This window comes from Streptomyces sp. NRRL WC-3626 (assembly GCF_000718785.1).
Classification (GTDB): domain Bacteria; phylum Actinomycetota; class Actinomycetes; order Streptomycetales; family Streptomycetaceae; genus Streptomyces; species Streptomyces edwardsiae.
The window spans coordinates 113722-229064 of sequence record NZ_JOCA01000006.1; the positions used below are offsets into that span (position 1 = coordinate 113722).

Annotated in this window: 100 protein-coding genes, 1 tRNA gene and 1 pseudogene (1 of these 102 running past the window's edge); 48 read left to right on the forward strand and 54 right to left on the reverse strand. The window is 72.6% G+C overall.

The annotated features are described in order from the left end of the window. Positions 1 to 202 carry the 5' end (the start) of a helix-turn-helix domain-containing protein gene (locus IF28_RS0111175; protein WP_030217274.1) on the reverse strand. It extends 590 nt beyond the left edge of the window, so the window shows 202 of its 792 coding nt (coding positions 1-202); the start codon lies at positions 200 to 202; its stop codon lies beyond the left edge, outside the window. Positions 203 to 397: 195 nt separating this feature from the next. Here IF28_RS0111175 and IF28_RS0111180 point away from each other — a divergent pair, with 195 nt between their 5' ends. From IF28_RS0111180 to IF28_RS37720, 3 genes are read left to right on the forward strand one after another with little or no spacing between them, the layout of a single operon-like run. Then, positions 398 to 739 (forward strand): hypothetical protein, encoded by a 342-nt coding sequence (locus IF28_RS0111180; RefSeq protein ID WP_078621106.1) that lies wholly within the window; start codon positions 398 to 400, stop codon positions 737 to 739. Then, the gene (locus IF28_RS0111185) at positions 736 to 1104 is read left to right on the forward strand and encodes a hypothetical protein (protein ID WP_030217276.1); all 369 of its coding nucleotides are present in this window, start codon (positions 736 to 738) and stop codon (positions 1102 to 1104) included. Before IF28_RS0111180 ends, IF28_RS0111185 begins: the two co-directional genes overlap by 4 nt. Positions 1105 to 1147: 43 nt before the next feature. Next, on the forward strand, positions 1148 to 1534 hold the full coding sequence (locus IF28_RS37720; protein ID WP_030217279.1) for a M48 family metallopeptidase: 387 nt from the start codon (positions 1148 to 1150) through the stop codon (positions 1532 to 1534). 48 nt (positions 1535 to 1582) lie between these two features. Here the strand turns inward: IF28_RS37720 and IF28_RS0111195 are convergent, their stop codons facing one another. Then, the gene (locus tag IF28_RS0111195; protein ID WP_030217284.1) at positions 1583 to 2407 is read right to left on the reverse strand and encodes an endonuclease I family protein; all 825 of its coding nucleotides are present in this window, start codon (positions 2405 to 2407) and stop codon (positions 1583 to 1585) included. A 215-nt stretch (positions 2408 to 2622) separates the two neighbouring features. Between IF28_RS0111195 and IF28_RS0111200 the strand changes: the two genes are divergently transcribed. From IF28_RS0111200 to IF28_RS0111210, 3 genes are all read left to right on the forward strand, one after another. After that, the gene (locus tag IF28_RS0111200) at positions 2623 to 6330 is read left to right on the forward strand and encodes an ABC transporter ATP-binding protein (RefSeq protein ID WP_030217287.1); all 3708 of its coding nucleotides are present in this window, start codon (positions 2623 to 2625) and stop codon (positions 6328 to 6330) included. 68 nt (positions 6331 to 6398) lie between these two features. Further along, positions 6399 to 6785: a hypothetical protein gene (locus IF28_RS0111205; RefSeq protein WP_030217296.1), complete on the forward strand. Its 387-nt coding sequence runs from the start codon at positions 6399 to 6401 to the stop codon at positions 6783 to 6785. A gap of 97 nt (positions 6786 to 6882) precedes the next feature. Then, positions 6883 to 8316, forward strand: a complete 1434-nt coding sequence (locus IF28_RS0111210; protein WP_030217299.1) for a S28 family serine protease — start codon at positions 6883 to 6885, stop codon at positions 8314 to 8316. A 77-nt stretch (positions 8317 to 8393) separates the two neighbouring features. On the opposite strand, the gene IF28_RS0111215 is transcribed toward IF28_RS0111210, so the two are convergent. Together IF28_RS0111215 and IF28_RS0111220 are read right to left on the reverse strand one after the other, a co-directional pair. Further along, positions 8394 to 10229 carry a glycoside hydrolase family 3 protein gene (locus tag IF28_RS0111215; RefSeq protein ID WP_030217302.1) on the reverse strand — a complete coding sequence of 612 codons (1836 nt, stop codon included), beginning with the start codon at positions 10227 to 10229 and terminating at the stop codon, positions 8394 to 8396. A 184-nt stretch (positions 10230 to 10413) separates the two neighbouring features. Beyond that, positions 10414 to 11331 carry a LysR family transcriptional regulator gene (locus IF28_RS0111220; RefSeq protein ID WP_030217305.1) on the reverse strand — a complete coding sequence of 306 codons (918 nt, stop codon included), beginning with the start codon at positions 11329 to 11331 and terminating at the stop codon, positions 10414 to 10416. Between the two features lie 141 nt (positions 11332 to 11472). On the opposite strand from IF28_RS0111220, the gene IF28_RS0111225 reads away from it, so the two are divergent. After that, positions 11473 to 12375 carry an EamA family transporter gene (locus IF28_RS0111225; RefSeq protein ID WP_037892998.1) on the forward strand — a complete coding sequence of 301 codons (903 nt, stop codon included), beginning with the start codon at positions 11473 to 11475 and terminating at the stop codon, positions 12373 to 12375. 58 nt (positions 12376 to 12433) lie between these two features. Here IF28_RS0111225 and IF28_RS0111230 read toward each other — a convergent pair whose 3' ends face one another. Beyond that, positions 12434 to 13234, reverse strand: a complete 801-nt coding sequence (locus IF28_RS0111230) for a sugar phosphate isomerase/epimerase family protein (RefSeq protein ID WP_030217311.1) — start codon at positions 13232 to 13234, stop codon at positions 12434 to 12436. A gap of 410 nt (positions 13235 to 13644) precedes the next feature. Further along, positions 13645 to 14691 carry a LacI family DNA-binding transcriptional regulator gene (locus IF28_RS0111235; RefSeq protein ID WP_030217314.1) on the reverse strand — a complete coding sequence of 349 codons (1047 nt, stop codon included), beginning with the start codon at positions 14689 to 14691 and terminating at the stop codon, positions 13645 to 13647. A gap of 244 nt (positions 14692 to 14935) precedes the next feature. Here IF28_RS0111235 and IF28_RS0111240 point away from each other — a divergent pair, with 244 nt between their 5' ends. Genes IF28_RS0111240 through IF28_RS0111250 form a run of 3 tightly spaced genes read left to right on the forward strand, consistent with a single transcriptional unit; the run spans position 14936 to position 18068 of the window. Further along, complete coding sequence (locus IF28_RS0111240) at positions 14936 to 16087, forward strand: Gfo/Idh/MocA family protein (RefSeq protein WP_030217317.1); 1152 nt, start codon at positions 14936 to 14938, stop codon at positions 16085 to 16087. Then, complete coding sequence (locus IF28_RS0111245) at positions 16084 to 17238, forward strand: dihydrodipicolinate synthase family protein (protein ID WP_030217320.1); 1155 nt, start codon at positions 16084 to 16086, stop codon at positions 17236 to 17238. Before IF28_RS0111240 ends, IF28_RS0111245 begins: the two co-directional genes overlap by 4 nt. After that, positions 17235 to 18068 (forward strand): sugar phosphate isomerase/epimerase family protein, encoded by an 834-nt coding sequence (locus tag IF28_RS0111250; RefSeq protein ID WP_030217325.1) that lies wholly within the window; start codon positions 17235 to 17237, stop codon positions 18066 to 18068. Before IF28_RS0111245 ends, IF28_RS0111250 begins: the two co-directional genes overlap by 4 nt. 258 nt (positions 18069 to 18326) lie before the next feature. Here the strand turns inward: IF28_RS0111250 and rbsD are convergent, their stop codons facing one another. The 6 genes from rbsD to IF28_RS0111280 form a co-directional block, all read right to left on the reverse strand. Further along, entirely contained in the window at positions 18327 to 18716 is a 390-nt protein-coding gene (gene rbsD, locus IF28_RS0111255; RefSeq protein ID WP_030217326.1) for a D-ribose pyranase, read from the reverse strand. Then, positions 18713 to 19615: a ribokinase gene (locus IF28_RS0111260; protein ID WP_030217327.1), complete on the reverse strand. Its 903-nt coding sequence runs from the start codon at positions 19613 to 19615 to the stop codon at positions 18713 to 18715. The genes rbsD and IF28_RS0111260 overlap by 4 nt, the downstream gene beginning before the upstream one ends. A 73-nt stretch (positions 19616 to 19688) precedes the next feature. After that, positions 19689 to 21644 (reverse strand): substrate-binding domain-containing protein, encoded by a 1956-nt coding sequence (locus IF28_RS0111265; RefSeq protein WP_030217328.1) that lies wholly within the window; start codon positions 21642 to 21644, stop codon positions 19689 to 19691. After that, on the reverse strand, positions 21634 to 23154 hold the full coding sequence (locus IF28_RS0111270) for a sugar ABC transporter ATP-binding protein (protein ID WP_030217329.1): 1521 nt from the start codon (positions 23152 to 23154) through the stop codon (positions 21634 to 21636). Before IF28_RS0111270 ends, IF28_RS0111265 begins: the two co-directional genes overlap by 11 nt. After that, positions 23151 to 24194, reverse strand: a complete 1044-nt coding sequence (locus IF28_RS0111275; RefSeq protein ID WP_030217331.1) for a LacI family DNA-binding transcriptional regulator — start codon at positions 24192 to 24194, stop codon at positions 23151 to 23153. Before IF28_RS0111275 ends, IF28_RS0111270 begins: the two co-directional genes overlap by 4 nt. A gap of 193 nt (positions 24195 to 24387) precedes the next feature. Beyond that, positions 24388 to 24798 (reverse strand): ATP-binding protein, encoded by a 411-nt coding sequence (locus tag IF28_RS0111280; protein ID WP_030217333.1) that lies wholly within the window; start codon positions 24796 to 24798, stop codon positions 24388 to 24390. Between the two features lie 223 nt (positions 24799 to 25021). On the opposite strand from IF28_RS0111280, the gene IF28_RS0111285 reads away from it, so the two are divergent. From IF28_RS0111285 to IF28_RS0111300, 4 genes are read left to right on the forward strand one after another with little or no spacing between them, the layout of a single operon-like run. After that, a complete protein-coding gene (locus IF28_RS0111285; protein WP_030217335.1) occupies positions 25022 to 25867 on the forward strand; it encodes a helix-turn-helix domain-containing protein in 846 nt (281 codons plus the stop codon). A 7-nt stretch (positions 25868 to 25874) separates the two neighbouring features. After that, positions 25875 to 26075, forward strand: a complete 201-nt coding sequence (locus tag IF28_RS0111290; RefSeq protein ID WP_030217337.1) for a DUF397 domain-containing protein — start codon at positions 25875 to 25877, stop codon at positions 26073 to 26075. 50 nt (positions 26076 to 26125) lie between these two features. Beyond that, the gene (locus IF28_RS0111295) at positions 26126 to 26779 is read left to right on the forward strand and encodes a DUF7691 family protein (RefSeq protein WP_030217341.1); all 654 of its coding nucleotides are present in this window, start codon (positions 26126 to 26128) and stop codon (positions 26777 to 26779) included. Between the two features lie 13 nt (positions 26780 to 26792). Next, positions 26793 to 27173 carry a hypothetical protein gene (locus IF28_RS0111300; protein WP_030217344.1) on the forward strand — a complete coding sequence of 127 codons (381 nt, stop codon included), beginning with the start codon at positions 26793 to 26795 and terminating at the stop codon, positions 27171 to 27173. Here IF28_RS0111300 and IF28_RS0111305 read toward each other — a convergent pair. After that, complete coding sequence (locus IF28_RS0111305; RefSeq protein WP_030217347.1) at positions 27168 to 27761, reverse strand: Uma2 family endonuclease; 594 nt, start codon at positions 27759 to 27761, stop codon at positions 27168 to 27170. The genes IF28_RS0111300 and IF28_RS0111305 overlap by 6 nt on opposite strands. 66 nt (positions 27762 to 27827) lie before the next feature. Here IF28_RS0111305 and IF28_RS0111310 point away from each other — a divergent pair, with 66 nt between their 5' ends. Both IF28_RS0111310 and IF28_RS0111315 read left to right on the forward strand, forming a co-directional pair. After that, positions 27828 to 30119: an ATP-dependent RecD-like DNA helicase gene (locus IF28_RS0111310; protein ID WP_051713708.1), complete on the forward strand. Its 2292-nt coding sequence runs from the start codon at positions 27828 to 27830 to the stop codon at positions 30117 to 30119. Between the two features lie 219 nt (positions 30120 to 30338). Next, positions 30339 to 31628 carry a citrate synthase gene (locus IF28_RS0111315; protein ID WP_030217361.1) on the forward strand — a complete coding sequence of 430 codons (1290 nt, stop codon included), beginning with the start codon at positions 30339 to 30341 and terminating at the stop codon, positions 31626 to 31628. A 695-nt stretch (positions 31629 to 32323) separates the two neighbouring features. On the opposite strand, the gene IF28_RS0111320 is transcribed toward IF28_RS0111315, so the two are convergent. Together IF28_RS0111320 and IF28_RS0111325 are read right to left on the reverse strand one after the other, a co-directional pair. Beyond that, entirely contained in the window at positions 32324 to 34573 is a 2250-nt protein-coding gene (locus tag IF28_RS0111320) for a heavy metal translocating P-type ATPase (RefSeq protein ID WP_030217365.1), read from the reverse strand. A gap of 112 nt (positions 34574 to 34685) precedes the next feature. After that, positions 34686 to 34925: a heavy-metal-associated domain-containing protein gene (locus IF28_RS0111325; protein WP_030217368.1), complete on the reverse strand. Its 240-nt coding sequence runs from the start codon at positions 34923 to 34925 to the stop codon at positions 34686 to 34688. 201 nt (positions 34926 to 35126) lie between these two features. Here IF28_RS0111325 and IF28_RS0111330 point away from each other — a divergent pair, with 201 nt between their 5' ends. Beyond that, positions 35127 to 36173: a zinc-dependent alcohol dehydrogenase family protein gene (locus IF28_RS0111330; protein WP_030217372.1), complete on the forward strand. Its 1047-nt coding sequence runs from the start codon at positions 35127 to 35129 to the stop codon at positions 36171 to 36173. 2 nt (positions 36174 to 36175) lie between these two features. Here IF28_RS0111330 and IF28_RS0111335 read toward each other — a convergent pair whose 3' ends face one another. Beyond that, positions 36176 to 36376, reverse strand: coding sequence for a helix-turn-helix transcriptional regulator (locus tag IF28_RS0111335; RefSeq protein WP_030217375.1), 201 nt, complete (start codon positions 36374 to 36376; stop codon positions 36176 to 36178). 603 nt (positions 36377 to 36979) lie between these two features. Here IF28_RS0111335 and IF28_RS39800 point away from each other — a divergent pair. The 12 genes and pseudogenes from IF28_RS39800 to IF28_RS40260 all read left to right on the forward strand — a co-directional run. Continuing rightward, positions 36980 to 37078: pseudogene (locus tag IF28_RS39800) on the forward strand (5-deoxy-glucuronate isomerase); the annotation flags it as partial. 164 nt (positions 37079 to 37242) lie between these two features. Continuing rightward, positions 37243 to 38745, forward strand: a complete 1503-nt coding sequence (mmsA, locus tag IF28_RS0111345; protein WP_030217377.1) for a CoA-acylating methylmalonate-semialdehyde dehydrogenase — start codon at positions 37243 to 37245, stop codon at positions 38743 to 38745. 333 nt (positions 38746 to 39078) lie between these two features. Next, complete coding sequence (locus IF28_RS0111350; RefSeq protein WP_030217379.1) at positions 39079 to 39720, forward strand: HAD family hydrolase; 642 nt, start codon at positions 39079 to 39081, stop codon at positions 39718 to 39720. A 110-nt stretch (positions 39721 to 39830) separates the two neighbouring features. Then, a complete protein-coding gene (locus IF28_RS0111355; protein WP_030217381.1) occupies positions 39831 to 41018 on the forward strand; it encodes a helix-turn-helix domain-containing protein in 1188 nt (395 codons plus the stop codon). Positions 41019 to 41400: 382 nt separating this feature from the next. After that, positions 41401 to 41625 carry a hypothetical protein gene (locus tag IF28_RS0111360; protein WP_030217383.1) on the forward strand — a complete coding sequence of 75 codons (225 nt, stop codon included), beginning with the start codon at positions 41401 to 41403 and terminating at the stop codon, positions 41623 to 41625. Then, positions 41622 to 41999, forward strand: a complete 378-nt coding sequence (locus tag IF28_RS0111365) for a DUF6415 family natural product biosynthesis protein (protein ID WP_030217385.1) — start codon at positions 41622 to 41624, stop codon at positions 41997 to 41999. The genes IF28_RS0111360 and IF28_RS0111365 overlap by 4 nt, the downstream gene beginning before the upstream one ends. Continuing rightward, positions 41996 to 42202, forward strand: coding sequence for a hypothetical protein (locus IF28_RS36300; protein WP_037893002.1), 207 nt, complete (start codon positions 41996 to 41998; stop codon positions 42200 to 42202). The genes IF28_RS0111365 and IF28_RS36300 overlap by 4 nt, the downstream gene beginning before the upstream one ends. Positions 42203 to 42467: 265 nt before the next feature. Further along, positions 42468 to 42947: a hypothetical protein gene (locus IF28_RS37020; RefSeq protein WP_158713672.1), complete on the forward strand. Its 480-nt coding sequence runs from the start codon at positions 42468 to 42470 to the stop codon at positions 42945 to 42947. Positions 42948 to 43023: 76 nt separating this feature from the next. Continuing rightward, entirely contained in the window at positions 43024 to 43479 is a 456-nt protein-coding gene (locus IF28_RS37025) for a hypothetical protein (RefSeq protein WP_051713710.1), read from the forward strand. Between the two features lie 340 nt (positions 43480 to 43819). Next, positions 43820 to 46468 (forward strand): alpha/beta fold hydrolase, encoded by a 2649-nt coding sequence (locus IF28_RS0111385; protein WP_030217399.1) that lies wholly within the window; start codon positions 43820 to 43822, stop codon positions 46466 to 46468. Further along, the gene (locus tag IF28_RS0111390) at positions 46465 to 47343 is read left to right on the forward strand and encodes an ABC transporter permease (protein ID WP_030217402.1); all 879 of its coding nucleotides are present in this window, start codon (positions 46465 to 46467) and stop codon (positions 47341 to 47343) included. The genes IF28_RS0111385 and IF28_RS0111390 overlap by 4 nt, the downstream gene beginning before the upstream one ends. A gap of 172 nt (positions 47344 to 47515) precedes the next feature. After that, on the forward strand, positions 47516 to 48418 hold the full coding sequence (locus IF28_RS40260; protein ID WP_030217405.1) for a chaplin family protein: 903 nt from the start codon (positions 47516 to 47518) through the stop codon (positions 48416 to 48418). A 71-nt stretch (positions 48419 to 48489) separates the two neighbouring features. On the opposite strand, the gene IF28_RS0111400 is transcribed toward IF28_RS40260, so the two are convergent. Continuing rightward, a complete protein-coding gene (locus tag IF28_RS0111400; protein ID WP_037893087.1) occupies positions 48490 to 49755 on the reverse strand; it encodes an NAD(P)-binding domain-containing protein in 1266 nt (421 codons plus the stop codon). Between the two features lie 2 nt (positions 49756 to 49757). Continuing rightward, complete coding sequence (locus IF28_RS0111405) at positions 49758 to 51023, reverse strand: hypothetical protein (protein ID WP_030217412.1); 1266 nt, start codon at positions 51021 to 51023, stop codon at positions 49758 to 49760. 170 nt (positions 51024 to 51193) lie between these two features. Between IF28_RS0111405 and IF28_RS0111410 the strand changes: the two genes are divergently transcribed. Further along, positions 51194 to 52447, forward strand: coding sequence for a glycoside hydrolase family 26 protein (locus IF28_RS0111410; protein ID WP_030217415.1), 1254 nt, complete (start codon positions 51194 to 51196; stop codon positions 52445 to 52447). A gap of 26 nt (positions 52448 to 52473) precedes the next feature. Here IF28_RS0111410 and IF28_RS0111415 read toward each other — a convergent pair whose 3' ends face one another. The 8 genes from IF28_RS0111415 to IF28_RS0111450 are packed head-to-tail and all read right to left on the reverse strand — an operon-like array spanning position 52474 to position 62175. Then, entirely contained in the window at positions 52474 to 53124 is a 651-nt protein-coding gene (locus tag IF28_RS0111415; protein ID WP_030217418.1) for an LPS biosynthesis protein, read from the reverse strand. A gap of 60 nt (positions 53125 to 53184) precedes the next feature. Beyond that, positions 53185 to 54330, reverse strand: coding sequence for a glycosyltransferase (locus IF28_RS0111420; RefSeq protein WP_030217421.1), 1146 nt, complete (start codon positions 54328 to 54330; stop codon positions 53185 to 53187). Next, positions 54330 to 55094, reverse strand: a complete 765-nt coding sequence (locus tag IF28_RS0111425) for a polysaccharide deacetylase family protein (RefSeq protein WP_030217424.1) — start codon at positions 55092 to 55094, stop codon at positions 54330 to 54332. The genes IF28_RS0111420 and IF28_RS0111425 overlap by 1 nt, the downstream gene beginning before the upstream one ends. Beyond that, positions 55078 to 57096, reverse strand: a complete 2019-nt coding sequence (locus tag IF28_RS0111430; protein WP_267883057.1) for a lipid II flippase MurJ — start codon at positions 57094 to 57096, stop codon at positions 55078 to 55080. Before IF28_RS0111430 ends, IF28_RS0111425 begins: the two co-directional genes overlap by 17 nt. Then, positions 57093 to 58397 (reverse strand): O-antigen ligase family protein, encoded by a 1305-nt coding sequence (locus IF28_RS0111435; protein ID WP_030217427.1) that lies wholly within the window; start codon positions 58395 to 58397, stop codon positions 57093 to 57095. The genes IF28_RS0111430 and IF28_RS0111435 overlap by 4 nt, the downstream gene beginning before the upstream one ends. A 6-nt stretch (positions 58398 to 58403) precedes the next feature. Continuing rightward, the gene (locus IF28_RS0111440; protein WP_030217429.1) at positions 58404 to 59816 is read right to left on the reverse strand and encodes an exopolysaccharide biosynthesis polyprenyl glycosylphosphotransferase; all 1413 of its coding nucleotides are present in this window, start codon (positions 59814 to 59816) and stop codon (positions 58404 to 58406) included. Continuing rightward, complete coding sequence (locus IF28_RS0111445; RefSeq protein ID WP_037893090.1) at positions 59813 to 61045, reverse strand: glycosyltransferase family 4 protein; 1233 nt, start codon at positions 61043 to 61045, stop codon at positions 59813 to 59815. The genes IF28_RS0111440 and IF28_RS0111445 overlap by 4 nt, the downstream gene beginning before the upstream one ends. A gap of 44 nt (positions 61046 to 61089) precedes the next feature. Then, positions 61090 to 62175 (reverse strand): hypothetical protein, encoded by a 1086-nt coding sequence (locus IF28_RS0111450; RefSeq protein ID WP_030217434.1) that lies wholly within the window; start codon positions 62173 to 62175, stop codon positions 61090 to 61092. Positions 62176 to 62490: 315 nt separating this feature from the next. Here IF28_RS0111450 and IF28_RS36305 point away from each other — a divergent pair, with 315 nt between their 5' ends. The 4 genes from IF28_RS36305 (at position 62491) to IF28_RS0111470 (ending at position 64898) form a co-directional block, all read left to right on the forward strand. Beyond that, the gene (locus IF28_RS36305; protein WP_037893004.1) at positions 62491 to 63171 is read left to right on the forward strand and encodes a hypothetical protein; all 681 of its coding nucleotides are present in this window, start codon (positions 62491 to 62493) and stop codon (positions 63169 to 63171) included. A 125-nt stretch (positions 63172 to 63296) separates the two neighbouring features. After that, positions 63297 to 63566: a hypothetical protein gene (locus IF28_RS0111460; protein ID WP_030217439.1), complete on the forward strand. Its 270-nt coding sequence runs from the start codon at positions 63297 to 63299 to the stop codon at positions 63564 to 63566. A 95-nt stretch (positions 63567 to 63661) separates the two neighbouring features. Then, positions 63662 to 64048, forward strand: coding sequence for a tyrosinase family oxidase copper chaperone (locus IF28_RS0111465; protein ID WP_051713713.1), 387 nt, complete (start codon positions 63662 to 63664; stop codon positions 64046 to 64048). After that, positions 64032 to 64898: a tyrosinase family protein gene (locus IF28_RS0111470; protein ID WP_030217458.1), complete on the forward strand. Its 867-nt coding sequence runs from the start codon at positions 64032 to 64034 to the stop codon at positions 64896 to 64898. The genes IF28_RS0111465 and IF28_RS0111470 overlap by 17 nt, the downstream gene beginning before the upstream one ends. 72 nt (positions 64899 to 64970) lie before the next feature. Here IF28_RS0111470 and IF28_RS0111475 read toward each other — a convergent pair whose 3' ends face one another. Next, the gene (locus tag IF28_RS0111475; protein ID WP_030217463.1) at positions 64971 to 65210 is read right to left on the reverse strand and encodes a chaplin; all 240 of its coding nucleotides are present in this window, start codon (positions 65208 to 65210) and stop codon (positions 64971 to 64973) included. A gap of 321 nt (positions 65211 to 65531) precedes the next feature. On the opposite strand from IF28_RS0111475, the gene IF28_RS0111480 reads away from it, so the two are divergent. The 4 genes from IF28_RS0111480 to IF28_RS0111495 all read left to right on the forward strand — a co-directional run bounded on the left by IF28_RS0111480 (position 65532) and on the right by IF28_RS0111495 (position 67018). Then, complete coding sequence (locus tag IF28_RS0111480; protein ID WP_030217464.1) at positions 65532 to 65792, forward strand: hypothetical protein; 261 nt, start codon at positions 65532 to 65534, stop codon at positions 65790 to 65792. A 110-nt stretch (positions 65793 to 65902) separates the two neighbouring features. Further along, positions 65903 to 66172 (forward strand): hypothetical protein, encoded by a 270-nt coding sequence (locus IF28_RS0111485; RefSeq protein ID WP_037893006.1) that lies wholly within the window; start codon positions 65903 to 65905, stop codon positions 66170 to 66172. Between the two features lie 201 nt (positions 66173 to 66373). Then, positions 66374 to 66640, forward strand: coding sequence for a hypothetical protein (locus IF28_RS0111490; protein WP_030217466.1), 267 nt, complete (start codon positions 66374 to 66376; stop codon positions 66638 to 66640). Between the two features lie 141 nt (positions 66641 to 66781). Then, a complete protein-coding gene (locus tag IF28_RS0111495) occupies positions 66782 to 67018 on the forward strand; it encodes a hypothetical protein (RefSeq protein WP_051713714.1) in 237 nt (78 codons plus the stop codon). Between the two features lie 69 nt (positions 67019 to 67087). Here the strand turns inward: IF28_RS0111495 and IF28_RS0111500 are convergent, their stop codons facing one another. The 3 genes from IF28_RS0111500 to IF28_RS0111510 all read right to left on the reverse strand — a co-directional run bounded on the left by IF28_RS0111500 (position 67088) and on the right by IF28_RS0111510 (position 70219). Beyond that, entirely contained in the window at positions 67088 to 68011 is a 924-nt protein-coding gene (locus IF28_RS0111500) for an alpha/beta fold hydrolase (protein WP_030217472.1), read from the reverse strand. A gap of 151 nt (positions 68012 to 68162) precedes the next feature. Next, the gene (locus IF28_RS0111505) at positions 68163 to 69551 is read right to left on the reverse strand and encodes a glutamate decarboxylase (protein ID WP_030217480.1); all 1389 of its coding nucleotides are present in this window, start codon (positions 69549 to 69551) and stop codon (positions 68163 to 68165) included. A 592-nt stretch (positions 69552 to 70143) separates the two neighbouring features. Then, positions 70144 to 70219: transfer RNA gene (locus tag IF28_RS0111510), tRNA-Arg, on the reverse strand. 320 nt (positions 70220 to 70539) lie between these two features. On the opposite strand from IF28_RS0111510, the gene IF28_RS0111515 reads away from it, so the two are divergent. The 5 genes from IF28_RS0111515 to IF28_RS0111535 all read left to right on the forward strand — a co-directional run bounded on the left by IF28_RS0111515 (position 70540) and on the right by IF28_RS0111535 (position 76913). Continuing rightward, positions 70540 to 72150, forward strand: coding sequence for a dynamin family protein (locus IF28_RS0111515; protein ID WP_030217483.1), 1611 nt, complete (start codon positions 70540 to 70542; stop codon positions 72148 to 72150). 3 nt (positions 72151 to 72153) lie between these two features. Then, positions 72154 to 73929 (forward strand): YfjP family GTPase, encoded by a 1776-nt coding sequence (locus tag IF28_RS0111520; RefSeq protein ID WP_030217486.1) that lies wholly within the window; start codon positions 72154 to 72156, stop codon positions 73927 to 73929. 306 nt (positions 73930 to 74235) lie between these two features. Beyond that, positions 74236 to 74715, forward strand: coding sequence for a single-stranded DNA-binding protein (locus tag IF28_RS0111525; RefSeq protein ID WP_030217493.1), 480 nt, complete (start codon positions 74236 to 74238; stop codon positions 74713 to 74715). Positions 74716 to 74997: 282 nt separating this feature from the next. Next, entirely contained in the window at positions 74998 to 76413 is a 1416-nt protein-coding gene (locus IF28_RS0111530) for a Cys-Gln thioester bond-forming surface protein (RefSeq protein ID WP_030217496.1), read from the forward strand. A 77-nt stretch (positions 76414 to 76490) separates the two neighbouring features. Next, on the forward strand, positions 76491 to 76913 hold the full coding sequence (locus tag IF28_RS0111535; RefSeq protein WP_234325108.1) for a hypothetical protein: 423 nt from the start codon (positions 76491 to 76493) through the stop codon (positions 76911 to 76913). Positions 76914 to 76919: 6 nt separating this feature from the next. Here IF28_RS0111535 and IF28_RS39165 read toward each other — a convergent pair whose 3' ends face one another. Together IF28_RS39165 and IF28_RS0111540 are read right to left on the reverse strand one after the other, a co-directional pair. Next, the gene (locus IF28_RS39165; protein WP_158713673.1) at positions 76920 to 77033 is read right to left on the reverse strand and encodes an LPXTG cell wall anchor domain-containing protein; all 114 of its coding nucleotides are present in this window, start codon (positions 77031 to 77033) and stop codon (positions 76920 to 76922) included. Between the two features lie 165 nt (positions 77034 to 77198). Next, positions 77199 to 77717 (reverse strand): HAD domain-containing protein, encoded by a 519-nt coding sequence (locus IF28_RS0111540; RefSeq protein ID WP_030217506.1) that lies wholly within the window; start codon positions 77715 to 77717, stop codon positions 77199 to 77201. A 201-nt stretch (positions 77718 to 77918) separates the two neighbouring features. On the opposite strand from IF28_RS0111540, the gene ettA reads away from it, so the two are divergent. From ettA to IF28_RS0111555, 3 genes are read left to right on the forward strand one after another with little or no spacing between them, the layout of a single operon-like run. Beyond that, the gene (gene ettA / locus IF28_RS0111545) at positions 77919 to 79583 is read left to right on the forward strand and encodes an energy-dependent translational throttle protein EttA (protein ID WP_030217509.1); all 1665 of its coding nucleotides are present in this window, start codon (positions 77919 to 77921) and stop codon (positions 79581 to 79583) included. Between the two features lie 6 nt (positions 79584 to 79589). After that, positions 79590 to 80000: an acyl-CoA thioesterase gene (locus IF28_RS0111550; RefSeq protein WP_030217512.1), complete on the forward strand. Its 411-nt coding sequence runs from the start codon at positions 79590 to 79592 to the stop codon at positions 79998 to 80000. After that, complete coding sequence (locus IF28_RS0111555) at positions 79997 to 80662, forward strand: hypothetical protein (protein WP_030217517.1); 666 nt, start codon at positions 79997 to 79999, stop codon at positions 80660 to 80662. The genes IF28_RS0111550 and IF28_RS0111555 overlap by 4 nt, the downstream gene beginning before the upstream one ends. A gap of 6 nt (positions 80663 to 80668) precedes the next feature. Here the strand turns inward: IF28_RS0111555 and IF28_RS0111560 are convergent, their stop codons facing one another. The 13 genes from IF28_RS0111560 to IF28_RS0111620 form a co-directional block, all read right to left on the reverse strand. Next, positions 80669 to 81628, reverse strand: coding sequence for an ABC transporter ATP-binding protein (locus IF28_RS0111560; protein WP_030217520.1), 960 nt, complete (start codon positions 81626 to 81628; stop codon positions 80669 to 80671). Between the two features lie 61 nt (positions 81629 to 81689). After that, positions 81690 to 84437 (reverse strand): ABC transporter permease, encoded by a 2748-nt coding sequence (locus tag IF28_RS0111565; protein ID WP_030217523.1) that lies wholly within the window; start codon positions 84435 to 84437, stop codon positions 81690 to 81692. A gap of 1 nt (position 84438) precedes the next feature. Continuing rightward, positions 84439 to 87699, reverse strand: coding sequence for an FtsX-like permease family protein (locus IF28_RS0111570; protein ID WP_030217524.1), 3261 nt, complete (start codon positions 87697 to 87699; stop codon positions 84439 to 84441). 143 nt (positions 87700 to 87842) lie between these two features. Next, a complete protein-coding gene (locus IF28_RS0111575; RefSeq protein ID WP_030217525.1) occupies positions 87843 to 88256 on the reverse strand; it encodes a globin in 414 nt (137 codons plus the stop codon). A 90-nt stretch (positions 88257 to 88346) separates the two neighbouring features. Next, entirely contained in the window at positions 88347 to 89768 is a 1422-nt protein-coding gene (locus IF28_RS0111580) for an FHA domain-containing protein (protein ID WP_030217527.1), read from the reverse strand. Between the two features lie 83 nt (positions 89769 to 89851). Beyond that, positions 89852 to 91198 (reverse strand): vWA domain-containing protein, encoded by a 1347-nt coding sequence (locus IF28_RS0111585; RefSeq protein ID WP_030217529.1) that lies wholly within the window; start codon positions 91196 to 91198, stop codon positions 89852 to 89854. Between the two features lie 111 nt (positions 91199 to 91309). After that, positions 91310 to 92863, reverse strand: coding sequence for a PP2C family serine/threonine-protein phosphatase (locus IF28_RS0111590; protein ID WP_030217530.1), 1554 nt, complete (start codon positions 92861 to 92863; stop codon positions 91310 to 91312). A 3-nt stretch (positions 92864 to 92866) separates the two neighbouring features. Next, on the reverse strand, positions 92867 to 95359 hold the full coding sequence (locus tag IF28_RS0111595; RefSeq protein ID WP_078621077.1) for a serine/threonine-protein kinase: 2493 nt from the start codon (positions 95357 to 95359) through the stop codon (positions 92867 to 92869). After that, positions 95356 to 96669 carry a hypothetical protein gene (locus IF28_RS0111600; RefSeq protein WP_030217535.1) on the reverse strand — a complete coding sequence of 438 codons (1314 nt, stop codon included), beginning with the start codon at positions 96667 to 96669 and terminating at the stop codon, positions 95356 to 95358. Before IF28_RS0111600 ends, IF28_RS0111595 begins: the two co-directional genes overlap by 4 nt. A gap of 63 nt (positions 96670 to 96732) precedes the next feature. Beyond that, the gene (locus tag IF28_RS0111605) at positions 96733 to 97776 is read right to left on the reverse strand and encodes a glutamate ABC transporter substrate-binding protein (RefSeq protein ID WP_030217541.1); all 1044 of its coding nucleotides are present in this window, start codon (positions 97774 to 97776) and stop codon (positions 96733 to 96735) included. Between the two features lie 35 nt (positions 97777 to 97811). Continuing rightward, the gene (locus IF28_RS0111610) at positions 97812 to 99230 is read right to left on the reverse strand and encodes a hypothetical protein (RefSeq protein WP_051713735.1); all 1419 of its coding nucleotides are present in this window, start codon (positions 99228 to 99230) and stop codon (positions 97812 to 97814) included. Positions 99231 to 99441: 211 nt separating this feature from the next. Then, positions 99442 to 100413, reverse strand: coding sequence for an N-acetylglucosamine kinase (locus IF28_RS0111615; RefSeq protein ID WP_030217547.1), 972 nt, complete (start codon positions 100411 to 100413; stop codon positions 99442 to 99444). After that, positions 100404 to 101660, reverse strand: coding sequence for a 6-phospho-beta-glucosidase (locus IF28_RS0111620; protein WP_030217548.1), 1257 nt, complete (start codon positions 101658 to 101660; stop codon positions 100404 to 100406). Before IF28_RS0111620 ends, IF28_RS0111615 begins: the two co-directional genes overlap by 10 nt. 158 nt (positions 101661 to 101818) lie before the next feature. On the opposite strand from IF28_RS0111620, the gene IF28_RS0111625 reads away from it, so the two are divergent. Beyond that, complete coding sequence (locus IF28_RS0111625; RefSeq protein WP_030217549.1) at positions 101819 to 103015, forward strand: RNA-guided endonuclease InsQ/TnpB family protein; 1197 nt, start codon at positions 101819 to 101821, stop codon at positions 103013 to 103015. A 30-nt stretch (positions 103016 to 103045) separates the two neighbouring features. On the opposite strand, the gene IF28_RS0111630 is transcribed toward IF28_RS0111625, so the two are convergent. From IF28_RS0111630 to IF28_RS0111650, 5 genes are all read right to left on the reverse strand, one after another. Continuing rightward, entirely contained in the window at positions 103046 to 103915 is an 870-nt protein-coding gene (locus IF28_RS0111630; protein WP_030217552.1) for a carbohydrate ABC transporter permease, read from the reverse strand. Then, complete coding sequence (locus IF28_RS0111635) at positions 103912 to 104856, reverse strand: carbohydrate ABC transporter permease (protein ID WP_030217554.1); 945 nt, start codon at positions 104854 to 104856, stop codon at positions 103912 to 103914. Before IF28_RS0111635 ends, IF28_RS0111630 begins: the two co-directional genes overlap by 4 nt. Before the next feature lie 8 nt (positions 104857 to 104864). Continuing rightward, entirely contained in the window at positions 104865 to 106202 is a 1338-nt protein-coding gene (locus IF28_RS0111640; RefSeq protein ID WP_030217555.1) for an ABC transporter substrate-binding protein, read from the reverse strand. A 50-nt stretch (positions 106203 to 106252) separates the two neighbouring features. Continuing rightward, positions 106253 to 107470 carry an ROK family transcriptional regulator gene (locus IF28_RS0111645; protein ID WP_030217556.1) on the reverse strand — a complete coding sequence of 406 codons (1218 nt, stop codon included), beginning with the start codon at positions 107468 to 107470 and terminating at the stop codon, positions 106253 to 106255. Between the two features lie 205 nt (positions 107471 to 107675). Then, a complete protein-coding gene (locus tag IF28_RS0111650) occupies positions 107676 to 108758 on the reverse strand; it encodes a mechanosensitive ion channel family protein (protein WP_030217557.1) in 1083 nt (360 codons plus the stop codon). Positions 108759 to 109071: 313 nt separating this feature from the next. Between IF28_RS0111650 and IF28_RS0111655 the strand changes: the two genes are divergently transcribed. Next, on the forward strand, positions 109072 to 109608 hold the full coding sequence (locus IF28_RS0111655; RefSeq protein ID WP_030217562.1) for an HNH endonuclease: 537 nt from the start codon (positions 109072 to 109074) through the stop codon (positions 109606 to 109608). A gap of 66 nt (positions 109609 to 109674) precedes the next feature. Here the strand turns inward: IF28_RS0111655 and IF28_RS0111660 are convergent, their stop codons facing one another. The 4 genes from IF28_RS0111660 to IF28_RS0111675 all read right to left on the reverse strand — a co-directional run bounded on the left by IF28_RS0111660 (position 109675) and on the right by IF28_RS0111675 (position 115175). Further along, on the reverse strand, positions 109675 to 111036 hold the full coding sequence (locus IF28_RS0111660; RefSeq protein ID WP_030217565.1) for a hypothetical protein: 1362 nt from the start codon (positions 111034 to 111036) through the stop codon (positions 109675 to 109677). Then, on the reverse strand, positions 111033 to 111731 hold the full coding sequence (locus IF28_RS0111665; protein ID WP_030217568.1) for an ABC transporter ATP-binding protein: 699 nt from the start codon (positions 111729 to 111731) through the stop codon (positions 111033 to 111035). Before IF28_RS0111665 ends, IF28_RS0111660 begins: the two co-directional genes overlap by 4 nt. Next, entirely contained in the window at positions 111728 to 112261 is a 534-nt protein-coding gene (locus tag IF28_RS0111670) for a PadR family transcriptional regulator (RefSeq protein ID WP_030217571.1), read from the reverse strand. The genes IF28_RS0111665 and IF28_RS0111670 overlap by 4 nt, the downstream gene beginning before the upstream one ends. Positions 112262 to 112337: 76 nt before the next feature. After that, positions 112338 to 115175, reverse strand: a complete 2838-nt coding sequence (locus tag IF28_RS0111675; protein ID WP_030217573.1) for a beta-N-acetylglucosaminidase domain-containing protein — start codon at positions 115173 to 115175, stop codon at positions 112338 to 112340. Positions 115176 to 115343 lie beyond the last annotated feature (168 nt).

Here is a 115343-nt window from a genome sequence, read left to right on the forward strand (position 1 = left end):
CCGGTAGGAAGCTGCTGAGTACATCGCCCGTGTTCAGCGCCCTGTCGAGGCGTGTCGCGTCCTCCTTGGAGGGGGTGCGCCGGCCCGCCTCGATGTGCGCGATGTGCGAACGCGTCATGACGGCGGCCGTCGCCAGCTCCTGTTGCGTCAGCCCGGCCGTCTCTCGCTGCGCCTTCAACCACTCCCCATAGATGTTGCTCATCGTCAGCTCCCGTGTGACAGATGCGTAGTCACATCCGACCCTCTGGCGAGCCTAGCCCGACCGGTCTCACTCTGTGAGTGGATCGCTACACAGCGATGTCCATGCACGTCGACCTGCCCCTCGGGCGCGGAAGACCCCCGCGACCGCTACCGACGGCCCGGGGGCATGGCCCTCAACCTCACTGGAGTTGAAGACGTGTTGCACCGTATTGCCCTCCTCGCCGAGCCGCTGCTCCGGCTACTGTGGCCCTCCTCTGGGCGCCATCGGGGAGCAGCCCGGTCCACCCCCGCGCCGGCCACCCCCGTCACACCCAGCCGCCGCCCCTCCCCGTACGAGGCTCTCCTTCATGGTGAGGACTTCCGGCTCGTCCGCCCCTACCTCCTCGCCTGCGAACAACGCGCGCAGGCCAAGCAGCAGCGCGCCCGTCGCCGTACCCTCTGGCTCGCGGTGCACGGCATCGACGTAGGGCCACGGCGCATCCACGGTGTCGATGTCGGCTCGCGGCGGACCCGGGGGAACGAGGTGGCTGCCGCGTGATCTACGAAAGCCACGATGCCGCCGCCCCCGCAGCCACCCGGCCCCGCCTCCTCCCCTGGTCCAACCTCGACGGCAACCCCTGCTACCTCGTCACCGACGACACCGGCACCGGCCGTCTCTCGCGCCTCGCCGACGAGATCGAAGCCGTCCAGCTCGGGATGGCCGACGACCTCCTCGGTCATGCCGTCGATCTCCTGGGCGACACCAAGGCCACCGCACCCCAACTCCGTTACCTCGCCGCCTGCCTGGGCGATGCGCTCCACGACGTGCACCGCATCGCCCGCAGCAGGGGAGCGCGTCTCCCTGTGCCCCACGGTGACGAGAAGGGCGCCACCTCCGTCCCCGAAGAGGGTCCCGGCACCTGACCCGCCCGCTCCCCGGCCAAGCGTGCGGACGTACTGGCTTGAAGTGGCCCAGTTGGAGGCCATGGGGTGGACGCACGTCCCGGGCGTGGAGCTGGACACGCTTGACGCGGCCGTCCCGCTGCTCGTCGACCAGCTGGGCCCCGCGCTGCGGCGGCGCCCCCGGCGGGTCGGGCGGCGCTGGTCGACTGGTACTGCCGGGCCGGCCGGAACTGGACGGGACAGCGGCTTCAGCCCTGGGCGGCCCGTATGGTTCCAGCTGCCCATGCACCTGATCGACTACGTCATCGCCCACGAACTGGCTCACGTGAAAGTGTCCGGGCACCGGGAGGACTTCTGGCGGCTGCTACGGACCGCGCTGCCCGAGTACGAGGAGCGGCGGGCGGACCTCGACGAGCTGGGACGGCGGCTCTGGATGGGCGATGTCCGGTAAGCCGGTCTGAACTCCCTTTTGATCAAGGGAGTTCAGCCACGGCGAGGCCTACCAGATCGACTCGACCCACTCCGGGTGGTCGATGAACGGGTTGCGGTTGTGCTGGTAGGAGGCGTAGATGACCTCGTTGCGGTGCTGCTCGAAGGCGTCCGGCGGGTCCTCGGCGTTCCAGGCCTTGAGTACGGCGAGCTTGCCGATGTACGGGTTGCTGCCGTTGTTCACGCTGGAGTTGACCTCCAGGTCGGCCCAGCCGTCGCCGCCCTCGTAGCGCACCGCCATGTAGAAGATCATGCGGGCCACGTCGCCCTTGACGGCGTCGCGCGGCTCGAAGGAGTCGGAGTCGGTGAGGCTGCCGCCGCCGTTCGCGACGGTGCTGCCGCCGTTGTCGAAGTCCTTGTTGCCGCGGATGCCGTTGACCTGGACGTCCGAGGGGCGCAGGTGGTGGAGGTCGGTGCCGGGGCCGGTGGAGGTGCCGAAGTCGCCGTGGGACTTGGCCCACACGTGCTCGCGGTTCCAGTCGCCGGTGTTCCCGCCGTTGAGGGACTTGCTGCGGGAGACGCCCGAGTACAGCAGGATCACGTTGCCGCTGTCGGCCGGGTCCTGGTCGGTGGCCTTCAGGGCCTCCCAGACCGCCGAGTACGAGATCTTCGTCTGGTCGCTGATGATCGTGTGGAGGGCGTCCTTGAGGGCGTCCCCGGACTTGCCGGCGGCGTCCTCGTAGTACGCGTCGTCGTAGGCGGCCGTCGTGGCCGGGGCGGTGGTGGCCGTCGCCGTACCCGTGGTCAGGACGGGGGCGGTGAGGCCGGCGAGGACCGCGGCCGTGGCGAGCGCCAGCGCTCTCCGGCGGCGGGTGTGTATGCGTATCGCGAGCATGTGGGGTGTCCGATCTACGCGGGTTGCAGAATGGGGATACCCGGCAGAGTGGCATGTGCATGCAGGCCTGTGCGTGGAGGGAACGTGGCGATTGCGTGACGAGAACCTGTCACCCCGCTCCCCGGCGCACTCCTCCGAATGGTGCCGAGGGATGAAATCCGCTTCCGGCCGTGTTGGTGCCTTCCGGCAGACCAGGACGATCGGAGGGCACCCGAGTGACACCGCAACGGGGATGGGCACGGCGACTGGCCGGATACGCGTGGCGTCATCCGAAGGACGTCGTCCTCGCGCTGGGCTCCTCCCTCGGCGGCATGGCCGTCATGGCCCTGGTCCCGCTGATCACCAAGGTGATCATCGACGACGTCATCAGCGACAAGACGAGGTCCATGGGCACCTGGGCCGGGCTGCTCGTCGGCGCCGCGGTCGTCGTCTACGTCCTCACCTACATCCGCCGCTACTACGGCGGCCGGCTCGCCCTCGACGTGCAGCACGACCTGCGCACCGAGATGTACGGGACGATCACCCGGCTGGACGGCAGACGCCAGGACGAGCTGTCCACCGGGCAGGTCGTCGGGCGGGCGACCAGCGACCTCCAGCTGATCCAGGGCCTGCTCTTCATGCTGCCGATGACCATCGGCAACCTCCTGCTGTTCCTGATCTCCCTCGTGATCATGGCGTGGCTGTCGCTGCCCCTCACCGCCGTCGCCCTCGCCGTGGCCCCTGCCCTGTGGTGGATCGCCAAGCGCAGCCGCACCCGGCTGCACCCGTCCACCTGGTACGCGCAGGCGCAGGCGGGCGCCGTGGCCGGAGTGGTCGACGGCGCGGTCAGCGGCGTACGCGTGGTGAAGGGCTTCGGGCAGGAGGAGCAGGAGACCGGCAAGCTGCGCGAGGTCGGGCGGCGGCTGTACGCGGGCCGGCTGCGCACCATCCGGCTGAACTCCCGCTACACCCCCGCGCTCCAGGCCGTGCCCGCGCTCGGCCAGGTGGCGATGCTGGCGCTCGGCGGCTGGCTCGCGGTGGGCGGGCACATCACGCTGGGCACGTTCGTCGCCTTCTCCACCTACCTGGCCCAGCTCGTCGGCCCGGTCCGGATGCTCGCCGTGGTCCTCACCGTCGGCCAGCAGGCCCGCGCGGGCACCGAACGCGTCCTGGAGCTGATCGACACCGAGCCGTCCCTGACCGACGGCACCAAGGAGCTGCCCGCCGACGCGCCGGCGACCGTCGAGTTCGACGACGTCTCCTTCGGCTACGACCCCGGCCGGCCGGTCCTGGACGGGCTCTCCTTCGACATCCGGCCGGGGGAGACCCTCGCCGTCGTCGGCGCCTCCGGCTCCGGCAAGTCCACCGTCTCCCTGCTGCTGCCGCGGTTCTACGACGTCACCCACGGCGCCGTCCTCGTCGGCGGCCACGACGTGCGCGAGCTGACCACCGAGTCGCTGCGCGCCGCGATCGGGCTGGTCCCGGAGGACTCGTTCCTCTTCTCCGACACCGTGCGCGCCAACATCGCGTACGGCCGCCCGGACGCCACCGACGAGCAGATCACCGCCGCCGCGCGCGCCGCCCAGGCGGACCGGTTCATCGACGAGCTGCCCGACGGCTACGACACCACGGTCGGCGAGCACGGCCTGACCCTCTCCGGCGGCCAGCGCCAGCGCGTCGCGCTCGCCCGCGCCATCCTCACCGACCCGCGGCTGCTGGTCCTGGACGACGCGACCTCCGCCGTGGACGCCCGCGTCGAGCACGAGATCCACGAGGCCCTCAAGGGCGTCATGCGCGGCCGTACGACCCTGCTGATCGCCCACCGCCGCTCCACCCTGAACCTCGCCGACCGCATCGCCGTCCTCGACGACGGCAAGCTCGCCGCCATCGGCACCCACGCGGAGCTCCAGCGGGACTCCGCCCTCTACCGCCGGCTGCTCACCGACCCGGACGAGCTGGGCGCCGTCTCCCCGGGCCACACCCCGCCCGCCGGACCGCGCGAGGAGGACACCTCGGTCCGCGCGGAGCTGGACGCGGAGTTCGACGCCGAACGCGGGGTCACCCCCCGGCTGTGGACCGGCGACCGCGAGCCCAAGGACACCGCCCTGGCCGACGCCCCGGCCACGCCGGAACTCCTCGCCCAGGTCGAGGCGCTGCCCCCGGCGGACGACGTCCCCGACATCGACGAGGCGCGGGCGGTGCGCCCGGAGGAGTCGTACGGCCTGCGCCGCCTCCTGCGCGGCTTCCGCACCCCCCTGCTGATCAGCCTCGGCCTGGTCGCCGTGGACGCCGGCATGGGCCTGCTGCTGCCGGTGCTGATCCGGCACGGCATCGACGAGGGCGTGACACAGACCGCCCTCGGCGCCGTGTGGGCGGCCGCCCTGCTCGGCCTGCTCGCCGTGATCGTCCAGTGGGGGGCGCAGATCGGCGAGACCCGGATGACCGGACGCACCGGCGAACGCGTCCTGTACGCGCTGCGGCTGAAGATCTTCGCCCAGCTCCAGCGGCTCGGCCTCGACTACTACGAGCGCGAGCTGACCGGCCGGATCATGACCCGGATGACGACGGACGTCGACGCGCTGTCGACGTTCCTGCAGACGGGACTGGTCACCGCGTTCGTCTCGGTGGTCACTTTCTTCGGCATCCTGGTCGCCCTGCTGGTCCTCGACATCGGGCTCGCCCTGGTCGTCTTCGCCACCCTGCCCCCGCTGATCGTCGGCACGTACTTCTTCCGCCGGGCCAGCGTGAAGGCGTACGAGCTGGCGCGTGAGCGGGTGTCGGCGGTCAACGCCGATCTGCAGGAGTCGGTGTCCGGGCTGCGGATCGTGCAGGCGTTCCGGCGGGAGCGGGACGGCGCACGCCGGTTCGCCGAGCGCAGCGCCGACTACCGCGAGGCGCGGATACGGGGCCAGTGGCTGATCTCGGTGTACTTCCCGTTCGTACAGCTGCTGTCCTCGGGCGCGGCCGCGGCGGTGCTGATCGTCGGCGGGGGCCGGGTCGACGACGGGACGCTGGCGATCGGCTCACTGGTCGCCTACCTGCTCTACATCGACCTGTTCTTCGCACCGGTGCAGCAGCTCTCCCAGGTCTTCGACGGCTACCAGCAGGCGTCCGTCTCGCTGGGCCGCATCCAGGAACTGCTGCGCGAGCCGGCCTCCACGAACGCCGCCGAGAAGCCGCTCGGCGTGCCGTCCCTGCGGGGCGAGATCGCCTTCGAGGAGGTGCGCTTCGCGTACGGCGACGGCGAGGAGGCACTCGACGGCATCGACCTCACCGTCCCGGCCGGACAGACCGTCGCGTTCGTCGGCGAGACCGGCGCGGGGAAGTCCACCCTGGTCAAGCTGGTGGCCCGGTTCTACGACCCCACGGCCGGGCGCGTCACCGTCGACGGCACCGACATCAGGGACCTGGACATCACCGCGTACCGGCACCGGCTCGGGGTCGTACCGCAGGAGGCGTACCTCTTCCCCGGCACCGTCCGCGACGCCATCGCCTACGGCCGCCCGGACGCCGGTGACGCCGAGGTGGAGGCGGCGGCCCGCGCGGTCGGCGCGCACGAGATGATCGCCACCCTGGACGGCGGCTACCTCCACGAGGTCGCCGAACGCGGCCGCAACCTGTCCGCGGGGCAGAAGCAGCTGATCGCGCTCGCCCGCGCGGAACTCGTCGACCCGGACGTGCTGCTGCTCGACGAGGCCACGGCCGCACTCGACCTGGCCACCGAGGCACAGGTCAACCAGGCGACCGACCGCCTCGCCGGACGCCGGACGACCCTGGTGGTCGCGCACCGGCTCACCACGGCCGCCCGCGCCGACCGGGTGATCGTGATGGATCACGGCAAGGTCGTGGAGGACGGTACGCACGAGGAACTGCTGCGGCGCGGCGGCAGATACGCCGCGCTGTGGCGGACCTTCATAGGGGAGGACGTGCCCGCACCCGCGTGACGGCGCAACCAACCGGCGTACGCCAAGCGTCCGTACACGCGTACGCCAAGGGGTACGGGAGGACGACTGTGGGCAGTGGAGCGATACGGCGGCGGCTCGCGCTCGGCCTGGCGATGCTGACCGTCTCGGGCCTGCTCGCCGTCGCCGCGCCGGCCGACGCGCACGCCGCCGACCACTGCGCCGGACGCAAGGTGCGCACCCTGCCGTTCTCCACCGGCTCGGTGGCCGTCTACAAGCGCGGCGGCTACGTCTGCGCGGTCACCCTCGCCAAGAAGCCCGGCACGAAACGGAAGATGTCGGTGAGCGTACGGGCGCGCGGGGGCCGTCCGGTCGTCGACGAGGGGAAGTTCAAGCATCACGCCGGGCCGGTGACCGTGTACGCCGGCCGCCGCTGCGTCTGGGTGAAGGGGAGCGTCGCCAAGGGGTCCGTGAGCTCCGGCTGGATCCTGTGCTGAACGGGGCGCGGACCGAGGGATAACCCTATGTCCCCTGGTGCTCCGGGGAGTTGGTCAAGTAGCTTCCGGCGCACATCTGTCTCACAGGGGAGTGCGCATGCGCAAGGCGCTCAGATGGCTGCTGGCGCTCACGGTGCTCATAGGCACCTTGAGTACGGCCGGAGCGGCCACCGCCGCCGAGCCGAAGGCCACCGGCGGCACTGACATCAAGGAGAGACTGCTCTCCATACCGGGCATGAGCCTGATCGAGGAGAAGCCGTACACCGGGTACCGCTTCTTCGTCCTCAACTACGAGCAGCCGGTCGACCACCGCAGGCCCTCCAAGGGCACGTTCGAGCAGCGGATCACCGTGCTGCACAAGGACACCGCGCGGCCCACCGTCTTCTACACCGGCGGCTACAGCGTCTCCACGACGCCCCGCCGCGCCGAGCCGACCCAGATCGTGGACGGCAACCAGATCTCGATGGAGTACCGCTTCTTCACCCCGTCGCGGCCCGAGCCGGCCGACTGGTCGAAGCTGGACATCTGGCAGGCCGCCAGCGACCAGCACCGCATCTTCACGGCGCTGAAGAAGATCTACTCCGAGAACTGGATCTCCACCGGCGGCTCCAAGGGCGGCATGACCGCCACCTACTACGAGCGCTTCTACCCGCGTGACATGGACGGCGTGGTCGCCTACGTCGCCCCCAACGACGTGGTCAACAAGGAGGATTCGGCCTACGACCGCTTCTTCCGCACCGTCGGCACCAAGGAGTGCCGCGACCGGCTGAACGGGGTGCAGCGCGAGGCGCTGGTACGCCGGGCACCGCTGGAGAAGAAGTACGAGGCGTACGCCGCCGGGAACGGCTACACCTTCGACACCATCGGCAGCCTGGACCGCGCCTACGAGGCCGTCGTCCTCGACTACGTGTGGGGCTTCTGGCAGTACAGCACCGTCGCCGACTGCGAGCAGATCCCGGCGGACGCGAAGAACGCCACCGACGACGAGATCTGGACGTCGGTCGACACGATCTCCGGATTCTCGTTCTACACGGACCAGGGCCTGAGCCCGTACACCCCGTACTACTACCAGGCCGGTACGCAGCTGGGCGCGCCGACCATCCACTTCCCGCACATCGAGAAGAAGTACGTGCGCTACGGCTACCAGCCGCCGCGCAACTTCGTGCCCCGCTCGATCGACATGAGGTTCCAGCCGTCGGCGATGCGGGACGTCGACACCTGGGTCCGCCACAACGCCCGCCACATGCTGTTCGTGTACGGCGAGAACGACCCGTGGGGCGCCGAGCGGTTCCGCGTCGGACACGGCGCGAAGGACGCGTACGTCCTCACCGCGCCCGGCATGAACCACGGCGCGAACGTGGCCGGTCTGGTCGCCGAGGAGAAGGCGTTCGCCACGGCCCGCATCCTCGACTGGGCCGACGTCGCCCCGAGCGCGGTGCGGGAGAACCCGGCGGCCGCGAAGCCGCTGGCGACGTTCGACGCCAAGCTGGACAAGCGGAACGTCGAGCAGGAGCGGACGCTGCGACCGTAGCGCCCGCGCGGCACGGAAGGCCGTGGACACCGGGCAGTCGGCCCGGTGTCCACGGCCTTCGTCACCTCTGACTCCGGCTAGTAGGTCAGCCCGTGCCCGACCGGGTACAGGACCTGCGCCGGGTCGTCGGCCCGCTGGACCGGCACCGGCAGGGTGCCGTGCGGGTCCACCTTGCCGGCGATCACCCGTGCGGCGGCCCGGAGTTCGACGTCGGTCCAGGAGTACGTCGCCACGTACGCCGCGACGCCGGGCAGGTGGGCCACGTCGTAGGGGTTGCGGATCGCGACCGCGACGACCGGTTTCCCGGTGGCCAGCAGTTGCTCGACGAGCGTCTTCTGGCTGCTGGAGGCGCTGACGTTGTACGTCCCGACGACGATCGCGTCCGCGTCGCCGGCCGCCGCCACCGCCTGGGCGACGGTCGCGGCGGACGGCGCGGTGCCGGTGGACAGGGCGGTGGCGGTGAAGCCCAGCCCGGTCAGGGCGTCCGCGAGCACTCCGGTCGGCGGGCCCGTCGTACCGGACGGGGAGGCGGGGTCGGCGCCGGCCACGAGCAGCCTCGGCTGTCTGCGCCGGGACAGCGGCAGCAGACCGCCCTCGTTGATGAGGAGGGTGGTGGTGCGCTCGGTGATCCGGTCGGCGGTCGCCAGGTGCGAGCGGGTGCCGACGGCGCGGTCGACGCCGGCGCGGGAGACGTACGGGTCCTTGAACAGGCCGAGGCGCGACTTCAGCCGCAGCACCCGCAGGATCGACTCGTCCAGCCGCTCCTCGGTCAGCTCGCCCTCGCGTACGGCGTTCAGGACCGCGTTCCAGGCGATGTCCAGGGAGGGCGGGTTGAGCAGCTGGTCCACGCCCGCCTTCAGCGCCAGCACCGGCACCCGGTCGTCGCCGTACTTCGTGCGTACGCCCTCCATACCGAGGGAGTCCGTCACCACGACACCGTCGTAACCCAGTTCCTCGCGCAGGATGCCGGTGAGGATCGGTCGGGAGAGGGTGGCGGGGTCCTCGGCGGGGTCGAGGGCCGGGACGACGATGTGGGCGGTCATGATGGAGTCGATACCGGCGTCGACCGCCGCCCGGAACGGCGGCGCGTCCAGCTCGCCCCACTGCTCGCGGGTGTGGTGGATGTAGGGCAGTTCGGCGTGGCTGTCGGTGTGGGTGTCGCCGTGTCCCGGGAAGTGCTTGGCGGTGGAGGCGACACCGGACGACTCGTAGCCTTCGACCTCGGCCGTGACGAGCCGGGCGACGGACCCCGGATCGCTGCCGAAGGAGCGGACGCCGATGACGGGGTTGGCCGGGTTGACGTTGACGTCGGCCACCGGGGAGTAGTTCTGGCGGATGCCCAGCGCGCGCAGCTCACGGCCCGCGACCCGGCCGAGCGTACGGGCGTCGGAGCGGGAACCGCCCGCGCCGACGGCCATCGCGCCCGGGAAGAGGGTGGCGGGCTCGCCCACCCGGGCCACGATGCCGTGCTCCTGGTCGGTGGAGATCAGTACGGGCAGTCCGCGGGGGAGGTCCAGGGACGCCTTCTGGATGCCGTTCGACAGGTCCGCGATCTGGTGCGGGGCGCGGGTGTTGTGCGCCCACGCGAAGTAGATGATGCCGCCGACCCGGTACTTCGCCAGCAATTCGGCGGCCGTGCGGACGCCGATCTCGTCGAGGTTGGCGTCGATGTCGGCCTGGTCGGGGGCGGTGGCGGAGTGGCCGTAGACCCGCATCACGAACAGCTGGCCGACCTTCTCCTCCAGCGTCATACGGGAGATGAGGGCGCGCAGCCTTCTGTCGTCGTGCGCGGACGGGCCGGTGGCCGCGTGGACGGTCCCGGCGGACGCGAGGGCCGTGGTGACGCCCGCCGTGGCGGCGAGGACGGCGCGTCTGGACGGACGTGCGGTGCTTCCCGTGCTGCTGTCGGGCACGTGCGCTCCTTTGGAAGGTGATCCGCGGGGAACCGGGGATCGGGGTCCGGGGATCGGGGGGTCCGGGGGTCGCTGAAGGAAACTGCCAGGAGGTCAGCAATATCTGGGAAGTTTCTGCCAGTCAAGAGAATGCGCAGCAACCGGCGAGGGTCCGTCACCGGGGCAGGGGGAGTGGGCGGCCGGCTCAGCGGGGCGTGTGCGCCGACACCTCGGGCCAGTGCTCCCGCAGCGTACGGACGGTCTCCGCGATCGCCGGACGGCGGGCCGCGCCGGTACGCCACAGCGCGTACAGCCGTCGTACGGGCATGGGGTCGAGCGGCACCTCCGCCACCCCCTTCGGCAGCGGGCCGCGCCCCAGCCGGGGGATCAGCGCGATACCGAGCCCGGCCGCGACCAGGGCGACCAGGGTCGGGTTCTCGTCGGCCTGGTGGACGATCTCCGGCTCGTGCCCGGCGGTGCGCAGGGTGCGCACCAGCCACTCGTGGCAGACCCGCCCCGGCGGCTGGCAGATCCACCGCTCCCCGCCCAGCTCCTCCCGCCGTACGGCCGTACGCCCCGCGAAGGCGTGACCCTCGGGCACCAGCAGATCGCACAGGTCGTCGCCGATGACCGCCTGGTCCACGCCCGCCGGGGCGGGCAGGGGCGCGATGTCCCAGTCGTGCGCGATGACGAGATCGACGGCGCCCTTGGCGACGAGGTCCACGGAGAGATGGGGGTCGATCTCGGTGAGCCGGGTGTCGAGCGTGGGGTGCCGGAGGGCCAGGTCGGCGAGTACGGGCGGCATCAGCCCGCGCGCCGCCGACGCGAACGCCGCGATGGTCAGCCGCCCGGCCGGCACCCCGCGCCGCTCCTCCAGCTCGGTCTCCGCCCGCTCCACGATGGCCATCAACTCACGCGCGGCCGCGACCAGTTGGTGTGCCTCGTCGGTCAGTCGTACGCTCCGGCCCTCGCGCTCGAGAAGCACCGTCCGTGTCTCCCGTTCCAGCTTGGCGATCTGCTGGGAGACGGCGGAGGAGGTGTAGCCGAGGGCCACGGCGGCGGCGCCGACGGTGCCGTGGACGGAGACGGCGTGCAGGGCGCGCAGCCGCTGGAGGTCGAGCATGACGGCTCCCGGTACGGATCAGCGGTGCTTCATTGGGCGGCGGTGCTTCGGTGATGGCGGTGCATTGATTAGCGGTGCTTCATCCAACCATGCAGGAATCTTCGCTGGTGCTGAAGTGTGGGGGGCGGTGATCCTCGACGTATGCGACCTTCCCACCTGCTTCTCGCCGTCCTCGTCACCGCCGTGTGGGGAGTGAACTTCACCGTCATCGAGGTCGGGCTCGACCACTTCCCGCCGCTGCTGTTCTCCGCCCTGCGCTTCCTGGTGGCGGCGCTGCCGGCGGTGTTCTTCGTGGGGCGGCCCAAGGTGGCGTGGAAGTGGATCGTGGGGGTGGGGCTGGCGCTGGGGGTGGCCAAGTTCGGGCTGCTGTTCGTCGGCATGGACGCGGGCATGCCGGGCGGGCTGTCGTCCCTGGTGCTGCAGATCCAGGCGGTGTTCACGGCGCTGTTCGCGTTCGCGCTCCTGGGCGAACGCCCTTCGCGGATACGGCTGGTGGGCATGACGGTCGCCCTGGCCGGGATCGGTGTGGCCGCCGTGGACGAGGGCACGTCGGGCCCGCTGCTCGGCTTCGCCCTGGTCGTCGCGGCGGCGGCCTGCTGGGGTGTCTCCAACATCCTCACCCGCAGGGCGGCACCCCCGGACGCCCTGAACTTCATGATCTGGGTGAGCACGGTGCCGGTGTTGCCGCTGCTCGGCCTCTCCCTGCTGCTGGAGGGCCCGTCGCGGGACCTGGACGCGCTGCGCGGCCTGGACTGGGCGGGCGCGGGCACGGTGCTCTTCGTCGCCTGGGTCGCCACGGTGTTCGGCTTCGGCGCCTGGGGGTGGCTGCTGCGCCGCCACCCCGCGTCGACGGTCGCGCCGTTCTCCCTGCTCGTCCCGGTCTTCGGGATGTCGTCGGCCGCGCTGTTCCTGGGCGAGTCGGTGACCCCGCTGCGGTGGTGCGCGGCGGCACTGCTGGTGGGCGGGGTGGCTCTGGCGTCGGTGACGGTGAAACCCGTTCGACGGGCGGCGGCGCTCGCGGAGGAAGCGCCGGTCGGCGGATGAGGGGACGATCGCGGACGAGCTCCGCGATCCCGGGCCCCGAGCTCGCGCGCGGGCAGCCTCACGCCGACTCGGTCAGCAACCGCGTCATGTGCTCACGCCCCGGGCCGAGCAGCCCGGCCAACGGCGCCACCGTGTCGTACCACCGCTTCTCGTACTCCCAGCACAGCCAGCCGTCCCACCCGTGCCGGGAGAGCAGCTCCACACAGTCCGCCAGCGGCAGCACCCCCGCCCCGAGCGGCAGCGGCGTCGTGTCGTCGGCGGAGGCGATGTCCTTGACCTGCACGTACCCGAGGTGCGGGGAGAGGGCGGCGTAGCTCTCGGCGGGCTGTTCGCCGCCGAGCCAGGTGTGCATCACGTCCCACAGCGCGCCCACCTGACGGTGGCCGACCAGACCGAGGATCCGCATCGCGTCGGCACCGGTGCGGTGCGAGTCGTGGGTCTCCAGGAGGATGCGTACGTCCAGGTCGGCGGCGTACTCGGCGGCCGTGCCCAGCCGGCGGGCGGCGGTCGCGTCCGCCTCCTGCGGACTCTGCTCGGTGCCGCCGCCGGGGAAGACCCGGACGAAGGGGGCGCCGAGGTCGCGGGCGAGGTCGAGGAGGGCGCGGATCTCGGCGAGTACGGGTTCGTCCTCGCCGGGCGCGGCGACCCGGGCGTATCCGGCGAGGCCCGTGATCTGGACGCCGGCCGCGGTGAACCGGGCGGCGGTGTCGGCACGTTCGGCGGGGCCGAGCCCCGGGTGGACGGGTTCCTCGGGGTGGGTGCGCAGCTCGACACCGTGGTAGCCGTGCGCGGTCGCGAGACCCAGCACGTCGGCGAGGGGCAGCCCGGGAACACCGAGGGTGGAGAACGCCAGCTTCATGGCAACGGACCCTACCGGCGCGCACGCCGTTCCGGCGCGATGAAGCCGGCGGCGGGGTGCGGCTGGGTGGGGGCGGATCGCGCAGTTCCCCGCGCCCCTGAGGTGACCGTGGCCACGTGCGGCCCGGTGGGGGCTGATCGCGCAGTTCCCCGCGCCCCTAGGAAGCGCCCCTCCCGGCACCGGCAGAGGCCCCGCCGAACACCCACGACACACCCGCACGGGACAACGCACCCCCTTCGAGGGGCGCGGGGAACTGCGCGAGAACCCACAGCGCACCCGCACGGGACAACGCGCCTTTTCAAGGGGCGCGGGGAACTGCGCGAGAACCCACAGCGCACCCGCACGGGACAACGCACCCCCCTCAAGGGGCGCGGGGAACTGCGCGAGACCCCCAACGGGCCGAGGTCCGTTCAGTCCCGCGGCCCCGCCGTGGACCCCCGCACCATCAGCTCGCCCCGAACCCCCGCCACACCCCCCGGCGGCTCCTCCTCCCGCCCCATCGCGATCCGCCCCGCCCGAGCCCCCGCCTCCGCCAACGGCAACCGCACCGTCGTCAGTGCCGGCACGACGTCGATGCTGAACGGCAGATCGTCGAACCCGGCGACGGACACGTCGTCGGGAATCCTCAGCCCCGACTCCCGCAGCGCCGCGCACGCGCCCAGCGCGACGGAGTCGTTCGCCGCGACGACCGCCGTCAACGACGGATCCCGCCGCAGGAGTTCGAGCGTCGCCTCGTACCCCGACCGCCGGTCGTACCGCCCGTGCACGGTCCACCGAGGGTCCTCCGAGATCCCGTGCGCCGCCAGCGCGTCCCGGTGTCCCTCCAGCCGGTGCCGCGTCGTCGTCCGCTCCAGGGGCCCCGCGATGTACCCGAGCCGCCGGTGCCCCAGCCCGATCAGATGCTCGGTCAGTTCCTGCCCGCCGCCCCGGTTGTCGAAGGTCAGCGCGATCGCCCCGGTCTCCGGCGCCTGCGGCCGCCCGCACAGCACCACCCGCGTCCCGGCGTCCACCAGCTTCCGCAGCTTCGCGTCCATGGCCACCCGGTGCGGCGCGTCCTCGATCGCGCCACCCGTCAGCACCACCGCCGCCGCCCGCTGCCGCTGAAGCAGCGTGAGATACGTCAGTTCCCGCTCGGGCGAGCCCCCCGTGTTGCACACGACCGCGAGTCTCTCCCCGCCCGCGCGCCCGCCGGGACCGCCGATCTCCGCCTGGATCGCGCTCGCCATGATCCCGAAGAACGGGTCGGCGATGTCGTTCACCAGGATCCCCACCAGGTCGGAGGTGGCGGCGGCCAGCGCGCTGGCGGGACCGTTGAGGACGTAGTCCAGCTCGTCCACGGCCTTCAGCACCCGCTCACGGGTGGACGCGGCCACGGGATAGTTCCCGTTGAGCACGCGCGACACCGTCGCGGGGGAGACCTGCGCGCGAGCCGCCACGTCCGCCAGGGTCACCGTCATGTCTCGTCCTCCGCCTCGCGCGTCATGCCGTACGCCGTCGTACACATCCACGCCCACACCCGTGGTTCCGACCAGACCCTATGGCCATCCGCGCGGTTGTTCGCCCCCTCGAACAACTCGCATCCGCCGTGGTCTTGTCCACACCGACGTTCAGAGGCTAGCTTCTACGTACATAGAAAGCGCTTGCTGTCACGCTCACCAGTCGGGCGTATGCGGCGCGCGAACCGCGTACGAAGGGAATGACGTGACACGCAAGACGGTGCGTATCGCCATGAACGGTGTGACCGGGCGCATGGGCTACCGCCAGCACCTCGTCCGCTCCATCCTGGCCCTGCGTGAGCAGGGCGGCCTCGACCTCGGTGACGGCACCGTGCTGTGGCCGGAGCCGGTCCTGGTCGGCCGCCGGGAGCACGCGCTGAAGTCCCTGGCCGAACGGCACGGGCTCGAGCACATCTCCACGGACCTGGACGCCGTACTCGCCGACGACAGCGTCGACATCTACTTCGACGCGCAGGTGACCTCGGCCCGCGAGGAGGCGCTCAGGAAGGCCATCGCGGCCGGCAAGCACATCTACACCGAGAAGCCGACCGCCACCGGCCTCGACGGCGCCCTGGAACTCGCCCGCCTGGCGAACGCGGCCGGCATCAAGCACGGCGTCGTCCAGGACAAGCTGTTCCTCCCCGGCCTGCTCAAGCTGAAGCGCCTCATCGACGGCGGCTTCTTCGGCCGGATCCTGTCCGTGCGCGGCGAGTTCGGCTACTGGGTCTTCGAGGGCGACTGGCAGGACGCGCAGCGCCCGTCGTGGAACTACCGCAGCGAGGACGGCGGCGGCATCGTCGTCGACATGTTCCCGCACTGGGAATACGTGCTGCACGAGCTGTTCGGCCGGGTGAAGTCCGTACAGGCCCTCACCGCCACCCACATCCCGCAGCGCTGGGACGAGAACGGCAAGCCGTACGACGCCACCGCCGACGACGCCGCCTACGGCGTCTTCGAACTCGACGGCGGCGCCATCGCCCAGATCAACTCCTCGTGGGCGGTCCGCGTCAACCGCGACGAACTGGTCGAGTTCCAGGTCGACGGCACCGAGGGCTCCGCCGTCGCCGGCCTGCGCAACTGCCGTGTCCAGCACCGCTCCGCCACCCCCAAGCCGGTCTGGAACCCGGACATCCCCGCCACCGAGGTCTTCCGCGACCAGTGGCAGGAGGTCCCGGACAACGGCGAGTTCGACAACGGCTTCAAGGCGCAGTGGGAACTGTTCCTCAAGCACGTCTACGCCGACGCCCCCTACCACTGGGACCTGCTGGCCGGCGCCCGCGGAGTCCAGCTCGCCGAACTGGGCCTGCGGTCCTCGGCGGAGGGCAGCCGCCTCGACGTCCCGGAGATCGCGCTGTGACCCTCCACCTCCCCGACGCGAACGGCACCCTGCGCGCCTACGAACCCCGCACCGAACCCCTCACCACCACCCCCGGTGCCCCCTTCACCTCCCGTACGGTCTTCTCGGCCGCGCACGTCGTCGCCGACCCGTACGCGGACGTGTCCCCCGACTCACCGGCCGCCGTCGACTGGGACGCCACCCTCGCCTTCCGCCGCCACCTGTGGTCGCACGGGCTCGGAGTAGCCGAGGCCATGGACACCGCCCAGCGCGGCATGGGCCTGGACTGGGCGGGCGCGGCCGAACTGATCCGCCGCTCCGCCGCCGAGGCGAGGTCGGCCGGCGGCCGTATCGCCTGCGGCGTGGGAACGGACCAGCTCACCGCCCCCGCGACCCTCGCCGAGGTCCGGCAGGCGTACGAGGAACAGCTCGCGCTCGTCGAGGAGTCGGGCGCGCAGGCCATCCTCATGGCCTCCCGCGCCCTGGCCGCGACGGCGCGGGGCCCGGAGGACTACCTGGAGGTCTACGGCCACCTCCTCCGCCAGGCCGCGGAGCCGGTCGTACTCCACTGGCTGGGACCGATGTTCGACCCGGCGCTCGAGGGCTACTGGGGCTCGCCCGACCTCGACGCCGCCACCGACACCTTCCTCGAGGTGATCGCCGCCCACCCCGACAAGGTCGACGGCATCAAGGTCTCCCTCCTCGACGCCCAGCGCGAGATCGACCTGCGCCGCCGCCTCCCGCAGGGCGTGCGCTGCTACACCGGCGACGACTTCAACTACCCCGAGCTGATCGCGGGCGACGACCAGGGCTTCAGCCACGCCCTGCTCGGCATCTTCGACCCGCTGGGCCCGCTCGCCGCGGAGGCGGTCCGCGTCCTCGACACCGGGAACACGGAGGGCTTCCGCGCCCTCCTCGACCCCACCGTCGAGCTCTCCCGCCACCTCTTCCAGGCCCCCACCCGCTTCTACAAGACCGGCGTGGTCCTCCTGGCCTGGCTCGCCGGCCACCAGTCCCACTTCACGATGGTCGGCGGGCTCCAGTCGGCGCGTTCCCTGCCGCACTTCGCCCGCGCCTACGAACTCGCCGACGGCCTCGGCCTGTTCCCCGACCCCAAGCTCGCCGAGGACCGCATGAGAACCCTGCTCGACCTGTACGGAGTGACCCGATGACCGCGGACCTCACCCGTTTCAGCATCAACCAGATGACGGTCAAGCAGCTGTCCCTGCCCGAACTGGTCGACGCCTGCCGCGACGTGGGTGTGCCGGGTGTGGGCCTGTGGCGCGAGCCGGTCCAGGCGTACGGCGTCGAGGCAGCCGCGAAACTGGTCCGCGACGCGGGCCTGACGGTGACGACCCTGTGCCGCGGCGGCTTCCTCACCGCGACCGCCCCCGACGAACGGGCGGCGGCCCTCGCCGACAACCGCCGGGCCGTCGACGAGGCGGCCGCCCTCGGCACCGACACCCTGGTCCTGGTCTCCGGCGGCCTCCCGCCCGGCTCCAGGGACCTGCGCGCCGCCCGCGAACGCATCGCCGACGCCCTCGCCGAACTCGCCCCCTACGCCGAGGAACACGGGGTGAGACTGGCCATCGAGCCCCTGCACCCGATGTTCGCCTCCGACCGCTGCGTGGTCTCGACCCTCGCCCAGGCCCTGGACATCGCGGAACGCTTCCCCGCCCACCAGGTCGGCGTCACCGTCGACACGTACCACATCTGGTGGGACGACCGGGCTCCCGCCCAGATCGCCCGCGCCGGAGCCACCGGCCGTATCCACACCTTCCAGCTCGCCGACTGGATCACCCCGTTGCCCGAGGGCGTCCTCAACGGCCGCGGCCAGATCGGCGACGGCGCGATCGACATGCGCGCATGGCGGACCTACGTGGAGGAGGCCGGCTACACGGGCCCGATCGAGGTCGAACTCTTCAACGACACCCTCTGGACCCGAGACGGCCGCGAACTCCTCGCGGAAACAGCGTCCCGCTTCGTGGAGCACGCGGGCTAGCAGCCGTACACGGGCGGGACCCGGGTCCCGCCCGTCAGCCCGTCACCGACGGCCGCGTCCAGCGTGGGGAACGGATGCCGGAAAAAATGCGGAAGGACCGTGCAACCCTCCCCGCACCTCGCGGGTCGTACGTGGTGTCAGAACCTCTGGGTGGGGACCCGGGGGGGATTTCGAGGGGTTCTGACGGGGGAGGGACCGAGGGGGCCCGGTCGACGGACCGGGCCCCCTCGAAAACAGCCCGTCCGGCCGTCCGGCCGCCTAGAAGAACACCCCGCAGCGCAGCAGCACATTCGCGTACGGCCGTGCCTCACCCGTGCGTACGACGAGCCGCGCGCCGGCGCTCAGCTCCTTGAGCCGCTCGTGCGGGACCAGGGTCAGGGCGGGGAAGCGGTCCGTCAGCAGCCCGGCCGCCGCCGGGTTGGCGTCCCGTATCTCCGAGGCGGCCGTCGCGCCCTCGACGACCAGCTCGTCCAGCATCCCCTCCAGCACCTCCGCGAACGAGGGCACGCCGGCGCGGAAGGCGAGGTCCACCACGCGCGGCCCGTCCGGTATCGGCATTCCGGCGTCGCACACCAACACCCCGTCGCCATGGCCGAGTGCGGCGAGGGCTCCGGTGAGATGCCGGTTCAGGATTCCGTGCTTCCTCACAGCGCCGCCACCTCCGCCGCCGTGGGGAAGGACACCTGCGCGCCCTCCCGGGTGACCGTCACCGCGCCCACCCGGGCCGCGTACGCCGCGGCCTGCGCGAGCGGCTCGCCCGCGCCGAGCCGCCAGGCCAGCGCGGCGGTGAACGCGTCACCCGCCCCGGTGGTGTCCACGGCACGCACCTTCACGGACGGCACCCGGGCGACACCGTCGGCGGACGCCACCAGCGCCCCCTCGCCGCCCAGCGTCACCACCACCGACCGCGGCCCGCGCGCGAGCAGCAGCTCCGCCCACTCCTCGGGGCTGTCCCCCGTGGCCGCGCCGCCGAGGATCACCTTCGCCTCGTGCTCGTTGACGATCAGCGGATCGCAGGCCGCCAGCACCTCCGCCGGCAGCGGCAGCGGCGGCGACGGGTTCAGCACGAACCGGCTGCCCGGCGCCAGACTCCGCACCACCTCCACCACCGTCTCCAGCGGGATCTCCAGCTGCGCCGACACCACCCGGGAGGCGTGGAACAGGCCCCCGGCCGCCCGCACGTCCGCCGGAGTCAGCCGGCCGTTGGCACCCGGCGACACGACGATGCTGTTGTCACCCGACGGGTCCACCTGGATCAGCGCGACACCCGTCGGCGCCCCGCCCACCAGCACACCCACCGTGTCCACCCCGGCCGCCCGCTGCGAGTCCAGCAGCAGCCGGCCGTGCCCGTCGTCGCCGACCCGCGCCAGCAGCGCCGTACGGGCACCGAGACGGGCGGCCGCGGCGGCCTGGTTGGCGCCCTTGCCGCCCGGGTGGACGGCCAGGTCGGAACCGAGGACCGTCTCCCCGGCGCCCGGCCGGCGCTCGACACCGATCACGAGGTCGGCGTTGGCCGATCCCACGACCAGCAGGTCGTAGTCGTACATGAAGTGGCTCCCCACTTGGTCCTGCGGGGCGGACGGCCGTCGTGGCCGCCCGCCCCGGTCCTGCCCGCCGGTGTCAGCCGCCGAAGCCGGCCACGTTCTCCTTCGTGACCACCTTCACCGGAACCTTCACCATCGCGTCGGTCTTCTTGCCCTCGGCCGCGCGCAGCGCGTTGTCCACCGCGATCCGGCCGAGTTCCCTCGGCTGCTGTGCGACGGACGCGTACAGCGTGCCCGCCTCGACCGCCTTGAGCCCGTCAGGCGTGCCGTCGAAGCCGACGACCTGGACCGACTTGCCGGCCTTCGAGCCGAGCGCCTTGAGCGCGCCGAGCGCCATCTCGTCGTTCTCGGCGAACACGCCGTCGACGTCCGGGTGCGCCTGGAGCAGGTTCGTCATCACGTCCAGGCCCTTGGTGCGGTCGAAGTCCGCGGGCTGCTTCGCGACCACCTTGATGCCCGGGTAGTCCTTCAGGCCCTCGGCGAAGCCCGCGCCGCGCTCCCGGCTGGCGGAGGTGCCGGCCTGGCCCTGGAGGATCACGATGGTGCCCTCGCCGCCGAGCTTCTCGGCGAGCGCCTTGGCGCCCAGCGCGCCGCCCTCGACGTTGTCGGAGGCGACCAGCGCGGACGTCTTCGCCTTGTTGACGCCCCGGTCCACGGCGACGACGGGGATGTCGTCGTTGTTCGCCGAGCGCACCGAGGGGCCGGCGGCGTCCGAGTCGACCGGGTTGACGATGATCGCGGACCGGCTGCCGCTGACGAAGTTCTGCAGCTGGTTGGCCTGCTGCGAGGCGTCGTTCTGCGCGTCCGTGACCGTCAGGTCCACGCCCAGCTGCTTCGCCCGCTCCTCCGCGCCGGCCCGGATCTGTACGAAGAACGGGTTGTTCAGCGTGGACAGCGACAGACCGACCTTCTGCGTCTTGCCGGCCGAAGAGCCGCCGTGCAGCAGCGAGGTGGCCGCGATCACCGCGATGGTGACGACCGCCGCGACCGTATAGGTGAGCGCCTGCTTCCTCCGGTTCCCGCCGGGGTCCGCCGCCGCCGGGGCCGTACTCGTACCCGCCTTGCGGCGGGCCGTGTCCAGCAGCACCGCCAGCGCGATCACCACACCGATGACCACCTGCTGCCAGAACGCGGAGACGGAGAGCAGGTTCAGGCCGTTGCGCAGCACGGCGAGGATCAGCGCGCCGATCAGGGTGCCGGACGCCTTGCCGGTGCCGCCCGCGAGGGAGGCACCGCCGATGACGACGGCGGCGATCGCGTCGAGCTCGTAGCCCTGCGCGGCCTGCGGCTGCGCGGAGGAGAGCCGGGCGGCGAGCACGATGCCCGCGGTGGCGGCGAACAGGCCCGAGAACGCGTAGATGGCGATCTTCTGCCGCTTGACCCGCAGCCCGGACAGCCGGGCCGCCTCCTCGTTGCCGCCGATGGCGTACATGGAGCGGCCGATGTAGGTGCGGCGCAGCACGAACGCCGTCAGCAGACCCATGACCGTCAGCACGATCACCGGCACGGGCAGCCAGCCGCCCAGGTTGTCACCCAGGTGCGAGACGGAGTCGGGGATCGCGATGGGCGACCCCTGCGAGATCACCAGCGACAGCCCGCGCCCCACGGACAGCATGGCCAGCGTCGCGATGAACGGCGGCATCTTCCCGTACGAGATCAGGAAGCCGTTGACGACGCCGCACCCTATGCCGGTGAGGACCGCCAGCAGCACCGCCAGGGCGACGGGCACCCCCGCCTCGGTGGCGCTCCACGCGAGCACGGTGGCCGACAGGGCGGCGACCGAGCCGACGGACAGGTCGATGCCCGCCGAGACGATGACGAAGGTCATGCCGAAGGCGAGGATCGCGGTGACGGCCGCCTGCACACCGATGTTCAGCAGGTTGTCGGTGGTGAGGAAGTCGCCGGAGAGCGCCGCCATGGCGATCACGAGGGCGATCAGCGCGGTGAGCGCGCCGTTGTCGAGGAGCAGACGGCGCAGGCCGCCCGGGGCGCTCTGCGCGCCCGGCCTGCTCTTGAGCGTGTCAGTTGCCACGGGGGGTCTCCGTTCCGGTGGTGGGGGTGCTGACGGCGAGTGCCATCACGCTGTCCTGGGTGGCCTGGTCGGCGGCCAGTTCGCCGGCGATCCGGCCCTGCGCCATGACCAGGACGCGGTCGCTCATGCCGAGGACCTCGGGCAGATCGCTGGAGATCATCAGGACGGCGGCGCCCTGCGCGGTCAGTTCGTTGATGAGCTGGTAGATCTCGACCTTGGCGCCCACGTCGATCCCGCGGGTCGGCTCGTCGAGGATGAGGACCCGGGTGTCGGCCAGCAGCCACTTGCCGATGACGACCTTCTGCTGGTTGCCGCCGGACAGGGTGCGTACATGCTGGCCGAGGCCCGCCATCCGCACTCCGAGCTGCCGGGCGATCCGGTCCGCGGCCGTGTGCTGCCCCTTGAGGTCCACGAGGCCGCCGCGGGCGCTGGTGCGCAGGGTGACCAGTCCGAGGTTCTCCTCCACGGAGGCGTCGAGCACCAGCCCCTGGCCCTTGCGGTCCTCGGGCACCAGGCCGATACCGGCCGCCATGGCGGCGTTCACGTCGCCGCGCCGCAGGGCCGTGCCCGCGACCCGTACCGAGCCCCGGTCGTAGGGGTCCGCGCCGAACACGGCCCGGACGACCTCGGTCCGGCCCGCGCCGACCAGGCCCGCGATGCCGACGACCTCACCGGCCCGCACCTCGAAACCGACGTCGTGGAAGACGCCGTCCCGGGTCAGGCCCTCGACCTTGAGCAGCGCGTCACCGGCCTCGGCACGCTCACGCGGGTACTGCTGCTCGATCGACCGCCCCACCATGAGCCGTACGAGCTCGTCCCGCGGCGTGGATGCGGGCACCTGGCCGATGCTGCGGCCGTCCCGGATCACCGTCACCCGGTCGCCCAGGGCGGCGATCTCCTCCAGATGGTGGGTGATGAAGACGATCCCCACGCCGTCCTCGCGCAGCCGGCGCACGATCGAGAACAGCTTCTCGACCTCCTCCGAGGTCAGCACGGCGGTCGGCTCGTCCATGATCAGGACGCGCGCGTCCAGGCTCAGCGCCTTCGCGATCTCCACCATCTGCAGCCGGGCGATGCCCAGTTCACGCACCTGCGTGTGCGGGGAGACCTTCACGCCGACCCGCTCAAGGAGGACGGCGGCGTCCGCCTCCATCCGCTTGCGGTCGATCATGCCGAACCGGCGCGGCTGACGCCCCAGGAAGATGTTCTCGGCCACCGTCAGATCGGGGACGAGGTTGAACTCCTGGTAGATGGTGGCGATCCCGAGCCGCTCGGAGTCCTGCGCACCGTCGATGCGCACATCCTCGCCGCCGACCGTGATCCGGCCGCTGTCGGGGGTGTAGGCACCGGAGAGCATCTTGATGAGGGTGCTCTTGCCCGCGCCGTTCTCACCGAGGAGCACATGCACCTCGCCCCGGCGCAGGTCGAAGTCGACGCTGTCGAGGGCGACCACGCCCGGGAAGGTCTTGCGCAGGCCCTCGATGCGCAGCAACTCGTCCGCGTTGCTCACGACGTACTCCTTCGTACGGGGGAGGGATGGGGGGACTGGGTGGTGGGGGCCGGCTCACCGCACGAGCGGCGTACGACGAGCCGGGCGGGCAGGGTCACGGACTCACCGGGTCTGCCCTCGATACGGTCGACCAGCGCGCGTACGGCGGCCCGGCCCAGGGCGCCCGTCGGCTGGGCGATCGCGGTGACCGGCGGATCGGTGTGCACGAACCAGCGCACGTCGTCGAACGCGGCCAGCGCCAGGTCGTCGGGCACCCGCAGGCCCCGCGCGCGTACGGCGTCCAGCGCGCCGAGCGCCATCAGGTTGTCGGCGGCGAACACGACCTCGGGCGGTTCGGCCAGATCGAGGAAGCCCTCGGTGACCCGGCGGCCGCTGTCGGCCTGGAAGTCGCCCTGGCCTATGTAGGCGTCGGGGAGGTCGAGGCCGTGATCGCCGAGCGCCTCCCGGAAGGCGTCCACGCGCTCGCGGCCCGTCGTGGTGGCGGCGGGGCCCGCGATGATCGCGAGCCGGCGGTGCCCGAGCGCGTGAAGATGCGCCACGAGGTCCCGTACGGCGTCCCGCCCGTCCGACCTGACGACGGGCACGTCCACACCGGGGATCCACCGGTCGACGAACACCATGGGCGTACCGGCTCGGGCCGCCTCCAGCATGCGCGGCGAACCGCGGTCGGTGGGGGAGACGAGCAGGCCGTCGATACGGCGGTCCAGCAGCGTCGTGACGTGGTGGTCCTGGAGCTCCGGCCGCTCGTCGGCGTTGCCGATGATCACGCTGTAGCCGAGCGCGCGGGCCTCCTCCTCGACGGAGCGGGCCAGCTCGGTGAAGTACGGGTTCATCACGTCGCTGATCACCAGCCCGAGGGTGCGGGTCTGATCGGTGCGCAACGAACGTGCGACGGCGTTCGGCCGGTAGCTCAGCGCCTCCACGGCGGCCATCACCCGCCGGCGCGCGTCGTCGCTGACCGACGGATGGTCGTTCAGCACCCGCGACACCGTGGCGACGGAGAGCCCCGCCTCGGCAGCGACATCCTTGATGCTCGCCATCACCGCTCCACCTCCTCGTGGAATCGATTACATGAGGAATTGGAAACGATTACACGGGGTGGAAGCAAGGGGGGTGGGGGTGGCCGATACGCAATCGTGACCGGGGGTGGAGGCGGGCCGGGGGCGGGTTGTGACCGCCGCCCCGGGAGATGTGACCCTTGGGGCCACTCGCAAAGGCCCGGCCCCGGCCCCGTCAGGCTGCGGACAGTTCGCACCACACGTACTTGCCGTGACTGCCGTGCCTGGCGAGAGGCTGCCACCCCCACACGTCGGCGCAGGCCCGCACCAGGGCCAGGCCCCGCCCGTCCTCCGACTCGGCCTGCCCTTCGAACGGCCTCGGCGGTTTTGGGGGTTGGGGGTCCGCGTCCCACGCCCCGATCCGCAACGTCCCCGGCGGCGACCAGCGCACGCGCAGGCCGGCGGGTCCCTTGGTGTGACGTACGGCGTTGGACACCAGCTCCGTGGCGAGGAGTTCGGCGACGTCGACGAGGCGGATGAGGCCGTGCATGGTCAGGATGAGACGCAGGGTGCGGCGGCTGACGGTGACGGCGCGGAGGTCGTGGGGGATGTAAAGGGAGTACTCCCACGGTTCGTTTTCGGGCATGCGGAACTCCGTTGTCGGTGAGGGGGAGTGAGGAAGGGGTCCTGGTGTCGTTGCCGCAGCCGTCATGGCAGGACGGGGCGGTGCGCTTCCGGTGACCCGGTGTCGCACGGTGTGCGTCGCGTCACTGACGGTAGGGCTAACATGTCATACGCGGCAAGCCGATCGCCTAATCTGCCCCCGAACGGGTCGCGCCGGCGGACTCGTTGATCCGAAGGAGTCCTGCATGGTCTTGAGGCGCGAGTGCACCGCACGTCAGTTGCGTCTGGCAGTCGAATTGCGCAGGTTGCGAGACGCCGCAGGGCTCTCCGCCATGGAGGCGGCGGCATTGCTCGGAGTGAACCGCGTCCAGATCAGCCACATCGAGTCCGGCCTGGCGGGTGTGAGCGAAGAGCGCCTGCGCCGCCTCGCGGCGCACTACTCGTGTACGGACGAGGCGTTCATCGACGCCCTCGTCGCCATGGCGACGGACCGGACTCGTGGCTGGTGGGAGGAGTACCGAGGCCTGCTCCCCACGCCGTTCCTGGACCTCGCCGAGTTGGAGCACCACTCCACGTTCCGGTGGGACGTGGAGTTCCTGTTCATTCCCGGCCTGTTGCAGACGGAGGACTACGCCCGTGCCGCCTTCGCTTCCCGGGTGCCAGAACTTCCCCGTGAGGAGCTGGATCTGCGAGTCCGTCACCGGATGCGGCGGAAGGTGACTCTCGAAGCACCGGTCCCGTACGAGGCCGTCGTCCATGAAGCGGCACTTCGTATCAGGGTGGGAAGCCGAGCCACTGCGCGGGCCCAGCTCGCTCGTCTCCTGGCGCTCTCCGAAACCGATCACATCAGCGTGCGCGTCATCCCCTTCGATCTGGACGGCTTCGGTGGTACGTGGAGCCCCATGATGCTGGCGGGTGGAGCTGTGCCCAAGCTGGACACGGCTGTCCGCGACGCACCTCACGGCACCGGGTTCATCGATTCCGAAGCGCAACTCGGCGTCTTTCGAACGGTTTTCCGTAAAGTGGAGGGCGTGTCGCTCGACTCCAGCCGGTCGCGTGACCTCATCCAGAGACTGGCCAAGGAACTGTGAGGCTTCCGTGTCCACCCCTGACAACTGGCGCAAGTCGTCCTACTCCGGCGGCGGTGACGGCAATAACTGCGTGGAGATCGCGTCCTCGCCCACCCGCGCAGCCGTCCGCGACTCCAAGGCCCCCGCCCGAGCCACCCTCACCTTCCGCGCCTCCGCCTTCACCCCCTTCCTCACGGCGCTGAAGGGGCCGGCTTCGACGAAGCCGTGACATCGCGGGCTCGCCGCTCGATGTCGGTGGCTGCTGGCAGGATGCAGACCATGAGCCGGATCATTTCCTACAGCACCGCCGACAAGGCCGACATCCTCACCTTCCTGGGAGGAACGGAACGGCTGACGGTCGTTCAGACGCGCCTTCTCGGCCTCATGCGGGAGAAAGCGAAAGAGAGTCAGGAGGACCTGGAGCGTCAGGGCATAGACCTCGGTCTGACCGTCCCCGACGCGCTGGAGCACCTCGTCGCCGGTCGCGCGGACTCCACGGCCGAATACGCGGGCAGCGCCTACCACCGGGCGCTCCAGCACATCATCGACCACAACGCCTCCGACCCCGCCGACTTCGGTGTCTACTCCAAGCCCTCCACCTTCTTCGGCCTGCTCGACGAGGAACTGCGCCGCGCGGGCGTGAGCGCCGAACTCCTGCTGCACGACCACCTGTTCTCCGGGCCGCCGCCGGAGATCCCCTTCTCCGTTCCCTACGCCGTGGACGGGCCAGACATCGGCATGTTCCCGCTGGCCAAGGCCCAGCCGGCCGCCGACGCCTACCGTGCGGTGCTGGACCGGGTGGACGCGGACTTCCGGTACGACCTCCAGGAGATAGCGGAGAAGCTCGAGACGGAACACCGGGAGTGGGAGTACGCCACGAAGAACATCGACTGGTACACCCAGGACACGATCTTCTTCTCCATCACGGGCTGAGCGGTACGCATCGATGGCGGACGCGGGTCAGGTGAGCCGGGGCGGGGCCGTCCGGGTCGGGCTCCTCCTCGGCGGGGGCACCTCGGTCGTGGCCACCGTCGCCATCGGGCAGGTGTGGGCCGCCTGCGACGTCGGGGTCGACTCGGCGGCGAACTCCTTCACGTTGCTCTTCCTCGCCCCGCTGTTCTGGTTCGCCACGGCGATCCCGCTCGCCGTCCTGTACGGCGTCGTCGCCGGACGGCACCGGCGTGCGGCCCTCGCGGCGGCGCTGCTGCTCGCCGTGTGCTGCGCGTGGTTCCTGGTCACCTGGCTCGGCGTGCTCGACTCCTACCCGGACCCCGTATGCCCGGGGAACGTCCCGCCCTGGTGGCCGGAGTTCATACCCGCGTCATGACCTGGGCGGAACGGCGGAGCCGTCCCTGCCGTACCTGCGGAACTCCGACGTCTCCACCGTCCACGGCCCGAACGGCACCGAGTCGCCGAAGATGTACGGCTCCTTGTTGCTGTAGCGGCCCCTGCACGGCTCGGAGTGCACCTCGATGGTGCCGGTGCGCGGGTCCACGATCATGTAGCGCGGGATGCCCATGGCCGGATAGTCGGCCAGCTTCTCGTCGTAGTCGTTGCTCGGGTTGGACGGCGAGACGATCTCGACAGCGGCCAGCACCTGCGTCGCATCGACGGCCAGGCCCTCTTCGTCGAGCGTCGCCTCGGGGATCACCACGGCATCGGGCCGGCGCATGCGCCCGATGGCAGGGTGCTCGATCTCGGGTCCGTTGGCGCAGATGTAACCGGGGTGGGTGCGGGGCAGTTGCGCGTCCAACTGCTTGCAGATGCGGCGGACAGCCCCCTCGTGGCGCTTGGACGGGCACATCATCGCCAGTATCGGACCGGACGGCCCGATCTCGACGCTCCACGACCCCTCGAGCTGCTCCGAGTAGGCCCCGAGGTCTGCGGCGATGGCGCGCATCTTGGCGTAGTCCATGAGGCCAGCGTACTGAGGGGGCGACTTCCCGGCCGCCCTGTCACACCCCACCGGTACCGTCGGATCATGTCCAACCAGTCCGCAGCCGGTGCCCCCGGCGAACGCCGGCTCGCCACGCTCGAAGGTGTGCTGGAGCGGGTCACGTACGCCAACGAGGAGAACGGGTACACCGTCGCCCGGGTGGACACCGGCCGAGGCGGCGGTGATCTGCTCACCGTCGTCGGCGCGCTGCTCGGCGCGCAGGTCGGGGAGTCGCTGCGGATGGAGGGGCGTTGGGGGTCGCATCCGCAGTACGGGAAGCAGTTCCACGTCGAGAACTACACGACCGTGCTGCCCGCCACCGTCCAGGGCATCCGGCGCTATCTCGGATCCGGGCTGGTCAAGGGCATCGGGCCGGTGTTCGCCGACCGCATCACCCAGCACTTCGGCGTCGACACCCTCACCGTCATCGAGGAGGAGCCCAAGCGGCTGATCGAGGTGCCGGGTCTCGGGCCCAAGCGGACCAAGAAGATCGCCGACGCCTGGGAGGAGCAGAAGGCGATCAAGGAGGTCATGCTCTTCCTCCAGACCGTCGAGGTGTCGACGTCCATCGCCGTACGCATCTACAAGAAGTACGGCGACGCCTCCATCTCCGTCGTGAAGAACCAGCCGTACCGGCTCGCCGCCGACGTCTGGGGCATCGGCTTTCTCACCGCCGACAAGATCGCCCAGTCCGTCGGGATCCCGCACGACAGTCCGGAGCGGGTGAAGGCCGGGCTGCAGTACGCGCTGTCGCAGGCCACCGACCAGGGGCACTGCTATCTCCCCGAGGAGAAGCTGATCGCCGACGCCGTCAAACTCCTCCAGGTGGACACCGGCCTTGTCATCGAGTGCCTCGCCGAACTCGCCGCCGCCCCCGAGGAGGGCGAGGACCCCGGTGTCGTACGGGAGAAGGTGCCCGGGCCCGACGGGGGCGATCCCGTCACCGCCGTCTACCTCGTGCCCTTCCACCGCGCCGAGATCGCCCTCTCCGCCCAGTTGCAGCGGCTGCTCCGCAGCGAGGACGACCGTATGCCGGGCTTTGGGGACGTGGCCTGGGACAAGGCGCTCGGCTGGCTCAAGGGGCGTACGGGCACGGAGCTGGCCCCCGAGCAGGAGGCCGCCGTCAGACTGGCGCTGACCGAGAAGGTCGCGGTGCTCACCGGGGGGCCCGGCTGCGGCAAGTCCTTCACCGTGCGGTCGATCGTCGAGCTGGCGCGGGCGAAGAAGGCCAAGGTGGTGCTCGCCGCGCCCACCGGCCGCGCGGCCAAGCGCCTCGCCGAGCTGACCGGAGCCGAGGCCTCCACCGTGCACCGGCTGCTGGAGCTCAAGCCCGGCGGCGACGCCGCCTACGACCGGGACCGCCCGCTCGACGCCGACCTGGTGGTCGTCGACGAGGCCTCCATGCTGGACCTCCTCCTCGCGAACAAGCTGGCCAAGGCGGTGCCGCCCGGCGCCCACCTCCTCTTCGTCGGTGACGTCGACCAGTTGCCCAGCGTCGGCGCGGGCGAGGTCCTGCGCGATCTCCTCGCCGACGGCAGCCCCGTCCCCGCCGTCCGCCTCACCCGCGTCTTCCGCCAGGCCCAGCAGTCCGGCGTGGTGACCAACGCGCACCGGATCAACGCCGGGCAGCACCCCGTCACCGACGGCATGAAGGACTTCTTCCTCTTCGTCGAGGACGAGACCGAGGAGGCCGGCCGCCTCACCGTCGACGTCGCCGCCCGGCGCATCCCGGCGAAGTTCGGCCTGGACCCCCGTCGTGACGTGCAGGTGCTCGCACCCATGCACCGGGGCCCGGCCGGTGCGGGCACGCTCAACGGGCTGCTCCAGCAGGCCATCACCCCCGCCCGCCCCGACCTCGCCGAGAAGCGGTTCGGCGGCCGGGTCTTCCGCGTGGGCGACAAAGTCACCCAGGTCAGAAACAATTACGAGAAGGGGGAGAACGGGGTCTTCAACGGCACCGTGGGCGTGGTCACCTCGCTCGACCCGGTCGACCAGCGCCTGACGGTACTGACCGACGAGGACGAGGAGGTGCCGTACGACTTCGACGAACTGGACGAGCTGGCACACGCCTACGCCGTGACCATCCACCGTTCCCAGGGCAGCGAATACCCCGCGGTCGTCATCCCCGTCACCACCGGCGCCTGGATGATGCTGCAGCGCAATCTGCTCTACACGGCGGTCACCCGGGCCAAACAACTGGTCGTCCTCGTCGGCTCCCGCAAGGCGATCGGACAGGCGGTGCGCACGGTCTCGGCGGGCCGCCGGTGCACGGCGCTCGACTTCCGCCTCGCCGGCTCCCGCCTCACGCCCCTCTCGGCTCCCGTGTCACCCGTGTGAGCGGCCCGACATCAAAAAATGATCGATCAAATGAGTCACGAAGGTCACAGAGCCCTTCCGGAAGCGGAACACAGCGGGCAGGATGGGCAAGTTGGCGGCACTCAGTGCCGCCGATAGGCCCGATGGTCGACCCCGAGTGCACTCTCCTGCGCCGAGTGGGGGATGGTGGAGACAGTCAGGGCACCTCGAAGATGAGGCACTAGGTCGGTGAGGGAAGACGTGAGCGACAACTCTGTAGTACTGCGGTACGACGGCAGCGAGTACACCTACCCGGTGATCGACAGCACCGTCGGCGACAAGGGCTTCGACATCGGGAAGCTCCGCGCCCAGACCGGTCTGGTGACACTGGACAGCGGCTACGGCAACACCGCGGCCTATAAATCCGGGGTCACGTATCTCGACGGCGAGGCCGGCATCCTCCGGTACCGCGGCTACCCGATCGAGCAGCTGGCGGAGCGCTCCACCTTCCTGGAGGTCGCCTACCTGCTGATCAACGGCGAGCTGCCGACCGTCGACGAGCTCTCCGTGTTCAAGGGCGACATCACGCAGCACACCCTGCTGCACGAGGACGTCAAGAACTTCTACAAGGGCTTCCCGCGCGACGCCCACCCGATGGCCATGCTGTCGTCGGTCGTCTCCGCGCTGTCGACGTTCTACCAGGACAGCCACAACCCGTTCGACGAGGAACAGCGCAACCTCTCCACCATCCGGCTGCTCGCCAAGCTTCCGACGATCGCGGCCTACGCGTACAAGAAGTCGGTCGGCCACCCGTTCGTCTACCCGCGCAACGACCTCGGTTACGTCGAGAACTTCCTGCGCATGACGTTCTCCGTCCCCGCGCAGGACTACGACCTCGACCCGGTCGTCGTGGCCGCCCTGGACAAGCTGCTGATCCTGCACGCGGACCACGAGCAGAACTGTTCGACCTCCACCGTGCGTCTGGTCGGCTCCTCGCAGGCGAACATGTTCGCCTCGATCTCCGCCGGCATCTCCGCCCTGTGGGGCCCGCTGCACGGTGGCGCCAACCAGTCGGTGCTGGAGATGCTCGAGGGCATCAAGGCCGACGGCGGCGACGTCGACTCCTTCATCCGCAAGGTGAAGAACAAGGAGGACGGCGTCCGGCTGATGGGCTTCGGCCACCGGGTCTACAAGAACTTCGACCCGCGCGCCAAGATCATCAAGGCCGCCGCGCACGACGTGCTGTCCGCTCTCGGCAAGTCCGACGAGCTGCTGGACATCGCGCTGAAGCTGGAGGAGCACGCGCTCTCCGACGACTACTTCGTCTCGCGCAGCCTCTACCCGAACGTGGACTTCTACACCGGTCTGATCTACCGGGCCATGGGCTTCCCGACCGAGATGTTCACGGTCCTGTTCGCGCTGGGCCGGCTGCCGGGGTGGATCGCCCAGTGGCACGAGATGATCAAGGAGCCGGGGTCGCGGATCGGGCGTCCGCGGCAGATCTACACGGGTGTTGTCGAGCGGGACTTCATTCCGGTCGAGCAGCGCTGACACCTGCCGGTGGGGGTGCGTATGCGCCTGGTGGCTCGTTGCTGAAGGGGTGTGGGCGGCTGCCGGCCGGTCTGTGGCTGGTCGCGCAGTTCCCCGCGCCCCTTTGGGCGTGCTGCCCAGCCGCCGGCCGCACGGAGGGCCGCGGCCCTTTAAGCCTGCCGTACCACCGCGAGTGTGCGAAGCAAGGAAGAAGGCGCCCTGGCCGCCGGTCCCCCCACGGGCCGACGTACCAGGGCGCCTTCCCATGTCCCGGTGCGGATTCCCCCCACGGGATCCGGCCGGGCGTCTGTGAGAACAGCGCCTGAATCGCTGTGTGAGCGCGGGCGGACCTGAACCCGCCGCACTCGTCGGTGTGCGGTCTGCCGGGACAGCGCACATTCGGGAGGGCCGCTCAAAGCTCCCCGCTGGGTACGTGCCCCGGCAACGCAATCTCCGGAGAAAGTCCCCCAAGACATTCCCCAGATGCCAGACGGCGCCCCCCAAGACGCTGCCTGACATCGCCAACTTAGACCTTCGAACCCCTTCGATGGTTACGTTCAGATCACTGTGATCTGCGTCTCTTGCATATGTCCCCTAGAGGCGCAAGAGTCCGCAAATCGCTCACGGGACCCAAGCGTAAGGAAGATGCGCGAGCCGTGTGAAGAGCTTATGTGAGGGTCGTACCGGACGACAGGGGTACACCCCAACTTGAGACCTCAATGAAACGCCCGTAGCCGCAGGCTGTTCGTCACCACGAAGACGGACGAGAACGCCATCGCCGCACCGGCGATCATCGGGTTCAGCAGCCCCGCCGCCGCCAGCGGCAGCGCGGCCACGTTGTAGCCGAAGGCCCACACCAGGTTGCCCTTGATCGTGGCGAGGGTCCGGCGGGACAGCCGTATCGCGTCCGCCGCCACCCGCAGGTCACCGCGGACCAGCGTCAGATCGCCGGCCTCGATCGCCGCGTCCGTACCGGTGCCCATGGCGAGACCCAGATCGGCGACGGCCAGCGCGGCCGCGTCGTTGACACCGTCGCCGACCATGGCGACGGCGCGCCCCTCGGCCTGCAGCCGCCGTACGACGTCGGCCTTGTCCTCGGGCAGCACCTCGGCGATCACCCGGTCGATGCCGACGGTCCGGGCCACCGACGCGGCCACGGTCTCGTTGTCACCGGTCAGCAGCACCGGCTCGAGCCCCAGGGCGCGCAGTTCGCGCACCGCCTCCGCGCTGGTCTCCTTGACCGTGTCCGCGACGGCGAGGACGCCCCGTGCCACCCCGTCCCAGCCCGCCACGACGGCCGTACGGCCGTCCCGCTCGGCCTCGTCCTTCGCCCGCGCCAGCTCCGGCGGCAGCGCGTCGAGGAGGAGCCGCCCCACGGCCACCTCACGGCCCTCCACACGCCCGCGTACGCCTCGGCCGGGCACGTTCTCGAAATGCGCTGCCTCCGGCAGCGCACCGACGCGCTCCTCGGCGCCCGCGGCGATCGCCCGTGCGACGGGGTGCTCGGAGGCGTGCTCCAGGGCGCCCGCGAGCCGCAGCAGCTCCCGCTCGTCGGTGCCGTCGGCGGTGTGGACCGCCTGGAGGGTCATCCGGCCGGTGGTGACCGTGCCGGTCTTGTCCAGGACGACCGTGTCGACGCGACGGGTGGACTCCAGGACCTCCGGGCCCTTGATGAGGATGCCGAGCTGGGCGCCGCGCCCGGTGCCGACCATCAGCGCGGTCGGCGTGGCCAGCCCCAGCGCGCACGGGCAGGCGATGATCAGTACGGCGACGGCGGCGGTGAACGCGGCGGCGGTGTCGCCCGTCGAGCCGAGCCACATCCCGAAGGTGCCGACCGCGATCAGCAGCACCACGGGGACGAAGATCCCGGAGATCCGGTCGGCGAGCCGCTGCACCTGCGCCTTGCCGTTCTGCGCGTCCTCGACCAGTTTCGCCATCCGCGCGAGCCGGGTGTCGGCGCCGACCCGGGCCGCCTCGACGACGAGCCGCCCGCCGGCGTTGACCGTGGCCCCGGTGACCGTGTCGCCGGCGGTGACGTCCACGGGGACGGACTCGCCGGTCAGCATCGACGCGTCCACGGCGGACGAGCCCTCGACCACCGTGCCGTCCGTGGCGATCTTCTCCCCGGGCCGTACGACGAACCGGTCGCCCACCGTCAGCCGGTCCGCCGGAATCCGCACCTCCGCCCCGTCCCGCAGGACGGTCACGTCCTTGGCGCCCAGCTCCATCAGCGCCCGCAGGGCCGCTCCCGCGCGGCGCTTGGAGCGGGCCTCGAGATAGCGGCCGAGCAGGATGAACGCGGTGACGCCGGCGGCCACCTCCAGGTAGATCATGGAGGCGCCGTCGGTGCGCGAGACGGTCAGTTCGAAGGGGTGCCGCATGCCGGGCATGCCCGCGTCGCCGAGGAACAGCGCCCACAGGGACCAGCCGAACGCGGCGAGCGTGCCCACGGACACCAGCGTGTCCATGGTGGCCGCGCCGTGCCGGAGGTTGGTCCAGGCGGCCCGGTGGAACGGCGCGGCGCCCCACACGATGACGGGCGCGGCGAGGGTGAGCGAGAGCCACTGCCAGTTGTCGAACTGCAGCGGCGGGATCATCGCCAGCAGGACGACCGGGAGGGCGAGGAGCGCGGACCGGATCAGACGGTGGCGCAGGGCGGCCAGCTCCGGATCGGCCTCCCCGTCCTCGGCGGGCGCCTCGTCCCGCGCGGGCGCGGGTTCCTCGGCGGTGTAGCCGGTCCGTTCGACGGTGGTGATCAGGTCGGCGACCCCGATCTCCGGCGGATAGGCGATGCGGGCCTTCTCCGTCGCGTAGTTCACCGTGGCGGTGACGCCGTCGATCCGGTTGAGCTTCTTCTCGACGCGGGCCGCGCAGGAGGCGCAGGTCATCCCGCCGATGAGCAGCTCGACCTCCGAGCGGGCCGGCTGCCCGGCGGCCGGTGCCTGGGGGGCGGTGGTGCTGGTCATGTCCGGCACTCCGGGGTTGTGGCGAAGGGGGGTGGTGGCGTGCCGCGGCCGCGCGGTCAGCGGGTGGCCGGTGCGGCCCGGTTCACGCCGTACGGAAGCGGGGGCCTGCGGTTCAGGCCCGGCCCGCCAGCTCGAAGCCGGCCTCGTCGACGGCGGCGCGGACGGCCTCCTCGTCGAGCGGGGCTGCGGAGACGACGGTCACCTCGCCCGAGGAGGCGACCGCCCGCACCGAGCTGACACCGGGGAGCTGGGAGAGCTCGCCGGAGACGGAGCCCTCGCAGTGGCCGCAGCTCATCCCGCTCACCTTGTAGACGGTGGTGACGGAACCCTGGGTATCGGTCTGGGAGGTCATGTCGTTACTCCTCGTCGAGGCGTATGGGGTCGGTGTGGCCGGGGCCACGACTTCAGGTTATACCCCTAGGGGGTATGAATCCAAGTGTGGTGGCCGGGTCGGCGCGGGCCGGACCGAGGCCCTGCGGCAAGGCGCGACAAGCCTCGGTCCGCGGGATAGCGTTCCGCCGGAAGCGGTGATCACGGGAAGGCGGGGCCGGTCATGCGAGCGGTGGTGTTCGAGCGGTACGGCGAACCGGCCGAGGTGCGGGAGGTCGCGGACCCGGAGCCGGCGGAGTACGGCGTCGTGGTCCGCGTCGAGGCCACCGGCCTGTGCCGCAGCGACTGGCACGGCTGGCAGGGCCACGACCCGGACATCGCCCTCCCGCACGTGCCCGGCCATGAACTCGCCGGCGTCGTCGAAGCGGCCGGCGCCCGGGTCACCGGCTGGCGGGCGGGCGACCGCGTCACCGTCCCGTTCGTCTGCGCCTGCGGCACCTGCCCCGCCTGCGCGGCCGGCGACCAGCAGGTGTGCGAACGCCAGACCCAGCCCGGCTTCACCCACTGGGGCTCCTTCGCCCAGTACGTGGCCCTGGACCACGCCGACGTGAACCTCGTCGCCGTCCCCGACGGGATGTCCTTCGCGACCGCCGCCTCCCTCGGCTGCCGCTTCGCCACCGCCTACCGGGCGGTGGTGCGGCAGGGCCGCGTGGCGGCGGGGGAGTGGGTGGCCGTGCACGGCTGCGGCGGGGTCGGCCTGTCGGCGGTGATGATCGCGGCGGCCGCGGGCGCGCGGGTCGTCGCCGTCGACGTATCACCGCGGGCGCTGGACCTGGCCCGGCGGTTCGGCGCGGCCGAATGCGTGGACGCGACGGCCGTACGGGATCCCGCGGCGGCGGTCCGCGACCTCACCGGGGGCGGCGCCCACCTCTCCCTGGACGCCCTCGGGGCGCCCGCCACCTGCGCCGCCTCCGTCAACGGACTGCGCCGCCGGGGCCGCCACGTCCAGGTCGGCCTGCTGCCCTCACCGACGGGCACCACGCCCGTCCCGATGGCCCGCGCCATCGCCCTGGAGCTCGAACTCCTCGGCAGTCACGGCATGGCCGCGCACACCTATCCGCCGATGCTGGAACTGGTCCGGGCCGGCGTCCTGCGCCCCGACCTCCTGGTGACCTCCACCCTCACCCTGGACGCCGCCCCGACCGCCCTCGCGGCCATGGGCGACGCGGGAGCGGGAGCGGGCGTGACGGTCATCGAGCCCTGGGGCTGAGCTCAGCGGTTTCCGCGGTCCCGGTTGCTCGGGCGGGAGGCGACCCAGGCGCGGACGGTGTCGGCGAACCAGTAGGGCTTGCCGCCCTCCACACGGTCCGGCGGGGGCAGCAGGCCGTGCTTGCGGTACGAGCGGACGGTGTCGGGCTGCACCTTGATGTGGGCGGCGATGTCCTTGTAGGACCACAGCGATCGGTCGGTCATGGTGGCACCTCCCCGCGCGCCACGGCGACGGCCGGGGGCGGCCGTCAGGGGGAGCCGGGAGCGCGCTGGTGATCAGGCATGCGTTGTGCCCGGTGAACGAGGCCCGCCGGCGGGAGGGCAGGGGCTGTGCGCCGGGTGTGACGGAAGGCCCGCGCACGTGTGACGCCCGTGACGGCGCGGGAGTGTTTGTGACAGCAATGCCACACAGGCGCACGCCGGTTCACCGGCGGGGCGCGTTGACATGGAGAGACCGCACGGTACCGGCGGGTACGGACGGCGGGTCCGGCAGGAGACCGCCACGTTCTCGTCCGAATGTCCGGACAAAACATTGACAGGGCTTCGTACCCGGGGCTAGAAACCGGGGTGAGCGGTAGCGCCGCGGCGGAGCGGTGCGACGCCGTGATGCCGAGCATGCCGTGCAGCAGCCGTACGAGAGGACCGGACCCTGATGGCGTACGACGTGATCACCACGGGCTCCGCGATTCCCGCCCCCGACGAGATCGACGCGGCGCTCGCCGCCGGTGCCGTCACATGACGGCGCCGTACGCCCCGCGGCACACGACCACCACCGGCACCACCCGCACCACTGGCACCACCCCACCGATCGCCTCCGGCGCGGGAGGCCGCTTCGCTTTGGCAGGAGCGAAGAGCGAGCGACGACTCCCCGCCCGCCGCGGCCCCGCGCCGGAGGTCCCACCCGAGCCCCATGTGTCCATGCACGGACCGCAAAGGCCGACACTGTGTCGGCCCCGCCCGGCCGCCCGGACCTGGTGGGATGGACCCGTGGCCGGGCCACCCGAACCGCACACGCTGTACGAACGGCACGTCTCCACCCGTCGCCGCCATCTGTGAAGGAGTTCTCGGTCATGACGAAGATCGTCAACCACTGGATCGGCGGCAAGACCGCCGAAGGCGCCTCGGGTACGTACGGTCCGGTGACGGACCCGGCGACCGGCGAGGTCACCACGAAGGTCGCGTTCGCCTCCGTCGAGGAGGTCGACGCCGCCGTCGCCGCCGCCAAGGAGGCGTACCTGAGCTGGGGCCAGTCCTCGCTGGCCACCCGCACCTCGATCCTGTTCCGGTTCCGCGCGCTGCTCGACGCCCACCGCGACGAGATCGCCGAACTGATCACCGCCGAGCACGGCAAGGTGCACTCCGACGCGCTCGGCGAGGTCGCGCGCGGCCTGGAGATCGTCGACTTGGCCTGCGGGATCAACGTGCAGCTGAAGGGCGAGCTGTCGACGCAGGTCGCCAGCCGCGTCGACGTGTCGTCCATCCGCCAGCCGCTGGGCGTCGTCACCGGCATCACGCCGTTCAACTTCCCGGCCATGGTGCCGCTGTGGATGTTCCCGCTCGCCATCGCCTGCGGCAACACGTTCGTGCTGAAGCCGTCCGAGAAGGACCCGTCGGCCTCGGTCCGCCTCGCCGAACTGTTCTCCGAGGCCGGTCTCCCCGACGGCGTCCTCAACGTCGTCCACGGCGACAAGGTGGCCGTCGACCGCCTCCTCGCCCACCCCGACGTCAAGGCCGTCTCCTTCGTCGGCTCCACCCCGATCGCCCGCCACATCCACACCACCGCCTCCGCGAACGGCAAGCGCGTCCAGGCCCTCGGCGGCGCCAAGAACCACATGCTGGTCCTCCCCGACGCCGACCTCGACGCGGCGGCCGACGCGGCCGTCTCCGCCGCCTACGGCTCGGCGGGCGAGCGCTGCATGGCGATCTCCGCGGTCGTCGCCGTCGGCGCGATCGGCGACACCCTGGTGGAGAAGATCCGCGAGCGCGCCGAGAAGATCAAGATCGGTCCCGGCAACGACCCCGCCTCCGAGATGGGCCCGCTGATCACCGCGACCCACCGCGACAAGGTCGCCTCGTACGTGACCGGCGCGGCGGCCGAGGGCGCCGAAGTCGTCCTGGACGGCACCGGTTACACGGTGGACGGCCACGAGAACGGCCACTGGATCGGCATCTCCCTCCTCGACAAGGTCCCGACGACCGCCGCGGCCTACCGGGACGAGATCTTCGGCCCCGTCCTGTGCGTCCTGCGCACGGAGACGTACGAGGAGGCCCTGGACCTCATCAACGGCTCCCCGTACGGCAACGGAACCGCGATCTTCACCCGCGACGGCGGCGCCGCCCGCCGCTTCCAGCTCGAGGTCGAGGCCGGCATGGTCGGCGTGAACGTCCCGATCCCGGTCCCCGTCGGCTACCACTCCTTCGGAGGCTGGAAGGACTCCCTCTTCGGCGACCACCACATCTACGGCAACGACGGCACGCACTTCTACACCCGGGGCAAGGTCGTCACCACCCGCTGGCCCGACCCGGCGGACGCCCCCACGGGCGTCGACCTCGGCTTCCCCCGCAACCACTGAGCCCACCCCGGACCTTCTGTGCCCCGCCTCTGCGTTCGCCGAGGCGGGGCGCAGGCGTTTGTGCGGAACTGGGTGCGGAGGAGGGTTCGATCAGCGTGCCGCAGTTCGTGAACTGCGTCCGGGACACGGTGGAACGTGACGCGCGGATCGTCGCCGCTGTTCCGCCGGGCGCGGACCATGAAGCCTTGCGCGACCGCCCGGTCACCGCGACCGCCCTGGTGACTGCTCCAGCGGTTGAGCTCCCGAACCCGCGTGCTCAGTGCCTGCGTGGACGACGGTGTCGCCTCATTGTCCGGCCATTACTGCTTACGCTTTCGGCTTTAGGCTGCGGACGTGATTGAGACCATCGTGTTCGACGTCGGCGAGACGATCACCCGGGACGACCGGTACTGGGCGTCCTGGGCCGACTGGCTGGACATCCCCCGCCACACCCTGTCCGCGCTCGTGGGTGCCGTCGTCGCCCGGGGGCAGGACAACGCCGAAGCTCTCCGCCTGGTACGGCCGGGCATCGACGTTGCTGCCGAGTACCAGGCCCGCGACGCCGCCGGCCGCGGGGAAGACCTGGACGAGAGCGACCTGTATGACGACGTCCGCCCGGCACTGACCGCGCTGCGCCGGCTGGGCATCCGCGTGGTCATCGCCGGGAACCAGACACCGCGCGCGGGGCAGTTGTTGCGGAGCCTGGACCTCCCGGCGGACCTGATCGTCACCTCGGGGGAGTGGGGCGTCGCGAAGCCGCAACCGACCTTCTTCGAACGGGTCATCGAGGTCGCGCAGACGCTCCCGGAGGCGACCCTGTACGTGGGTGACCACCCGGCCAACGACGTGTTTCCCGCGAAGGCGGCAGGGCTGCGTACGGCGCACCTTCGCCGCGGACCATGGGGCTGCCTGTGGGCGGACGATCCGGAGGTAGTGGCGCAAGCGGACTGGCGGGTCGACAGCCTTACCCAGCTCACCGGCATCGTCGGCGCCTGACGAGCACGAAACGGCCTCACCAGCCGGATGGTTGACGAGGCCGTTCCGGAACACGCAGCGTACAGACACGAGTACCGTTCGGAGTGGGATGCACCGAACCGGGAGCCAGTATGCCCGCACACATTGATGGCCGGGTAGGCCGCCGGATCGCCTACTACCGCAGCGTGATGCGGCCGAAGCTGACACAGCAGCAGCTCGCCGACGCAGCCTGCGTCGCGCTCGGCACCATCCGGAAGATCGAGCGGGGCGAACGAGGCGTCACCGACGCCACCCTCGAGGTCATCGCCGACGCCCTCGGTGTCGACCCCGGCCGACTGCGCACCGACCGTGGGACAGCCCACACCCGCGTCCACGATGCACTCCCCGCGCTCTCCGCCGCGATCGCCACCTACGACGTCCCCGAGGACGGCCCTGTCCGTCCCCTCCAGGACCTGCACACAGCGGTCGCGGAGGCCGCGCAGTGGCGGGTCGCAGCCCAGTACACGCGGATCGTGGGCATCCTCCCGGACTTGCTGACCGAACTCGCCCGCGCCTACCACGCGGCCCCCGCCGAAGGGCGCGCCGAACTCGCTGGCCTCCTGGTCAAGGCGTACCGCTCCGCTGATGCCGTCGCCTACAAGGTCGGTGCCCATGACCTTTCCGCCCGCCTCATCGAACTGATGCGGTGGGCCGCCCCCGAAGCCGGCGATCCGGCACTGATCGCGTCCGTGGCCTACGTACGCACGGAGACGTTCTTTGCAGCCGGCGCCCACACGGCCGGCCTGCGCGCCCTGGAGCGGGCCCTGGACTCCGCATCCGCACCCACGGCTGCTCCGGCGATCGCCGCCCGTGGCGCGCTCCACATGCGGGCAGCCGTTATCGCCGGCCGCGCCCACGACGCCTCGGCCGCCGACCACCACCTTGCCGAAGCCCGTACGCTCGCCGACCGGGTCCCCGAGGACGTGTACTGCGGTACTGCCTTCGGCCCCGACTCAGTAAAGATCCACGAAGTGTCTGTCGCCGTCGGTCTCGGAGACAACCACGTCGGCCGCGCCCTGGAAGTCGCCAGCGACTGGAAACCTTCCCAAGACCTGCCGGCCGAACGCCGTTCTGCGTTCTACATCGAACTCGCCCGCGCCCAGCTGTGGACCGGCCTCGCCGATGACGCGTTCGAGTCCCTGAAAGTCGCTCGGCACATCGCTCCGCAGCACACCCGCGAGCACCCATGGGTTCGCGAGGACGCGGCCACCCTGCGCCGCCTGAAGCGCGCCGACTCCGAGACCCTCACCAACTTCGCGGAGTGGTGCGCCGCCACCTGAGTGGGCTGCCCCCGACTACCCCTCGCCGGGGTACTTGTGACCTTCCGCTGCCCTCACCATCTGTTGCACGCGCAGGAACCAGCAGATGGGAACTGGGGATGCACCAGGCACTCCCGCCCGCGCCCACGGTTATTGACGGGCGCGTGAGCATCGTCCGACTGCACGGTGAGGCGTGCTTCGACTGTGGAGCCGTCCACCGGACCCTGCGCGCGGCTGGGCATGTCGTGGTCCGTGGCAGCACTCGTGTGTGGGAGATCTCCACGTGCGGGTGCCGCAGCCAGAGGGCCGCAGCGTGACCGGCGTACGGATGAACTGGAGACCCCGGCGACCGTTGCGCGACGGCCCCGGGGCGTGGCCAACGCTGCGAAGGAGCGTCAACACCATGAACGCTACAGCCCCGCCGAAGCCGGGCGTCAAGCCGGGGACCGGAGTCAAGATGACGATTCAGGTCTACCTCGTGAACGCGCAGGGGACCGTCGTCGAGGACCGCGGCGAACTGGTCGCCGTCGGGTTCGGGGAGGACTCGGCCGCGCTCGCCCCTGACGCCTACGGCTTCCCGCCCTGCCGGTGCCCTCGTCACCGTGCCTGCCTGGCGGTTGCCCGGTGAGCGCCACCCGTCCGGACACGCAGACCACGCCGGTCGACCTCGTCACGATGCGCGAGGTCGTGAACCGGCTGCTGGACCCCGACGCCGTCCCCGAGGCTCTGCCGCCGACCGGTGACGAGCTTCAGACGCTGACCACCCTCGTGCGCGGTCACCTTTCGCTGCTGGTCCCCGAGGTGGAGGCGGCGGCCCGGAAGCTGAAGCCGGGCAGCGTCCACCGCTACACCGTGCTCGGGTGTGTGTGGGACGCCCGCAGCAGGCTGGAGACGCAGCCGTCCCCCCGCTTCGGGGGCGCCCCCGGCTACGCCCGGCGCCTGGCCCGTGCGCTGAATGCCCTGTGTGACCACCACGAGACGCTGACCGAGGCCGCGCGGTGACCGCGCACGTGCTCGCGTGCCGGGCCTGCCGTGAGCCGATCGAGGACCCCGACGACGCCGTCTACCTCGGGCACGAGGAAGGGAACTCGGGGCCCGGCTGGGACATCCACGCGCACCGTGCGCACATCGACCAGGCCGGCCCGGACCCGGTCGCGGAACGCGCCGTGGCGGGCGTCCTCATCGTGAAGGCCCTGCTGCCGTGAAGGCCGGCGCGGCCTGCTGACCTACGTGGCCCTCGTTTCGGGCCCGGTCCTCGCCGTGGTGCTGGCGCGAACCCCCAACTGACGCACCCCCATGGCGACCGCAGGGCCAGGGTCGCACTTCATACGCCCGTCCCGTCGGAAGGTCTGCAAGCCTCCGGCAGGACGGGTCCCACAAGCCCCCGCCCCAAGACCCCCGAACCCTGGACAGGCCGAGCCCTGGGGCGGGCCTGCAATGTCCCACCACTCAATCATCAGAGGAGCGAGCATGTCTGCACCAGTTATGGAGTCCGTGTCGGCGAGGACCCTCGTCGACACGGACTTCTTCATCCGCCTGAGCAGGCGCGTCTCCAAGACCACCGCCCTCGAGCAGGCGCGAGCCGAGGCCATCACGGACCAGGCTCTCGCCTACCTCGCCACGTCGGCGGCCAAGCCCAAGGGGGCGCCGACGCTGTACATGAGCGCGGACGTCGACCCGGCCTGGCACGAGTTCATGACTTTCACTGCCGAGTACGACGCGTTCTTCCAGCGGCCGGGCTGGCACAAGGTCCACCACAACCCCTGCGACGGCTGGGGTGGCGCGACCTACCCCGCGCCCGAGGCCGCCATCCCGCCCACCGTCGACGCCATCCGGGCCGCCGGGTACGAGGCGATCCCGGAGTTGTGGACCACCAGGGTGGATTGCGGGGACACCTGCGGCGACGACGGCGGCACACCCGACCCGCTGCCCTGCGGTGACCACGGCTGACCTCTGACCTCGTGAGGGGTGGCCGGCACCGCCCGTACGGAGACGGGTCGGCCACCGGGAAGAAAGGGACGCATCGATGGCGAGGAACCTGAGCAGCACTGGCAGGGTCACGATTTTCTCGACGCTGCATGACTGGGAGACCGGCTCCCGCTGCATCCTGACCTACACGACCATGGACACCGGTTTGACCGCGGTCCTCGGCGTCCTCCCCGTCGAAGGCAACCAATTCGAGCCCGGCGACCTGCTCGCCCTTGGCGGACGCCACGGGTTTGTGGGCGAGTGGAAGGGAAGCCACGAGCAGCGGTGCGCCTGCTGGCTGGCCTGCACCGGCTACGGGTCCCGGACCGTGATGAAGCCCGGCACCATCGACGCGCCGGACGCGGACTGGTCGCTCGATATGGCTCACGCGGTCGACTTGGACAGCACCTACTACGGCCACCGGCGGGTAGTGGCGGGCCGCGTGACGCTGGACGATCCGACGCTGACCGAGCGAGCCCACGCACTCCTGAAACGTCCGCTAGCCGCCGCGTAGCCCTCCGAGACCGGCCCCGTCCGTCCGTTGCCCCCGTGGCGGATGGGCGGGGCCTCTTGCTGCCGGCGTCCCGGCCGCACTGCTCGCCCAACTGCACCTGACTCAGGTGGGCGGAACACCCCCGCGTCGGCGGGGAAGACCCTGCGCGGCCCGGCGCAGCCAGTGGCGGGATGACGTCCTCCCCGCCGACGCGGGGGTGTGGCGGTGTCCCGTTCCGGCTCCTTGGGGGTGTGTACTGCGGATGCGGTACCCGGTGGGGGTTGCGTACGCCCCCGGGAGGTCCCCGGGTTCGGTCTCCGGGCGACATCCGGACGACAGGTTCGCCCCGTACGGTTGACGCATGGATCTTCGACTGCCCGCATTGCGACGGCCGCGGCCGCGACGGACCGTCGCCGCCGCGGCCGCCGTCGTCGTGCTCGCCGGTGCCGGTACGTGGACGGCCGTCGCGTCCGACGAGGCGCCCGCGGTGCGCCGCGCCGACCGGGTCATGGCCATGGAGGGCGGGGTGCGGATCGACACCTCGTACTTCACCTCCGGCGGCGACGGGCGGCGGCCCGCCGTGCTGCTCGGGCACGGGTTCGGCGGGAGCAAGGACGATGTGCGGGAGCAGGCCGAGGAACTCGCGCGGGACGGGTACGCCGTACTCACCTGGTCCGCGCGCGGGTTCGGGAAGTCCACCGGGCGGATCGGGCTGAACGATCCGAAGGGCGAGGTCGCCGACGTCTCCCGGCTGATCGACTGGCTGGCGGAGCGGCCCGAGGTCGAGCTCGACAAGGACGGCGATCCCCGGGTCGGCATGGCCGGCGGATCGTACGGCGGTGCCATCGCGCTGCTCGGCGCCGGGTACGACGACCGGGTCGACGCCATCGCCCCCGCCATCACCTACTTCGACCTCGCCGACGCGCTCTTCCCGAACGGCGTCTTCAAGAAGCTGTGGGCCGGTGTCTTCGTCAACTCCGGCGGCGGCTGCGAGAAGTTCGAGGCCACGTTGTGCGCGATGTACGAACGGGTCGCCGAGTCCGGGGTCCCGGACGCCGAGGCGCGTGAGCTGCTCGAGGCGCGGTCGCCCTCCGCCGTCGCCGGCCGCATCGACGTCCCCACACTGCTGCTGCAGGGACAGACCGACTCCCTCTTCCCGCTCGGGCAGGCCGACGCCGCCGCGAAGGCGATCCGCGCCAACGGCGCCCCCGTCGACGTCGACTGGATCGCGGGCGGACACGACGGCGGCGACCCGGAGACCGACCGGGTACGGCAGCGCGTACGGAACTGGTTCGACCGGTACCTCAAGGGCGACGAGGGCGCCGACACCGGGCCCGCCTTCCGTGTCACCCGCACCGGAGGCGTCGACTCCACCGACGGGCGGGCCGTGCTGACCGGCGCGAGCGCCGACACCTACCCGGGGCTGACCAACGGCGGCCGGGCCGTCCCGCTCACCGGACGCGAGGAGCAGAGCTTCGCCAACCCGGCCGGCGCCGGCCCGCCCGCCATCTCCTCCCTCCCCGGACTCGGCGGCACCGGCGGGCTCGCCCAGCTGTCCTCCCTCGGCGTCGGCGTCTCCCTGGACTTCCCCGGCCAGTACGCCCGCTTCGAGTCCGCCCCGGTCGCCGACGACCTGCGGATCACCGGATCGCCGACCGTCACCGTGCACGTCGAGTCGAGCGGCGAGGACGCCGTCCTCTTCGGCAAGGTGTACGACGTCGGCCCCGACGGACGGCAGCAGGTGCTGCCCTCACAGCTCGTCACGCCCCTCCGCGTCGAGGGCGCCAAGGCCGGCAAGGACGTGACGATCACGCTCCCCGCCGTCGACCACGAAGTGCGCAAGGGCCACCGGCTGCGCCTCGTCCTCGCCTCCACCGACCTCGGCTACGCCTCCCCGGCCGCCCCGGCGACGTACACCGTCTCCCTGAAGAGCGACCTCACGGTGCCCACCGCACCCCGTGTGACCACCGCCGCCGCGCCGCTGCCCGCCTGGGTGGTGTGGCTGCCCGTCGCCGGCGCCCTGATCGCGCTCGCGCTGCTGCTGACCGGCCGCCGCCGCACCACCGCGCCGGCGCCCGACCCCGCCCTCGCCGACGTGCCCCTGCAGATCACCGGACTGAGCAAGCGGTACACGCGCTCATCCGACCGGTACGCCGTGCGGGACCTCTCCTTCCGGGTCGAGAAGGGGCAGGTGCTCGGACTGCTCGGGCCGAACGGCGCCGGCAAGACCACCACCCTGCGCATGCTGATGGGGCTCATCAGGCCCGACGGCGGCGAGATCCGCGTCTTCGGCCACGCCATCCGGCCCGGCGCCCCGGTGCTGTCCCGGGTCGGCGCGTTCGTCGAGGGCGCCGGGTTCCTGCCCCATCTGTCCGGCCGGGAGAACCTGGAGCTGTACTGGCGGGCCACGGGGCGACCGGCCGAGGACGCCCACCTGGAGGAGGCCCTGGCGATCGCGGGCCTCGGGGACGCGCTCGCCCGCGCGGTACGCACCTACTCCCAGGGCATGCGCCAGCGCCTCGCCATCGCCCAGGCCATGCTCGGCCTGCCGGACCTGCTCATCCTCGACGAACCGACCAACGGCCTCGACCCGCCGCAGATCCGCGAGATGCGCGAGGTGATGATCCGCTACGCGGCCGCCGGACGCACGGTGATCGTCTCCAGCCATCTGCTGTCCGAGGTCGAGCAGTCCTGCACGCATCTCGTGGTGATGGACCGCGGGCAGCTCGTCCAGGCCGGTCCGGTGCACGAGATCGTCGGCTCCGGCGACACCCTGCTCGTCGGCACCGTCACCCCGGTCGACGAGCCGGTCGCCGAGAAGATCGCCGCCCTGCCCGGCATCGCCTCCGCCGTCCGCACCGACGAGGGGCTGCTGATCCGGCTCGACGCCGACGGCACCGCCCCGCGCCTGGTCGCCGAACTCGTCCGGCTGGAGGTTCCCGTGGCGTCGGTCGGCCCGCACCGCCGCCTCGAGGACGCCTTCCTCACCCTGATCGGAGGTTCCGCATGAGCACGCCCACCGTGCCCCTCGAGCCCGTCGAGGTCGCCGACGGCTACCGCGCGGGACGCACCCTGCCGCTCCGGGTGGAGCTGGTCCGCCAGCTCAAGCGCCGCCGCACCCTCGTGATGGGGGCGATCCTCGCCCTGCTGCCGTTCGTGCTGGTGATCGCCTTCGCGATCGGCGGCACACCGGACGGCGGCCCCGACGGCAACCGCGTCAACCTCATGGACACGGCCACCGCGTCCGGCGCCAACTTCGCCGCCGTGAACCTGTTCGTGTCCGCCGGCTTCCTGCTGGTCATCCCCGTCGCCCTGTTCTGCGGGGACACGGTCGCCTCGGAGGCCGGCTGGTCCTCCCTGCGCTATCTGCTCGCCGCGCCGGTGCCCCGGATGCGGCTGCTGTGGTCCAAGCTGATCGTCGGACTGGGGCTGAGCCTCGCCGCGATGGTGCTGCTGCCGGTCGTGGCGCTCACCGTCGGCACCGCCGCCTACGGCTGGGGACCGCTGCACATCCCCACCGGCGGGGCGCTCGACCCCGGTACGGCGGCGCAGCGGCTCGTGGTGGTCGTGGCGTATCTGTTCGTGTCGCAGCTGGTCACCGCCGGGCTGGCGTTCTGGCTGTCCACCCGCACCGACGCCCCGCTGGGCGCGGTCGGCGGGGCGGTCGGCCTGACCATCGTCGGCAACGTCCTGGACGCCGTCACCGCCCTCGGCGACTGGCGGCACTTCCTGCCCGCGCACTGGCAGTTCGCCTGGGCGGACGCCATCCAGCCGGACCCGGAGTGGTCCGGCATGATCCAGGGCGCGTCGGTGTCCGTGACGTACGCGCTGGTGCTGTTCGCGCTGGCCTTCCGCGGTTTCGTCCGCAAGGACGTGGTGTCCTGACACCGTGAGGGGTGGTGACCCGACGACCCGCCCGCGCCCCCGTGTGCGGGCCAACCGGGTGAACCTGCGCAACCGATTCCGCCGAGTCGGGTTGATGAAGAAGTAGGCCATGCGGCAGCGGAGGGCCAGAACGCGTGGCGCTCCCATTTCTTCAAGCAGGAAGACAACCACATTGCGACAGACCCTGAGCAGGGGAGTGTTCGTGGCGGCCGCCGCCGCCACCGGCATTCTGTCCCTGTACGGAACCCCCGCCCTCGCCGACTCGTTCGCGGCCGGCGGTGCCGAGGATTCTCCCGGTGTGCTGTCCGGGAACAACGTGCAGGCCCCGGTGCACGTCCCGGTGAACGCGTGCGGCAACAGCGTCAACGTGGTCGGCGCGTTCAACGAGGCGTCCGACAACACGTGCGTCAACGCCGACTCCGGTGGCCGGCACGCCGACGGAGCGCAGGCGGTGGGCGGCACCGAGGGCTCGCCCGGTGTGCTGTCCGGGAACAACGTGCAGGCCCCGGTGCACGTCCCGGTGAACGCGTGCGGCAACACCGTCAACGGTGCCGCGGCGTTCAACGAGGCGTCCGACAACACCTGCGTCAACGGCTCCCACGACGGCGCGGACTCGTCGCACGCCAAGAGCGGGTACGGCGACTCCTCGACCGCCGGTACCTCCGAGGCGGGCTACGGCGACTCCGGCGGCGCGCAGGCGGTGGGCGCCGCCAAGGGCTCGCCCGGCGTGCTGTCCGGGAACAACGTGCAGGTGCCCGTCCACGTGCCGGTGAACGCGTGCGGCAACAGCGTCGACGTGCTCGCCCTGTTCAACAGCGCGTACGACAACACCTGCGTCAACGACAGCGGTTACGGCGAGGACGAGCCCGAGAAGGAGACGCCGGTCCCGCCCACGCACGTCAAGACGCCTCCGAAGCACGAGGTCGAGCCCCCGGCCGAGGAGGAGGTGCCCGGCAACCCGCCGCACCTGGCCGAGACCGGCACCGACGGCCTGATCGCCGCCTCGGCGGCCGGCGCCGTCCTCATCGCGGGCGGCGCGATGATCTACCGTCGCGGCCGCGTCGGCGCCCGCTAGCCCACCCGCACGACACGACGCGTCCCCCGGACCGCACCAGGTCCGGGGGACGCGTCGTGTCGTACGTGCCGTCAGCCGCGGGCCGGCGACGGCGCCGTGCTGCGGCTGCCACCACCCGGCACGGGAACCGTCCCGCGCACCGGCGTCGACCTCAGCCGGCGGCGCACCCCCTGCACCAGCGTCGACGCCGTGAACGTCGCACCGTGCACGAAACGCATCGCGGGACCGAAGCCCGACGCGGTCACCAGTCCCGCAAGGAACAGCCCCGGCTGCGAGGACTCGAAGCTGTGCCCGAGCGCCGGGGAACCGTCCGGCAGCACCGCCAGCGTGCCGCGCAGCTCGGCGGAGAGCAGGCCCAGCCGGTCACGGTGCGCCTTGAACCCCGTCGCGGCGATGACGTGCTCGGTCTCCAGCGAGCGCCGGGAACCGTCACGGCCGGACAGGTCCAGGCGCAGCCCGCCCGGCACCGCCGCGGCGGCCGTGACCTCCTGGCCCGGCAGCAGATCCACCGCCCGCTCCACCCGCTCCCGCACCCACCAGGCGCCCGCCGGACCCAGCGCGGTCGCCGCGATCCGCGCCCGGGACGCCTCCGGCAGCCGCCGGTACAGACCGGGGCGCTCGGAGTAGAACCAGTTCCGCCAGCCGGGCCCGAGGCCGCTGTGCGGCGAGCGGACCGACTGCCACCACGGGCGCTCCCAGGCCGGCGGCACATCGTTCCACCGCAGCCGCTCCGCCCGCGCCAGCACCCGTACCCGCGTGCCCTGTTCGGCGAGGAGCGCCGCCGTCTCCAGGGCCGCCTGGCCGCCGCCGATCACCGTGACGTCCTTGCCCTGGAACTGGCCCAGGTCGCTGTGGTGGCTGCTGTGCGTCACCAGCGACGGGTGCAGCCCGCGCAGCGCCGGCGGCACCTCGATGAACGGCATCACGCCGACCGCCAGCGCCACAGCCCGCGCGTGCAGCGCCTGCCCGTCCTCGGTGACCGCGGTGAAGCCGTCGGCGCCGGACGAGATCCGGGCGATCACGCGCTCGTCCACCTCCGGTACGGCGTTGCGGGCGAACCACAGGCCGTACGAGGCGAACGCCTCCACCGGGATCGGCTGCGCGTGACGTGCCGTCAGGCCCTGCTCGGCGCAGTACGCGTCCAGCTTCCAGCGCCCTTCCGGGTCGGACAGGTTGGACGCCCACGGCTCCGACTTCAGGAACATGCCGCCGGGCATGTGGTCCCGCCAGGACGCCATGGGCCGGCCGAACACGCGCAGGTTCAGTCCGGCGGCCGCGGCATGGGACGCGATCGACAGACCGTACGGGCCCGCGCCCACCACCAGAAGGTCGTACATCATCAGCTGCTCGCTTTCTCGTTGACGGTCGGGGAGGTCGGGGCGGATGCCCCGGGAATCGGGCGGGGCGCCGGTACGGAGGAGCCCGCCGGGGTCAGCCGCTGCCGCAGCCGGCCGGACACATGGCGGGCCCACAGCGCCCACATCGCCCAGCCGGGGGCACGGTCGTCACCGGCGTACCAGGCGAGTTCGCGCCCGCCGGGCCCCGTGCGCAGGGTGCTCAGCGCGGCGAACGGCGCGTAGTTCTCCACCACGAACGACCGCCCGGCCACCGGCTCCCCGTCCGGCACCGGCCGTCCGGTCAGATCCAGGTGCAGCGCGCGTACGACGTCCAGCCCCGCGCCGTCCGTGAAGAGCCGGAACTGGGCGCCGGGGCGCGGGTTGAAGTCGAGGAGGTGGTAGCCGCCGGTCGTGCCGCGGCGGAAGTCGAGGTCGAAGACGCCCCGGTAGCCGAGCGCGCCGGTGAGCCGCTCGGCGAGGTCCCGCACCTCGGCCTCGGGCGTCCAGTGGCCCACCGCGGTCAGTCCCGCCCCGCGCGGCCACGCCAGCTGCTTGCGGCCCGTTCCGCCGGCGCGCACGGTGCCGGCCCGGTCGGCGTAGCCGTGGAAGAACCAGTCCCGGTCCTCACCGGCCGGCAGGAACTCCTGAAGCAGCAGCACGCTGCCCGCCTCCGCCGAGCGCGCGTACAGCTCCCGGGCCTGGTGCGCGGTGTGCAGCACCTGGGTGCTGCGCAGCCCGCCGCCGGCCGGCAGCAGCCAGGGGCGGCTCCACTTCGCGACCAGCGGCAGTCCGAGCAGGCGGGCGGCCTCCGCCGCCCCGCGCGGGCTGTCCGGGACGAGCGTCCGCGGGTGCGGCACGTCCACGGCGGCGCACACGTGGGCCAGTTGCTCCTTGTCGGCGACGCGTTCGGCGAGCGCGGCCGGCATGTCCGGCAGCAGATAGGAGGACCCGAGGGCGTCCCGCAGCCGGCCGGCGGCGATCGCGGTCGCGTCGTCCAGCGGGATCAGTACGGCCGGCCGTCCGACCCGGGCGGCCACCCGGCGCAGCACGTCGAGAATCTGTTCCCCGGATGCGCCCGGGGGCGGCGGGGAATGCGTTCCGTGGACATAACGCGAGCGGCGGACGGGACTTCCGGCGGAATCGGCGACGACATGCACTTCCACTCCCGCACGGCCGAGCGACCGTACGGCGCCGAGTGTGCCGTGATGAAAGGGGTTCCGGTCGGTCCGCAGCAGTACGGCGGGAACCCGGGTGTCGAGCAGCGACACGAATTCTCACTTTCTTCTGGTGGCGGCTCACCCGCTCGGGGGAGCCCGGCACTCGAAAGCCGCAATGACATTGGCATCGTCGTACGACCTGTGTCTGAATTCATATGACTGTTCGTCAAGTGCGAGGAATTCAGGCAGTGGGCGGACGAGAACGAGAAGAGGAGCAGCCAATGGCCCCACAGCACAGGCGGGTCCGGGCCCGCGCGATGGCCGTGGGCGCGGCGGCGGTCGTCGTCTCCGCGGCCCTGACGGCCGGTCCGGCGGCGGGGGCGGTGCCGGCCGACGGCTCCCTTCCGGCGGTGCCGGTCCCGGGCGGCCCGGCGGCCGCCGCCACGATCCCCGCCGTCGAGTTCCCGTCCGTACCCGTGCCGGACCTTCCGGCGGCGCACCGCAGGGTCCCGGCCTTCGGCGCGTTCCTCGCCTCCGACGAGCGCGGAGTGGCCCGTATGGAACAGCTCAGCCGCTGGCTGGGCGGTGCCGAGCTGCGCGTCGGCCACACCTACCTGCCCGGCAACCGGTGGAGCGACATCGAGGGGGACATCGGCTTCCTCCGGGCGTGGGCCGACTGGCGCAACGCCCGGGACGACCGGATGCTCGTCCTCAACGTCCCCATGCAGGAGCGCAACGAGGAGGGTGTCTCCGACGAGGAGGTCCGCGGGCTGCTGCGGCGGGGCGCGGCCGGGGAGTTCGACCACCATTTCCGTGCCCTCGCCGAGCGGCTCGTCGAACTGAAGGCGCCGGACACGGTCGTCGTGCTCGGCTGGGAGATGAACGGCGTCACCTATACCCACCGGTGCGGTCCGGACCCGGAGGCCTGGAAGACGTACTGGAACCGGATCGTGAAGACGATGCGTGCCGTGCCGGGGCAGAGGTTCCGTTTCGATTTCACCCCGAGCCGGGGCCGGGACGCCATCGCGTGGACGCAGTGCTACCCCGGGGACGACACGGTCGACATCGTCGGCATGGATTCCTACGACCAGCCGTCCGGCCGCTCCTTCGACGAACAGGTGAAGGAGCCGTACGGACTTCAGACGCACGTCGATTTCGCGAAGGCCCACGGAAAGCCGATCTCCTATCCGGAATGGGGACTCTTCCGCAACGGCGACAATCCCGAGTACATGCGGCGCATGCTCGCGTGGATGGACAGGCACAAGCCGCTCTACAACACGGTGACCGACTACTGCCCGCACGGTGTGTGGCAGTGCGACGACAATCCGGACTCGTCCCGCGTCTACAGGAGCGTGCTCTCCGGCCGCACACACGACGGGGAGCCGGACACCTCCGTTCCCCCGGTCCCGCAGCCCACGCCCGAGACGCCGCTGCCACCGGAGAACTGCTCGCCGCTGGACCTGGGCCGGTGGGTGGAGTACTGGCTCGGCGGCAGGCTCTGCCTGCGCTTCGACTGGTGGTCGCGCACCCGTTAGGGGGGCCCCGGACCGGTTCGCCGCCGTCATCGCTGCACATCGGCGGCGGTGGCCGGGCCGGGCACCGAGGCGGCGGGGGCGGGGCCCCCGTCGCGGCGGGTCCGCCTCGGCCGGGCGAGCAGGGCGAGCCCGCCCAGCAGCCCGCCCGCGCTCGCCCCCACCAGCGTGGTCACCGGCGTCGACGCGGACGCCGGCTTGCCCGGCTTCACCGCGCGCGAGAACTGCACGAGCCGGACCTGGGTGCTGCCCTTGGTGTCCTCGGCGTGCCGGGTCAGCGCGCGCGAGACCGCGTTGGCCATGTCGACGGCCAGTTCCGGCCGCGCGGACGTGGCGGAGACGGCGACCATCGGCGCGTCCGGCGAGGTCGCCGCGCGCACGCTGTCCCGCAGCGTCCGTACCGGCACACCGGCCCACACCTGCGCGTCGCCGAGCACCGCGAGCTGGGTGGCGACGCGGCCGTACGCCTGCGCGAAGCCGCGCGCCGCGTCCGGGGTCGCCTTGTCGGTCGGTACGGCGACGACGTAACTGGTGGCCGTGTACGACGGGGGCGTGAACACGCCGTACGCGCCGCCGAACAGACCGCCCAGCGCCGTGCCGGTCACCAGCGCGGACCAGGCGGGCAGCCTTCCGAGACGGGCCAGGGACGGACGGGGCCCACGGGTCGGGGTGTCGGTCATGACGGGCTTGCTCCCTCGGAGGTACGGCGGTGACGGACGGCTGAAGACGCTGCGGACGGCTCACGGCCCGGTGGACGGCTCGCGGTGCGGCGCACCGGTCACGGCCGCCGTGTACACGTCCATGAGGCGGGCCGTACTGCGGGTGATGCTGTAGTGCCGCGCGGCCCGGCCGGCCGTGCGCGGTCCGGGACCGGCCGTACGCGCCTCGGCGATCGCGCGGGCGTACGCCTCCGGTCCGCCGCGCACCCGGCGGGCGCCGGCGCGGGCCTGCGGGGGGAGGTCCTCGATCGCCGGGCAGGAGGCGTAGAGCACGGGCAGGCCGGACGCCAGCGCCTCCACCGCCGCGAGGCCGAACGCCTCCTCGGGGGACGGGGAGGCGAACAGGTCCATCGCCGCCGTCAGCGAGGGCAGATCCGGGCCGGGGGAGCCGTCGGGGACGCCCGGCCGCTCGCCGGTGAACAGGACCCGCCCCGCCACCCCGGCCTCATGGGCGGTGCGGCGCAGCATGTGCTCCTCGGGGCCGCCGCCGACCAGCAGCAGCCAGTGGTCCTCGGGCAGCAGGGCGAGCGCCCGGACCAGGACGTCGAACCGCTTGCCCCGGGTGAGCCGGCCGATCCCGCCGACGACGTACGCGCCCTCCGGCAGGCCGAGCCGCCGCCGGGTCAGCTCGCGGCGTTCCGCGTCGAAGCCGAACCGGTCCAGGTCGACGCCGTTGGGCACGACCTCGATACGGGGGGCGGGTACGCCCCAGCGCCTCAGCCGGTCGGCGACCGTCGGGGAGACGGCGACCGTCGCCGACCCGAGCCGCTCGCTCGCCAGATACAGGGCGCGTACGCCGGTGGTGAGCCGCCGGCCCTCCATCTGGGTGTCGCCCAGGGAGTGTTCGGTGGCGACGACCGCGCGGACCCCGGCGACCCGGGCGGCGAGCCGGCCGTAGACGCAGGCCCGGTACAGATGGGTGTGCACGAGGTCGTAGCCGCCCGCGCGGATCACCCGGACCAGGCGGGGGAGGGCGGCCAGGTCGCGGTTGCCGCCCATGCCCAGGTGCACGACGCGTACGCCGTCGGCGCCGAGGCCGTCGGCGACCGGGCCGGGGTTGGTGAGCGTCACCACGTCGCAGTCGACGGGCAGATGACGCAGCAGCAGCCGCAACTGCTGCTCGGCGCCGCCGACGCCGAGGCCGGTGATGATGTGCAGCGCCCGCATCACACGCCCTCCACCGGACGCCGGCGCAGCCGGTGCAGCCGGAGCTTGAGGTGCAGGCGCCACGCCGTGTCGTTCTGGCCGACGTGCGCGCGCGGCAGGGCGTGCGGGCCGGTCAGCGGGCCGGGGTCGATGGCGCAGGCGTAGGCGTAGCCCGCCTTCCGTACGGCCTCGACGGCGCGCGCGTCGACCGTGCCGTACGGGTAGCAGAACCCCTCGGCCGGGGTACCGGTCAGTTCCTCGATCCGGGCGCGGCTCTCGGTGACCTCGGCGGTGAGCGTGGCGTCGTCCGCGCCGGTCAGGTCGGTGTGGGTGAGTCCGTGCGAGCCGATCTCCACCCCCTCGGCGGCGGCGCTGCGGATACCGGCCGCGGTCAGCAGCGGCTTGCGCGGGCCGAGCGGGTCCCAGGCGTTCTCGCCGCCGAGCCGGCCCGGCAGGACGAACAGGGTGGCGCCGCAGCGGAAGCGGCGCAGCAGCGGCAGGGCGCCGGTGAGGAAGTCGGTGTAGCCGTCGTCGAAGGTGAGGCCGACCAGGTCCCGCCCCTCGCCGCGGGCGCGCGCGGCGAGGAGGTCGGCCACGGACACGCCCCGCAGGCCGCGCCGCCGCAGCCAGGCCAGCTGGCGCTCCAGCCGCGCGGGCGTGACGGTGATGCGGTACGGGTCGTCCGAGCAGTCGCCCACCGAGTGGTACATCGCCACCCAGGGCACGGGGGCCGGGCGGGGCGCGGAGGGGCTGCCGGTGTCGGGGGAATCAACGGTTGCGGCCATGTGTGAGCCTTCGTGTGACGGTGCGTACGGAGCGCAGCGCGGATGCGGAGCGCCGGGCGCCCAGGACGGACAGGGCGAGCGGGACGAAGACGGCGGCCACGGCCGTGCAGCCGGCCGCGAGCGCCGCCACCGGGGACGCGAAACGGCCCGCGGCGAACGTTCCGGCGGCGACGGCGACGACCGAGGCGAGCACGGGCCGGCCCAGCTCGGCGAGTACGGTGCGGACGCCGAGGGTGATCCCGGTGGGGTTGCCGCGGCCGGCCGTTCGCAGGCCGGTGAGCAGGAGTACGGCGGTGACGGTGATGCCGACGGCGTTGGCGGCGGCGATCCCCGCCACGCCCCAGTGGCCCACGGTCGCGGCGCCGATCAGCGAGGTCGCGGCGATCCCGGCCGCCATCACGGCCAGGGGGTACCAGCTGGGGCGGCCGGCCGAGAAGTAGCAGCGGACGAGGGCGCCCACGAGGGTCTGGCCGAGCAGACCGAGGGCGTACACGCGCATGACGTCCGCGGTCGCGGCGGTGTCGGCCGCGGTGAACGCGCCGCGCTGGAACAGCAGTCCGATCATCTGCGGGGCGCAGGCGAGCACCGCGCACATGCCGGCAAGGACCACGCAGGACGCCAGTACGAGGTCCCGCTCCACACGGGCGCGGGCCCGCCGGGTGTCGCCGTCGGCGAGCGCCCGCGCCACCACGGGGAAGGTGACGGTGCACACCATCAGCGACAGCGTCATCGGGATCTGGGCGACCTTCTGCGCGTAGTTGAGGTGCGAGATGGCTCCGGCGGGGAGGGAGGACGCCAGGAACCGTTCGACGAGGACCTGCGACTGGCGGCACAGCGCGAACAGCAGGACGGCGGCGATGAGCGCGAGCCCCATCGGCCGCTCGTCGGCGGCGGGTCCGGCGGTGGCGGCGGGCGCGGGAGCGAGAGCGGGGGACCTCAACTGCCGCCACAGTGACGGCAGTTGAACCGCCACCATCAGGCAGCCGCCGACCACGACCCCGACGGCCGCCGAGCGCACCCCCCAATCCCCGCCGAGCAGGAACATCGTCGCGACGATGCCCGTGTTGTACGCGACGTAGATCGCGGCGGGCGCGAAGAAGCGGCGGTGCGCGCGCAGGGCGGCGCTGCAGTACCCGGCGAGCCCGAAGGCCAGCAGGCTCAGCGCGGTGAGCCGGGTGCAGTCGACGGCGAGCCGGGGATCGGCCAGCCCCGGCGCCAGGGCACGGACCAGGTAGGGGGCCCCGGCGGCGACCAGCGCGGCCACGGCGGCGAAGGCGAGACAGAGCCGGGGCAGGGTGGCCCTGACGAGCTCCCGCACCGGGTCACCGGGCACGCCCCGCGCCCGGCGCGCCAGCGCCACGCTGAACGCCGGGATCAGCGCGATCGCGAGCCCGTCCTCGATCAGCAGCGTCGCGGCGATCTCCGGCACGGTCCACGCGACCAGAAAGGCGTCCGTCTCACTCCCGGCCCCGAACAGCCGCGCCAACGACTGGTCCCGCACCAGCCCGAGCACGGACCCGGCGATGGACAGCACGGCGGTCCCGATGGCGGCCCGCGCGAGAAAACGCCGCGAGGCGGCGCCCTTCTCGTCGTGAGGCGCGCCGCACGCGGGCGCTTCCGCCGCGGCCCGCGCGCGGGCGGGGAGGCAGGCCCGGGGGCGCACGGCGCCGGGACCGCCGGTCCCGTGGCCGGCGGCTTCGGGCCCCGGGAGCCGGGACCCGCCGGCCACGGCGGCGCTGGTCGCGGACCGGCCGGTGGCGTCGGTGTGTTCGGGGGCCGTCGGGCGAGGTGCCCGCGGCGCGTGGGCGCCGTTCGCGGGGCCGTCGGCGCGGGCGCCGGTTCCGGGCCGGGGCCCGTCCGCGGTGCCCCGGTGCGGGGTGGGGCGGGCGGTCGCCGGGCCCTCGGTCGCGGATACGGCCCGCGCGGGGCCCGCCGGCCCGGTGGTGGTGGGCTCCGGGGCCGTGGTGTCGGTGGCGGCGGGCCGTGACGGCAGTACGGTCATCGGGTCGCGGCCTCCCCGGCCCGCGCGGTGTCCGTGCGGTCGTCCCCGGGCAGGGCCCACCACGCCGTCAGGCCCAGGGTCACGCCGGTCAGTACCGTCGAGGGGCCGCCGATGTCGCCGTACACGAAGTCGGTGAGCTGCCAGAGCAGCAGGCCGACGGCGATGAACGCGCAGTCGGAGCGCGGCCGGCGCCGCAGCGCGCACACCAGCAGCGCCAGCCAGCTCCCGCCGAGCGCCACCAGCCCGATCAGGCCCTGCTCGCTCAGCACCAGCAGATACATGCTGTGCGGCGACAGCAGCGCCTGCCGGTGGTACTCCTCGCCCGCGCCCCCGATGTCGCTGCCCGAGGACAGCGCGAGCGTGGCGTGCCCGTCGCGGTACTCGGGGAAGCCCTTCAACCCGACCCCGGTCAGCGGGTGTTCGCGCCACATGCCGGCCGCCGCCGCCCACAGGGTGTACCGGTCGACGACGGACTGGTCGGGCGTGTCGGCCACCTCGGTGATGCTGCCGATCCGCTCCTGCAGCATCGCCGTACCGACCCCGAAGCCGCCCACCAGGACGATGCCCGCCGCGACCCCGGCCGCCGCCACCTTCAGCGCGCGCCGGGGCCCCGCCAGCGCCAGCTGCATCCCGCACGCCAGCGCGGTCGCGATCCACGCGCCCCGGCTGAACGACAGCGCCAGCGGCACGATCAGCAGCACCGCGCACCCGGCGGCGGCCGCCCGCTGCCGTACCGGCGCCCGGCCCAGCGCGATGCCCGCCGCGCAGACCACGCCCAGCGACACCGCCGTCGCCATGCCCATCACGTCCTGCGCCCCGAACGTGCCGACCGCGCGGATCGTCTCGCCCTGGTACGTGGCGCCGGTGCCGGTGACGTACTGGTGCACCCCGACGGCCCCCTGCCACAGGGCCAGCCCCACGAACGACCAGGCCAGCACCCGGAAGCCGGCCCGCCCGCGCAGCAGCACCAGCACGGCGGCCGGGACGAGCACGAAGACCTGCAGATAGCGGGACAGCCCGCCGAACGCGGCCTGGGGCGAGGCCGCCCCCATCGCGGCGAGCGCCAGCCCCACGACCGGCAGCCCCAGCACGACGGCCGCGGCACGCGACAGCGGACGCCGGCGCTCCCGCAGCAGCAGGAGCACGGCGCAGCCGACCGCCAGCGCGGACACCGCGTCGGCGGGTCCCGGGCCGTCCCCCGTCGGCGGCAGTCCCGCCAACGCGAGGACCGCCACGAGCGGCAGCACCGGCACGAGCGCGGCGGCGGCCCGGCGCGGCGGCGGGACGAGGGCGGAACTCACGAGACGTCAGCTCCCCGTCGGACGGACCAGCGTGGCCGCCGTGCGCAGCAGGATGCAGAGGTCCCGCCACAGCGACCAGTCGTCGATGTAGGCGTTGTCGAAGCGGCAGCGGTCCTCGATCGAGGTGTCGCCGCGCAGCCCGTGGATCTGCGCGAGCCCGGTGATGCCGGTACGCATCCGGTGCCGGGCCGCATAGCCGGGGTACGTCTCGCTGAACCGGGTCACGAAGTACGGCCGTTCGGGCCGGGGGCCGACGAGGCTCATGTCGCCGCGGAGCACGTTCCACAGCTGGAGCAGTTCGTCCAGCGAGGTGCGCCGCAGCATGCGGCAGAACCAGCGCATCTCGTGCTCGCCCGCGACGCTCCACCGGGTCGCCGACTCGTGCTCGTCCGCCGGGCGGTACGTGCGGAACTTCAGCAGCGTGAACGGCCGCCCGCCGCGGCCGATGCGCTCCTGCCGGAACACCACCCCCGGCCCGTCGGCCAGCCGCAGCGTGACCGCGCACACCAGCAGCAGCGGGGCGACCAGCAGCAGCAGCGTCCCCGAGACCAGGACGTCGAGCGTCCGCTTGCCGAAGCCGCCGCCGCGCGCCGGGGCGAAGTCCAGCCGGCGGCACGAGAACCCCGCCAGCCGCTCCCGCGTCGGGTACGGCGCCGGTTCGGCGTCGACCTCCCACACCGTGCAGCCCGACCCGGCCAGCGCCCGCAGCAGCGGCTCCTGTTCGGCCCGTACCGACGGATGGACGGCGAGCACGGCCCGCACCCCGTTCTGGACGACGGCCCGCTCGACCTCCTCGTCCGTACGCAGCACCGGAACGGCCTCGACGCCGTCCGGCCGGTCGGCGACGATCCCCACCGGCCGCACCCCGCAGCGCGGATGGCGCAGCACGGCGGCGGCCACGCGCTGCGCGGTCGCGGCCGGGCCGACGACGAGCGCGGCCCGCGGGCGGCGCCGCAGCGCCGCCCGCCGTCGCCCGTGCACGACCGCGCGCAGTACGCACGCCGCCGCCGTCTGCACGGCGGATCCGGCCAGCACGGTGGTGAGGGACAGCGCCGACTCCGGCCGGTACGCGGCCCACAGCGCCGCGCCGACCAGCCAGACCAGCACGACACGGCCGCACACGGCGGGCAGTTCGTCCAGCGCCCCGGCGGGCCGCGCGTCGCGCGGGCGCAGCAGCAGCGACAGCCCGGCCAGCAGGACGAGGAGCAGAGGCAGACGCCGGTCACCGAGGAGGAGCAGTGCGGCCGGCAGCACGGCGGCGCCGTCCGCTACGAGCAGCGGCAGCCGTGCGGCGGGCCGGGGCGGTACCGACGGCAGCCGCAGACCGGTGCCGCGCGGGGGCAGGACGGAGACGGGCGGGAAGAATCCGTGCTCCCGCGGCGATACGCCGGGGGAGGGCACGGTACGTTCGGCGGTCACGAGTGGATGGACTCCCTGTGCTCGGATGGCTCGACGGGCGGTGTCGTCCGGCCGGCCCCGGCGTCTTCGCCCGTCCGGCCCGGGCGCGCGCCGGGAGCGGCGTGCCGGGTGCCGAGCAGGTCGTGGTAGACGTCGGCGACCGCCCGCGCGGTGTGCCGTACGTCGTGGAGGGTCAGCACATGGCGGCGGCCCCGCTCGCCGAGGGACGTGCGCAGCGCCGGATCGAGCAGCAGCGCGCCGACGGCGCCCGCCAGGGCCCCCGGGTCCTCCGGCGGCACCACACAGGGGGCGGCGAAGGAACGCGGCAGACTCTCGCGGGCGCCGTCGACGTCCGTGACGACCACGGGCCGCCCGCACGCCATCGCCTCCAGCGGGGCGAGCGCCATGCCCTCCCAGCGGGACGGCAGGACGACGACATCGGCGGCCCGGTACCAGGGGGCGGCGTCGGCGACGGCCCCCACGAACAGCACCGACGAGGGGGCGGCCGCCCGCAGCCGGTCCCGGTCGGGGCCGTCGCCCACCAGCACCAGCCGGGCGCCGGGCACCTGTTGCCGTACGGCGGCCCAGGCGCGCAGCAGGACGTCCTGCCCCTTCTGCCGGCACAGCCGCCCCACACAGACCGCGAGCGGAGTCTGCGCGGGGAGCCCGGCCAGCTGCGCGAGCCCGCCCCGTACGGGACCGGCGGGCGCCGGACGGAAACGGTCGGGGTCGATGCCGTTGGGGACGACGGTCCAGCGGCCGGTGATGCCGGCGTGCACGCCGGTGGCGCGTTCGGCCTCGCTCACACACACCACCCGCGCGGCCCAGCGCGCCGCCCACCGCTCCCAGCGCAGCGCCAGGGCCGCCGTGCCGCCGCCGACCGCCTCGAACGACCAGGCGTGCGGCTGGAACACGGTGGGGACGCGGCCGCGCACCGCGAGCCGTCCGGCGAGCCCGGCCTTCGCGCTGTGCGCGTGCACCACGTCGGGGCGGACCTCGTCGATCAGCCGGGCCAGCTGCCGTACCTCACGCGCGAGCGAGGGGCCCGGCGAACGCGTGGCGCTCCAGGACCGTACCTGCGCGCCCAGCGACCGGAGCCGGCCGGTGAGCGCGCTCTCCGGGCAGATCGCCGTGACGTCCAGGCCGTCCGCGAGCTGCGCCCGGACCAGGTCCGTCACGACGCGGGCGACCCCGCCGTCCACCGGCTGGGTCAGATGCAGGACCCGGGGCCGGTGGACGGGGGACGGCATGTCCACCACCGCGGCCTCGGCGCTCACGAACGAACTCGGCGTGTTCACCGCCGGGCGTCGACGGCGGCGAAGAGCACGCCCGCCCAGGCCGCGTCCCGCTGGGACGTGAGCCGCAGGACCGCCCGGTCACCGGCGCGCGGCAGACCTCCCGAGAGGTCGAACACGTCGGAGTCGTAGCCGAGGGTGTTGGCGTACGACGGCACCCGCGCGGGGGCGGTGCCGGCGTCGGTGATGGTGGAGTTGAGGACGTCGTCGGACGGGTTGGCCCGGTCGGCCAGCGCGGCGGGGGCGGACTCGTCGGCGGTCAGGACGAGCGAGTCGCCGTCGGTGCCCCGGTCGCCGTTGTACGCCACCAGACCGGCCCGGCCCCCGGCGCCCGCCGCGAACGGCAGGTTCCGCAGCGGCATCTCCACGCCCGAGCGGCCGCCCAGCGGGGCGAAACCGTCCCAGAGCGCGAGGTGCCGCAGCGGCTCCGCCGCGTTCTCGTACGCCACCACCAGCGTCCAGCCGCCCCAGGTCCCGGCGGCCGACCTGCCCATGGCCACATTGACCTGCGCCACCGTGTACAGCCCCGGCGCGCTGTCCCGCACCAGCTCCGTCACGTCCGCCGAGGCCTGGAAGGCGTCCGCGCCGTCCGCCACGCGGTGTCCGACCAGCGTGTCGGCGAGCAGTTCCTTGTACTCCCCGCCGGGTTCGGCGATCAGCACGCGCCCGTTGTCCTGCCACGGCTTCTGCTCACCGGCGAGCAGGTTGCCGCCCCAGTACAGCCGGGCGTACGTCACCCGGGAGCCGGCGGGCAGAGCGACCTCCGCGCGGGAGGAGTTGTAGGTGTTCGGGTCGCGGTCGACATCGATGTACGTCATGTCGAAGTCGCCGTTCGCCGCGTTCGCGCCGGCCCGTGCGTCACGGCACGAGGACGCCGTCGTACGGCAGGTGGCGGAGGCGTTGGCCGCCCGCACGATGCCGCCGTGCTGGAGCGCGTGGTAGCGCTGGGCGAAGGGGAGACCGTCCGCCTCGGGGGCGGGCGCGGCCGGCGCCGCGTTCGCGGAGCCGCAGGGTGCCCACACCACGGCGAGGGAGAGGACGCCCACCGCCGCACGGCGAAGCAGCTGACCCAGGGATTGGCGCATGACCGTCGGAGCCTTTCGGAAACAGGGCGGCGGTGGCAGGCAGCGGGGACGAGTGCGATGCGTCGTCCGCCCAAGGGAGTGCTTCGGAGACTCGCAACTCTAGTCACCAAACGGACAAACTCCCCGAAATTCGATGAAAGGTGGCAAGTGTGTTGGAATCGTGAAGTCGAGAGCGCCCGGCCCACCGCCCCGCCGGGCTGGACGTGCGGTCGGGTGACGGGCGGCAAGCCGGATGGCGCAGCCCCGGTTGCGGGGCCGCACGGGCACTTCCACGGTGGGCTTCAAGATCCGTGGAAGCCCTCGAAAGGAATCCCCATGCGCGCTCTGCCTGCCCGGCGCATCGCACTCGGCGCACTGTGCGCCGCCCTCCTCGCCGGGGTCACCGGCCCCGCCGCCATGGCGGCCGACACCCGCCCCACGCCGACCGAGCCGTTCGCCCAGGTCAGGACCGTCGACGCGCGCGAGCACGGACTCACCCCGGTCGTCGACCTGCTGAACGCCGTCATCGAGGCGGACGACGGCCGGCTGCCCGCCGAGGAGGCCCGCAGACTGGGCGACGCGGCGCGCGCCGCCCTGGCGGAGCCGGCCGCCGACGACCCGGCGACGACGACCGAGTCGTCCTCGGTGACGACGAACGACACGTCCCTCACCGAGGCCGACCTCACCAGCGAGGAGGCAACCGCCCTGCGCGAGGTCCTCGACGGCCTCCTCGCCCTGCTCCGGCCCGAATCCGCGACGGCGACCGGGACGGAGACGGAGACGGACACGGCTCCGGAGACCACCACGGACACCGCCACCGCCCCCCAGGCGCCCTCCGTCGTCGACGAGTTGGTGGCCCGGGCGCACGATCTCGTCGCCGCGCTGCTCGGCACCGGAACCCAGGCGTCGACCCTGCCCGCCCCGGCCACCGCCCCCGCCGCCGAACCCGCGCGGACGCCACTGCTCCCGGGCGTCACGCTGCCGGCGCTCACCTCCGTTTTGGTGCCGTCCTCGTAGAACTCTCATATGAGGACTTGGCAATCTTCGTCTTCACGGTTTCCGCTTCGGCCGGGCATCGTTAGGCACGGCGACAGAATTCCCCTCCGGCGACCGCCCCCCGCGTTGCCGAAGAAAGGAACACGATGAAGTCCCTGAAGGCTGCCGCCGTCCTCGCCGGAACCCTGATCGCCGCCGCTGCCGCCGCGCCGGCGTATGCCCAGGAGTCCACCGAACTGGCGTCCACCGGACTCGACACCGGCCTGCGCACCGCGGTCCCCTTCGAGCTGATGCCGCTCAGCGAGTCCGAGTCGGCCGGCACCGACGGCGCCACGGTGCTCGACACGACGAAGGAGGCGGCCGCCGTGGTGAACGACGCCAAGCCGGTCCACGGCGACCTGGGGCTGCACGCCTGACCTCACGCCCTGCGACGACCGGCCCCCAGTTTCCACCGGGGGCCGGTCGTCGTTTGCCGGTACGGAAAAACCGTACGGACAAGGGAGCGTGACCGATGGCCACCGGCATCCAGAGATCCCCGAAAGCACCGCGGAACGGCAGAACACGGCGGGACGTGATGGCACGCGGCGCACTCGCCGCCGCCCTGACACCGCTGCTCACGGCCTTTCGCACGCCCCGGCCGGCAGCGGACGACGGCGCGTCCTTCGACCGCGTCCACCGGGGCCGCCGCATCCGGGGCACGCGCGACGCGGACGGCCACTGGTACGTCACCCTCGACGGCCGCCCCCTGCACCTGATGCGCCGCGCCGACGGCACCTGGCTGAGCATGGTCGACCACTACTGCTCGTACCCGGCCCCGCTCGACGCCGCCCGCGCCGCCGTGGACGCCCTCGCCCCCGGCGAACAGCTCAGGGGAGGCGGCCATGGCGTACGTGCGTAAGGACGCCGCCACCCTCACGGCGGACGAGAAACGCCGGTTCGTGAACGCGCTGCTGGAGGTCAAACGACGCGGCGAATACGACGAGTTCGTCCGCACGCACCTCGCGTACTACGCCTCCGACGGCGAACGGGGGCTGCGCACCGCGCACATGGCGCCCTCCTTCCTGCCCTGGCACCGCAGGTTCCTGCTCGACCTGGAGGAAGCCCTGCGCCGGATCGACCCGTCGGTGACCCTGCCGTACTGGGACTGGACCCGCGACCGCTCGGCCCGCTCCGCGCCGTGGACGGCGGACCTCCTCGGCGGCGACGGCCGCCGTTCCGATCTCCGGGTGACCACGGGCCCGTTCGCGTACCGCGAGGGCAACTGGACCATCCGGACCGGCGTGACCGAGGGGGAGTTCCTCACCCGCGACCTGGGCCGCCGCGCCGACCCGATCGCCCTGCCGACGAAGAGTGACCTGGAACAGGCGCTGAAGGAACCGGAGTACGACGTGGCGCCCTGGGACTCGACGGTCACCCGGGGCTTCCGCAACAGGCTGGAGGGCTGGGGGACCGGGCGGGGCAGCGCCTCGTGGCGCAACCACAACCGGGTGCACCGCTGGGTCGGCGGGGCCATGCTCGGCGCCGCCTCCGTCAACGACCCCGCCTTCTGGCTGCACCACGCCTTCGTCGACCTGCAGTGGTACCGCTGGCAGCGCCGGCACCGCGGCGCCCGCTATCTGCCCGCGACCGCGCCGGGCCCCGGTGACGAGCAGCACGGCCGGATCGTGTCGCGCCGGGAGAAGCTCCCGCCGTGGGACGTGACCCCGCAGGAACTGGAGGACGTCGGCGCCGTCTACCGCTACGCGTAACACGCGGGACGGCACGCGGACACGCGAAAGCCCCGGCGCCCGAGGCGGCCGGGGCTCTTCGCGCGCGAGGCCCTACTTGTTGACGCAGTAGTTGCCGACGGCGGGGTTGAGGAAGCCGATCACGTTCACGGTGTTGCCGCACACGTTGATCGGCGCGTGGACCGGAACCTGGACCACATTGCCCGACACGACGCCGGGCGAGTGGACCGCGGCACCCTCCGCGCCGGAGTGCGCCGAAGCCATACCGGCGCCGCTGATCACGACGGCACCCGTGCCGAGAGCCAGGGTGGCCGCCTTCGCGATGCGAGACATCACGTTCTCCTTACTAGGTCAGGTAACACGGCCCCTCACTAGCGGCCGTACTCCCCGCTCAACGCGCCGCATCGCCCTGAGTCACGCCAAATGTCCAGGGATCACACTTTGGCCCGTATCCGGGCCGCACGCGGACCCCGTCGACGCCTGGCATTCGGCCATCTGAGGCGCCCTGACAAGCCGCTGACCTGCGTCTTCACAGAAAACCTACGCGATTGGGCATTTCAGTTGCGAAGGGTTGCAAACCATCACCTATAGTCATGACTGTCGGTAAACGGGCCATAACGGCTTGTGTCGACATAAACGAGAAACGGAGAGGTAATGCGTAAGTTCCAGAAGGCTGCCGTTGTCGCGGCCATGCTCGGCAGCGTTGGCTTCCTTGGCGCCGGCGTCAGCTACGCCGGTGAAGGCCCGGGCTTCGAGCTCAACAGCGAGCAGACCACGACCTGTGCCCAGGACAACTCGGTCCAGTCGCTGATCTCGATCGACGACGTCAACGCCGGTGTGGGCGCCATCCTGGGCCTCGGCAACGCCGAGAACTCCGAGGTCAACGCGGTGGCTTGCTCGTCGAACCTCGGCTGAGCAGTCGCGTGAGGTGACCCGGGCGGGTTCCGGGGTCCGAGCCGATGCGCCACGGACCCCGGGCCTGCCCGGCCTCCTGCCATTCCATGACCGTCAAGGGAAAAAGGTTGATGTTCCAGTTGAAGAAGATCGCTGCGGCGGGCCTGCTGGGAAGCCTCGCGGTGATCGGCCTCGGTGCCGCCCAGGCCGTCGGCGCCGACAACCCCGGTAACTGCACCAAGGACGAGCAGGGGCATGTGCGCTGTGTCCAGGTGAGCGAGTACCGGATCACCGAGGAGAGCGGAAAGGTCCGCGTCGGCAACGAGGCGTCGCAGACCTGCTCCGGCAAGGGGCAGCTCACCTGCACCAACTCGTACGACGCCCGCGGCGGGAAGTCCTGACGTGACGCGCGTCGGCGTTATTCGACGATCTCCCCACCGGGCCGATTGTGTGAATTCGCGACAGCAGTGCGAAGTGTCTTTTTCTGCCATCTGAATGCCAATCGGCGTTTCGCTATCAATTGCCGCAAAAGTCGCCTTAGGTTTGGCGACTGTCACCGACCGGTCCGTCCAGGATCGCGTCACATCGAGAATGGAGAAGTAATGCGCAAGTACCAGAAGGCCGCTGTCGTGATGGCCATGCTCGGCAGCGTCGGCTTCCTGGGCGCCGGCGTCGGCCACGCCAGCGACGACCCGTCGGTGGAGCTCAACAACAGCCAGAAGACGACCTGCGCCCAGGACAACTCGGTCCAGTCGCTGATCGCCATCGACGACATCAACCTCGCGGTCGGCATCCTCGGCCTCGGCAACGCCGAGAACAAGGAGACCAACAGCGTGCAGTGCGCCAGCAACTTCTCGCTGGGCGACTGATCACCTTCCGGTGATGTGGGCAGGTCCCGGGGTCCGGTCGTAGCCGATCGGTCCCGGGCCTGCCCGTTTCGTTGGCCGTTGAGGCAACCGTAACGGCGCCGCCGTACAGCCGCGGCGGGCCGAGCGTCGAGGAATGAGCAGATGTTCAAGTCGAAGAAGATCACAGTGATGGCGGGCCTTCTGGGGAGCGTCGCCCTGATGGGCCTCGGCGTCGTCCAGGCCGCCGCCGTCGAGAACCCCACGAAGTGCGCCAACGACGGCCGGGGGCATGTGCGCTGCGAGGATGTGCGCGAGGACCACGTCAGCGGCGGCAAGGCCGGGAAGCTCCACCTGGTCGAGGAGGGGGCCGGCGCCCTGCTCGGCGGCGAGGAGTCCTGACGCGTCGCGTCGGTCGTGAGGAAGGGCCGGAACCCGCCGACGGGTTCCGGCCCTTCCTCACGACCGACGTCATACCGGGGCGGCGGCGGACGCGGCACGCGGCGTCTCGACGGCGTGGCAGTACGGCAGGCCGTGGACGGGGCGGTCGGTGCAGAAGCGGGCGATCAGGTCCGCGGACTCCTCACGGCGCTCGACCGTCACCAGATGGTCCGCCTCCCTGACCGTGGTGAACAGGGCCCCCGGCATCGCCGCGGCGAGCTCCCGGCCCATCTGGGGCGTGCACAGGGTGTCGTACTCCCCGGTGAACACCAGCGTCGGCACCTCGGGGACCGGCAGCGGCTCGTAACAGCCGTGCGTCACCAGCCTGGTGTTGTGCTCGACGGCCTTCCTGATCTCCTCCGGCGTCTGGGTCAGGAACTGCCGCTGCAGCAGCCGCGCCACGGCCGCGTGCCTGCGCACCCGGCCGGCCTCCGGATTCGACATGAACAGCTGTACGAGCCCGTCGGCGGCTCCCTCGATGTCGCCCCGCTCCAGCGTCTGCGCGAGGCGCGGTACGGCGTCGGTGTACGGGTCGGGAAGCCGGCTCGCCGCGGCCGCGAAGACGATCCGCCGGACGGACGCCGGATGGCGCTGCGCGAACCGCAGACCGACGACCTCCCCGAAGCAGCCGCCGAACAGATTCACCTCCGGCACGCCGATCTCCGTCAGCATGTGCTGGACGGCGTCGGCCAGGAAGCCGATGTCGTACCGGGCCGGCAGGAAGTCCGAGCTGCCGTAGCCGGGAAGGTCCACGGTGATCAGCGTGCACAGCGGAGCCAGCCACTTCTCGTGGCTCTGCCAGGAGTACCGGTCCTGCGACGAACCCCCGAGCAGCAGCAACGGCGCGGTCCGCGGCGCGCTCTGGTGAACGATCCGGCACGCGTACCCGAATCCCTCGAACGTGAGGCCCCGCTCCTCCACGGAATCCTGGGCGGCGGTGAGGGCACTGCGCATGAGCGGCTCCGGAAAAGGCGGAACGACGGCGAACCGCTCCATGATTACCAGAAGCCTTGCAAATATGGCGTAATCACTCCAATGTGGGCGATCCGGGAGCACCTGTGCACGGCCTGCGCGGTCGCCTCCTCGGCGGGGATCCCCGGTGTGGTCAGTGGTGGAAGCCGACGCGGGCGGAGTGGGGGCGCCCCTCGGTGAGGTGCTTGATCGCTCTGCGCATGTCCTGGGCGAGGAGCTCGATCTCGTCGCGGTCGACGCCGTGCCGTACGAGGGCGCGCTGGATCACGGTCTCCTGGCGGTCCGGAGGGAGCGGGTAGGAGGGGACCTGCCAGCCGCGCATGCGGAGCTGGTCGGACAGGTCGTACAGGCTCCAGCCGGTCGAGGCGGGGTCGGTCAGGGTCCAGGAGGCGGCGGGCAGTGCGCCGGTGCCGTCGTAGAGCAGGGTGAACGGGCCCATGCCGGCGACCTGCCGGCCGAGGTGCTGCGCGGTGTCGGCGCAGGCCTGGTGGACGCGCCGGTATCCCTCCCGGCCCAGGCGCAGGAACATGAAGTACTGGGCGACGACCTGGCCGCCGGGGCGGGAGAAGTTCAGGGCGAGGGTGGGCATGTCGCCGCCGAGGTAGTCGACGTGGAAGACCAGGTCGTCCGGCAGGGCTGCCTTGTCGCGCCACAGGGCCCAGCCGACGCCGAGCGGGGCCATGCCGTACTTGTGGCCGGAGGCGTTGATCGAGGCGACCCGGGGCAGCCGGAAGTCCCAAACCAGGTCCGGGTGGAGGAAGGGGGCGATGAAACCGCCGGAGGCCGCGTCGATGTGCAGCGGCACGTCCAGACCGGTCTCCGCCTGCAGGCGGTCGAGTTCGGCCGCGATCTCCGCCACCGGCTCATAGGTGCAGGTGTAGGTCACCCCGAGGATCGCCACGACGCCGATGGTGTTCTCGTCGACGTACTGCCGCAGTTGGTGTGCCTGCAGGCCGGTGGCGCCCGGTTCCACCGGGACCTGGCGCAGCTCCACGTCGAAGTAGCGGGCGAACTTCTCCCAGCACACCTGCACCGGCCCGCACACCAGGTTCGGCCGGTCGGCGGGCCGGGAGGCCGCGCGCCGGCGGTCGCGCCAGCGCCACTTCAGGGCGAGGCCGCAGAGCATGGCGGCCTCGCTGGAGCCGGTGGTGGAGCATCCCACGGCGGGCTCGGCGTCGTCGGAGCCGACGGGGGCATGCCACAGGGAGGCGAGGATGTTGACGCACCGGGCCTCGATCTCCGCGGTCTGCGGGTACTCGTCCTTGTCGACGATGTTCTTGTCCAGGCACAGGTCCATGAGGTCGCGGACCTGGTCGTCGGTCCAGGTGGTGCAGAACGTGGCGAGGTTCTGGGCCGCGTTGCCGTCGAGCAGGAGCTCGTTGCGCAGCAGTTGGTGGACCACGTGCGGGGGCGCCGGAAACTCCGGCATCGCCCGCTTGGGCAGGGGCTTCTCGCTGATGGGCGACGTGAAGACGTCGGCCGCCGGATCCGCGGTCGTCTCCCGGGCGTTGTGCAGAGCCACCGCCGGCCCCTCTCGCGTCGTCTGTTGTCTCCGTCTCGGACGCTACGGGCGGCCGGCCGCACCGGACAGCGGGCGTACTCCACTCGGGGACGGGCTCCGGCCCGGAGGCCGGCCCGCAGTCGCTCCGGTTGCCGGGCCCGTGAAGGGGGAGCTCCAATTGGCTGGTACGCGCGGGGTTGTCCTGGCGAGATGCCCGCATGAGCGCACAAGCCAGGTGTCCCATGCGCCCAGTGACGCGGAAGGTGACATGAGTGAAGCGCGAGGCGACTCCCGCCGGAGCCCGGGCGCGAGCGGCGGGGGCGGTTCCGGGTCCTCCGTGGAACCGGACGCGGGACCGGGACCGCCTCGGCGAACGCCAGGAGGCCGTGGACCACCCTCACCGGCGCCTCGTGCTTCTCCGCCGGGGGTCTCCTGCCGTTCTGCGAACGCCCCCGATCGGGCGGGCCCGATCATGCGTGAGTGGGGCCCCGCCGAGCGTGACCAGTGGCCGAAGGCCGGACAGCCGAGCCGACGCCACGGCGTGCGCCGGTTGTGACGTGAACGACACGGCCTGCTCTGGAGGGAGGGATCCCCTCCGCGGCGTTCTGGCTGATGGCGCCCCCGGCAGGACTCGAACCTGCGGCCAAGCGCTTAGAAGGCGCCTGCTCTATCCACTGAGCTACGGGGGCCGGTGTGGTGGCCTGTCGTCGTGGTGCCCGGGTGCGGGCTGTCCCTGACGGTGCCGGAGACAAGGATAGGGCTCCCGCGTCCTTGCCCCTGTTGCCGCTCCTCCGTGGCTCGATGTGGAGGTTCGGTGAAGCGGTCCTGATAATCGCAGGCAGGTACGAATCGTGCACCGCTTTTGGCCTCTCGCGCACCGGGTGTTGTGCACTCGTTATGCCTGGCCTGTGCACACGTCACGGTCGCCCCTTCCATCCCTTGTGTCCTGTCGGCGCGCAGACATGCGCATATGCTTCAGAATTCCCCTAAAATTGGGCATTCTTCGCATGTGGTGACCTTGGACGTACGGCCTCAGCTGCTCGACGCACTCTCCGCCCTGCGCGACCGTGTCGCCGCCGCACGCTTCCCGCTGCCCCTCGCGGGGGCCGCACGCGCGCGTGCCAACCGCGACGAACTGCTCGCCCAGCTCGACGACTATCTGGTGCCCCGGCTGAGAGACCCCTCGGCGCCTCTGCTGGCCGTCGTCGGCGGGTCCACCGGGGCCGGGAAGTCGACCCTGGTGAACTCCCTGGTGGGCCGCCGGGTCAGCGAGGCGGGCGTGCTGCGGCCCACGACACGCACCCCGGTGCTCGTCTGCCATCCGGAGGACCACCACTGGTTCAGCGGGATGCGGGTGCTGCCCGACCTCACGCGCGTGTGGGTGCCCCACCACCGGGACCCCGCCGACGACCTGCTGCTGCCCGGCGAGAACCCCGCGCGGGTGCTGCGGGTCGAGACCGCCGACACCCTGCCGCCCGGCCTCGCCCTCCTGGACGCGCCCGACATCGACTCCCTCGTCGCCGACAACCGGGTCCTCGCCGCCGAACTCATCACCGCCGCCGACATCTGGGTGATGGTCACCACCGCCGCCCGCTACGCCGACGCCGTCCCCTGGCACATGCTGCGCACCGCCAAGGAGTACGACGTCACCCTGGTGACCGTCCTCGACCGCGTACCCCACCAGGTCGTCTCCGAGGTGTCACGGCAGTACGGCGCCCTGCTCACCAAGGCCGGACTCGGCGACGTACCGCGCTTCACCGTGCCGGAGCTGCCCGAGTCGGCCTGGGGCGGCGGGCTGCTGCCCGCCACCGCCGTGGCGTCGCTGCGCACCTGGCTGGTCCACCAGACGCTCGATCCCGCCGCCCGGCAGCAGGTGATGGGCCGCACCGCGTACGGCGTCCTCGACTCCCTCGACGCCCGTATGCCCGGACTCGCCGGTGCCGCCGCCGCGCAGTACGCCGCCGCGCTGCGTCTCACCTCCGCCGTCGACGGGGCGTACGACAGCGAGCACGCGCGGGTGCGCGGCCGGCTGCAGGCCGGGGCCGTACTCGCCGGGGACGCGCTCAAACGGTGGCGCGCCTTCCCCCTGGACTGCACCCCCGGCGAACTCCTCGACACCTTGGTGGAGAGCCTGAGCGCGCTGCTGCTGTGCGCCGTGGCCGCCGCCGACGAGCGCGTCGAGGACGCCTGGCGGCGCGAGCCCGCCGCCGACGCCCCGGAACTCGCCGGCCGCGAGCGCGCCCCCGAGAGCGCCGAGCACCGGATCGGGCTGGCCGTACGGCGCTGGCGGCGCGAACTCGAGGAGTTCGCCGAGGACGAGGTGCGGGAGCTGGACCGCAGCGTCGCCCCCGACCCCGAGATGGTGGCCGCGCTGGTCGCCACGGCGCTGCTGGGCGGCCGCCGGGCCCGTACCGCCGGGGAGGGCCTCGCCGAGCGGATCGGCGCCCACGGCGCGCTGCGGCTGCGCGACCGGGGCGGACGGCTCCTCGTCGCGCACGTGGACGGCGTCATGCACGCCGAACGCGAACGCCGGCTCGCCCCGCTCGACGCGCTCGACGTGCACGCGGAGCCCCAGGCCGAACTCATCGCCGCTCTGTCCGTACTGCAGAAGGAGAGGTGACCGGTGACCGCCGTCACTGACCAGGACCACACCGGGCAACCCGATCGCGACGCCGAAGGAGCATCCCGTACGGATACGGCGGCCCCCTGGGACGACGGACTGATCGCACGCCGCGTGAACGGGGAGGAACCGTCCGCGGCGACGGCGGCCCGCGGCCCCGCGCCGCAGCCCGTGACCCCCCTCGCGTACGACCCGGCGCTGCGGTCGAGGCTCGACGCGCTGCGCGAGCTGATCGGGCTCTCCCGCACCCGGCTCGACAACCGGACCCTCGCCCAGGCGGGCCGGATCCTCGACGAGGCCACCGCGCGGCGCCGGCTCTCCGGACAGCACACCGTCGTCGCCCTCGCCGGCGCCACCGGCAGCGGCAAGTCACAGCTGTTCAACGCGCTGGCCGGAGTGCCCATCTCGGAGACCGGCGTGCGCCGGCCGACCACCGCCGCTCCCATCGCGTGCAGTTGGAGCGACGGCGCCGCGCCCCTCATCGAACGCCTCGGCATCCCGCCCCGCCTCAGACGGCGCCCCCTGCAGGCGACCGCGGACGCCGACGAGCGGCTGCGCGGGCTGGTCCTGGTCGATCTGCCCGACCACGACTCGGCGGCCGTCCAGCACCGGGAACAGGTGGACCGGGTCCTGGGGCTGGTCGACGCGGTGATCTGGGTCGTCGACCCGGAGAAGTACGCCGACGCGATGCTGCACGAACGCTATCTGCGGCCGATGGCCGCCCACGCGGAGGTCATGTTCGTCGTCCTCAACCAGACCGACCGGCTGCCCGGGGAGGCCGCCGACCAGGTCCTGGACGATCTGCGGCGGCTGCTCGATGAGGACGGCATCGTGCTGGGGGAGTACGGAGAGCCCGGTACGACCGTGCAGGGACTCTCCGCGCTCACCGGGGACGGGGTCGGCGAACTGCGGGAGTCGCTCGCCCGGTTCGTGTCCGAACGCGGCGCCCCGTCCCGGCGGATCGCGGCGGACGTGGACATCGCGGCGGCCCGGCTGTGGCCCGTGTACGCCACCCGCCGGCGCACCGGGCTGAGCGAGGAGGCGCGTGAGGAGTTCTCGGACCGGCTCGCGGACGCCGTCGGCGCCACCGCGGCGGGCGAGGCGGCGGAACGCGCGTGGCTGCGCAACGCCAACCGCGCGTGCGGCACGCCCTGGCTGCGGCTGTGGCGCTGGTGCCAGGAGCGGAGCGAGCCGTCCACCGGCCGGGTCGCCCCGCGCGGACAGCCCGACGAGGAGGCCACGGCCCGGCAGCGGGTGGAACAGGCGGTGCGTACGGTGGCCGACCGCGCCTGTGCCGGACTGCCGGCGCCGTGGGCGCAGGCGGTGCGGGAGGCGGCCGTACGGGGCTCGCAGGGGCTGCCCGAGGCACTCGACGAGCTGGCCGTACGCGCGGGGCTGCCGCCGGGGCGGCCGCCGCGGCCGGGGTGGTGGCCGGTGGCCGTGCTGGCACAGGTCTCGATGACGGTCCTTCAGTTCCTCGGCGGGCTGTGGCTGGTGGCGCAGATCGCCGGCCTCATGGCGCCGAATCTGGGGGTGCCGGTGCTGCTGATGGCGATCGGCATCGTCGGCGGCCCGCTGATCGAGTGGAGCTGCCGCATGGCGGCCCGGGGGCCCGCCCGGCGGTACGGGCTGGAGGCGGAGAGACGTCTGCGGGAGGCGGCGGCCGGGTGCGGCCGGGCCCGCGTCCTGGATCCGGTGGCGGCGGAACTGCTGCGGTACCGGGAGGTGCGGGAGCAGTACGGGCGGGTCGCGGGGGTGGGGGTGGCCGGCCGGGGGTGACGGCGGCCGGCGCCGGTGGTGGGGGCGGGCGGTCGGTGCCCGTACTGGGGGCGGGCGGTCGGTGCCGGTACGGGGCGGAGCGCCTCGTTCGGGTGGCGGGGTTGTCCCCAGGCCGGCGGTGGTCCACAGCGCTCGGCGGGCCCGGCCCGACGGAGGCAGTCTGGCGTGCACGGCGATCGCGGAACGGTCCGCGGTCGTCACGCCGGACGGCGGCCGTACGGGACGGGCCCGTACGCGTTTCAGCCCGGCGCCCGCCGATGCCGCCCCGTGCGGCCGGCGGGTCCGGGCGAGGGAGGGAGTACGAGGATGAACGAGACGATGGTGTGCGTGGTGGGCAACATGGCGACACGCCCCGTGTACCGGGAGACGGCGTCGGGGCCCGCGGCCAGGTTCCGGATCGCGGTCACGTCCCGGTACTGGGACCGGGAGAAGAGCGCCTGGGCGGACGGCCACACCAACTTCTTCACGGTGTGGGCCAACCGGCAGCTCGCCACCAACGCGGCGGCCTCGCTGTCGGTGGGCGAACCGGTGATCGTCCAGGGCCGGCTGAAGGTGCGCACGGAGACGCGCGAGGGGCAGCAGGGCTGGATGTCGGCGGACATCGACGCGGTGTCGATCGGCCACGACCTGGCCCGCGGCACGACCGCCTTCCGCCGCGCGCAGCGAACGGACCGGACACCGGCGACGGACCGGACCGAACCCAACTGGGAGAGCCCCCTGGACGGTTCGCCGGCAGTGGACGACACGGCGGTCCAACCCGGCCCGGAGCCAGCCGTCGTGACGTGACGTCAGTGACGCGCGCCGCCCGGCCCGGACTCCGGCCGAACTGAGGCTTATCGGCAGATGCATACCGAACCGTCCTGTGTGGATTTGTCGATAAGCCCTGCTCGCGACGGCTTCCGCGATAACGATTCCGAGTCGGATCAGCCCTCCGACGCGATCACCGGCAAGCGCGCTCTGCCGCCTCCTTAGGATGCCGGGCATGGCTCCCGGCGCTCTGGGGGCCGATGAAATTTGCTGGTGGGACCGTCCCCCCGTGTCAACGGGTCCCGCTCGGAAAGGATTTCGGTGTTTGCTTCGTTCTCCGCGCGGTCCGTGCGCGGACGCGGGTCGGCCCGCCTCGCCGCAGGGACGCTGGCGTCCGGACTCGTCACCACCGCCGTACTGGCCGGTGCCGGGACGGCGGCCGCCGCCGGCGACGAGACGGCGCCGGGACACAGCGGGGCGGCCGCGACCATAGGCGGCCTCAAGACCTACGGCGACGCGGTGATACGCGGCGCCGCCGGGGACCAGCAAGTGTCGGCGGGACTGTTCGAGATGTCCGTCGAGGGCGGCGGCATGCTGCACACGTACTGCGTCGACATCCAGACGCCGACGCAGAAGGACGCCAAGTACCACGAGACCGCCTGGGCCGGGACGTCGCTGGGCACCAACAAGGACGCCGGCCGCATCCGCTGGATCCTGCGCAACTCCTACCCGCAGGTCAACGATCTCGCGGCGCTCGCGAAGAAGGCCGGTGTACGCGGCAAGCTCACCGAGCAGGACGCGGCGGCCGGCACCCAGGTGGCGATCTGGCGCTACACCGACGCCGTCGACGTGGACGCCGTCGACCCCCAGGCGGAACAGCTCGCCGACTACCTGCAGAAGAACGCCCGCGGCGAGGCGGAACCGAAGGCGTCGCTGACCCTGGACCCGCCGGCGGTCTCCGGCCGCCCGGGTGAGCTGCTCGGCCCGGTGACGGTGCACACGGACGCGCGCAGCGTCACGGTCTCCCCGCCGGCGGACGCCACCACGACCGGCGTACGGATCGTGGACAAGGACGGCGAGCCCGTCACCACCGCCACCGACGGCAGCCGGCTCTTCTTCGAGGTCCCCGAGGACGCGGCGGCGGGCACCGTGAAACTGACCGCGCAGGCCTCCACGACGGTCCCGGTCGGCCGCGCCTTCGTCTCCGACAGCCGCAGCCAGACGCAGATCCTGGCCGGTTCCAGCGAGTCGACCGTCTCGGCGACGGCGAGCGCGACCTGGGCGCTCGAGGGCGCGATACCCGCGCTGTCCGCCCGCGAGAACTGCGCCAAGGGCGGTGTGGACGTCACCGTCGCCAACCAGGACGACGAGCCGTTCGTCTTCGAGCTGGCGGACGCGGAGTACACCGTCGCGGGCGGCAAGTCCCGGACGGTGACGGTTCCGGTGAGCGAGGACCTGCCGTACGACTTCACGGTCGAGGGTCCGGGCGGCTTCGAGCAGCGGTTCACCGGCAAGCTCGACTGCGTGACCAGGGCCGCCGAGATCGGCACCACCACCCACACCCTGTCCGGCCCGTCCCCGACCCCCCTCGCCGTCACCCCCACCGAATCCAACCTCGCCGAAACGGGAGCCTCCAGCGCCACCCCGTGGATCACCGGCACCGCGATCGGCCTGGTCGTCGTGGGCGGAGCGGGCCTGGTCATCGCCCGCCGCAGGAACACCCCCTCCGAGGGCTGAGGGCACTCCCGGTGTCCGGTGCGCCGGCGTCCGGCGGAACGAGGGAGAACGGGGCCGCCATCCGGTCGGTCGCGACTGTGGCCGTCGCGGGACTGCTGCTGGCGGGCCTGCCCGCGCTGTACTTCCTGACCGTCCATGGCTGCGGTGAGGAGGAGGGCCGGCTCGCCGGGGTGATGGCCGGCGAGACGGTCCTGGACGCGGCTCCGGAAGGCGCGGACCAAAGGGACCGCTACCAGGAGTGCGACGACGACGACCGCTTCGTCGTGGTGGGGGCGCGATACCGGTACCACGGTTCGCCGGAGGACGTCCTGCGGCACTACGAGGAGGTGGCCCGCGCCGACGGCTGGCGGCCGCGGACGGCGGCCGGGGACGAGAAGGCACCCGGCTGTTTCACCAAGCCGATGGGAGGCACGACCGCCTACCTCGGGGTCGAGGGCCCGGACGACGGCCTGCTCCACGTGGAGATCGTCGCGGACCACGCGAAGTCACAGTGGTGCTGAACGTACTCATCTTCGACGCCGGATGTACCAACCCGCCACCAGCACGATGAGGATGGCGACCACGAAGGCCCATACGGTCGTTGCGCCGTGGTACGAGCGGTAGGCCACTACAGCGAGCATGCTCAGACGGATACCCCGGTCGGGCGTCTCCAGCCGACATCCTCGAGTCGCTGTCGGGCACGGGCCCACCCTCGCAGTCGAGTTCGTCGCCGCCGTGGGCGCCATGACCACCTGCGCCGATGCCGGCCACCTGGCCTCGACACGCGATTTTTCCCGAGGCGGGGCTCAGTCCCGCGTGACGGTGTCGAGCCATCCGGCGAGCGCGTGGAAGTCGGAGTCTTCGAGGCCCTCGGCCGGGTCGACCTGGTGAAGCAGGGACGGCCCCGGGTGGGCGGCGGTGACCCAGAGGCGGTCCATGGTGCCGATCTCGTCGTCGACCCAGACGAAGGGCCGGCCATCGGCCCACTCGACCAGGGGGCGGGTCTTCCAGTGGAGGCCCCGCGGGCCTTCCTCCGCGTCGGTGTCCGGCCGTCCCATCACGGGCAGCCGCGGCAGCCCGATGCGCGGGGCGACGGTCCTGTTCGCCTCCTCCATCCAGGTCGTCGCCCACACGAGACGGCAGCCCAGAGCCATGAGGCGCGCCCCGATCCCGGGGTCGAGCCGGGCCAGCAGCGAGTTCCCTCGACCGGCGGCTCCCACGGCGGCGGCAGCGGCGGCCCGTGGGTGGCCGGACGACGATCCGAACGGGATGAGTGGGCCGTCGACGTCGAGGAAGAGGAGGGGGCGCTCCGCCGCGCTGGTCACGACGGCACGGTAGCGCGGCACGGTGGAGGAGCGGCATCCCCGGGCCGTGGCGACCGACCGTGACAGGCGAGGCTCAGGCGCCATCCGGGAAAGGCCAGGTCAGGGCCACCGGACGGAACGGGTTTCCCCCCAGGGGTAGCGGTCGGGCAAGATGGGGTGTGTCTGCCCACTGCCAGATTTCAAGCTGCCGGACGGTTTCTCTTGGCTGAGTACATCTACACCATGCGCAAGGCGCGCAAAGCGCACGGCGACAAGGTGATCCTCGACGACGTCACCCTGAGCTTCCTGCCCGGGGCGAAGATCGGTGTCGTCGGGCCGAACGGCGCTGGTAAGTCGACGGTCCTGAAGATCATGGCGGGGCTGGAGCAGCCCTCGAACGGTGACGCGTTCCTCACCCCCGGTTACACCGTGGGCATCCTGCTCCAGGAGCCCCCGCTGAACGAGGACAAGACCGTCCTGGAGAACGTCCAGGAGGGTGTCGCCGAGGTCAAGGGCAAGCTCGACCGGTTCAACGAGATCGCCGAGCAGATGGCGACCGAGTACACCGACGAGCTCATGGACGAGATGGGCAAGCTGCAGGAGCAGCTCGACCACGCAGGCGCCTGGGACCTCGACGCCCAGCTGGAGCAGGCCATGGACGCCCTGGGCTGCCCGCCCGGCGACTGGCCGGTCAGCAACCTCTCCGGTGGCGAGAAGCGCCGCGTGGCGCTGTGCAAGCTGCTGCTCGAGGCGCCCGACCTGCTGCTCCTCGACGAGCCCACCAACCACCTCGACGCCGAGTCGGTGAACTGGCTGGAGCAGCACCTCGCCAAGTACGAGGGCACCGTCGTGGCCGTCACCCACGACCGGTACTTCCTGGACAACGTCGCCGGCTGGATCTGCGAGGTCGACCGCGGCCGGCTGCACGGCTACGAGGGCAACTACTCCAAGTACCTGGAGACCAAGGCCACCCGCCTCAAGGTCGAGGGTGCCAAGGACGCCAAGCGGCAGAAGCGCCTCAAGGACGAGCTCGAGTGGGTGCGGTCCAACGCCAAGGGGCGCCAGGCCAAGTCCAAGGCGCGTCTGGCCCGGTACGAGGAGATGGCCGCCGAGGCCGACAAGATGCGGAAGCTGGACTTCGAGGAGATCCAGATCCCGCCGGGCCCGCGCCTCGGCAGTGTCGTCGTCGAGGTCAGCAACCTCAGCAAGGGCTTCGGCGAGAAGCTCCTCATCGACGACCTCAGCTTCACGCTGCCGCGCAACGGCATCGTCGGCATCATCGGCCCGAACGGCGCAGGCAAGACCACCCTGTTCAAGATGATCCAGGGCATCGAGGAGCCGGACTCCGGCGCCATCAAGGTCGGCGACACCGTCAAGATCTCCTACGTCGACCAGAGCCGCGAGAACATCGACCCCAAGAAGACCCTGTGGGCCGTCGTCAGCGACGAGCTCGACTACATCAACGTCGGCCAGGTCGAGATGCCGTCCCGCGCCTACGTGTCGGCCTTCGGGTTCAAGGGTCCGGACCAGCAGAAGCCGGCGGGCGTGCTCTCCGGCGGTGAGCGCAACCGGCTGAACCTGGCGCTCACCCTCAAGCAGGGCGGCAACCTGCTGCTCCTCGACGAGCCGACCAACGACCTCGACGTCGAGACCCTCTCCAGCCTGGAGAACGCCCTGCTCGAGTTCCCCGGGTGCGCCGTGGTCGTCTCCCACGACCGGTGGTTCCTGGACCGGGTCGCCACACACATCCTCGCCTACGAGGGCGAGTCCAAGTGGTTCTGGTTCGAGGGCAACTTCGAGTCGTACGAGAAGAACAAGGTCGAGCGGCTCGGCGCGGACGCGGCGCGTCCGCACCGTGCCACCTACAAGAAGCTGACCCGGGGCTGATCGACCTTGCGGCACATCTACCGCTGCCCGCTGCGCTGGGCGGACATGGACGCGTACGGCCACGTCAACAACGTGGTGTTCCTCCGCTACCTGGAGGAAGCCCGTATCGACTTCCTGTTCCGCCCGGAGAAGGACTTCCAGCAGGGGTCCGTGGTGGCGCGCCACGAGATCGACTACAAGCGGCAGCTCGTCCACCGGCACCACCCGGTCGACATCGAGCTGTGGGTCACCGAGATAAGGGCCGCGTCGTTCACCCTCACCTACGAGGTCAAGGACGGGGACGTGGTCTACGTCCGCGCCTCGACGGTGATAGTGCCGTTCGACTTCGAGGCGCAGCGGCCCCGGCGGATCACCGCGGAGGAACGGGAGTTCCTCCAGGAGTACACGGACGCCGAGGAGGAGGCCGTCGCGGCATGACGGTGCTCCATCTCGCCGACGAGGGGGAGGCCGCGGATCTCGCGGCCTTCCTCTCCCGGCTGCTGCACTACGACCGTTCCGCCGCGGTGCGGCTGCAGGCGGCCGGGACGGCGCTCGCCGTCTTCGGCAGGCCGCCGTCGTTCGAGGTGCTCGCCGTCCGCGCCGTACGGCTGGCGAAGCCGTACGAGAACGGGCTGGACATCACCCTGGACGTGACCGTGTCCGCCGGTGAACTGCTGGAGTCGGTGGACGAGTCCGCCGGCACGGCCGCCGTGCCGGGCGCGGTGACCGGGCCGCCGTGGGCCGGTGTGCTGCCGCCGCGCGGCGGCTGGCGGGCCGAGCCCGGACTGCCGGCGCCGCAGGAGCTGCGCGCTCTCGTCGCCGCGTCGGTCGCGGAATTCCGGTCCCGTACGGAGGAGTTGGCGTCCGAGTCGCGTACCCGGGCCGAACTCGACCGGATCGGGCGGGAGATCTGGTCCCGCACGGTCGCGGACACCGGGCTTCCGGTGCGGGCGGTGCACGCCGCCCAGTCGCTCGGCTTCCTGCGGGGCACGGAGCAGGGGCTGTTCTCCTCCGGGGCGTGGCTCCGGCTGCGTACGCCCTTCGGGTCGGTCGCCGTACGGCGGGCGGGGCTCGGGGCGTTCGGGCTCAGCGTGCGCTGAGGCCGGCTACCGCCCTTCGCTGTCGTCCGGGCGGACGGCTATGTGGTCGGGCTCCAGTTCCAGGGCGACGCGGTCGCGCATGTTCAGCGCCTTCGTGTACTCGGCGGGCAGTTGGAGGCGGCCGGCACGGTCCAGCATCGCGTACTCGCGGGCGACCACGGTCTCGTGGCCGGTGTCGGCGTCGACCTCGCTGCGGCGCAGCACCTCGGTGGAGGTGCGGCCGTCGCGGATGGCGACGGTGCGGCGGACCTCGCTCGCCACCGCCTGGTCGTGCGTGACGATCACGATGGTCGTGCCCAGCCGCTCGTTCGCGGTGCGGAACGCGGCGAAGATCTGTTCCGCCGTGTGGGAGTCCAGCTCGCCGGTGGGTTCGTCGGCGAGCAGGACGGAAGGGTCGCAGGCCAGCGCCACGGCGATGGCGACACGCTGCTGCTGGCCGCCGGACATCTCGTGCGGGCGGCGGTCGCGGCAGTCGGCCACCTCCAGCAACTCCAGCAGTTCCAGCGCGCGTTCGGCGCGGACGCGGCGCCCGGAACGGGACCGGCCGGCCAGCTGCATCGGCAGGGCGACGTTCTGCGCCGAGGTCAGATAGGGCAGCAGATTGCGGGCCGTCTGCTGCCAGACGAAGCCGACGACCTCACGCCGGTAGGCGAGGCGGTCCCTGGCGGTCATCGTGAGCAGGTCACGGCCGGCCACCCGGGCCGCGCCCGCCGTCGGGGTGTCCAGGCCGGCGAGGATGTTCATCAGGGTCGACTTGCCGCTGCCGGACGCGCCCACCAGCGCCATCAACTCGCCCTCGCGCACCAGGAGGTCGAGCCCCTGGAGCGCCTGCACCTCCACGCCGTCCGCGGTGAACACGCGGACCAGCCGGTCGCAGGTGATGAGCGCGTCATGGCCGTACGCCGGACGGTCGCGGTCGGCGCCGACCCGGCCGGCCAGCTCGGCGAGCGTGGGGTTCGAGGTCATCGGGGGCCTCCTGGGAGGGAGCACGGGCGGGCGTGCGCGGTCGTACGGTCCTCGGTGCGGGTCATCGGGCATCGCCCGCCCTCAGTTCCCGTACCGAACCCCTGCGGCCCGTCCACCATGCCTGGGCCGCCGCGATGCCGACCGTCAGGACCACCACCGTCAGGGCGGGCAGCAGCAGGGACACCGGGTCGGTGCGCAGGGCCGCCCGGCCCGCCGGTGAGGAGGCGGTGGAGACGGCGAGGGTCGTCAGGTCGATGCCGGGGGAGAGGAGCCGGATGGCGGCCCAGGCCGTGATGGTGCCGCCGGCCGCCGCGAGGAGGGCCTGCGGCAGGGACTCCAGGATCAGCAGGCGGCGGCCCTGGGCCCGGGTGAGGCCCATGGTGCGCAACCGGGCCAGCAGCGCGGCCCGTTCGGGTGCGGCGCGCAGCAGCGTCAGCAGCAGGGCGAGTACGGCGTACCCGGCGCCCGCCGCCACCGCCGCCGTGTAGATCCGCTCGGCGCCGGACTGCAGGGGCGAGTCGATGTACTCGGCGAACCGCTCCGTCCGCAGCTGTACTCGCGCGGCGTCGCCCGCCGCCTTCCGCAGCGCGGCCGCGTCCGGGTGGCTCCCGGTCAGCAGCAGCGCGGTGGGCGGGGCGGAGGGGTCCGGCAGCCCGGCCCGGTCCACGATCAGGAACTCGTCCCCGACGATCGCCGGGGTCCGCTCCCGTACCGTCTCGATCCGTACGGTGAGGTAGCCGCCGCCGTCGAGCCGCACCCGGAACGGCCGGGTCCCGTAGCGGTCGGCGACCGCGGGGGAGGCCAGGGCGGGCAGGGTCTCCGTGCCGGCGGGGGCCTTCAGTTCGTCCGCGGTGACCGCGCCGATGTCCGTGTGCCGGGTGAGGGCCGCGTAGCCGGCCGGGTCGACGGCGGCGACCGGGACGGTCAGCCTGCCGTCGTCGGGATAGGAGTACAGGGCGACGTTCACGGGCGTGACGTCGTCCACGCCGGACACGCGCCCGACCTTGTCGGCCAGGCCGGACGGCATGGCCGACGCCGCTTCGAGGCGGGCGTCGGCGCCGACGGTGAGGAGGGCCGCGCGGTCCCGGGCGTCGGCCACCCCGGTGAGGACGGAACCGCCGAAGGCGGCGGTGGTCAGCGCGGTCAGCAGCGCGAGCAGGGGCAGTACGGCGGACCCCGGCGTACCGCGGCCCGCGCGGGCCAGCGACAGCGGGCCGACCACACCCCGCAGCCGCCGCGCCGGACCGGCGAGGCCCCGCAGTGGCAGCGGATACAGACGTACGAGCACCAGCGCGGCGATCATCCCCACCAGCACCGGGGCCAGCGACACGAGTTCGTCCCCGGACGCCCCCTGGCCGTCCTGCGCCGTACCGCGCGTGCGCAGCGCCACGACGGCGCCCACCGCGAGGGTGAGCAGGGTGAGTTCGGCGACCGTGCGGCGGCGGGAGGGGCGGGCCGAGGTGATGTCGTCGCGGGCGGCGTGCACGCGTACCGCGCGGTGTGCGGCGACGGCCCGCAGCGGCAGCGCCACGGAGGCGAGGAGCGCCACGGCACCGGCGGCCACGGCGGCGTACGGCAGCCGGCCGCCGGTGAGCGCGAGCCGGGCGGCGGCCAGGCCCAGGGCCGCCGCCGGGACGGCGACCACCGTCGTCTCCGCCAGCAGCCGGCCGGTCAGACCGGGCAGGGAGGCGCCGCGGGCGCGCAGCAGGGTGAGCTCGGCGCGGCGCCGGTCGGCGGCGAGCCCGCCCGCCATCAGCAGGACGACGGCCGCGACGGTGCCCGTGCCGAAGGCGGCGACCGCGACCAGCGGCCCGATCGCGGACCGCAGCCCGGTGTACTCGGCGAACACCTCGTCGAGCGCGGTCTCCGTCTCGACCGGGGCCGAGGCGGCCGTACGGGCCCGCTGGAGCAGCGGGCCGGCGTCGAAGGAGGCGACGGCCGCCGTCAGCCGCGACAGATTGTGGGCGTGCAGGGCGGACACATCGGGGGGCAGCATCCAGTACCGTTCGGGCTCCCCGGCCGTGGCCGCGAGCGCCGGGGCCGCGTCCGCGGGCAGCAGCAGCGCGGCCACCCAGTACTGGCTGCGCATCGGGTCGTCGGGGACGGTCGTGAGGTACGGGGTGCGCAGTACGGAACTCGTCGACCAGTACGCCCCCCGGGGCGTACGCGGTTCGACGATGCCGGTGACACGGACCGCGAGCGGCCCGCGCTCCGCGGCGGGCACATGCAGGACGGACCCCACCCCGATGTGCAGGTTCTGGGCCGTCTCGGCGGTGACGGCGGCCTCGACCGCCGCCGTCGCGGAGGTCACGTCGTCCGCGGCCTCCGGCAGCCGGCCCTCCCGCAGCCGGGTGTGGCCGGCGAGCCCGCTGGGCGCGGCCAGGTGGAACTGCGGGGGCACCGCGTCCGGCATGGCCAGCCACGGGTCCGCGACCTCCAGCGGCCGGGTGGTGCGCACACCGTACGAGGACTGCTCCCGGTCGACCGGGAGGGAACGGCCCGGCAGCGCGAGGATCCTCGCGTGCGCGTCGGCGATCGGGTCCTCGCGCAGCTGTTCCTCCCGCTCCTCGGGCGTCAGCAGCAGGTCGGCCGCGGAGGCGCTGTACAGCTGGACGGTGGTGCGGGCCGGCCCGGCCACCTCCATCGACCGGTGCAGCCCCGCGTCGCCGTACCGGTCGACCGCGAGCGGCAGCGCGGCGGACAGGAACGCGGTCACCGCCACCAGCAGCGCCAGTGCCACCGCCCCGCCGGGCGCCGACCGCAGCCGGGTGCGCACCCAGGGCGCGACCACCCGCGTCCGTACGCTCACCTCACTCACCTCCCCGTTCCCGCAGCGAAGTCACCGGGTCGGCCCTGCGCAGCGCCAGTACGGCCGTGATGAGCAGCGGCGCCACGGCGACGGCGGCCAGCAGGGCCGCCACCCGGGCGGCGGGCAGCTGAACCAGCACTCCGGGGACCGGGCGGGTGGCCTCCGCGGTCAGCATGATCAGCGGGATCACCGCCCGTGCCAGCACCGCGCCGAGCGCGACGCCCACCGCCAGCGCCAGCCCGACCAGCACCCCGTGCTCGACGAGCACCACACGGGCCAGCCGCCGCCGGGACGCGCCCAGCGCGCGCAGCACCGCGAACTCGGCGGACCGTTCCCGCAGCGACCCGGCCGCGCTCACCGCGAACCCGACCGCCGTCAGCGCCGCCGCCGCGAGGGCCGCCGCACCGAACGCGGCGCCCGGACCGGCACCGAACGGGTCGTCACGCAGCTGCCCGGCGATCTCGTCCCGCACCACCACCCGCGACGGATCGACGTCCGGCCGGTCGCGCAGCGCCCCGGCCGCCCGCGCCGAGGCGCCCGGCTCGGTCGCCAGCCACCACTCGTTCGGGGCCACGCCGGTGCCCTGACGGGCGAGGAGGACCCCGTTCACGGCGCGCAGATCGACGAGCAGCGCGCCCCCGTCGTCCTTCGCGCCGGTCGGCGTGGACGGCAGCTCCCGCACCGCGCGGACGATCCGCAGCGGCACCGTGGCATCGCCGATCCGTACGTCCACCCGCTGCCCGGTACGGGCGCCCGTGGAGTCGAGGTAGCGGTCCGTGGCCACGGCGGCGACCTCGGCGGCCGCCCGCTGCGGCACCCGGAGGCCGATCGTGAGGGGCGAGGGCCGCCAGTACATGTCCTCCGGCACATAGCCGGTGTCGTACGAGAGGGTCGTCGGGTCGGCCGAGGTGAGTCGGGGCCGGGTCGGGGTGGTGCGCGCGCCGGGGGAGTTCACCGCGTCGTCGGCGCGGGCGGACAGTTTCCAGTCGTCCGGCAGCGGCAGGTCCCGGTCCCGGCCGCCGTCGTCCGTCGCCGTCACCGACTCCAGGGTGAGGCGGTGCCGTTCGGCCTTCCCGACCGGCTGGTAGAGGTCCAGGCGGAGGCCGGTCAGCGTCAGGGCGCCCGCCGGCAGGTCGGCGGTGAGGGCGTGCGGCCGCCCGTCCGCGCGGAGCCGGCCGAGACCGAGTTCGTACGGGGTGCCGTAGGCGTCGACCACGGTGGCGGCGGCGTCGACGGCCGTCTTCGGGTCCGCGCCCCGCAAACGGGCCGTCAGCGTCAGCCGCGCGCTGTCCCCCGGCACGCGCACACCCGCCGGGGCACCGTCCGGTGCCAGCCCCGACACCGTCGTACGCACCGGGTCGTCGGACAGGTCGGGGCGCATCAGCATCGTGTCCGCCGCGTGCGCGGTGTCCAGCGCCAGCACGGTCGCCGTCCGCCCGCCCGACAGCGGCACGGTCGTCCGCAGGCCGGGAGACGTCGCGCGTACGCCGGGGACGGCCGCGTACGCCTGTCCGCGGCCGGGGCCGCTCTCCCCGGAGGCCAGGATCCGCACCGGCGCGCCGGCCCGGAAGTCGGCCTGGTCGTCCTGCGAGCGGTCCCACGAGGAGGCCTGGCCGATCGCCAGCATGCCCAGCGCCACGGCGAGCACCAGCAGCAGCACCGGCCCGGCCCCGCGCATCGGGCGGCGGCTGAACTGCCAGCCCGCCAGCGCCCCCGGCAGCCCCCGGCCGCGTGCCGCCCGGCGCTCGGCCAGCCGCGCCGCCGGCGGCAGCAGCCGCAGCGTCAGCACCGTACCGGCGAGCAGCGCCAGCGCCGGGGCGACCACCAGCAGCGGATCGATCCCGAGGTCCTCGCCGACCACACCGGAGGGGCGACGGCTCAGCTGCCAGTACGCCACCCCCGCCACCGCCAGCAGACCGACATCCGCGCCCGCCCGCACCACGCCCGGCAGCGGCTTGGCGCGGCCGGCCGTGAACGAGGAGGTGAGCGCCGGAACCGTGACGGCCAGCGCGCAGCCCAGTGCCACGCCCGCCGCCACCAGCCACACCGGACCGCGGCCGGCGACCGTGCCGACGGACGCGTCGAGGTGGAGGCCGATCCGGGCGAGCGCCCCCTGCCCGGCCAGCAGGCGGGTGAGCGGGCCCGCCAGCAGCGGGGCGCAGGCGGCCGCGGGCACGGCCAGCAGCAGCGCCTCCAGGGCGGCGAACCGGGCGACCTGGGCGCGGGAGCCGCCACGGGCCCGCAACAGCCGTGTCTCCGCGGCGCGTTCCGTGCTCAGCAGGCGGGCCACGAGGAGGAGGGCGCAGCCGGCGAGGAGGGCCAGCTGGAGCGCGATGATCAGGAGGGTGGAGCGGGCCACGAGGAGCGAGCGCTCGATACGGTCCAGGGCGGCGGGGAGGTCGCTCCGGGCCGTTGCCGCGCCGTGCAGCGCCTCCGCTCGGGGGAGGGCGGCGGTGCCCCGGCGGGCCGCGTCGCGGAGGGCGTCGACGCGGTCGGTGGTCATCGCCGAGAAGTCGGCGGAGGCCAGCCAGCCGGAGCCGCCCGCGGTGACCCGGTCCTCGGTGAAGACGGTGGGGTCGGTGAGGAGGGGGCCGTACGTCGTGAAGTGGACCTTGACGACTCCGCGGCCGTTGAGGTCGTCGAGCTGCCAGTACGGGGCGGCGGTGTCGGTGGGCTCGTAGAGGCCGGTGACGCGGATCCTCGCCGGGGGGCCGTCGAGGCGGTTGTCCAGGGTGAGGACGGTGCCGGGCCGGACGTCGAGGGCTCGGGCGGCTGCCTCGGGGAGGGCGGTCTCGATCTCCTCGCCGGCGGCCCGCGAGGGCATGCGGCCCTCGGTGATGCGTATCCGGGCGTGGTCCAGGGCGGCGAAGTGGGTGAGGTCCGGGTCGTCCGTCTTCTTCCGCCGCTCCGGGGGGCGCAGGGAGTCCGGGAGGGCGTACGGGCCGGAGCGGACGAGGGTGCGGAGGGTGACCGGGAGGCCGTCGAATGCCTTCCGCGCCGCCTCGGTTACGGCTTTGTCGGCCTCGGCGCGGTCCTGCGCGGGGAGGGTCTCCGCCTTGACGGTGAGGGTGGTGTCTGCGGGGGCGCGGGGGGTTGTGAGGGCGTGGCGCAGGGAGGCGTCGCCGATGGTGGTGGAGTACGCGGTGAGGGTGGCCAGGACGGCCGTGGTGAGGAGGACGGTGAGGAGGGCCGCGGCGAGGAGGGGTCTGTGGGATCTGGCGCGGGCGAGGACGAATCTCGCGGTGTGCGCTGCGGATGTCACTCAACCCCCCGTGGTTGTCCCCCGACCTGCGGGTGATGTTGTCAGAGGGGGTGTGGTGGGGGTAAGCGGCCGGGGGGTGGGCTTGACCGGATTGTGATCGGAAATCGGTCAAGGGGTTCCGTTATGCGGGCGGGGGCGAGAAGTCAGTCCGGGGAGTTGATCATCGACGCGGCCGCGTACGTCAGGTACTTCCAGAGCGTCGCCTCATGCTCTTCGGAGAGGCCCAGCTCGTCCACGGCGTCCCGCATGTGCTTCAGCCACGCGTCGTGCGCCGCCCGGTCCACCTTGAACGGAACATGCCGCATCCGCAGCCGTGGATGACCCCGGTTCTCGCTGTACGTCGTCGGGCCGCCCCAGTACTGCATGAGGAACAGCACCAGCCGCTCCTCCGCCGGCCCCAGATCCTCCTCCGGATACATGGGCTTCAGCAGCGGATCGCCGGCCACCCCCACATAGAAACGGTGGACGAGCCGGCGGAAGGTCTCCTCCCCGCCGACCTGCTCGTAGAAGGTCTGCTCCTGAAGCGTGCCGCGCCGAATCTCTGTCACGCCGTCCATGGTCTCAGACACGACGGCGTAGGACTCCAGCCCTAGGGCCCGCCCCAGGACGGGCAGGCCGCGGCGCGCACGCTGCGGCCTGCCCCCAACTCAGCCCCGGTGGATCGTGATCGTCGTCCACGCGCCCACGTGGACCCGGTCGCCGTCCTGCAGCGGGACCGGGACGAACGGCTGGATCGGCTCGTCGCCGCCGTTGACCGTGGTGCCGTTGGTGGAGTTCTGGTCGACGACCGCCCAGGTGCCGTCCGGCTGCTGCACCAGCACCGCGTGCTGATGCGAGACGCCCGGGTCCTCCGGCGGGGTCGACAGATCGATGTCGGGGGTGTCGCCGGTGGAGTGGCGGCGGCGCCCGATGGTGATCTGGTTGCCGGTGAGGGTGCGCTGCTGCTCGGGGGAGTACGCGGGCAGGTTCAGGCCCGCGGCCTCGGGGCCGGAGCGCTGCATCATCGCCATGAAGTAGTCGCGGTCGGGACCGATGGTCGCGCTCCAGGTCACCGGGCCCTGCGGCGGACGCGGCTGCTGCGGGAAGCCGCCGGGTCCGGGCGGTGCCTGGGTCGCGCCCGCGCCCTGCTGCGGATAGCCGTAACCGCCGCCGGACCCCGGGTTGCCGCCGGGCGGGGAGATCACCCAGTCGTCGTCACCCCCGCCGAAGGGGGCGCCGCCGCCCTGCTGCGGGCGGCGGTCGGTCTCCTGCGGGAAGCCGGGAGGCGCCGGGGGGCCGGGCTGGAACGCCTGAGGGGCGCCGGGGCCGCCCGGACCGCCACCGGGGCCGTTCGGTCCACCCGGACCGCCGTAGCCACCGGGGCCGTTGGGGCCACCAGGACCGCCGTAGCCGCCGGGTCCGTTCGGGCCGCCGGGGCCACCGGGTCCGTTGGGGCCACCAGGACCGCCGTAGCCGGGACCGCCCGGACCGTTCGGGCCACCGGGCCCGTTGGGGCCACCAGGACCGCCGTAGCCACCCGGACCACCCGGACCACCGGGACCACCCGGACCACCGGGACCCCCGTAGCCGCCGGGACCGCCAGGTCCGGGCGGGGGCGGTACCGGGCGGGACGGGTCGCCGCCGAAGCCGGGCGGGCCGGGCGGGATCGGCTCGGCCGGGCGGTTCACCTGGGACGGGCGTGAGCCCTGGTAGTCGTATCCGTCACCGCCGCCGTACGACGGTCCGCCGGGCGGCTGCTGGAAGGGGCCGCCGGGACCCGGACCGGGGGCCGGCGGGCGCGGGGCGGCCGGGGTGTACGAGGTCGCGGTGTTCGTCAGGAAGTTCCACCGGCACTCCTCGCAGAACGGCGCCGCGCCCTCACGGGGCGTACGGCACTGCGGGCACAGCTCCGGCCGGCCGCCACCGAAACCACCGGGGCCACCGGGGCCGCCGCCGGGCGGCGGGAAGCCGTAGCCACCGGGTGCGGGGGGCGGGGGAGGGGGTGGAGGCACGGCACCCGCCATGCGGTGACCGCACACCTCGCACCAGTCGTCGGAACCCGACTGGTGTCCGTTCGGGCAGGTCGGCATGTCGGCGCTTCCCCCTCTCCTTTTCCGGCCGGTTCCGACCGGATTTCTCCCACCCCGAGGGGTCGGGCTCGACTACTTACGGATCACTTCTTTACACGAACAGTCTTTGTGGACCGGGTTTCGAGCGTCATCTCGTCGGCTTCCTCGACCTTCGCTTTCAGTCGCACAGTACCCGCCGCGGCGTCGACCACGTCCACCACCTTCGCAAGCAGTTTCGCAGTATCCGCGTTGCCGGACGCGCTCGCGAGCTGGACCGCCCGGCCCAGTTTGGCCGTCGCTCCGTCGATATCCCCCTCTTTGCGCAGATCCAGTCCTTGTCGGATGACTTCCGCCAGTTCCGCCTGCCCCGTGTAGTGGGCGACCTGGGGGTTGATGGACGTCGAGGCGGCCATGTCGTCCGTCCACACCGCGCGGACCAGACCCTGGGCACCGAGGTTCTGCACGCCCCGGTCCGGCTGCGGAATCACCAGCGACAGCCGGGCCGCCAGCATCTCCTGGCCGATGCCGGCCGCCGGCACCTCGACGCAGACGTGGTAGTCACGGGACTCGTCGCCCCAGGAACCCAGCGGGTAGTCGCCCGCGCGCGGGCCCGATTCCGTACGGCGGCCGGTGAGTTCCTCGACCGTCGGCGCGACCTGCTTCACGAACCTCACCGTCGTACCGACCGGGGTCCACAGCCGCAGCGAGACGTCCGCGACCTCCTTGCCCATCGCCGTCTCCATCATCCGCGTGAAGTCGGCGGCGAGACCGGCCGGGTCGGCGACGATGTCGGCGGTGCCGAGGAGCGCCGAGGCGACGGCTGTGACTTCTTTCACTTCCCAGTCGGTGCCCACGCCGCGGGCGTCACAGGTGAACCGCCCCGCGCACGCCTCCAGGGCCGCCTTCAGGTCCTCCGGCGACTCGTGCTCGTTGCGTCCGTCGGTGAGCAGGATGCCGTGCCGGATCGCCACCTCCGCCGACGCCAGCAGCCGGTCGGCCAGTCCCAGCCAGGTCCCGATCGCCGTACCGCCGCCCGCGCTCAGTTTCCGCAGCGCCTGCTTGGCCTGCTCGCGTGTTCCGGCGCCGGCGACCGCCAGGCCCCCGCCGCCCGGGTACACCTCCTTGGCCACGTGCGTACCGCCGACCACCGCGAAGTGCACGCCGTCGCGCAGGGCGTCGATCGCGGCGGCCGTGGCGTCGCGGGCGTTGCGCATCTTGGTCGGCGGGTAGTCCATCGAGCCCGAGCAGTCGACCATGAGGACCACGGCCGCCGACGGTCCCTCACCGGGCGAGTAGAGGTGGGGTGCCGTCACCGCGCTGCCGATGGTGCCGCCGCCGGTCGCCGTCACCGTGACGATGGCGTGGACCTCGCGGCCGCCCTCCGGCAGATACACGTTCTGGTTCACGTCCACCGAGAACTGCGGCACGTTGGATTTCGAGAAATTGGCCATGCCTGTTTCGCTCCCCCTTGGCTGCCCCGGCGGCGCGGGGCGACGACGGATGACGGACCGGTCCCCTCCGGTCCGTCGAGCTTCCCCGTACGAGGCTTCCCGTAAGCGGCCTCAGGCCGATCCTGCCCCCTGCGGGACGGCCGGGAACGGCACGAGGGCCACTGTTACGTTGTCGTGGCCCCCGCCGTCGAGCGCGTGACCGACCAGTACCCGCGCGCTGTGCAGCGGTCGTACGGCCGCGTCGGCGGGGAGGATCTCGGCCATCTCGTCGGCCGACTCGGCGTAGTTCCACAGGCCGTCGGTGCAGACCACGACCACACCGGGCCGGTCCGGCTTGAACGAGGCGGTGTGCGGCTCCAGTTCGTACGCGTCGGCGCCGAGCCAGCCGGTGATGGCGTGGGCCCGCTGGTCGGCGTACGCCTCGGCCTCGCCCATCAGACCCGCGGCGACCATCTGCGCCGCCCACGAGTCGTCCTCGGTGAGCCGGGCCGCCGGGGCGGAACGGTCCACCGGCACCCAGTAGACGCGGCTGTCGCCGACCCAGCCGACCACCAGCAGCCCGGCCGTGACCACGGCGCCGACGAACGTGCACGCGGGGGCGTTCTGTTGCGGGGCGTGCTCACCCGCCGCCGCGGGGTCGTCGGCCAGCGCGTTGACCGCCTCGGCGGCGGCGATGATCGCCTCGTGCATCGCCTGCTGCGGATGCGTGCCGCGCGGCAGGGCCGCGAGGAGGGACTCGCTCGCGGCCGTGGAGGCGGCGAGTGACGCCTCGTCGGGGCGGGTCGCGGAGGAGACGCCGTCGCAGACGACCGCCACGGAGGCGGGAGCACCGTCGGGCAGCGCGGCGGTGCCCACGGCGAAGGCGTCCTCGTTGCGGTGGTGGCGCAGTCCGCGGTCGCTGACCGCGGCCAGGGGGCCGCATTCCTGTTCCATGTGGTCCCGTTCGCGCGGCTGGGCGTGGCCGCAGTTCTCGCAGTAGCCGTCGTCGTCCACGCGGCCCGCACGGCAGGCCACGCACACGGCGGCGGTCTCCCCGGCGCTCTGCGCCGGCTCGGCCGCCACACGCGGGTCGGGCGCCTGCAGCGGGTACTCGTCACCGGCCGGCTCCGCCCGCCGGTCGAACCGCACCCCGGACGAGGGGGCGCCGGGAGCGCCTCCGGCGGGGGATGCCTGTACGGCCGCGGGCGGCGCGGCGGGGTCACCGGGAGGGGGAGTTCCCCCGGCCGCGCCGGGCAGGGGAGCGCCCGCGGCGGCGGAAGGCGGTACGGGAGCCGCGTGCGTGCCCCCGGCCGCGGAGGGCGGTACGGGAGGTGCGCCCCCGGCCGCGGAAGGGTGGACGGCCGGCGTGCCGGACAGCGGGGTGCCGTCCGAGTTCGTGCCCGGTACGTCCGCCGGGCGGTGGGCCGGGGCCGGGTCGGCGGGGCCGTCCGGGGCGGGCCACGCCGCCGCGGCGGGCGGGGCCGACGGCGGCCGGGGCGCGGCGCGCTCCGCCGAAGTCTGCGGCGGCACCACGCCGTTCATCGCGATCGTCGGCTCGTCCCGCGGCCGTGCGGGAACCACCGACAGGTCGTATCCGCACGCACCGCAGAAACGATCACCCGACTCGAGGGGTTCCTCGCAGCTCGGGCACTTCGACAGTGCGGCCTGCTGAGGCATCTGCGACATCAACTACACCCACGTCCGGGGGCGGTAACGATTGGCACGTTCCACCAGGTCGATCCTCTCCTCGCCGCTGCGCGCCAGCCGGGCCAGCGTGCGGTACGAACGCTCCAGGCCGAAGCGCAGGCCCCGTTCGTCCAGGCCGCTGCCGAGCAGCGTCCGCCCCCCGGCGGCGGGAGGAGCGGAACCCTGGCCCCCGGAGAGTACCCAGTCGAGGCCGCAGCCGAGGACCTCCGCCGACAACAGCTCCCGGCGCGCCGGATCCAGACCGTACGCCTCCAGGGCCTCGACCTGCCCGGCGGCCGCCGTCAGATCGTCCAGGAACGGTACGTCGGCGGCGGCCGCCGTACGCCCGCGCAGCCGCGCCCGCACGGACGCCACCCGGGCGGCCGTGTAGTGGATGGACGACTCCGGCACCGACTCCAGCGTCCGTACCGCCCCGCCGCGGTCCCCGGCCGCCAGCCGCACCCGGGCCAGCCCGAACGCGGCGCTCACATAGCTGGGGTCGGTCGACCACACCAGGCGGTAGTACTCGGCGGCGTTGTCCAGCTGGCCCAGCACCTCCGCGCACACGCCGAGCGCCAGCTTCGGCGCGATCTCGCCCGGGAACGCGTCGTAGATCGCGTCGAAGGCGAGCGCGGCGCCCTCGTGGTCGCCGGTGACCAGCGCGGCCACGCCCCGGTACCAGACCACCCGCCAGTCGTCGGGGTCCTGTTCCTCCAGGGTCTGCAGGGCCGACAGGGCGGTGGGCCACTCGCCGGTCTCCAGCCGGGCGCGGATCTCCCGCAGCCGGGTCTCCGCCGACGGGGCGGGCGCCGCCGCCAGCGCGTTGATCAGCTCGGCGGGCGCGGACGTCAGCAGCCCGGCGAGGAAACCGGCGTTCGGGTCCGAGGGGTGGACGTGCGGCACGGGCAGGGCGAGCGCGGCGGCGGGACAGCCGACGGGCTTGACCAGCGCGGCGGGGGCCGGCGGAAGCACGGGTGTCCCCTTCCGGGGGCGGGCGCCCAGCCGGGACACCTCCCCGTTCAGCGCGGGGAACAACTCCGTGTCCGTCACCCGCGGTTCCGGGCCGAAGAGCGGCGAGAGCGCGGGCCGGGCGCGTCCCGTCTGCAGCGAGACGACCTCACGCAGCACCCCGGTCAGCTGCTCCGTCATCTCCTGCGCGGAGGCGAACCTGCGGGCCGGGTCCGGGTCCGTGGCACGGACCAGGAGACGGTAGAAGGACTCGTACTGACGGAACACCTCGATGGTGTCCGGGTCGGGCAGCGAGTCCACGTACACGTTCGTGTAGCCCTGGAAGTCGAACGTGAGGACGGCGAGCGTACGGGCCACCGTGTACAGGTCCGACGCCACCGACGGGCCGACGTCGGCGACCTCGGGCGCCTGGTAGCCGACCGTGCCGTAGATGGCCGACTCCTCGTCGTCCATCCGGCGCACCGCGCCCATGTCGATCAGCTTCAGCTGGTCCTCGGTCTGGATCGCGTTGTCGACCTTGAAGTCGCAGTAGAGCAGGTTGCGGCTGTGCAGATGGCCGAGCGCCTCCAGGGCCTCGATGCCGTACGCGCAGGCCTGCTCCACCGGCAGCGGATCGCGTCTGCCCTCCGGTGTGCGGCGGCCGTTGGCGATCTCCTTCAGCGACTTGCCGCCCAGGTACTCCATGACGATGTAGCCGTCGAGGGAGCCGGTGCGCTGGTCCAGATGCTCCACGAAGTTGTAGATCCGCACGATGTTGGCGTGCTCGATCTCCGCGAGGAAACGCCGCTCGGAGATCGCCGCCGCCATCGCGTCCTGGTCGCCCGTGTCCAGCAGGCCCTTCAGCACCACCCAGCGGTCCGAGACCGCCCGGTCCACGGCGAGGTAGATCCAGCCGAGCCCGCCGTGCGCGAGACAGCCCACCACCTCGTACTGGCCGTGCACGATGTCCCCGCCCCGCAGCTTGGGGACGAACGAGTACGGGTGGCCGCACTTGGTGCAGAAGCCCTCCGTACGCCCCGGCCGGCCGCCGCGGGCCCGCCCCACCGGCGCCCCGCAGTCGGAGCGCGAGCAGAACCGCTTCCGCTCGGGCACCTCCGGGTCGGCGAGCACCATCGCGCGCGGGTCGGGGCGCGGGATCGGCGGCACCTCGACCAGTCCGGCACCGAGCCGGCCCCGGCTGGACGAGCCGCCGCCCGCACCGGAACTGCGCACCGACACCGAGCGGCCCGTGGTCCGGCCCGACAGCGAGCGGGACAGCCGTCCGGAGACCGAGCGGCGCGACTTCGACGACTGCGACGACGTACGGGAACTGCGGCCGCTGCCCGTGCTGCCCGAACCCCGGGATTCCCCGCCGGCCGTGATGCCGGTCGGGGGCGAGACGACCATGCCCGTCGGCGACACCACCGGGGCGAGCCCGCAGGTGTCGCAGTACAGCTCGCCGCCGCCGACGTCCTCGTACGTGCCGTCGCACTCGGGGCGCTGACAGGCGCGCTGTGCCTGGTCGCCCCGGTTCTCGCCGTCCGTCATGCGCCGGGCCCCCTTTGGTCGTCGGGACCGCCGCCCTGGCCCGGTACCCGGGGCGCCGAGCCGAAAAGCTCGGACGCCGCCTGCTGATAGCGCAGCACCGCCCGGTCGGCGGCGCGCAGATCGCAGGGCGCGCTCCACAGCATGCGGCGCGCCTTCTCGTACCGCTCCACCAGTTCGGGATCCTCCGCCAGGCCGTACCGGGCCACCTTCGCCTTGTACGCGTCCAGCCGGCCGCGCAGTTCGGCACGGACCGCCAGCGGGGCCGTCACCGCGGTCAACGACTCGCGGGCGCGCAGCAGTTCGTCCTCCGCCTTCCGCTCCAGCGACTCGAGCAGCGGGGACAGGCGGTGCCACTGGGCGTGCCTGCGGTACTCGGCGGCCGTCGACAGCTGCTCCTGCAGCACGGTCGGCGGGCCGCTGACCACCGGGACCTCCGTCGAGGCGATCTTCGCCAGTACCTCGCCGCGTGCGGTGCGGGCCTCGGCGAGGGTGCGGTCGGCACGCGACAGCACGTCCCGCAGTCTGAGGATGCGCTTCTCGGCGTCCTGGCGGACCGTCAGTACGGCGTCGATCTCCCGGCGCACGTCCTCCAGCGCACGGGCCTCACGGTCGTACACCGTGGTGTCGGGCCGGCCGCCGCCCGGCGCCGAACTGCCCTCCGCCTTCCTCCAGTACGCCAGCGGATCGGACACCACCTGCTCGCGCAGCCTCGTCAGCGTGCGGGTGATCCGCTCCAGGTCGTCGCCCGCCGGATGCTCGCCGGGGCGCACCCCGGCCGAGTGCGCGAGCCGGCCGGTGCGCTGGAGTTCGGCGGCGAGCAGATCGATCCGTGCGGGCAGCGCGGACCAGACCGCGTCGGCGGCCACGATCACGTCGAGCGAGGTCGCGTACAGCTCGTTCATACGGTCGACGAGGGTGACGAGCGAACAGCGCTCGCTGAGCCGGCCGGCGTGCGGCGCCTGCGCGTTGGCGGCCAGGGTCACCGGCTCGCCGCGCAGCAGTTCCGTCAGCTCCACCAGGTCCTCGCGGCTGGACCAGCGGCGGCGGGACCTGATGTCCCGGGCCCTGCGCAGGGCGTCCGCGTACGCGTCGAAGTACGTCCACAGCAGCGTGATCGACGCCTCCGTGGCCGTCCAGCGTTCCTCGGTGACACCGGTGAGGTGCGCGCCCTCCAGGAGTCGTCGGCCCGCGTGGTCCTGCAGGGCGAGGAGCGAGGTCTCGATCGCCTCGTGCTCCGCGCCGAGCCGCGCCAGCGCACGGTCCACCTCGTCCCGGTCCATCACCGGCCCGGTGGGATCCGTGTCGGCCATCGATCACCTCTCGCTGGGGGGTGGTTGGGGGTCTGGAGGTCTGGGGGTCCGGGGTCTTGGGGGTCAGCTTTCGCGCAGGTATTCCGGGGGCGGGGGCTCCGACCGGGACGCGTCCGCGCCCAGCGTGGCCGACAGCCACTTCGTGTACGCGTCCTGCCAGCCGTCCGTGGTGTCCTCGCGGAAGTCCACCAGGATCCGGTTGACCCGGCGTACCAGGTCGTCCGCGTCCTTCTTCATCGCCACGCCGTAGTACTCGGCCGTGAACGCCTCGCCCTTGAGCTGCACCGTCGGATCCTGCGCGGCCTGGCTGGCCGCGAGCGCGCCGTCGGTGACCACCGCGTCGACCTCGCCGAGCTGCAGCCGCACCAGGCAGTCCAGCTGGTTGGGCACGGTGGTGCGGATGTCCGTGGACTCCGGCAGCTTCCCCGCCTTCTTGTCGGCCTCCAGCTTCGTGTACGCCGTCGAGCCCGTCGCCGTGCAGATCTCCTGGCCGGCGAGCGTCTCGTCGTACCCCTCGACCGGTGAGGACTTCGGGGCCAGCACCTGCTGGCCCGTCTTGAAGTACGGCGCGGAGAACGCCACGTCCTCCAGCCGGTCGCAGTTGATCGTCATCGTCCGGACGACCATGTCGACCCGGCCCGCCTGGATCGCCGGTATGCGCTGGTCGGTCGGGATCGCCTTGAACTGGACCGCGTCCCGGTCGCCGAGGATGTCCTCGGCGATCCTGTGCACCAGGTCGATGTCGAAGCCCTCGAGCGTGCCGCCCTCACCGCTGTTGGGGTCGCGGTAGCCCCAGCGGTAGCTGTTCTGGTCGACGCCCACGATCAGCTTCCGCTTCTCGCCCTCGCGGTTCTTGATCGCCTCGATGGTGGGGCCGTCGGCGGTGGACGGGGGCAGGGTCTGCTTCTCCGGGTCCGCGCAGTCCTCGTCCGCCTGTGCCCGTGCGGCGTGGGAGACGGACTGGCCCGCCGGCTGTTGCGCGGTCCCGGTCGGGGCGCCGGCGCAGGTCAGGACCAGCGCGAAGACCAGGGCCAGGGCACAGGCGGTCGCCATCGCGCCCACTCCGCCCCAGCCCTTCAGGCGGGCCCGCAGGTGTCGTGTGATCATCGTCATGGCCCCCTTCGGTCCGTTCACCTGTCCGTTCATCGGTACTCCGACAGCCTGCGGCCTATGCCGAGCACCGCGCCGGCCGCGCCCAGTACGGCGAGGACCGCCGCACCCATCGGCAGTCCCGTCAGCGCGTCCCGGCCGTCGCCGGCCGCCTGCTTGAACTCCGCCTCCTCGTGCGCCAGCGCCGTCGCGAGGTTCTCGTCGACGCTGTCGAAGCACTCGCCCGTCGCGCCCTTCGCGCCGATCACCATGTCCAGCGCCTGCTGGTAGTTGCCGTTCTCGTCCTGCTCACGGGCGGCCGCGTGACGCTTCTTCCACTCCGTCATGTTGCCCACCGCGGCCGTCACCGGCCGCTCGCCGCTGTCGTCGTCCGCGAGGCGTCCGGCCTGGGCCAGGCCCTTGGCGAGGGTGTCCATGTCGCGGCCGAAGTCGTGGTCGTAGGCGTCGAAGGTCTCGCCGCCGACCTTCGTCGTCTCCGCGCCCCGCGCCACCAGCGTCAGGTTCTCGTTGCCCCGGGCCTTCAGCGAGGCGATACGGGCGTCGTGCAGGACGTTGAGGGAGCGGACGCCGTGGTCGTAGGAGTCGTCGAGGTTCGAGCGGGCGAGGGTGTGGCCGGCCGTCAGCCACAGCAGGACCACGGTCGCCGCCGTGGTGGCGGCCACCAGGCCGTGGTTGAGGACCCTGTTGGTGCGGACGTAGTTGCGGCGCATGGCCCACGCGAGCGCGGCCAGGGCGACGATGCCGAGGGCGATCGCGGGCCAGGGGTAGGGGGTCGCGTCCGCGTAGTCGTCGCGCAGGCGCTGGTTCTCCTTGGTGTAGAGGTCCTCCGCCGCCGGGAGCATCTCCTTCTGCATCTTCTCGTTCGCGTACCGCAGGTAGGCGCCGCCCACGGGGAAACCCTGGCGGTTGTAGGTACGGGCGCGCTCCACCAGGCCCTTGTACTCGGGGAGCAGGCGGTTGAGCCTGGTGATCGTGGCGGCGGAGGGGGAGTCGGGGTCCGAGTTGGCCGCCGCGTTGACGAGTTTCTCGGCGGCGGTGCGGATGTCCTTCTCGTAGCGGTCCCTGGACGCGGCGGTCTCCTGACCGCCGGCGAGGAAGCCGCTGGACGCGGCGGTGTTGGCGTCGGCGAGGGAACGGTAGATGTCGGCGGCGTCCGAGCTGAGCGGCTGGCTGCTGGTGAGGACGTCGTCGGCGGCCGCCGCCCTGTCGGTCATCTGCCACGCGGTCACCGCGCCGAAGGCGACGACGAGGGCGGCGAGGAGCGCGCCGATGATCCTGAGCCGGCCGGGCTCGGTGGTGGCGGCCCTGCGGAGGCGGTCGGCACCCTCCGCGAACGCGGTACGGCGCGGTTGCGGAGGTTCCGGCAGGGACACGGGGCCGGGCTGGGGCGGCACCGCGGGCAGCGGCGGCGCATGCGTGACGCCGGGCGGTGCCGTGCTGTTCGGTGCCATGGTGACCTCCCCCGTGGTCATTCCTCCCGGCAAGTATCACCGCCGGGACTGACATATGCACCGGCCTTGGCGCGATCTTGATCCCATTACACCGCACTTGCGGCTTTCTCCACTGCCCCGCCCCCACCCTGCCCACGAACACGCCCGGGAAATCAGTACGGTTCCCTGCGGGGCACGGCACCCCCGTACGACACCGGCCCCCACACACACCTCACCCCCCGAAGTGCGACCGCACCCGCTCCTGCGCCTCCGCCCCCGCCCCCAGCCGGTCCAGCCCCAGCAGCGCGGCTCCCAGTACCGGGCGGCCCGTCACCACCCGGGGGACCGCCTTCGGGGCCCGTGCGGCCAGCAACTCCCTTATGCGCCCGTCCAGCCGCGCATGCCGTGCCGCCAGCACCCCACCCCCCAGTACCACCGGCGTCGCCTCCTCCAGCAGCCCCAGCCGCCGCAGCGCGACCACGGCCATCGACACGATCTCCTCCGCCTGCCGGTCGACGATCGCCCGCGCCACCCCGTCCCCCTCCGCCGCCACGGCGAAGAGCACCGGCGTCAGCTCATGCCGCCGGGCCGGATCCACCCGCTCCAGATGCAGCGCCTCGATCAGCGACGCCATGTCCGGCAGCCCGAAGTGCCCCGGCAGGGCGAGCGCGAGCGCCGTGGGCTCGCCCCGCCCGTCCCAGGCACGCGCCGCATGCCACAGCGCCTCCTCCGCCAGCGCCCAACCGCCGCCCCAGTCCCCCGATATCCGCCCCACCGCCGGAAACCGGGCCGTACGGCCGTCGGGCAGCATTCCCACGCAGTTGATGCCCGCCCCGCAGACGACGGCCACCCCCCGGGGCTCGTTCACCCCCGCCCGCAGAATCGCGAACGTGTCGTTGCGCACCCCGACACCCGCCCCCCAGCCCCGCCCCGCCACCGCCGTCGTCAACTGCGCTTCTTCCTCGGGCAGATCGGCGTTGGCCAGACACGCCGAGACATGCGAGACCTCGTGGACCCCCGCGGCGCCCAGCGCCCGCCCCACCGTCTCGGCGAGCGCGGACATCGCCGCGTCCAGCCCCACCGCCGGCGGCCGGAACCCCTCCCCCCGCGCCGTCGCCAGCACCGTGCCGTCGGCGGCGACCACCGCCACGTCCGTCTTGCTGTTGCCTGCGTCGACGGCGAGGACACCTGCGGTCAGGCCCACGTGAGGTGCTCCCGGTTGTGTGCGATCAGATCATCGGTGAGGCGGTCGGCGTACGCGTACTGGCCGATCAGCGGGTGCGCCAGCAACGCGCGGAACACCCGGTCGCGGCCGCCGTGCAGCGCCGCCTCCAGCGCCAGGTCCTCGTACGTGGTGACGCTCGCCATCAGCCCCGAGAACAGCGGGTCCACGGGGGCGACGGGAAGCGGCGTCGCGCCCTTCGGGCCCACCGCCGCCTGCACCTCGATCACCGCGTCGTCGGGGAGGAAGGGCAGCGTGCCGTTGTTGAGCGTGTTGACCACCTGGTGGCGGGAGCCGGCGCCGCGCAGCAGGGCCGCCGCCAGGTCCACCGCCGCCTCCGAGTAGTAGGCGCCGCCCCGTTGGGACAGCAGGTCCGGCTTCTCGTCGAGGGCCGGATCCGCGTACAGGGCGAGGAGACGGCGCTCCATGCCGGCGACCTCGGCCGCCCGGGACGGCTTCGTGCGCATCTCCCGTACGACCTCGTCGTGCGCGTAGAAGTAGCGCAGGTAGTACGACGGGACCACGCCCAGACGGTCCAGGAGGGGGCGGGGGAGACGGAGGTCGGCGGCGAGGGCGTCGCCGTGCGTGGAGAGAAGGGCCGGGAGGACGTCGTCGCCGTCCACGCGGACCGCCGTCTCCCACGTGAGGTGGTTCAGGCCCACGTGGTCCAGGTGGATGTCGGCCGGGTCCGTGCCCAGCAGCGCCGCGAACTTGCGCTGCAGGCCGATGGCCACGTTGCACAGCCCCAGTGCCTTGTGACCTGCCCGCAGCAGCGCGCGGGTGACGATGCCGACGGGGTTGGTGAAGTCGATGATCCAGGCGTCCGGGTTGGCCCGCCGGACCCGCTCGGCGATGTCCAGGACCACCGGCACGGTGCGCAGCGCCTTCGCGAGGCCGCCCGCGCCGGTCGTCTCCTGGCCCACGCAGCCGCAGTCCAGGGGCCACGTCTCGTCCTGCTGCCGTGCCGCCTGCCCGCCCACCCGGAGCTGGAGCAGCACCGCGTCCGCGCCGTCCACGGCCGCGTCCAGGTCGGCGGTGGTGGTGAGGGTGCCGGGGTGTCCCTGGCGGGCGAGGATACGGCGGGACAGGGCGCCGATCAGCTCGAGGCGGTCCGTCGCCGGATCGGTGAGGACCAGTTCGGTGACGGGAAGCGTGTCCCTCAGCCGGGCGATGCCGTCGATGAGTTCGGGGGTGTAGGTCGAGCCTGCGCCGACCACGGTGAGTTTCATCGGGGTTCTCCTTCGTGGATACCCCGGCCTTCGGGCCGGGGAGGAAACGAAGCTCCTGCGGAGCAGGGCAGGGAAAGCCGGTTCGCCGCCAGGGCGGACCGGCGTCCACCTCCAACTGTCCGCACGCCGTCACAAACTGATGCAGTAACATGTGAACCGTGAAGGCCACTCACGTGAAGCGGGCGTTCAAGTACCGCTTCTGTCCGACCGATGCGCAGGCAGCAGAGCTGTCCCGCACGTTCGGCTGCGTGCGGAAGGTCTACAACCTCGCCCTCGCGGCGCGCACGGAAGCGTGGACGCGGCAGGAGCGGGTGAACTACAACCAGACGTCGGCGATGCTGACGGCCTGGAAGAAGACCGAGGAACTCGCGTACCTCAACGAGGTCTCCTCCGTCCCGCTCCAGCAGGCCCTCAGGCACCTCCAGACGGCGTTCACGAACTTCTTCGGCAAGCGCGCGAAGTACCCGCGGTTCAAGTCGCGGAAGAAGTCGCGGAAGTCGGCGGAGTACACCACCAGCGCGTTCCGGTTCCGGGACGGCAAGCTGACCTTGGCGAAGATGGCGGAGCCGCTGGACATCGTGTGGTCCCGTCCGCTGCCCGAGGGTGCGTCGCCGTCCACGGTGACCGTGTCCCAGGACGCGGCCGGACGCTGGTACGTGTCCATGCTGGTCGAGGACCCGTCCGTCCAGCCGCTCCCCGCGACCGGCGCGGCCGTCGGTATCGACGTCGGGCTCGACCACCTGCTGACCCTCTCGACCGGCGAGAAGGTCTCCAACCCCCGGCACGAGCGGCGCGACCGTGCCCGTCTCGCCAAGGCACAGCGGCAGCTTGCCCGCAAGGCCAGGGGGGACGGGGCGAACCGGGCCAAGGCGCGCCGGAAGGTCGCCAAGGTCTACGCCCGCATCACCGACCGCAGGCGTGACCACCTGCACAAACTCACCACTCGGCTCGTTCGTGAAAACCAAACGATCGTGATCGAGGACCTCGCCGTCCGGAACATGGTGAAGAACGGCAGCCTGGCCCGCGCCATCAGTGACGCGGCCTGGTCGGAGTTCCGGGGCATGCTGGAGTACAAGGCCCAGTGGTACGGCCGCGAAGTGATCGCGGTCGACCGCTGGTTCCCCTCCTCCAAGCTGTGCTCGACCTGCGGCACCCTGCAGGACAGGATGCCGCTCAACGTCCGCACCTGGACGTGCGACTGCGGAACGACCCACGACCGGGACGTGAACGCGGCGAAGAACATTCTGGCCGTCGGGCTGACGGCGTCTGTCTGTGGAGCTGGTGTAAGACCTCAACGGAGCACTCCGGGCGGGCAGTCGGCGATGAAGCAGAAACCCCTACGGCGCGAGCCGTAGGAATCCCCCTCCTTCAGGAGGGGGAGGAAGTCAACCCTTGACTCCGGTGAGGGTGACGCCCTCGACGAACGCCTTCTGGGCGAAGAAGAACACGAGGATCACGGGCGCCATGACGAGCACGGTCGCCGCCATGGTGAGGTTCCAGTCGGTGTGATGGGCGCCCTTGAAGGATTCCAGGCCGTAGGAGAGCGTCCAGGCGGCCGGATTCTCCGAGGCGTAGATCTGCGGGCCGAAGTAGTCGTTCCAGGCGTAGAAGAACTGGAACAGGGCCACCGCCGCGATACCCGGCTTCGCCATCGGGAGGACGACCCGCAGCAGTGTGCGGAGTTCGCCGCAGCCGTCGACGCGGGCCGCGTCCAGGTACTCGTCCGGGACGGTCAGCAGGAACTGGCGCAGGAGGAAGATCGAGAACGCGTCGCCGAACGCCATCGGGATGATCAGCGGCCAGAGGCTGCCGGAGAGGTCCAGCTGCTTCGCCCAGAACAGGTACATCGGGATGACGACGACCTGCGGCGGCAGCATCATCATCGAGATCACCAGCATCAGCGACAGGTGCCGCCCGCGGAAGCGGAACTTGGCGAGCGCGTACGCCACGGGGAGCGAGGACACGACCGTGAGCGCGGTGCCCAGGCCGGCGTAGAGGAGGGTGTTGCGCCACCAGGTGAGGAAGCCCGGGGTGTCCCACACCCTGCGGTAGTTGGCCCACTCCCAGGTGTCCGGGACCAGATCGCGGGTGAGGGCCTGCTGGTCGCTCATCAGCGAGGTGAGGACCACGAAGACGAACGGCAGCGTGAAGAACAGCGCCGCCGCCACGCCGAGGGAGTGCACCGCGATCCACTCCAGCAGGGCCCGGCGGCGGGCGGTGCGCTGTGCGGGCCTGTCCGGTACGGGGGTCGTCATCGGGCACCTGCCTGGATCAGTCCGCCCCGGCGGCGCATCAGCAGCGCCGTGAACGCCGTCGACAGGGCGAAGAGGACCAGGGCCACCACGCAGGCCGCCCCGTAGTCGAAGCGCTGGAAGCCCAGGTTGTAGACGAGTTGGGGGAGCGTGAGGGTCGACTTGTCGGGGTAGCCCGGCTCGAACTGCTGCCCCGAGCCGCCGATGACACCCGAGGCGACCTTTCCCGCGACCAGGGGCTGTGTGTAGTACTGCATCGTCTGGATCACGCCCGTGACCACGGCGAACAGCACGATGGGGGAGATGTTGGGGAGCGTGACGAACCGGAACCGCTGCCAGGGGGACGCCCCGTCCAGCGCCGCCGCCTCGTACTGCTCCTTCGGCACGTCCAGCAGCGCGGCCATGAAGATGACCATCAGGTCGCCCACGCCCCAGATCGCGAGCGCGGTCAGCGCCGGCTTGGACCAGTCGGCGTCCGTGAACCAGCCCGGCGCCGGCACGCCCAGCCCCTCCAGCACCGAGTTGACCGGACCCGTACCGGGGTTGAGGAGGAACACGAAGGCGAGCGTCGCGGCGACCGGCGGGGCCAGATAGGGCAGATAGAAGAGGGTGCGGAAGACGCCCGTACCCGTTCTGATCCTCGTGATGAGCAGGCCGACGCCCAGGCCGAACACCACCCGGCAGGTCACCATGACCAGCACCAGCCAGAGGGTGTTGCGCAGGGCCGGCCAGAACATCGGGTAGTCCTGGAAGACGTACACCCAGTTGTCCACGCCCCGGAACTCCGGGACGCCGAAACCGTCGTACCTCATGAAGGAGAAGTAGACGGTGGACACCAGCGGATAGGCGAAGAAGACGCCGAAACCGATGAGCCACGGGGAGAGGAAGGCGAGCGTCCGGAGCGTCGAGGCGCGGTGTTTCGCGCGGAGCGTGTGCGTGGACACCGGCGGCGCTACTTCGCCTGCTCGATGTCGGTGTCGATCTGCTCCGCGGTCTTCGCCAGGCCCGCCTTGAGGTCCTTCACCTTGCCGGACTCGTACTGGAAGCCGAAGTCCTGGAGCGTCGTCTGGTACGTGGAGCCGTTGACGGAGGCCGGCGGGGTGTTCGACTCGGGGTGCTGCGCGATGTCCAGGAAGGTCTTGAAGGCCGGGTCCGTCTTCAGGTCGGGGGACTTCAGGGCCTCGAAGGTCGAGGGCACGTTGCGGATGGCGTTGGCGAAGGAGACGACGGCCTCGGTGTCGGTCGTCATGTACTTCACCAGCTCCCAGGCGGCGTTCTGCTTCTCGCTCCGCGGGGCGATGCCCATGATCGTGCCGGAGAGGAAGCCCTTGCCGTACTCGTCCACCTCGTCGTCGGCGACCGGCAGCGGCGCGGTGCCGATCTCGAAGTCGACACCGGCGTCCCGCGCCATGCCGAGCCGCCACTCGCCGTCCAGCTGCATCGCCACCTGGCCGGTGTGGAAGGGGTGCTTGGCGCCCCACTCGTCCCCGAACGTGTTGCGGTACTTCTCCAGCCTGGCGAAGCCGCCGAGGTCGTCGACGAGCTTCTTCTGGTACGTGAACATCTCCGCGAACGCCGGGTCCTTGCCGATGTTCGACTTGCCGTCGGCGTCGAAGTAGGCGTGGTCCCACTGGGACATGTAGTGGTCGACGACCGTCTCGTAGCCGTGGTAGTTCGGCATGAAGCCGAGCCGCTCGTACCCGTCGCCCTCGGTCTTCGTCAGCTTCTTCGCCACCTCGGCGAACTCCGACCAGGTCTGCGGGGGTTGCTCGATGCCGGCGGCCTCGAACGCGTCCTTGTCGTAGTAGAGGCCGTAGGCGTCCCCGAGGAGCGGGAGGGCGCAGCGGGTGCCCTCGAACCGGGTGTAGTCCAGCATCGGCTTCGGGATGATCGCGTCCAGGTCGAGCTTCGACTTCTCGATGAACGGCTTCAGGTCGAGGAAGGCGCCCGAGGAGCAGAACGTGCCGACGTTGGACGTGGTGAACGAGGAGACCACGTCGGGGCCGCTCGAACCGCCCGCGCGCAGCGCCTGGTTGAGCTTGTCGTCGTTGATGTTGCCGACGACCTTCACCTTGATGTTGGGGTGCGCCTTCTCGAAGCGGTCCACGTTCGCCTGGACCGCCTTCACCTCGGCGGGGGCGCTCCAGCCGTGCCAGAAGGTGATGGTCGTCTCGGCGTTCGGGTCGTCCGTCGCACCGCTCCCGGACTGGCCCGTACAGGCCGTGGCGACCAGGGTGAGGGAGGCGGTGGCGGCGAGCGCGAGTGTCGCTTTTCTGGATATTCCGGGCATGACTGTGCTCCCTGGGGCAGGGTGGGAGGGCGGAAGGGGAAGGGGCGGTGCTAGCGGGAGGTGTCGAAGACCTCGTCGCGGGTGGTCGCCAGGGCGCTTTCCAGCGCGCCCCGCAGGACCGGGTGTTCACGGACGTCGCCCACGACCAGACGGGGGCGGGGGGCGGCGAGTTCCTCCAGTTCGGCCTGGATCAGGGCGCGCAGCACCTCGCCGCCGGAGGTGAGGCCGGTGCCGCTCAGGACGACGAGTTCGGGGTCGAGGACGGAGACCAGTGAGGCGAGCCCGGTGGCCAGCCGGGTGGCGTAGGTGTGCAGGAGCCGGTGGTGCGCCTTGTCGTCGTCGGGTTTCGCCGCCGCGCGCTCCAGGAGGGCGGCGGCCGCCTCGGTGTAGGGGCCCTGCGGGATGTCCTCGATGCCCAGCTCGCGGGCGAGCCGCGGCACGGCCTGGGAGCCGGCCAGCTCCTGGAAGCCGCCGCTGTTGGCCCTGGCGACCTGACGGACCAGCGGAGTGCCCGGCACCGGCAGGAAGCCGACCTCGCCGGCGCCTCCCGTCCAGCCCCGGTGCAGCCGGCCGCCGAGGACCAGGGCGGCGCCGAGGCCCTCCTGGTTCCACAGGAGGACGAAGTCGGAGTGGTCGCGGGCCGCGCCGAGGCGCTGTTCCGCGAGGGCGACCAGGTTGACGTCGTTCTCGTACTCGAACGGCATCGGCAGCGCGGCGGCCAGTTCGTCGAGCAGCGTGGGGGAGTGCCAGCCGGGCAGGTGCGAGGCGTAGCGCAGGCGGCCGGTGTTCGGGTCGAAGGCGCCCGGCGTCCCGATGACCAGGCGGTGGATGTCGGAGCGGGACAGTCCCGCCGCCTTCACCGCGCCGTCCAGGGCGTCGGTGACCTGCCGGACGACGGGGGTGCCGGAGCGGCGGCCGGGGGCGGACAGCTCGTACCGGCCGACCGTGCGGCCGGTGAGGTCGGCGACGGCCGCGCGTATCCGCCGGGGGTTGACGTCAAGGCCGGCGGCGTACGCGGCGGCCGGGTTGACCTCGTACAGCTGGGCGCCCGGGCCCGGCCGTCCCTCGGTGGTGCCGGTGGCGAGGACCAGCCCGCCCGCCTCCAGCCGGGCCAGCAGCTGGGAGGCGGTCGGCTTGGACAGGCCGGTGAGCTTGCCGATCCGGGTGCGGGACAGCGGCCCGTGCTCCAGCAGCAGGTCCAGGGCGGTGCGGTCGTTCATGGCGCGCAGGACGCGCGGGGTGCCCGGCGTACCGGCGGTTCCTGCCATGGGGTGCGACACCTGCCCTTCCTCGACTGCCCAGCTTCTCAGCGGCCGGTGCGGGACGTCCATCCCGGTACCGGCACCCGATCACTGTTAGGAAAGTTTCCTGTTGGGCGTGGAACGTATGCCCGGCGGGGAAGGGCCGTCAAGAGGGGAGTACGAGAAAGGGCGGCACCCGGACGATCCCGGGTGCCGCCCTCGCCGTCGGCGTCTACTTGGTGGTGCTGGGCGGCAGCGGGGACGCCGCCATCGACTGCGGGGAGATGGTGCTCGAGTAGACCGACGGAGCCGCCATGCCCGCCGTCGGGTCGGCGGCCGGCGCGTCCTCCAGCGCCGTGGCGCCGCCGACGATCCGGATGCCCGTCGCGTCGAACGCCCGCTTGATGCGCCAGCGCAGCTCCCGCTCCACCGTCAGGGACTTGCCCGGCATGGTCTTCGCCGAGACCCGGACCACCATCGAGTCCAGCAGCACCGAGTCCAGGCCGAGCACCTCGATCGCGCTCCACAGGAGCTCGTTCCAGGGCTCCTCCTTGGTCATCTTCTCGGCGACCCCGGTGAGCGTGGCCTTCACCCGCTCCAGGTCCTCGTCGGAACGCACCGTGACGTCGACGCCCGCCGTCGCCCAGCCCTGGGAGAGGTTGCCTATGCGCTTGACCTCGCCGTTGCGGACGTACCAGATCTCGCCGCTGTCGCCGCGCAGCTTGGTCACCCGCAGTCCGACCTCTATCACCTCGCCGGAGGCCACGCCCGCGTCGACGGTGTCGCCGACGCCGTACTGGTCCTCCAGGATCATGAAGACGCCGGAGAGGAAGTCCGTGACCAGGTTGCGGGCGCCGAAACCGATCGCCACACCCGCGACACCGGCGGACGCCAGCAGCGGGGCCAGGTTGATCTGGAAGGTGCCGAGGATCATCAGCGCGGCCGTGCCCAGGATCAGGAACGACGCCACCGAGCGCAGCACCGAGCCGATCGCCTGCGAGCGCTGCCTGCGCCGCTCCACGTTGACCAGCAGTCCGCCGAGCCCGCTGCCGTCCACCGCCTGGCCGGTGCGGGACATCCGGTCCACCAGCTTGGTGATCGCCCGCCGCACCACGACTCTCAGCACCGTCGCGATCACCAGGATCAGCAGGACCCTGAGCCCGATGGCGAGCCAGGTGGACCAGTTCTGCTCCACCCAGCCGGCGGCGTTGGTGGCGCTCTCGTGGGCGTCCTGGAGCGTCGGCACCCGGGGTGTCCCGGACTCCGAGGGCGTCGGCGACGGGCCGTCGGCCGACAGGACGGCGGACAAGGACACGGCAGGTACCTCCAGGTGCACGTCTGCGCCCGGTACGGCGGTCAAGGTCTCCGAGGTCACGATCGGGTCACCGGGCAGGCAGAACCACCACACTAACGGGGCATTGTGCGGGGATCGGCCCCATGTGTGAAGAAGAGACGGTCCTCACCCGTGCTTGAACAGGCCATGATCCTGGGGATGCATCGGGGTGTGGTCGAAAACACTCCCAGCCCGTTACCGGGACATGGTGGCGCTTCCACCAGGCATGAGGGGAGACTGACTACGGATCGTCCCGGCGCGAGCCACGCGCCGCCGGCGTACAAGGAGGCCGTCCGTGCCGCATGTCCTGGTCCTCAACGCGTCGTACGAGCCGCTCGGCGTCGTACCGCTCCGCCGCGCGCTCGTGCTCGTCCTCGAGAACAAGGCAGTCTGCCTCGAGGAGACCGGCGCCTATCTGCACAGCGCGACCGTCACAGTCCCCGCACCCAGCGTGGTCCGGCTCAAGCGTTTCGTGCGGGTTCCCTACCGGGGGCCCGTTCCGCTCACCCGCCGGGCGCTGTTCGCCCGTGACGGGGGCCGGTGCATGTACTGCGGTGGCGTCGCAACCAGCGTCGACCACGTCATCCCGCGCAGCCGCGGGGGCAAGCACGTCTGGGACAACGTGGTGGCGTCGTGCCGCCGCTGCAACCACGTGAAGGCCGACCGCCATCTGTTCGAACTGGGCTGGCGCCTGCACCACAAACCCGCCCCGCCCACGGGCCTGGCCTGGCGCATCATCGGCACCGGCCACCGCGACCCACGCTGGCTCCCGTACCTCCAGCCGTACGGCGCGGAGGACGCGATGGCCCGCATCGACGGCATCTCCGCCTGACGCCGGGAAGCGCCGGCAGGGTGCGGTCCGGCTCCGGGAACCCCCGTTCCCCGGAGCCGGCCGTCGTCAGGTGTACCGCAGCTCCGCCGGGCGGACCGTGCGGCTCAGCAGGGGCAGGGCCGTCGCCGCCGCCAGGAGGCAGGTGACGTAGACCGCGAGCGGGACCAGCAGCGCCGCCCACGGCCAGGAGGCCGACGCGGTGAGCGCGGCGTAGGCGGTGCCGACCGTCATACCGCCGGCGCCCGCCAGCAGCAGGGCCGGGGCCAGCGGAAGGGCGGTCTCCAGGAGCAGCGCCCGGTTCAGTACCGCGCGGGGCACTCCGGCGGCGGCCTGTGCGGCCAGGCCCCGGCGGCGGGCCGTGAGGGACTCGGCGGTGCCCACGGCGAGCGCGGAGAGGGTGATCACCAGGCCCACCGCGATCGCGGCGGCGGTCAGATCCAGCCCCGTCGTGTAGTACGCGATGCTCTCCCCGAGGTGCCGGCTCTCGTGCAGATCCTCCAGGAACGCCTGCCGTACGCCCACGAACCCGGTGCCCACCACCGTCACCAGCAGGACCGCCGCATGCGTACGGGCCGCCGCCCACGGGTCGTCGCGCAGCCGCTCCGCCGCGATCAGCGTCGCCGCCGAACGCGCCCGGCCCGCCAGGACCCGCCCCACGACCCGGCAGGTGGCACCGGACAGCCACACCGAGCCCGCGCCGACCGCGAGCAGCGCCGCGAACACCGTCAGCGGGGTCCGCAGCTCCATCGGGCCGCGCGGCCCGGACGACGTGGTGTTCGCCGCGAGCAGCGCCAGCCCGGCCACCACCAGCAGCGACACCAGGAACAGCCGCCCCGGCCCGCGCCCCGGACGAGCCGGGGAGACCCGGCGCACCCGGCCGAGCGGCGAGGCCACCACCCGGCGCAGCGCCAGCGCGCCCGCCGCCGCGCCCAGCACCGGGACGGCGACGGCGACCAGCGCCACCGCCACCCAGGTGAGCGCGGCCGGGTGCTCCCACACCCGGACCATGACCGTCACCGAGACGGCGGTCGCGACCGCCGAGCCGAGCAGACAGGCCGGCCCGGTCTCCAGCGCGGCGATCCGCCGCACCTGGCCGGGCGCCGCCCCGGCCAGCCGCAGCCCGGCCAGCCGCCGGTCACGGCGCAGCGCGCCGATCCGGGCGCACTGGCCCAGGAACCCGAGCACCGGGATCAGAAGCAGCAGCAGGCCGAGGATCACCCCCGAGCGGGTGCCGGGCTCGCTGAGCAGGCCCTCGGCGAGCGGTACGGCGTAGTGGCCCCGCAGGGAGGCCAGGGCGGCGGCCGTCAGCGCCAGCCCGGTGGCGAGCGCCGCGCCGGCCGCGGTGAGCGCGATCCGCCACCACTCGCCCCGGCCGGAACCACGGGTCAGCTGCCACGCGAGGCGCAGATCGGAGCCGAGGGAGCTCACGCCGTCACCTCCAGCGATGCCACGGCGCCGTCCCGCAGCTGCACTTCCCGGTCCGCGTACGCCGCCACCTGCGCGTCGTGCGTGATCAGCAGCACCGCCGTACCGGCCTCTCGGGCCGTGTGCACCAGCGCCGACATCACCTGCTCGCTCGCCAGCGAGTCCAGCGCGCCGGTCGGCTCGTCCGCGAAGACCACCCGGGGCCCGGTGACCAGGGCGCGGGCCAGCGCGGCCCGCTGCGCCTGCCCGCCGCTCAGCTCGCCGGGCCGCGACTCGGCCTGCCCGCGCACCCCGAACCGTTCCAGCCACTCCCCGGCCGCCGCCCGGGCCTCGGCGCGGCCGGTGCCGGCCAGCATCAGCGGCAGCGCCACGTTGTCCAGCGCGGTCAGCTCCGGGATCAGCTGCCCGAACTGGAACACCACCCCGAACTCGGTGCGGCGCAGCTCGCTCAGCCGCTTCTCCGGCAGCTCCTCCAGCCGCTCACCGGCGTACGTCACCGAGCCCGCGTCGGGGCGGACGATGCCGGACAGGCAGTGCACCAGCGTCGACTTGCCGCTGCCGCTGGCGCCGGTCACCGCGAGGATCTCGCCCGCCCGCAGCTCGACGGAGGCACCGCGCAGCGCCTCGGTCCTGCCGTGCGCCTTGACCAGGGCGCGGCCCGCGAGCAGCGGCCCCGCCGTGTTGTGCCCCATGCTCATGCTGTGTCGACCTCCGCGGTCAGGGTGGTGAGCCGGGCCGCCGTGGTCGTCATCCAACGGAGGTCCGCGTCGAGGTGGTTGAGGGCGAAGTCCGCCGAGAGCACGGTCGCCAGGTCCGCGCCCGATGCCGACTTCACGACGGTCAGTTCCCGCATCCGCTCCATATGGGCGGTGCGTTGGGCGCGCAGATACGCGGCCGGGTCGCCGCCGGACAGGATCGACACCACGACCTTGGCGAAGATCTCGTTCGTCACGAACGGCGCGGGCGGGGCGATCTCCCCGGCCCAGCGCGCCAGTTCACGCGTTCCGTCGTCCGTGGCGCGGTACATCGTCCGCTCCGGGCCGCCGTCCGAGTCGGTGCCCTCGATCTCGGCGAGTCCGTCCCGGACCAGGCGCTGGAGTGTGGTGTAGGCCTGCCCGTAGGCCAGTGGGCGGGCCTGCGGGAAGCGTTCGTCGTGGCGTCGCTTGAGGTCGTAGCCATGGCTCGGCCCCGAGGCGAGCAGGCCCAGCAGGATGTGGCGGGTGCTCATGACGCCATTATGCACTCGATACATGTACTGAGTGAATAGTGATCGCCGAAAAAGAACGGGGGAGGGCCGGCGGGGCTCAGTCCGCGACCGCGTACGCCTCCACCGACCACAGCGAGTAGCCGAACCGGGTGGCCCGCTTCTCGCCCTGGACGCGGATGTGGCGGACGCCGGGCTCGTCCATGCGGAGTGTCTCCCGGCCCCCGTGACCGTCGCGTACCGTCGCCGCCGTCCGCCAGGTGCGGCCGTCCGCCGAGACCTCCACGCGGTACGCCGACGGGTGCGCGTCCTGCCAGTGCAGGGCGACCTTCCCCAGCCGTACCGGGTGCTCCAGGTCGACCTGCCACCAGGCGTCGTCGTCGGCCGGGGACGACCAACGCGTCCGTGGGTCGCCGTCGTTCGCCGCCGGGGCCGGGAAGTCGGGCGTCTCGTCGGCCGAGGAACCCGCCCGGCCGGCGCGGGCCAGGTCGGGGCCGGCGGTGCGGGGAACGGCGTGGACCGTCAGCGTGCGGGCCGTCCCGGCGAAGGCGAGCCGGATGCCGTACGACCGGACGGGCGTGCCCGCCCGCACGGTCACCTCGACCGGGACCTCCAGCGAGGTACCGCGCGGGACGGTCAGCGCCTCCTTCGGCACCCGGACGGTGATGCCCTCCGGGGCGTCCACGGTCAGCTTCCCGCGTACGTCGGCGGGGCGCAGCGAGCCGAGCGTGGCCGTCAGACGGCTGGTGCCGCCGATGTCGGCGTCCGCGCGGTCGCCGGGCAGTTCCAGGGAGGCGGCGGGCGCGTCCGCGAACCAGGGGACCAGGTGCCGCACCTCGACGGCGCCGGTGACCCGTACGGCGTCCACCCGGCCGTCCCCGCCCGGCAGTTCGGTGGCGCCGCTCGCGGACAGCGCGCCGAGCCGGCGCCACCCTCCGCCCGGCGTCCGCACCTCCACGGTCCCCTTCGTGCCCGGTTCGGCGAGCACCGTCACGGACTCCAGCGCGCGGGCGCCCGGGAAGCGGAGCGTGCGGTCGCCGCCGGAACGCGCGGGCGGCTCGTGGCCGATGCCCGCCCAGCTCTCGTACGCCTTCTGCGCCCGGCTCAGGAACGGGTCCAGCACACCCTTGCCCACCGTCGCCCGCGACGACCCCAGCCGCTCCCGGCCCTCGCCCAGCCGCAGATACGCCGTCCAGGCGGCGCCCGCGTCCCCGGCGCGCTGGGCGCGCAGCATGTCCAGGGCGTCGGTGCCCGCCTCGCCGTAGCGGGCCAGCTGCTCGGACCAGGGGCCGGTCTCGGCGGCGAGCCCGGTCCCGGAGAGCCGCTTCGGCAGCTCGCGCAGGACGGTGAAGGCCGCACGCAGCCGCCCCTCCTCCCCCGTCCGCCAGAACGCGTCGATCAGCGGCCGCAGATACGCCGACTCCTCCCCGCCCAGCACCGACGACGCGGTGTTCCCCGCGAGGGCGTTCAGGGCCTCCTCGCGCCGGGTGTCACCGGCGGCGAGATCGGCGATCGCGGCCCGCCAGGACTCCCGGGGGCGGTAGTCGCTCGGGTTCCAGGCGAAGTCGGCGGCGGTGAACAGCGGGACACGGGACGCCTCGGGCTGCGCCATCGCGTTGGCGAGCAGTGCCGCCGAGCCTGCGGCGACGGCCGGTTCCCGGCCCTGGTAGGGGCCGAGGAAGATCCGGCCGGGGGCGTAGTCGTTCACCGGGTAGTTGTCCATGGTCACCAGGGGATGCCCGAACACCTCCCGCGCCCGGGCCAGTTCGCCCCCGGTGATGGTGCGCGGCACCACCCCGACCCCGGTCCACGCCACCTCCGTACCCGGGTCCAGCTCCTGTGCGAGGGCCCTCCGGTACGCGGTCGAGCCGTCCTCGTAGAACTCGGTGGGCATCAGGGACAGGGCGGCGGCCCCGGGGTGCCGCTCCGCCAGGTGCCGGGCCACCGCGTTCGCCACATGTGCCTGGGCGCGGGCGGCGGCGCCGGGGCCGGAGCCGAACCGGTCGGCGTCCGCCCCGCAGTGCCACTCGCTGTAGCTGACGTCCTGGAACTGCAGCTGGAAGGCGCGGAAGCCCAGCGCCCACATCGCGTCCAGCTTCCGGGTCAGCGCCCGCAGATCGTCGCCGGAGGCGAAACACATCGCCTGCCCGGGCGCCACCGCCCAGCCGAGGGTGACGTGGTTGCTCCGTGCCCGCTCGGCCAGCTCCCGGAACTCCGCCCGCCGGTCGGCCGGGTACGGCTCACGCCAGCGGGCCTGCCGGTACAGGTCCTCGCCGGGCGCGTACAGGTACCGGTTCTGCTTGGTGCGGCCCAGGAAGTCCAGCTGGGACAGCCGCTGTCCGTGCGTCCACGGGGTGCCGTAGAAGCCCTCGGTGACGCCGCGTACGGCGGTGGCGGGCCAGTCGCGCACGACGGCCGCGGTGAGGGAGGTGCCGTCCCGGCGGAGCAGCTGGCGCAGGGTCTGCACGGCGTGGAACTGGCCGTCGCCGTCCGCGCCGGTGAGGGAGACGGCCCCCTTGCCGACGGTCAGCGCGTAGCCGCCGGGCGGGAGGGCGTGCCGGGGGTCGCCCGGGGCATGCTCCGTGCCGACGCGCACCACCAGCGCCCCCTCGGGCACCGGCGCGCCCGGGGTGGTGAACCGGCGCGCGCCCGCTTCCCGCAGCAGCGCGCGGAGCGCGTCGAGGGCGTACGGGTCGGCCGTCGCGTCCGCCGCCAGGGCGACCTCCCGGGTCACCTCGACCGGGGCGCCGTTCGCCCGCACGGACTGCGGGCGCGGCCACACGGAAGGCTCCGCCGCCCGCGTCTCCTCGTCGGCCGGGGACGCCGTCACCCCCGGCGCGGCGACGGCGACGGGTACGACACCCAGGCTCCCGGCGAGGACCGCGAGGGCGAGGGCGGCCCTCCTGGCGTTCGCCGTCCTCCCACGCCGCAGCAGCACGCGCCCTCCCGATCGCTCGAAGAACCACCCGGCCCGGCCGTGTCCATTCCGTTACCGGGAAAGCCCGAGCCCACCATTTCCGTGGTGAGCGTGTCAACGGAAGTGGACGTTGTGGCGCGTTTGTCCCACTGTGGAGGGAGGGGGCGGGGCGAGAATGTGATCAGGAGC

Coding starts and splice junctions, on each gene's coding strand:
- IF28_RS0111195 (WP_030217284.1), bottom strand. CDS start 2,407: ATGCTCGCGATACGCATACACACCCGCCGCCGGAGAGCGCTGGCGCTC.
- IF28_RS0111210 (WP_030217299.1), top strand. CDS start 6,883: ATGCGCAAGGCGCTCAGATGGCTGCTGGCGCTCACGGTGCTCATAGGC.
- IF28_RS0111220 (WP_030217305.1), bottom strand. CDS start 11,331: ATGCTCGACCTCCAGCGGCTGCGCGCCCTGCACGCCGTCTCCGTCCAC.
- IF28_RS0111225 (WP_037892998.1), top strand. CDS start 11,473: ATGCGACCTTCCCACCTGCTTCTCGCCGTCCTCGTCACCGCCGTGTGG.
- IF28_RS0111230 (WP_030217311.1), bottom strand. CDS start 13,234: ATGAAGCTGGCGTTCTCCACCCTCGGTGTTCCCGGGCTGCCCCTCGCC.
- IF28_RS0111235 (WP_030217314.1), bottom strand. CDS start 14,691: ATGACGGTGACCCTGGCGGACGTGGCGGCTCGCGCGCAGGTCTCCCCC.
- IF28_RS0111250 (WP_030217325.1), top strand. CDS start 17,235: ATGACCGCGGACCTCACCCGTTTCAGCATCAACCAGATGACGGTCAAG.
- IF28_RS0111260 (WP_030217327.1), bottom strand. CDS start 19,615: ATGTACGACTACGACCTGCTGGTCGTGGGATCGGCCAACGCCGACCTC.
- IF28_RS0111275 (WP_030217331.1), bottom strand. CDS start 24,194: ATGGCGAGCATCAAGGATGTCGCTGCCGAGGCGGGGCTCTCCGTCGCC.
- IF28_RS0111280 (WP_030217333.1), bottom strand. CDS start 24,798: ATGCCCGAAAACGAACCGTGGGAGTACTCCCTTTACATCCCCCACGAC.
- IF28_RS0111285 (WP_030217335.1), top strand. CDS start 25,022: ATGGTCTTGAGGCGCGAGTGCACCGCACGTCAGTTGCGTCTGGCAGTC.
- IF28_RS0111295 (WP_030217341.1), top strand. CDS start 26,126: ATGAGCCGGATCATTTCCTACAGCACCGCCGACAAGGCCGACATCCTC.
- IF28_RS0111300 (WP_030217344.1), top strand. CDS start 26,793: ATGGCGGACGCGGGTCAGGTGAGCCGGGGCGGGGCCGTCCGGGTCGGG.
- IF28_RS0111305 (WP_030217347.1), bottom strand. CDS start 27,761: ATGGACTACGCCAAGATGCGCGCCATCGCCGCAGACCTCGGGGCCTAC.
- IF28_RS0111310 (WP_051713708.1), top strand. CDS start 27,828: ATGTCCAACCAGTCCGCAGCCGGTGCCCCCGGCGAACGCCGGCTCGCC.
- IF28_RS0111320 (WP_030217365.1), bottom strand. CDS start 34,573: ATGACCAGCACCACCGCCCCCCAGGCACCGGCCGCCGGGCAGCCGGCC.
- IF28_RS0111325 (WP_030217368.1), bottom strand. CDS start 34,925: ATGACCTCCCAGACCGATACCCAGGGTTCCGTCACCACCGTCTACAAG.
- IF28_RS0111330 (WP_030217372.1), top strand. CDS start 35,127: ATGCGAGCGGTGGTGTTCGAGCGGTACGGCGAACCGGCCGAGGTGCGG.
- IF28_RS0111335 (WP_030217375.1), bottom strand. CDS start 36,376: ATGACCGACCGATCGCTGTGGTCCTACAAGGACATCGCCGCCCACATC.
- mmsA (WP_030217377.1), top strand. CDS start 37,243: ATGACGAAGATCGTCAACCACTGGATCGGCGGCAAGACCGCCGAAGGC.
- IF28_RS0111355 (WP_030217381.1), top strand. CDS start 39,831: ATGCCCGCACACATTGATGGCCGGGTAGGCCGCCGGATCGCCTACTAC.
- IF28_RS0111360 (WP_030217383.1), top strand. CDS start 41,401: ATGAACGCTACAGCCCCGCCGAAGCCGGGCGTCAAGCCGGGGACCGGA.
- IF28_RS37020 (WP_158713672.1), top strand. CDS start 42,468: ATGTCTGCACCAGTTATGGAGTCCGTGTCGGCGAGGACCCTCGTCGAC.
- IF28_RS37025 (WP_051713710.1), top strand. CDS start 43,024: ATGGCGAGGAACCTGAGCAGCACTGGCAGGGTCACGATTTTCTCGACG.
- IF28_RS0111385 (WP_030217399.1), top strand. CDS start 43,820: ATGGATCTTCGACTGCCCGCATTGCGACGGCCGCGGCCGCGACGGACC.
- IF28_RS0111390 (WP_030217402.1), top strand. CDS start 46,465: ATGAGCACGCCCACCGTGCCCCTCGAGCCCGTCGAGGTCGCCGACGGC.
- IF28_RS0111400 (WP_037893087.1), bottom strand. CDS start 49,755: ATGTACGACCTTCTGGTGGTGGGCGCGGGCCCGTACGGTCTGTCGATC.
- IF28_RS0111410 (WP_030217415.1), top strand. CDS start 51,194: ATGGCCCCACAGCACAGGCGGGTCCGGGCCCGCGCGATGGCCGTGGGC.
- IF28_RS0111415 (WP_030217418.1), bottom strand. CDS start 53,124: ATGACCGACACCCCGACCCGTGGGCCCCGTCCGTCCCTGGCCCGTCTC.
- IF28_RS0111420 (WP_030217421.1), bottom strand. CDS start 54,330: ATGCGGGCGCTGCACATCATCACCGGCCTCGGCGTCGGCGGCGCCGAG.
- IF28_RS0111425 (WP_030217424.1), bottom strand. CDS start 55,094: ATGGCCGCAACCGTTGATTCCCCCGACACCGGCAGCCCCTCCGCGCCC.
- IF28_RS0111430 (WP_267883057.1), bottom strand. CDS start 57,096: ATGACCGTACTGCCGTCACGGCCCGCCGCCACCGACACCACGGCCCCG.
- IF28_RS0111445 (WP_037893090.1), bottom strand. CDS start 61,045: ATGCCGTCCCCCGTCCACCGGCCCCGGGTCCTGCATCTGACCCAGCCG.
- IF28_RS0111450 (WP_030217434.1), bottom strand. CDS start 62,175: ATGCGCCAATCCCTGGGTCAGCTGCTTCGCCGTGCGGCGGTGGGCGTC.
- IF28_RS36305 (WP_037893004.1), top strand. CDS start 62,491: ATGCGCGCTCTGCCTGCCCGGCGCATCGCACTCGGCGCACTGTGCGCC.
- IF28_RS0111460 (WP_030217439.1), top strand. CDS start 63,297: ATGAAGTCCCTGAAGGCTGCCGCCGTCCTCGCCGGAACCCTGATCGCC.
- IF28_RS0111465 (WP_051713713.1), top strand. CDS start 63,662: ATGGCCACCGGCATCCAGAGATCCCCGAAAGCACCGCGGAACGGCAGA.
- IF28_RS0111470 (WP_030217458.1), top strand. CDS start 64,032: ATGGCGTACGTGCGTAAGGACGCCGCCACCCTCACGGCGGACGAGAAA.
- IF28_RS0111475 (WP_030217463.1), bottom strand. CDS start 65,210: ATGTCTCGCATCGCGAAGGCGGCCACCCTGGCTCTCGGCACGGGTGCC.
- IF28_RS0111480 (WP_030217464.1), top strand. CDS start 65,532: ATGCGTAAGTTCCAGAAGGCTGCCGTTGTCGCGGCCATGCTCGGCAGC.
- IF28_RS0111485 (WP_037893006.1), top strand. CDS start 65,903: ATGTTCCAGTTGAAGAAGATCGCTGCGGCGGGCCTGCTGGGAAGCCTC.
- IF28_RS0111490 (WP_030217466.1), top strand. CDS start 66,374: ATGCGCAAGTACCAGAAGGCCGCTGTCGTGATGGCCATGCTCGGCAGC.
- IF28_RS0111495 (WP_051713714.1), top strand. CDS start 66,782: ATGTTCAAGTCGAAGAAGATCACAGTGATGGCGGGCCTTCTGGGGAGC.
- IF28_RS0111500 (WP_030217472.1), bottom strand. CDS start 68,011: ATGCGCAGTGCCCTCACCGCCGCCCAGGATTCCGTGGAGGAGCGGGGC.
- IF28_RS0111525 (WP_030217493.1), top strand. CDS start 74,236: ATGAACGAGACGATGGTGTGCGTGGTGGGCAACATGGCGACACGCCCC.
- IF28_RS39165 (WP_158713673.1), bottom strand. CDS start 77,033: ATGCTCGCTGTAGTGGCCTACCGCTCGTACCACGGCGCAACGACCGTA.
- IF28_RS0111555 (WP_030217517.1), top strand. CDS start 79,997: ATGACGGTGCTCCATCTCGCCGACGAGGGGGAGGCCGCGGATCTCGCG.
- IF28_RS0111560 (WP_030217520.1), bottom strand. CDS start 81,628: ATGACCTCGAACCCCACGCTCGCCGAGCTGGCCGGCCGGGTCGGCGCC.
- IF28_RS0111575 (WP_030217525.1), bottom strand. CDS start 88,256: ATGGACGGCGTGACAGAGATTCGGCGCGGCACGCTTCAGGAGCAGACC.
- IF28_RS0111580 (WP_030217527.1), bottom strand. CDS start 89,768: ATGCCGACCTGCCCGAACGGACACCAGTCGGGTTCCGACGACTGGTGC.
- IF28_RS0111585 (WP_030217529.1), bottom strand. CDS start 91,198: ATGGCCAATTTCTCGAAATCCAACGTGCCGCAGTTCTCGGTGGACGTG.
- IF28_RS0111590 (WP_030217530.1), bottom strand. CDS start 92,863: ATGTCGCAGATGCCTCAGCAGGCCGCACTGTCGAAGTGCCCGAGCTGC.
- IF28_RS0111595 (WP_078621077.1), bottom strand. CDS start 95,359: ATGACGGACGGCGAGAACCGGGGCGACCAGGCACAGCGCGCCTGTCAG.
- IF28_RS0111600 (WP_030217535.1), bottom strand. CDS start 96,669: ATGGCCGACACGGATCCCACCGGGCCGGTGATGGACCGGGACGAGGTG.
- IF28_RS0111605 (WP_030217541.1), bottom strand. CDS start 97,776: ATGATCACACGACACCTGCGGGCCCGCCTGAAGGGCTGGGGCGGAGTG.
- IF28_RS0111610 (WP_051713735.1), bottom strand. CDS start 99,230: ATGGCACCGAACAGCACGGCACCGCCCGGCGTCACGCATGCGCCGCCG.
- IF28_RS0111620 (WP_030217548.1), bottom strand. CDS start 101,660: ATGAAACTCACCGTGGTCGGCGCAGGCTCGACCTACACCCCCGAACTC.
- IF28_RS0111630 (WP_030217552.1), bottom strand. CDS start 103,915: ATGACGACCCCCGTACCGGACAGGCCCGCACAGCGCACCGCCCGCCGC.
- IF28_RS0111640 (WP_030217555.1), bottom strand. CDS start 106,202: ATGCCCGGAATATCCAGAAAAGCGACACTCGCGCTCGCCGCCACCGCC.
- IF28_RS0111645 (WP_030217556.1), bottom strand. CDS start 107,470: ATGGCAGGAACCGCCGGTACGCCGGGCACCCCGCGCGTCCTGCGCGCC.
- IF28_RS0111665 (WP_030217568.1), bottom strand. CDS start 111,731: ATGAGCATGGGGCACAACACGGCGGGGCCGCTGCTCGCGGGCCGCGCC.
- IF28_RS0111670 (WP_030217571.1), bottom strand. CDS start 112,261: ATGAGCACCCGCCACATCCTGCTGGGCCTGCTCGCCTCGGGGCCGAGC.